Source organism: Campylobacter sp. RKI_CA19_01122 (genome assembly GCF_025771325.1).
Classification (GTDB): Bacteria; Campylobacterota; Campylobacteria; order Campylobacterales; family Campylobacteraceae; genus Campylobacter_D; species Campylobacter_D lari_D.
Map to the genome: position 1 here is coordinate 1 of NZ_JAKMPZ010000002.1, position 115343 is coordinate 115343.

The window sequence follows — 115343 nt, forward strand, 5'->3', positions numbered from 1 at the left end:
ATTAATCGTCGAATTTTTGGCCTAAAATATTACCTTTAAAATCTGTATAAATTTCCATCATATTGTTTGTTCTAAATTTATAGCCATTTATTTTTTTATCTACTTCTACAATAGCTGCATTTGGTTGTACTGCTTGTACTTTTGCAATAATTTCTTTTGGGATAAATCCTGTTGGAATGCCTTTGTATTTACCATCAACTTCTTTCCAGTCTCCATTGATGATAAAGTCAATTTCAGTCCCATCAACTAAATTTACTTCATAAGAATCTACATCTTGTTTTACATAACCTACATTTACACCTTTAAAATGAGTGTTTAAAAACTCTTGAGCTTTTTGAGGTAGAGCATTTGGACTTACAACCATATCTGCAAACATAGAACTTGCACAAACTAAACTAGCTAACATTAATTTTATTTTCATTTTTTCTCCTTTAAATAAAAGTAAAAAATGATATTAACTGCTTGTGAAATTTATGTGAATTTAATTTTTAAAACCAACTATTTTATTTTTATCAAATGAAGATTCTATTTCTTTTTCTATTGTATGTAAAAAATCACTCATTTTAAAAACACCGTCCTTAGAAATAGCTGCTTTCAAAGCTGTATTTTTAACTACCATAGCAATTTGAGCTCCACTTAGCTCATACAAAGCAAGGTTTTTTAAATCAAAATTATCATCAAATTTAGCATTTTTAGGTAAAGCTTTTTGCCATATCATCAAGCGTTGTTCGTAATTTGGCTTTTTAAATTCTATTTTATATTCAAATCTTCTTGAAAAAGCCACATCTAAACTTTCTAAAAAATTAGTCGTAGCTATAATAACTCCACTAAAACGCTCAATTTGTTCTAGAAAAATATTTTGCATTTGATTGTGCATTTTATCAGCACCGCCACTACTTTCTACCCTAGTACTTAAAAATTGATCAGCTTCATTTAAAAGCAAAATAGGACTTTGTTTGCTTGTTTGACAAAGCTCTTTATAAGTATCAAAAATTTTTCTTACATTTTGCTCACTCTCGCCCACATATTTGCTTAAAATTTTAGAACAATCAAAACTCAAAATAGATTTTTTCATAGCTTTTGCCATACTTAGCGCACTCATAGTCTTACCCGTGCCAGCAGGACCATAGAAAATTATCTTAGCTTCTATGTTTTTATTTGTTTTTATACCCCATTTATTTAATCTTTCTAAAACCTTTTTATCTTGTTGTTTTAATATACTTTCCAATAGATCTTTAGTGCTTTGGGGCATAATAACATCATCTATATTAATATTTGGCTCAATTAGCTCAAAAATATCTTGTTCTTTAACTAAATTTTGAAGTTTAATTTTTTTATTCTTCTTTGGTTCTTTAAAATTAATAATTCTTTGTAAAATATCATCACTTAAATAAAAAATCTTAGTTATATCACCCAAAGAATTAACAAATTCATCATATTCTAAAAGATTTGAACTAAGTAGCTTAGAATCTTCTTCTAGTAAGACTTTGTTTTCTTGTTTTTGAACATCATCTTCGCTAATTAAATGAAGTAAAAAATTAAAATCTCTACTATAAGAATTTTCAGTGTTTAGCAAATACTCTTCTTTTAACAAACTAATAAATATCAAACATTCTTTATCGTTTAAAGCATACTCTTTAAAAATATCTGCCAAAACATTAGAAATTTTACTCTTTTTTAAACGCTCTTTAATATATGCTTCAAATATAGCTATATCTTTTTTAATATTCTTACTTTGAGAGCTTTTAGCAAAAAAACGCAATCTTTGATATAGCTCGATTTTAAAAAATTCATCTTTTAAATATGCAATATGATCTTCATAAATTTGATCTTGCATAAAATCTTGTATAGTTTTATTTTCTAAAATTTGTAAAAAAACCTCACTTAAACTTAACTCGCATTGTAACAAATTTAAAAATAAACTTGAGTTTTTACTCGATTTAAAATCAGAAAAAATTTGAATAATAAAACCTTTTTCTATAAGATTTTTAAGATCTTTTAAATGATCTAAATACTCATATTCATCATTTTTAAAAACTTCACTAAGAAGATTATAGGCATTAATGCTTACATTTGCTTGTAAATAATTTTTACACAAATGCTTTAAAATTAAAATTTCATCTTCACTGCATTGTAAGTTTTTATAAATATTGCTTTTAAAAGTATCATTAAGAAAAAGTTTTAAATCTTTCATATTTTCCTTTATATTGATTTTATGCTAAATTTAATTTTAGATTTTTTGTCACTAAAACTCATATTTTTATCACAAACCTCATAAAAAATATCATAATTTTTGCTTATAATATTTTGAGTAAAACCACAAGAAGTGATTTGCTTATTTTTCCCATAAAAAATAGGTTTTTTGTAAATTAAATCTTGCAAAAAATCATCATAATATTCATTATTAAAAAATCTTTTATTAAAAAAAGTTTTTGCATAACATACACCATTAATGCAAATTTTATCCATGATTTTTAACTCAAGTAAAGCCTTAGAGGCACTATAAAGTTCTAAACTTGTAAAATTTTTTCCCTCATATAAAAAGCCGTAATCAGCAAATCTAAATTGAGGGATTTTTAAAACAATATAAGCACTTTGTGATTGTGTTTTACTTTTTAAAGCACAAGAGCTTAAAAAAACACATACAAAACACAAAAAAATTATTTGAAGTGACTTTATCATTTAAGGTTTTTAAAACTAAGATTAAGTTCTAAATTTAACTCTTTTACTATTTTCATCACGCTTTGTAAATCATCAATTTGCTTACCAACTACGCGAATTTCATTGCCTCTAATACTTGAAGTTACCTTTAGCTTACTATCTTTTATAGCTTTATTAATCTTCTTAGCACTATCAGCATCAATGGCATCATTAACTTTTAAATTCAATCTAAAATTTGCTCCACTCTCCCTGTTTAACTCTTTAATACCATTAGGGTTAATCCCTCTTTTGATAAGTTTTGAAATAACAATATCTTTTAGCACTTCAATTTTTGCCTCGCTTGAACAAGTAAGCTTATAAATACTTTCTTTTTCATTTAGCTCTATTTCACTTTTAATGCCTTTTAAATCATATCTGCCATCAAGCTCTTTTTTAGCTTGCTCTAAAGCATTTTTTAGCTCTTGTTTGTCAATTTCCCCACTAATATCAAAACTATGTTCATTTGCCATTTTCTATAAACTCCTTAAGATTATTAAATACGATTTGGACTAAATTTTGTATGGATTCTTCACTAGCCCATGCAACATGTGGAGTGATAATTAAATTTTCTTTATTTTTTATATTAAGCAAAGGATGATTTTCAACCATAGGTTCTACTTCAAGTACATCAAGCCCTACTCTAATATTTTTTTCATCCATAATTTGAGCTAAATCTACTTCATTAATAATCCCACCACGACCTACATTAATTAAAATGGCCTCATCTTTTAAAAGCATTAATTCTTTCTTGTTTAATAAATTTTTTGTTTTTTCATTTAAAGGTGCATGGATACTTATCACATCAGAAGTTTGTAAAAGCTCTTCAAGGCTTACTTTCTCATATGTATCATCATTATTAACCCCTGAGGTAGAATAATAACAAACATTTGCTCCAAATATTTGCGAAGCCTTAGCTACCTCTTTACCTATAACTCCAAGCCCTATAATACCATGTTTTTTTCCTGTTAGAGTATGTAAAGTTCTACTAAAATCAGTGAATATTGGGCTTTTTACCCAAAGCCCTTGTTTGGTCCATCCATCATAATATGGGATTTGATTTAAAAAAGCAAAAAGCAAAGCAAATGTATGACTTAAAACACTTTTGGTAGAATACCCAGCTGCATTTTTTACTATTATACCTTTAGAATTTGCATAAGCTACATCTATATTATTTACCCCTGTGCCAAGCTGCAAAATGAGCTTTAAATTGGTGTTATCTATAACTTCTTGATCAATGATGACTTTATTTATCATCACAACTTGTGCATCAGATATTCTTGAGATAACCTCATCTTTAGATGTAAGTTCATAACTTATAAATTCCCCAATACTTTCAAAAGCTGTTAAATCAGTTCCACCTAAAGTAGCAGCATCTAAACATACTATTTTCATTTTTTATCCTTTAACAATGTGCCCTACAAATTTAGAATAATTATCAAGCACCAAACCACCTTTTCTAAAACCTAAACCACAACCCTCATAAGCAAAGAAAACTCCTGCTTGATAATAATCATTTTCATTTTGATTAAACTCAGCAAATTCTTGATACACAAAACGATTGTTTTGATAATCTCCACTTGTTTCAAAACTTATATCTCCATTAGCTTCTATAATAGAAACATTTGCTCCTTCTCTACCAAAAACAGGCTTTTTAACACATTTTTTACCCACTAAAGGTTCATCACTTGTTTCAAGCAATAAAGGATGATTTGGATAAAGCTCCCATAAAATTTTCATTATACCCTTGCTTTGAAAAAGTAAAGTATAAGCAGGATTTAAAATAATTGCTTTTTGATTTTGCATAATTTGAGTTAAGAGCATAGCAAGTTCACCCTCTTCTATAGCTATACTTTCCCAAGGAATGAGTTTGAAAAAATACTCAAAATTTACATTATTTTTAAAAATTCCTTCGGGTGAAAATTCTACCTCATCAATATAAGAAAATTCACTCTCAAAACCAGCTTCACTAGCAATGTGTGCTAAAAGTTTTGTTGTAATCATATCCTCATCACTACCTGCAATTGAAGAAAACAATATTTTCCAACCTTCATAATATTTTTCAAATTCACTTACATCTTCTTCTAAGGTTATAAGTCTTTTAAAATTATCTCTTAAAGCTTCATATATATTATTAAATTGCGAGCTTTCATCTAGGTTGTTTTGCTTTAAAATAGCCCATTGCAAAATAGCACTTTCAAATAAAGATGTTGGAGTATCAGCATTAAATTCTATTAGTTTTATAGGCTTACCATCAAGCCCACCTGCTAAGTCAAACCTACCATATAAATGCCAATGCACATCATTTTCCCAACTCATCTTAATCGCATCAACCAAATTAAAAGGAATTCCAAGCTCGTCAAAACGATCATTATCAATCACTTCTTGCGCAGCAGCTACAAACATATCATAAAGCTCATTAACTGCTTCGTAGTATGCATTTGCTTCATCTTCCCTTACGCAAACTAAATTAGAATCTAAATAATCACTTCCATCATTATCCGTATGCCATGAAAAACCTATTTGCTCTAAATAAGATTTTTCTAAAGGATTTACTTTTAAAAAATTCATTTTTTCACCTTTTAAGAGCCAAAAGAATTTGTAGAGCTTGAAGTAGCTTTAGAGCCACCACCAAAAAAGCCTGATTTTTTTGCATTTGATCCTGAAGTAGCACTTGTACTTGCTTTATTAAAGCTATTTACACTTCTTTGATAAGCACTTTGATTTGAAAATGCTCCTCTTTGTTGATTTGCAAAATTTTGATTGTTAAAAAGCTTTGAACCTATCCAACTTCCCAAAATAGCTCCAGCCGCACTCGCAAGCAATGTCTCGCCTAAAGAAAGCCCACCGCTACTCATTTGAGCATTGTTTGGATTTGTTAAATTTGAAGTACCATTGTCTATTTTAGCAGCTTCTTCTTGGATTAATTTATCCATTTCTTCTTTGCTTAAAACCCTTTCAGTTCCATCAAGTTGTTTTAAGACTACCCTAGTTTCATCACTTGGAAATTGATCTTTGATTTTGTATTGATTTGGAGCGGTTTCTTCAATAATAACAAAGGCCCCTTGAGTATTTGCCGCTTGACTTAAAGCGTTATTGCTAGAATCATTTGTATTATTACTACATGCACTTAAAGCACCTGCACTAATTGCAGCAATACCACTTATCATACTAAGTTTGAGTATAGTTTTAATGTGTTTCATAATCTTTCCTATAAAAATTTATAAATTTAACTTAATAAGATTTTAACAAAAAAAGTATTAATAAAAATTAATTGTTTTAGTTTATCATAGTCATTAAATTACTACTTAAAATAAACACAGCAAAAGCAAAAAATATAAAAGCACTTAGATAATCAATAAGTTTTAAATTCTTTTGATAAATTCTTACCATAAATGGTTTAGAAAATAATAAAGAAATCAAAGAAAAATAAATTATAGTTTCTAAAATCAAAACAAATATCAAGACTATCAGCATCCATCGCATTTGTGTAAAATCAAAACTTGCAAAAACACTGGCGAAATAAAAAATTGCTTTAGGATTAGATAAATTTGTAATCATTCCACTTAAAAATGCAGATATATAAGTTTTTTGAACTTTAATTTTGTCATTTTTTGTATTCTTGTAAATCTTAAAAGATAAATACAAAAGATAAAATGCTCCAAAACTTGATAGTATAATTTGTAAAAATGGGAATTTATGAAAAACGACATTTAATCCGAGTATAGAAAGTATAATCCATATACTAACAGCTAAACTTACTCCCAAGCTTGCCTTTAAAGCACTTTTAACCCCTTCTCTTAATGCATATGAACTTACTAAGAAAAAATCAGGTCCTGGTAAAATAAGTCCGAAAAAATGAATAATTATAATCCAAAAAAACATAAATATTTTAACGAAGAAAGCCGATTTCTCGGCTTTTTTGGTATTAGAGTCTTGACTCGTAGCGTCTAAGCATATAAAGTCTTTTAAGCATTTTTTTGCGTGCTGAAATTTTTTGTTTTTTGCGAATTTCAGTCATAGGCTCAAAAAATCTTCTAGCGCGAACTTCAGTAACAACTAGATTTCTATCTACTTGCTTTTTGAATTTTCTATACGCTTCATCAAAAGACTCATTAGGATGTACCTTGATTCCTGGCACGACCCTCACCACCTTTCTTTAAATAAATTTTAAAATAAAGATTATATCATAATTTTCTTGAAAATAAAACTTATTTTTGTAATAATTATATAAATAAAAATTAAATATAAATTATTAATTAAGACAAAGTTTGATTTAATTTTTCTAATACTACAATATAAAGAAATATTTCTAAGGAAAATAAAATGAATGCTCACATCACAAACTATACTAAAAAAAGATATATAGCTTATATCATTTCTATGATCATTTTTATAGCACTACCTTTTATAAAAATAAATGGAAATCATTTCTTTTTATTAAGCTTTGATCATAAAAAACTTAATTTATTTTTTATCGCTTTTGATACTCAAGAGCTGTATTTAATGCCTTTTGTTATCATGGGTATGTTTTTAACTATACTTTTTGTTACTACTTTAGCAGGAAGAATTTGGTGTGCTTGGAGCTGTCCTCAAACTATTGCTAGAGTTATTTATAGAGATCTTTTACAAACAAAAATCTTTAAAATTCATAAAAGCACAGCAAATAAACAAAAGCAAGTCAGTGGATTTTTCGTCAAAAAAGCTTTAAGTATTGTGATTTTTTATCTTTTTTCATTGTTAATGATGAGTGCATTTTTATGGTATTTTGTACCACCTGAAGATTTTTTTACATACATTCAAAATCCTGCTGATCATTTATTGCTTTTAGGGATTTTATTTTGTGCTTCTTTGGCTTTTACTTTTGATATAGTATATTTGGGTGAAAAATTTTGTGTTTATGTATGTCCTTATGCAAGAATTCAATCTGTAATGTTTGATAATAACACCGTTCAAGTAATATATGATGATAAAAGAGGAGGTGCGATTTATGATGGACATACCAAACTTTATCAAAAGCCGCCACAAGGTGAATGTATAGGATGTGAAGCCTGTGTAAAAATTTGTCCTACACATATAGATATACGCCAAGGAATGCAACTTGAGTGTATTAATTGTCTTGAATGTGCCGATGCTTGTTCAAAAGTTCAAGCCAAATTTAATCGTCCTAGCTTAATTAATTGGACTAGTGCAAAAGCTATTGAAACAAGGGAAAAAGTAAAATATTTTAGATTTAGAACTATTGGATATTTAGTTGTTTTGTGTGGTGTTTTTGTGGCTTTAGTTTTAATGGGAAGTAAAAAAGAAAATATGCTTTTAAATATCAACCGTTCTAGTGAGCTTTATCAAATCAGAAAAACCCATGATGGAGAATTAATTATTAGTAATGCTTATGTATTTTTATTTCAAAACACCGATAATAAAACTCATGAGTATTATTTTGATGTGAAATTACAAGGCATTGAAGATGGCTTAGAAATCATTAGACCTAAAAAATCTTTTAAACTAAAAGCTGGCGAAAAAGATAAACATATAGTTGTTTTAAAAGCTACTAAAAAACTAGCCGATAATGATAGAAAAGACACTGTAATACCATTAACCATCAAAGCCTATGCACTTGATGATAAAAATATTGTCATATTACGCGAGAGTAATTTTGTATATCCTAAAAATTCTATCATAGAGCATAAAAAATACTAAAATGAAAAAAAGAATTTCTTCAAAATCTCAAGCAAGGCTTGAAAAAATCAAACAAATCGCTGCGGAGTCATTTTTAAAAAATGGCTACGAAGCAACTAATCTTAAAGATATTATCAAACAAGCTGGTGGATCTTTTTCTTGCGTATATGAGCATTTTAAAAGTAAAGAAGGTTTATTTGAAGCGGTTTTAAATGATTTTGCAGAAAATCATTTTTTAGCTATTTTGAAAAAAAATATGCGACTTTCACCTGATGCTAATTTAGAAGAATTCTTATATCAATTTGCAAAAGCTTATTTAGGGATTTTTAACGACACCAAAACTATAGCTATAGTAAGACTTTTGTATTCTGAAATTTATAATGAAAAATTTGATTTTGGAAAATGGTTTAAAGGAAGCAATAGAAAAGAAGTAGAATATGTTCTTCGAAAAAGATTTGAAGAAGAAAATGAAATTTTAGCTCAAAATGCTGAATTTTTAAGTTATACTTTTTGCGCTATGCTTAGAGGGACATTTTTTATACAAAGCACTTTTGAAAATAAAGTTTCAATGAATAAAAAAGAACAACAAAGCCACGCAAAAAAAATCGTAAAGCTTTTTACTCAAGGTCTTGTTAATTTTAATTAACTAAAGATTGATAAAATAGTATTTATTAATTTTGTAATATAAATTACTTTTTATTTAGCTAAATAAATAACTTAAGGAAACAAATGAAAACAAAACTTTTAACTCTAGCTTGCGCTTCTCTTATCTTTATAGCATGTTCAGATGATAAGAATGCACAAGTTAAACAACTCCCTCCTCAACCTGTTAGTATTATGACTATGCAAAGTGCTAATTTACCTTTAGAATTTACTTATCCTGCGAGATTAAGTACTGAATTAGATGTAGTAGTCAAACCTAAAGTAAGCGGTGAAATCAAAGCAAAATACTTCAAAAGTGGTCAAGCTGTAAAAAAAGGCGATAAGCTTTTTCTTATAGAACCTGACAAATACCAAGCAAGTGTAAATATGGCTTATGGAGAAGCTTTGGTAGCAAGAGCTAATTTTGATGATGCTGAAAAAAATTTTAAAAGAGATAGTATTTTAATAGAAAAAAATGCTATTTCACAAAAAGAATTTGATGCAAGTTTAGCTAAATTTAACTCCACAAAAGCTAATCTAGAAAGCGCTAGAGCAAAACTTGCTAATGCAAGATTAGACTTAAAATACACCATAGTAAGTGCTCCTTTTGATGGAATTTTAGGTGATGCATTAATGGATGTGGGTGATTATGTAAATGCTTCATCTACTGAACTTGTACGCATTACAAACATTAACCCAATTTTTGCAGATTTTTATATTTCTGATGTAGATAAAATCAATATGAATAAAAATATTCAAAGCGGCAATTGGAAATTAGAAAATATCCAAGTACAAGCTAATGTTGGTGGAGAACTTTTCAATGGAAAATTATATTTCGTAGATAGCGTTATAGATACTCATAGTGGTGGAGTAAAAGCAAAGGCTATTTTTGATAACAACAATTCAAACTTAATGCCTGGCTCTTTTGCAAATGTTCATGTTGGTGGTTTTGTTCAAAAAGATGGTTTTGAAATTCCTCAAGTTGCGCTTTTGCAAGATGATAGTGCTACTTATGTTTATACCCTTGTAGATGGAAAAGTAGTTAAAACTATTGTTAATGTTATTTATCAAACTTCTGATAAAGCAATTATTGATAAGGGCTTAAAAAATGGGGATAAAGTGATTTTAAATAACTTCAAAAAAATCCGTCCTGGTGCAAGTGTTAGCGTAATGGAGAATAAATAATGTTTTCTAAATTCTTTATAGAAAGACCTGTATTTGCTTCTGTTGTAGCTATTATCATTTCTTTAGCAGGTATTATAGGACTTTATTCTTTACCCGTGGAGCAATATCCTTCCTTAACTCCACCCGTTGTTAAGGTAAGTGCAACTTACTCAGGAGCTGATGCTCAAACGGTGGCTCAAACGGTGGCTATTCCTCTTGAAGATGCAATCAATGGGGTTGAAAATATGATTTATATGGATTCAACTTCAAGCTCTTCAGGAGATATGAGCTTAAGTGTATATTTTAATATAGGTACAGATCCTGACCAAGCAACAGTTGATGTTAATAATAGAATTTCAGCTGCTATGGCAAAACTACCTGAAGATGTTAAAAAAACTGGTGTTAGTGTAAGAAAAACTGGTTCAAGTATATTAGAAGTTGCTACTTTATATTCTCCTGATGGCTCTATGGATTCACTCGAAGTGTATAATTATGCTGCATTAAATATTTTAGATGATCTTGCTAGGGTTCCTGGTGTGGGTAATGCCGTAGCTATTGGTGCAAGAAATTATTCTATGAGAATTTGGCTTAATCCTGATTTATTAAACAAATATCAAGTTACTGCAACTGATGTTATTGCTGCAGTTAGCGAGCAAAATGCTCAATATGCTACTGGTAAGATAGGTCAAGAACCTGTGGTGGAAAGATCTCCTTATGTGTATTCAGTAACTATGCAAGGAAGATTAAAAAATACTAAAGAATTTGAAGATATTATCATAAGAGCAAATAGTGATGGCTCTTTTTTAAGACTTAAAGATGTAGCCGAAGTTTCTTTAGGATCAAGAGAATATACTTTTAAAGGTAGATTAAACGGAAATGACGCTACTCCTATTTTGATTTTCTTACAAACCGGAGCAAATGCTGTAAATACAGCAGAATTAGTGCAGAAAAAATTTGAAGAACTTTCTAAAAATTTCCCTGAAGGATTAACTTATAAAGTGCCTTATGATACAACTATATTTATTAAAGCTTCCATTAAAGAAGTGGTAAAAACTTTCTTTGAAGCATTAATTTTAGTTGTAATTGTAATGTATTTGTTCTTAAAAAATTTCCGCTCAACTATTATACCAATGATTGCTGTTCCTGTTTCTATTTTGGGAACTTTTGCAGGATTATATGTCTTAGGTTTTAGTATCAATCTACTTACGCTTTTTGCCTTAGTATTGGCTATTGGTATTGTTGTTGATGATGCAATTATAGTAGTTGAAAATATCGATAGAATTATGCATGAAGATCCAAATATAAGCATAAAAGAAGCAGCTATTAAAGCTATGGATGAAGTTGCTGCACCTGTTGTTTCTATAGTTCTTGTACTTTGTGCGGTTTTCATACCCGTTTCATTTATATCAGGTTTTGTGGGAGAAATCCAAAAACAATTTGCCATAACCTTAGCAATATCTGTTACTATATCAGGCTTTGTAGCTTTAACACTAACTCCTTCTTTATGTGCAATTTTTTTAAGAAGAAATGAAGGTGAACCTTTTTACTTTGTGAAAAAATTTAATGATATTTTTGATTGGTCTACCGAAGTTTTTGGCGCTGGTGTGGCTTATATACTTAAAAGAACAGTGCGTTTTATGTTAATTTTTGTAATCTTTTTGGGTGGTTTATATGGACTTTTCAAACTTGTTCCAAATTCACTTGTTCCAAATGAAGATCAAGGAAACTTTTTAACTATTGTCAATCTACCCGCAGCATCTTCGCTTAATAGAACTACTCAATCAATGGATGCTATGGCAGAAGAAATCCGCAAAAATGAGAATGTAACTAATGTGGTAGGACTTATAGGCTATGATCTTTTTACAGGTTCTTTAAAAGAAAATTCTGGCGCAATGTTTGTTAATTTGAAAAATTGGGATGATAGAGATATTAGTAGTTTTGATTTAGTTGGATCTTATAACAAACAATACTTCTTAAATCCAAATTTTCAAACTTTCTTTGTTAATCCACCACCAATCCAAGGTTTAAGCTTAACTGGTGGTTTTGAGATGTATGCACAAAATCGTAGCGGAAAAAGTTATGATCAAATTCAAATTGATGTAAATAAATTAGTTGAAGCAGCAAACAAGCGTCCCGAACTTCACAATGTAAGAACAACGCTTGATACTAATTTTCCGCAATTAAAACTAGAAATTGATCGCGATAAAGTAAAACTTTATGGTTTAAATTTAGCTGATGTATTTAGCACTCTAAATGCCACCATAGGAACTTATTATGTAAATGATTTTTCTATGCTTGGAAAAAATTATCGTGTAAATATAAGCGCAATTGGAGATTTTAGAAATACTCAAAATGCTTTAAAAAACATCTTTGTTAGATCAAAAGATGGTTCTATGATAGCTCTAGATAGCGTTTTAACATTACAAAGAAGTGTTGGTCCTGATGATGTAAAACGCTTTAATATGTTTCCATCGGCTTTAGTGCAAGGTGATCCTGCTCCTGGCTATACTTCAGGACAAGCCATTGATGCAATTGCACAAGTGGCAAAAGAAACTTTAGGAGAGGATTATTCTATTGCTTGGTCAGGTTCAGCTTATCAAGAAGTTACAAGTAGCGGTGCTGGACAAATAGCATTTATGCTAGGACTATTATTTGTATTTTTAATTCTAGCAGCACAATATGAAAGATGGCTCATGCCTTTAGCAGTAATTACGGCTGTGCCTTTTGCGGTATTTGGCTCTTTGCTTTTTGTATGGCTTAGAGGATTAGAAAATGATATATATTTTCAAACAGGACTTTTACTTTTAATAGGCCTTTCTGCTAAAAATGCCATTTTGATTGTTGAATTTGCTATGGAAGAGCATCTTAAAAAAGGAAAGAGTATTTTTGAAGCTTCTATTAGTGCAGCAAAATTGAGATTTAGACCTATTGTAATGACTTCATTGGCATTTATTTGTGGTATTTTACCGCTTTTCTTTGCATATGGAGCAGGAAGTGCAAGCCGCCATGCGATAGGTACAGGTATTATAGGTGGTATGATAGCAGCTTCTACTATAGCCATTTTCTTTGTACCTTTATTTTTCTATTTACTAGAAAGTTTTAATAAATGGCTTGATAAAAAAAGAGGTAAAATCAATGCGTAAGTTAATAATTTTTGCAAGTTGTTTTTTAATAACAGCTTGCAGTTTAAAACCAAATTTAGAAATTAAAGATGTAAATTACACTAAAAGCTTAGATCAAAACATTAGCATTAACAAACAATGGTGGAAAGCTTTTGATGATAATTATTTAAACACCTTAGTCGATCAAGCTTTAAAAAACAATAACGACTTGCAAATTGCATATATGAATTTACAAAAAGCTTATGAAGCTTTAGGTATAGCAAGAAGTGATCTACTTCCTAAACTAGATGGAAGTGCTAGCGGAGCAAGAGCAAAAACTAGTATCAATGCTCCAAGCAACAAAAGTAATGAATTTGTCTATGGCAATGATTTTAATATGGGTTTAAATTTAAGTTATGAAGTAGATTTATGGGGTAAATACAGAGATACTTATAATGCTTCAAAAGCAAAATTACAAGCTAGTGAGTTTGACTATGAAAGTGCAAGATTAAGCTTAATTTCTAATGTAGTAAAAACTTATTTTAATCTAGCAAGCTTAAGTGAGCAAGTAAAAATTTTAGAAGAAACAACCCAAAGTTATCAAAAAACTTATGAGTTAAAATTAGAGCATTTTAAACTTGGAGTAATTAGTGAGTATGAGCTTAACAAATTTAAAGCTGAACTTGAAAATTCAAGAGTTTTACTCACAAATGCTAAAATTCAAAAAGAAGCTAATACCAAAGCTTTAAAAATCTTAACTTCAAATGATATTGATGATATACTTTATAATAGCATAGAGTATAAAAAAATAGGACAATACGAGCTTAGCATACCTGAAGGTATTGGTAGTGAAATTTTACTTCAAAGACCTGATATACAAGCTAGTTTAAAAATTTTAGAAGAAAAAAACTATCTTGTTGGAGTAGCCAGAACTGCATTTTTACCAAACCTTTCTTTAACAGGACTTTTGGGTTTTCAAAGTAATGATTTAGATCTTTTAGTTAAACATGGAAGTAATACTTGGAATGTAGCTGGAAATTTTGCAATGCCGATTTTTCATTGGGGTGAGATTATGAATAATGTTAATATCGCAAAACTTACCAAAGATGAAGCGTTTTTACAATATGAAAACACCTTAAAAACAGCCTTTGGAGAAATAAGACTTGCTTTATTTAACCGCCAAAGCTATTATGAAAATGAGCAAAATTATAAAAATTTATTTCTAGCTCAAAGTAAAATTTATGAAATTTCTACCTTAAGATATGAAAATGGCGTGATTAATTTAGCTGATTTTTTACAAGATCAAAGAAATTACCTAAATGCTAAACTTTCTTATACTAACTCATCTTATGAGCTTGCAAATTCCATTGTAGATGTTATGAAAGCCTTTGGTGGTGGATTTAACGCTAAAGAAGAATCAAAAGAAAATATCAAAGCTATGGAAGAAAACTTAAAAGAAAACTTTTATAACAACTGAGCCTTAAGGCTTAGTTGTTAATGCATTTGAATTTGAATTCTTTGATTAAAATTATTATTTCCTCTATCTTTTGGGCTATTATGCTCAAAACGATAACGCATATTACCTGAAACATTAACATCTTGAAAAATTTCATCTAAAGGTGCAGAATTTGACACGCTTATAAGTCCTAATAAAAATATAAAAAATGCTATAAAAATATTTTTCATTATAAAGCCTTTGTAAAAATATGATACAATTATAGTCTTTTTAAATAACTACAAAATGAAATTTTTAGGAAAAATATGAATTTTTTACAAAACTTAGCTCTTTCTTACTCACATAAAGCCATGCAAAAATCTTTAGAGAATGGTTTTGATGTGAAACTTTTAAAAGAAGGACAAGAAAAAAAAGTTAATCCAAAAAAAACTTATATGCTCTATGCTCATATACCATTTTGCCATACTTTTTGTCCATATTGTAGTTTTCATAAGTATTATTATAGTGAAGATTTAGCAAAAAGATATTTTGAAAGCTTAAGAGAAGAAATCAAACAAATCAAAGACAAAGGATTTGATTTTACTTCTATGTATGTGGGTGGTGGTACTACTTTAATTAATGAAGAAGAACTTGCTAAAACTTTAGAACTTTGCAAAAAATTATTTAATATTAAAGAAATTTCTTGTGAGAGCGATCCTAATCATATCGAACCTAAAAAGCTAGAAATGTTTAAAGGGCTTATAGATCGTTTAAGTTGTGGTATACAAAGTTTTGATGATGATACTTTAAAAAAAGTAGCAAGATATCATAAATTTGGTTCAAGCAAAGAGCTTCAAGAAAAGCTTTCTAAAGCTATAGGTGTGCTTCCTATTATGAGTCTTGATTTGATTTTTAACTTTCCTTCTCAAACTAAAGAGCAATTACTCAATGATTTAGAAATAGCCAAAAATTTAAAACCTCAACAAATCACAACTTATCCTTTAATGAAATCAAACCTCACAAAAGATAATATCGCAAAAACTCTAGGAGTAAGTTTTAAAGATAATGAATTTGAGTTTTATAAAATCATTATAGATTTTTTCAAAGATTATGAAAGAAATAATGCATGGTCATTTTCTTTAGAAAAAAGTAGCTTTAATGATGAGTATGTAAGTAGCCATCATGAGTATTTAGGCGTGGGAAGTGGGGCTTTTAGCTTTTTAGATGGAGAGCTTTTAATCAATGCTTTTAATTTAAATGATTATTCTAAACTCGTAAAAGAAAAACAAAATGCAAATATTGCTAAAGCTAATTTTGGTAAAAAAGAAATCATCAAATATGTCTTTTTAACTGAAATGTTTGCAGGTAAAATCGAGATCGATAAATTTAATAAAACTTTAGATTGCAATTTAGAAAAAGATCTTTTCATAGAACTTTTAGGTCTTAAGCTAAGCAAGGCTATAAAAAAAGAAAATAATACTTTATACACAAGTGAATTTGGGCGTTATTTGTTTATGGTATTAATGAAAGATTTTTACACTGGTATGGATTTAGTGCGTGCTGTATTTAGAGATAATAAACGCTTACAAGATAAAGAACACATTAATATCATGCAAGAAAATGTTGATCCACTTGATTTTAAAAGTATGGAGTTTAAAGGATAAAAAGCCTTTAAAGGCTTTTTACTAAAATGGTCTTACCACCATCATAATAGCGATAATTATAAATAATATCGTTGGAATTTCATTATAAGCTCTAAAAAATTTCCCACTCTTTTTGCAAGTATCATTTTGAAGTTGTTTTAAATAATAATAATTTTGCAAATGATAAATAATCAAAAGCAAAGCACAGGTTAATTTAGCATGCATAAATCCTGATCCAACCATCAAAACTTTATTTACATGCAACATCAAACTTCCACTTATTAAAGTTACTATCATCGCAGGAGTTTGGATATAAAAATACAATTTTCTTTCTTGAATTTTTACCACTTCTACAAAGCCTTTATTATCTTTATGCTCTGTATGATAGACAAAAAGTCTTGGTAAATAAAACAATCCAGCCATCCAAGAAACAAAAGCTAAATAATGCACCATTTTAATCCACAAATACCAGTCAGTTAAAAAATCTAACATTTTTCTCCTTTTTTATTAAAAATTTCTTTTATTAAAATCAAAGCTACACTAATGTTTATCATCACATCAGCTAAATTAAACACAGCAAATTCAAACCACTTATGCCAAAATACAAAATCCACCACACCTATATGCACAAAGCGATCAAGTAAATTTGAACACCCAGCAGATAGCATAATAGCAAAAGCGATCAAATGTGTTTTAAAAAATTCTTTTTGATAAAGCAAATACACAAACAAAGCCAAAATAAAAACAAGTTGTATGTATTTTAAATACTCTCCTAAAAATGCAAACATTGAAAAGGCTACACCGGTATTATAGGTTAAAACTAAATCAAAAAATTCACCCTTATACTCAAGCCCTTGCAAAAACAAATACTTACTTACTTGATCTAGTATAAAAACTAAAGCAAAAACAAGCCAAAATTTTAAAGATAAAATTTTAAGCATTCAATGCTTTCATAAAAAAGCTTTCAACAGCTTTCATTTCTTTTTCTAAAAGCTTAATATCTTTTGCTTCAAGTAATAAGCGTATTAAATTTTCTGTACCTGAATACCTAAACAAACTAGCAATTCCTTTTTTTTCTAAATCTTTTTTCAACTCTTCTAAGCCTGCAAGCTTACTTAAGTCTTTTTTCTCTGAAATTTTAAGATTATGCAAAAGCTGTGGGTAAGGTTTAACTTGATTTAAAATTTCACTTGCACTTTTTGCTTCACTTAGCATTAAAGCACTAAATTGTAAAGCAGCTACCAAACCATCTCCAGTTTTTGCATAATCACTAAAAATAATATGCCCACTCTGCTCACCACCAAAATTTCCACCGCATTCTTTGAGTTTTTCAAGTACATATTTATCGCCTACATTGCAAGTTTCATGTGTGATTTTATGTTTAGTTAAGAACTCTTTTAAAGCACCATTGCTCATTATAGTGCTAACTACACTTGATTTTAACTTGCCTTGTTTTTTCAAAAATAAAGCTAAAACACCCAAAAGACTATCTCCATGAGCTACTTCGCCTTTTTCATCCACAACAACCAAACGATCTGCATCCCCATCAAAAGCAAAACCCACATCTGCTCTAAATTTCTTTACCTCTAAAGCTAAATTTAAAGGATGTAAAGCCCCGCAATTTTCATTGATATTTAAACCATTTGGCTTATCATTGATCACAATCACATCTGCACCAAGTTCTTTAAAAACCGTAGGTGCTACCTTATAAGAAGCTCCATGAGCCACATCTAACACAACGCGTAAAGACTTTAAAGTCAGCTCTTTAGGAAAAGAATTTTTTATAGAAACAATATATCTTCCTATCACATCATCAATTCTTTTTGCTTGCCCAATTTGTGATTTTGTTGTTCTTGCTTCTTCTATGAGTTTATCGTTAAAATAAATTTCTTCTATTTTTGCCTCTGCTTGTTCATCAAGTTTATTTCCATGTGCATCAAAAAATTTAATACCATTATCATAGTAAGGATTATGCGAAGCTGATATCATAATCCCTGCATCACAACGCATATCTTCAGTTAAAAACGCAATAGCAGGTGTTGGCATAGGGCCTATTTCTATAACATTATATCCTATAGAAGTAAGCCCTGAAACGATAGCATTTTCTATCATATAACCGCTTCTTCTTGTGTCTTTTCCTACTAAGATATTATTTGTAAGGGCTTTGTCTTTAAAATAAATTCCAGCAGCCATAGCCAAACGCATAGCTAAAAACGAATCCAAAAACTCCCCTGCTTTACCGCGTACTCCATCTGTTCCAAAAAGTTTCATTTTTTTACCTTTGATTTTAAATAGTGCAATTATAAGTAAAAAAGTTAAGTAATGTATAAATGTGAGAATTTTATAAGCATTAGTTAGTAATAAAAATATATAATTTTTAAAATTTCACTTAAGGAAAATGAATGAAAAAAATCATCGCAGGGGTTGTAGTAGTAATTTTACTAGTTATAGGGTTTTTTACCTCAGCTTCTTATATTAACTCAATCAATGAAAAAATCTTTGCACAAATGAGTCAAGATACAGCATATTATAATGTTGAAGATACTAATTACACTAAAGGACTTTTAAATTCCAAAGGAAGTTTTATAGCTACACTTAATGATTTACCTTATAGTTTTAAAGTGAATGTGGATTTTTCCAATAATTTTTTTGCAAGTAATAATGCTATCGTTTCTATTTTAAATGAAAATGAAGACTTAAAAGGCATTTTTCCAAACGAAGAAATCTTTAAAATCTTAGTTAGCGTCAAAGGTGGTGACATTAACATCAATGCAAAAATAAATGATATTAATTTCACACGCAATGATACAAATTTAGTTTTAAATAATACATCATTTAAGATTATAGGTTCTGATGAATTTGTAAAAAATATGGAACTTAATCTAGGTTATGTTTTATTAGAACAACTATCTCATAAAGAAAAATTAGAAGCAAAAAATATCAAAATTTCTGAATTTCCTATACAAAAATTAAGCTTTAATGATATCTTTAGTCCTAGTAGAAATAGTGAACAAAATATAAGCATTGATAGTGCTAGTTTTATAAGTTCTATTGCTTTTGACTTTGATAAATTAAAAATTTTTGCAAAAACAGCTCAAAATGTTCAAAACGATTATGATAGTGTTTTAAAACTAGATTTAGCTAAATTTAATCTTGCAAATGAAAACTTTATGTTAAATAATATTAATTTAGATATGAATTTTAATAATCTTTCTAAAAAAGCTTATGATAGCTTAATGCAAAATTCAAACACTGATATTTTTTCTATGATGCTTTTGGCAAGTCAGTTTTTAAAAGCAAACCCACAAATCATCTTAAATAATCTAAGTTTTGAAAAAGAAGGTAAAAAATTTGACGCAAATGGACAAACTATTTTCACTGAAAACAATATAAAATCACAATTTCATGCAAACACAGAAATTCTTCCTAGTCAAATTTGGCCTGATTTTGCAAATTTTGATACTTATTTCGTAGACAATAATGGCTCTTATATGCTTGATTTTATCTATGATGATTCTAATAAAAGTGATGTTACAACTATCATTAATGGTGAAAGACTTACCATAAATCCACAATGACAAATTTAAGCTTAACTTTTCGTCCTAAAACTTTAGATGAGGTTTTAGGACAAGAAAATTTAGTAGAAATTTTTAAAAAATTCATACAAGTTTCAAAACTCCCTCATAGTGTATTTTTTGGCCCAGCAGGTTGCGGGAAGACTTCTTTTGCAAGAGCAATAGCGTATGAGTATAAACTTGATTTTTATGAATTTGATGGAGGGAATTTTAAACTTGAAGAGCTTAGAAAAATACTAAGTAATTATGAAAATTCTTTATATAAACCTTTGATATTTATTGATGAGGTACATAGGCTTTCAAAAACCCAACAAGAAATGCTTTTAATCCCTTTGGAAAATCAAAAATGCCTTTTCATAGGCGCAAGCACTGAAAACCCCTACTTTACTTTAACTTCAGGCATAAGAAGCAGAAGTATGCTTTTTGAATTTAAAGGTTTAGAGTATAAAGACTTAGAAAAACTTGCCACAAAAGTGCAAGAAAAACTCCAATGTAAAATCGATGATGATGCTAAAGACTTTTTAATCACTTCTAGTGCAAATGATGCAAGAAGCTTTTTAAATTTATGTGAGTTTGCTTTGGCTTTAGATAGCACTCATATCACGCTTGAAACTTTAAAAAAATTAAGAGCAAATGTTTTAAGCGATGGCACTTCAAGTAAAGATACACACTATAGACTAGCTAGTTCTATGATAAAAAGTTTAAGAGGAAGTGATGTGGATGCGAGTTTGTATTATCTTGCGAGGCTGATCGATGGGGGTGAAAGTGCGGATTTCATCGCTAGAAGATTAGTGATATTTGCAAGTGAAGATATCTCAAATGCAAACCCACAAGCACTTAATCTAGCCACAAGCACACTCATAGCAGTAAAAAACATAGGCTATCCTGAAGCTAGAATCATCTTAGCTCAATGTGTGATATTTTTAGCAAGTTCGCCCAAGTCAAACTCAAGCTACCTTGCTATAAATGAAGCACTAAATTATGTACAAAATAATCCTGCATTAAAAATACTTCCCTATCTTGATAATAACAACCCACAAAGAAAAAACTACCTTTACCCGCATGATTTTGGAGGCTGGGTTAAGCAAAGATACCTAGAAAAAGACTTGAAATTTTATCATAGCAAAGGCATAGGCTTTGAAGCACAGCTAGACTTATGGTTAAATGATATGAAAAAATCTAAAACATAAATTTAAGCACAATGTAAAAATATTTTTATATAATTTTTGTTTTTTTAAGGTTCCGTAGCTCAGTTGGTAGAGCACCACCTTGACATGGTGGTGGTCGTTGGTTCAAGTCCAATCGGAGCCACCATTTTTATTTCTTTCGATTTCTCTTATTCAAAGCACAGATTTAAAATTATTTATAAGATTTTTATTGATGATTTTATATAATATATTATAAATAAAAACAAAAGGAAAGCTCCATGAATCAAAGTCAATTCCAACCCATTATCAACTTCATATGGAGCGTGGCAGATGATTTACTTCGTGATGTTTATGTAAAGGGTAAATACCGCGATATTATTTTACCTATGACAATTATTAGAAGAATTGATGCGGTTTTAGAACCTACAAAAGAAAAAGTTCTCAAAGCTTACGACACTTATAAAGATGAATTTGAAAATTTAGATTTTATACTAGGCGGAAAACAAGGAAACAACCTAGGCTTTTCTAATTATTCTAAATTTAGCCTACAAACCCTTCTAAATGATCCAAAAAATATCAGAATAAATTTTGAAAATTATTTAGATGGCTTTAGTGAAAATATCAAAGATATCATCTCAAAATTCAAATTCAAAAACCAACTTGACACCCTAGAAGAATCAAACATACTTTTTGGAGTGATAGAGAGATTTTGCTCGCCTAAGGTAAATTTTGGCATAGAAGATATCTTAGATGAAAAAGGAAATGTTATCCACAAAGGCTTAAGTAACCTTGGAATGGGGTATGTTTTTGAAGAACTCATTCGTAAATTTAACGAAGAAAACAACGAAGAAGCCGGAGAGCATTTTACTCCAAGAGAAATCATAGAGCTTATGACTCATCTTGTATTTTTACCCGTAAAAGAACAAATCAAACAAGGAACATGGCTTATTTATGATAATGCTTGCGGAAGCGGTGGAATGCTCACAGAGTCAAAAGAATTCATCACAGATCCTGATGGCCTTATACAATCAAAAGCAAGTATTTATCTTTACGGACAAGAAATCAACCCCGAAACCTACGCCATATGCAAAGCAGATATGCTGATAAAAGGCGAAGATCCAGATCATATAAAATTTGGCTCCACTTTAAGCAATGATCAACAAGATAAAAAATTTGATTTCATGCTTAGCAATCCACCTTATGGCAAGTCTTGGGAAAATGATCAAAAAATTCTAGGCGTAGAAAAGAAAGGTTCAAATTCAACTTGTGCTGATTCAAGATTTAGCGTAGGTATCACAAGCAAAAGCGATGGGCAAATGATGTTTTTGCTCAATATGCTTAGCAAGATGAAAACAGATACCCCTTTAGGCTCTCGCATCGCAAGCGTGCATAATGGCTCATCACTTTTTAACTCAGATAGTGGCATGGTAGCCATAAGAAAACACATCATAGAAAAAGACTATCTTGAAGCTATAGTCGCTCTACCTACAAATATGTTTTACAATACAGGAATTCCTACTTTCATATGGATCATCACCAACAAAAAGCCAGAACATAAAAAAGGCAAAGTCCAGCTTATAAACGCCACAAGCGAAGAGTATTTTTCAAAAATGAAAAAGTCTTTAGGCTCTAAACAAAATGAAATGACAAAAGAACATATAGAAAAAATCACAAATTTATTTTTAGATAATATTTCTAACAAAGACTGCAAAATTTTTGACAATGAAGACTTTGGCTATACTAAAATAACCATAGAAAAACCAAAAAGTATAGAAGTTTTAAAAGATGATGAAAAATTTGCAAAACTCAAAGACAAAGACAAAATTTTAGAAAAATTACAAGAGTTAGAGCAAAACCCACAAGATTTTGAAGATAGAAACGAATTCATAAGCTTTTTAGGTGTAAAACTCAAAAAAAGCGAAGAAAACCTCATCATAGATAGCGATAAAACCAACAATACAGAAAAAATCCCACTCAAAATCGATATACAAAGCTACTACGACACAGAAGTAAAACCCTATGTAAAAAATTCTTGGATAGCTTGGGATAGTGCTAGTGTGGGTTATGAAATTTTATTTAATAAATACTTTTATACCTACACTCCACCAAGAAAACTAGAAGAAATAAACAGCGAATTAGAAAAGCTAGAAAAAGAAGTGCAAGATCTTTTAAAAGAGATCATGCAATGAAAAATTTCAAAGATAGTGGTATAGAATGGCTTGGGGAAATTCCGCAACATTGGGATATAGTTCCTATTAGATATTGTTTTAATGAATTTAATGTAAGATGTAATGATAATAATTACCCATTGTTATCTGTAACTATAGCAAATGGTGTGGTTTATCAAAATGATATAACAAATAAAAAAGATACTTCTAATGATGATAAATCAAATTACAAAATAGTTCCTATAGGTGCAATAGCTTATAATAAAATGAGAATGTGGCAAGGTGCTGTTGGTATAAATATGCTTGAAAAAGGTATAGTAAGTCCTGCTTATATTGTAGCTATTCCAAATAAACAAATAAATATTAGTTTTAGTTATTATTTATTAAAATCAAAAAATATGATTAGTGAATATGAAAAATATTCTTACGGACTTTGTTCGGATATGAATAATTTAAGATATGAAGATTTTCAAAATATTAAAATTCCACTTCCACCATTAAAAGAACAAGAGCAAATCACAAATTTTTTAGATGAAAAATGCGAGCAAATTAAAAATTTCATAGAGAAAAAAGAAAAACTCATCACACTTTTAAAAGAGCAAAAACAAGCCTTTATAAACGAAGCAATCACAAAAGGACTTGATAAAAATGTAAATTTCAAAGATAGTGGCATAGAATATCTCGGAGAAATTCCACAGCATTGGAAAGTAGTAAAAATCAACAAAATGGTAACTTTTGTAAATGGATATGCTTTTGAAAACTTTGATTTTAATCCAACTTTTGAAATTCCTGTAATTCGTATAGGAGATATACAAAAAGAAAAAATTTTATATAATAACTGCTTAAAAACAAAAGAAAAAGAAAAATTGAAACAATTTTTAATTAGCAACAATGATATTTTAATTGCTTTAAGTGGAGCAACAACAGGAAAAATAGCATTTTGCGATACTGATAATAAAGCTTATATCAATCAAAGAGTTGCCATTGTTAGGAGTAAATTAAAACTTGTAAAATATTATTTTTTAACTAGAGGATTTTCATTGCTTATTGAGCTTGCTTGTAATGGATCTGCACAACCAAATATTTCAATCAAAGAAATAGGAGAATTTAAAATTCCACTTCCACCATTAAAAGAGCAAGAACAAATCACAAATTTTTTAGATGAAAAATGTAAAAAAATAGATTTATTGATAGAAAAAACCGAAAAACAAATAAAATTAATAAAAGAATACAAAACCACACTCATAAACCAAGCCGTATGCGGTAGGAGGATAATTTATGCCAAAATCTAAATATAATGTAATTTTAGAAAAATCTATTCAAGCTGCGTTATCTGCTATTGAACTATATAATAAACCTAATTTTACTTACAGGGAAGAAAGTTTTTGTATTTTGATGACAAATGCATGGGAATTATTATTAAAAGCAAAAATATTAAAAGATAACAATAATAAATTAAATTCTTTATATATTCCAGAAAGCATTAAAACAAAAAAGGGAATAACTCGAAAAAAGATAACTTATAAAAAAAACAGAGCCGGTAATTATTTAACAATAGGATTGTCTGAACTAATTCAAAAAGAAATACAAGATGGTAATTTAAAAGCGCAATTAGAAATTTTGATAGCAATAAGAGACAACGCTATTCATTTTTTTAATAATAATTATTTTAATAAGCAAGTTTTGCAAATAGCCACTGCATCATTAAAAAATTATAAAATATTAATTGAAGAATGGTTTAATAGATCTTTGGATAATTATGACTTATTTTTAATTCCTCTTGCTTTTAATATACCAGAATCTTTTAGTGCAGGTTGCCCGACCAAAGAGCAACAAAATCTTTTACAATTTATCGCGCAGAAAATACAGCATTTAGATGAAACTAGTCCTCATGATATTGCTCTTGTTGTGGATATAAAATTCAATAGATCACAAGGCGGAATTCCAGCTAAGATTAGTCCGGAAGGAATTCCTATATATCAAGATAGTGAAGATGTTTTTAAAAATAAATATCCTTTAAATTACACACAACTTATTCAAAAAATAAAGGGTCGATATGAAAATTTTAAACAAAATAGAGAATTTCATCGTATTAAAAAAGAATTACAAAAAAATGAAAGATTTTATAGTATTAGATATTTAGATTTTAACAATGAAAATGGGCAAAAAAAGGGATATTATAGTACAGAAATTTTAAAAGAATTTGACAAACATTATAAAAGAAAGAGAACCAACAATGACTAACTACCAAGAAAAAGATTTAGAAGATTTTATAGAATCGTATTTGTTAGAAAACCATGCTTATATCAAAAGAACAAATGAAAATTACGATAAAAATTTATGTTTAGATGTAGAGCTTTTTGAAAATTTTTTACAAGCTACGCAAAGTGTAGCATTAGAAGAGCTTAAAAAGCGTTGTGGGCAAAACTATAAAAAAGAACTTTTTAATCGTATTTTGTCACAAATCAAAACCAAAGGCATAGTTAAAGTCTTGCAAAGCTATGTGGAAATAAAAGGCATTAAAATTTATCTAGCCTTTTCAAAGCCAAACACTAGTGCAAACGAAGAAAGCGTGAAAAAATACGAGCAAAACACCCTTTCTATCATACGCCAACTTCACTATAGCACGCAAAATAAAAACTCCCTTGATATAGTTATCTTTTTAAATGGCTTGCCTCTTATCACCATAGAACTTAAAAGCCATTTCACCGGACAAAATGTCTTCCATGCTATAGAGCAGTATAAAAAAGACAGAAACCCAAAAGAAGCTATATTTAGCCTTACTATAGTGCATTTTGCACTAGATAATGATCTTTGCTATATGAGTACAAAATTAGATCAAGATGCGACTACATTTTTGCCTTTTAATCTTGGTTTAAACAATGGTAGTGGTAAAATAGGCTTAGCAAATGGAGCAGGCAACCCACCAAGTGATGGTATAAAAACAGCTTATTTATGGGAGAAAATCTTTAAAAAAGACACTTTGCTAAATTTATTTTTTAATTTTGTGCAAGTTGTGAAAAAGAAAAATGAAGAAATCATCATATTTCCTAGATACCATCAATTTGATGTAGTAGAAAAACTACTCGCCCATGCAAAAGAAAACGGCACAGGACAACGCTACTTGATCCAGCATAGTGCAGGAAGTGGCAAGAGTAATTCTATATCTTGGCTTGCACATAATCTCGTAAGCCTACATAGACTTGAAAAAAACATCTTTGATTCTATCATCGTAGTAACCGATAGAAAAGTGCTTGATAGCCAAATAAGAGAAAATGTAAAATCTTTTTCACAGAAGACAAAAGATCTAGTCGAAGCCATCACTCATGGAAGCAAACAGCTTAAAAATGCTTTAGAAGAAGGTAAGAAAATCATCATCACAACCATACAAAAATTTCCTTTCATTTTAGATGAAATCAAAACCTTAAAAAGCAAAACTTTTGCTATCATCATCGATGAAGCACACTCTAGCCAAAGCGGAAGCAATGCCCAAAAAATGGCTGAAGCCATAAGAGATAAAAGCTATAATGAAAGTCAAAATTTAGATGATGAAATTTTAGAAATCATAAAAAACAAAAAACTCCAAAGCAATGCTTCTTATTTTGCATTTACTGCTACGCCTAAGCCAAAAACCTTAGAAATGTTTGGTATGCCTTGTGATGTTAATGGAGAGCAAAGGTTTATCCCTTTTCATCTTTACTCGATGAAACAAGCCATAGAAGAAGGTTTTATACTCGATGTATTAAAAGGCTATACAACTTATAAAAGTTACTATAAACTCATATCTTGCACAAATGACAATCCAAAATACGACAAAAAAAGAGCAAGTGCAAAACTAAAAGCCTATGTCCAAAACAATATCAAAACAATAGAACAAAAATCACAAATCATGTGTGAGCATTTTTTCCAAAATAGCTTTAAAAAGATAAATGGCAAAGCAAAAGCTATGGTTGTAACAAGCTCAAGAGAAAATGCCTTGAAATATTATCTTGTTTTTAGAGAGTATTTAAGAAAAAATTATCCACATTTTAAAGCTATAGTGGCTTTTTCAGGTGAAGTAAATTTAGAAGGTGAAATTTATAGCGAAAGTGGTTTGAATGGTTTTTCAGAAAATGCTTTAAAAGATGAGTTTAAAAAAGATGAGTATCGTTTTTTAATCGTTGCAGAAAAATACCAAACCGGATTTGATGAGCCATTATTGCATACGATGTATGTAGATAAAGCATTAAGTGGAGTAAGTGCAGTGCAAACTCTATCAAGACTAAACAGAACTTGCAAAAACAAAGAAAATACTTTCGTGCTAGACTTTGCAAACACCCATGAAGATATAGCAAAATCTTTTAGTGTATTTTATGAGCAAACTTACTTAAGTGAAGCCACAGATGATAATAGAATTTTTGATTTAAAAGCAAATCTAAATGAGTATGAAATTTATACCCAAGAAGAAATAGATGATTTTACAAATGCCATTTTAAAAAATGAAAAAGAAAATGTCATTCATTCAAAATTAGACACAATGTTAACTAGATTTGATCAAAAAAGTGATGATGAAAAATTAGATTTTTATAATAAAGCAAGGACTTATCTTAAAGAGTATTCTTTTTTAGCTCAAATATTACCCTATGAAGATATAGAACTTGAAAAGCTTTATATACTACTTAAAAAACTTACTAGTAAGATTATCTTACCTAAACCAGAAGACTTAGCTAAAGGAATTTTAGATAATGTGGATTTTGATAGTTATCGCTTACAACTTGATAAAACACAAGATATCATTTTGCAAGGAAATGGAGAGCTAAAACCTTCTTTTGCAAATGGTTCGAGTAAAAGTGCTGAAGCTGAATTAGAAGAGCTTTCAAACATCATCAAAGATTTTAACAATAAATACGCAAATATAGACTTTAACGAAAGCGACAAAATAGCTAAAATCTTATATGATATAAAAGATGATATAGCAAAAAATGAAGAAATATTCGAAACCTTTAACAAATCAGGTATGCAAAATTCGCGCATTAGATTTGATGAAATTTTAGAAGACAAAATTCAAGATCTTTTAAATTTAAATTTGGAACTTTTTAAACAATTTACTCAAAATAATGACTTCAAAGACAAAATAGCCAACACAATATTTAATATGATCTATGAAAATGCAAAATGATATCTAGGTAGTTTTACCAAACTACCTATTTTTACATATACTTTAACAAATTCGTAAATTCTTGGATTTCTTTTTCTTGATCTAAAATGATTTTTTTCGCTATATCAGTGATAGTTTTATCTTTAGAATAAAATAAAATTTGTTTTGAAGCATCTACTGCACCTTGATGATGTGCTATCATCGCTTCTAAAAAGTCTTTATTGATGTTTTTGCTTTCTTTAACCGAACTCATTAAAATCATCATTTTTTGCATTAACTCTTTTTCTTCTTGAACGAATTTTTTATAAGTTTCTTCATCAATTTGAGTTTTTGTATAAAGATTTTTATCTAGAATTTCTTGAAATTCTTGGATTTCTTTTTCTTGAGCTTTTATGATATTTTGAGCGATTTTTTTCATCTCTTCACTTTTAGTATGTTCTAATAAAAGCTTAGATGAATCAATAGCACCTTGGTGATGTGGAATCATATTAGCTAAAAAATCTCTTTCTATGTCATTGCTTTGTACTAAAGGATTTTTCATCATAGGTTCATGCATACTCATCATGATTTGTGATGAAATACTTCCAGAAGCTCCATGATGAGCATGATGAGAATTTGCAGCAAATAAAGTACTTGCTAAAACTAAATTTGAAACTATAGTTTTAATTTTCATTTTTTTCCTTTTTTTAAAATAACTTTGGAATGTTATAAAAATTATATAAACTAAAATTAACAAAGAAAAAAACATTTTTTTGTTATAATCTATAATACTAAAAAAATAATAAGGATGTTATATGCTAAAAGAACTACTTGAAATAAAAAAAGAAATGGAACCTATAATTCATGATTGTTCAGTAAAAATTCAAGTAGCCGCAAGAGAAGTAATCGTAAGAAAAAGAGAATATGAAATCTATGGTCCTATGATAGATAGAGTATATCTTGATAATGCTATATATATAAAAGTTTTTGGTAGTGGGCGTGATACTAAAAGCACAAAAGTAGATATTAAAAACGGCCTATATATGGTTTATGTAGCACCTGATAAACCTACTAATCAAGAAATTATGAATAAACTAAAAATAGCATTTGAAAGTATAGATAATAAATTCATCTCAAGAATTTTAGAACTCAATAGAAGAATGAAAGAAGTGATTAACAAAACTCAAGCAACCCTAGCAAAAGCATCAAATATGAATGTTTTGATAGAAACAAATCTAGGCGAAGCTACTGCGGCACATAAATTTGTAATAACTATTAAATATTTAAAAGATAATCAAAAATTAGAATTAAAAAATTCAAAATCTGCAGGAAGTTTTAGAGATACCAAAAATCATATCAACCTAGTAGTAGAAAAAAATACTGATTCTGCTGTATGTGAAAAACTTCTACATGATGTTGAAATTTATTTTATAGGAAATGGAAAGTAAAATCACTTTTTTACTCTCAAATTTGCTAAATGCGTCAAAGCTACTGCGATAGCATCGGTAATATCAAGTGGCTTGATGTCTTTTGAAATTCCAAGTAATCTTTTTACCATAAAAGCTACTTGCTCTTTAGTAGCTTTTGCTTTACCTGTTACGGTTTTTTTCACTTGTAAAGGTGTGTATTCTGCAAATTCTCCATGAATTTGTAAGATTTTTAAACTCAAAGCTCCACGAAATTGTGCTAGTTTTAGAACCGTTTTTGGATTATAAGCAAAAAATATATCTTCTATAGCTACCTCATCAAACTGATGATTTTTAAAGATTAGATCAAGTCCTTCACATAATTCTGTGATTTGATACTGTAAATCATTGGGTTTGATTTTGATAAGTCCTGCTTCTATGAGTTGATTTTTATTATTTATTTTTTCTATAATAGCATATCCACAATATCTAGAACCAGGATCTATCCCTAAAACTTTCAAACTTTTCACCTTTTTATTCACATAGATGTGAAATTTAAATTTTTATGTGAATAATTTTAACCATTTTTTATAAAAAATAAGCTAGAATTTTAAGTTTTACATCATAATTTATAAGAATAATAATGAATATAAAAGATTTTTTATTTGAATTTAAAACTGAAATTAGCAATAACGAATACAATACTTACATTTCTCACTTACAATTTAGTGAAAAATTAAGTAAAAATAATATCTTAGTATTTATCGCACCAAATCATTTTTTGGCTAAATTTATACAAACAAAATACGCACAAAAACTAGCTTATTTTTATGAAGTAAAAACAGGGATTAACCCTCAAGTTAAAATCATTACAAATGATCAAAAGATAGAGAAAAAACATTTTTCTACAGATATTTCACAGATTAAATTTCAAAGTACTATTTTAAATCCTTCTTTTACTTTTGAAAGCTTTGTTGTAGGAGATTCTAATCAATTTGCCTATGCAACTTGCAAAGCCATTACCGATAAAAGCAAACTTGGAAAATTATACAACCCTATCTTTATCTATGGCCCTACAGGACTTGGAAAAACTCACTTGCTTCAAGCTGTCGGAAATGTGTGCTTGGATAATGGATATAAGGTTATTTATGCTACAAGTGATAATTTTATCAATGATTTTACCATGCATTTAAATAACAAAACTATGAGTAAATTTCATGAAAAATACAAAAATTGTGATGTCTTACTCATCGATGATGTGCAGTTTTTAGGTAAAACAGATAAAATTCAAGAAGAATTTTTCTTTACTTTTAATGAAATCAAAGAAAAATTTGGACAAATCATCATGACAAGTGATAATCCTCCAAACATGTTAAAAGGCATAACAGAACGCTTAAAAAGCCGTTTTGCAAATGGGATCATCGCAGATATCACTCCACCTCAGCTTGATACAAAAATCGCAATTATCAAGAAAAAATGTGAATTTAATGCTATTTATCTCAAACCTGAAGTTATAAGCTACATCGCTACTTCAATGGGAGATAACATCCGAGAAATTGAAGGTATGATTACAAATCTAAATGCCCAAGCAAGGCTTTTTAATCAAGAAATCACTTTAGAAATCGTTAAAAGCTTTATGAAAGATCACATTAAAGAAACAAAAGAAAATATTAGTGTTGAAGACATACTTGCTGATGTTTCAAAAAGCTATAATCTTAAATCAAATGATATAAAATCAAATAAAAAAACACAAAATATCGTTATGGCAAGAAGGGTTGTGATATATTTAGCAAGAGAGCTTACAACTATGTCTATGCCTCAACTTGCTAGATTTTTTAATATGAAAGATCACACTGCCATTTCACATAATATTAAAAAAATTCAAGAGTTAATGAGTGAAAATGAAAACCTAAAAGCCATAGTAGAAGAATTAAGAAATAAAATTTTAACAAAAATAAAAAGTACCCTGTGAATAAAAGTGAAAAATAAAAAATTTTATTCTATGAGTAAAATTTCTATAAAAAAAGGCTTTTAAAAAGCATTTCACATTTTCACATTGCTTATTATTATGATAAAATAAATTTAAAAAACAAAGGAAGTAAAAATGAAAATTAGCATTAATAAAAACACTTTAGAATCTGCCATAGTTTTAACTAACTCTTATGTAGATAAAAAAGACTCAAGCAACATCGCTTCTCACTTACTTTTTGAAGTAGTTGAAGATAAATTAATCATAAGGGCAAGTGATTATGAAATAGGTATTAACTATAAAATCAAAAAAATTAAAGTTGAAAGTGCAGGTTTTGCAACTGCTAATGCTAAAAGTATTTTAGATATCATTAAAAGTTTAAATAATGAAGATGTGGTCTTAGAAACTATAGAAAATTTCCTTTTTATTAGACAAAAAGGAACTAAATATAAACTTCCTATGTTTAATTATGAAGATTTTCCAAATTTCCCAAGCACTGAAGGAAAAGATAAATTTGATATTGATTCAAGTGATTTAAGTAGATCTTTGAAAAAAATCCTACCTGCAGTTGATACAAATAATCCAAAGTATTCTTTAAATGGTGCTTTACTTGATATAAAAACAACCCACATTAGCTTTGTAGGAACAGATACTAAACGCTTAGCGGTTTTTACACTAAATAAAACAAACGAAAAAGAATTTAATCTTTGTATCCCTAAAAAAGCTATTTTAGAAATGCAAAAAATCTTTTTTGAAAAAATTGAAATTTATTATGATGAAAATATATTGATTGCAAAAAATGATAATTTTGAGTTTTTTACAAAACTTATTAATGATAAATTCCCTGATTATGAAAGAGTAATTCCAAAAAATATCACAAAAGAATTTATTTTTAAAACAGAAGAATTTATGGATGCATTGAAAAAAATCAATGTAATCACTGAAAAAATGAAATTAAATTTCCATAAAGATAAACTTGTATTTGAAGGTATTAGTTTAGATAATATGGAAGCAAAAACTGAACTTGAAATGGAATTAAACATAGATGAAGAATTTAATCTTTGCATTAAAAATAAATTCATCACTGATTTTTTAAATTCTATTGAAAGTGAAACATTCAAACTTAGCATAAATGAACCTCATATGGCATTCTTAGTTTCAAGTGAAGAATTACAAACTGTAATTATGCCAGTTATTTTATAAGGAAAATAAATGCAAGAAAATCAAAATTATGGCGCAGGAAATATTAAAGTTTTAAAAGGCTTAGAAGCTGTTAGAAAACGCCCTGGTATGTATATAGGTGATACCAACATAGGCGGTCTTCATCATATGATTTATGAAGTAGTGGATAATTCTATTGATGAAGCTATGGCAGGTTTTTGTGATACGATTAATGTAGAAATTACTACAGAAGGCTCTTGTATAGTAAGTGATAATGGTAGAGGAATTCCTGTGGGAATTCACCCTACTGAAAATATCCCTACTTTAACTGTAGTTTTAACCGTGCTTCATGCAGGTGGAAAATTTGATAAAGATACTTATAAAGTTTCAGGTGGTTTACACGGGGTTGGTGTAAGCGTTGTAAATGCTTTATCAAGAAAATTAGTTGCTACAGTGCATAGAGATGGAGAAATTTATCGCCAAGAATTTTCAGAAGGTAAAGTTACAAGTAATTTTGAAACCATAGGTAAAAGTAAAAAAACAGGAACAATCATAGAATTTTGGCCAGATGATCAAATTTTTGAAGTGACTGATTTTGATTATGAAATTTTAGCTAAAAGATTTCGTGAACTTGCATATTTAAATCCAAAAATTACTATAAATTTTAAAGATAATCGTGTAGGAAAAGCAGAAAGCTTTCATTTTGAAGGTGGTATAAGTCAATTTGTTACAGATTTAAATAAAAAACAAGCTCTAACTAAGGCAATATTTTTCAATGTAGATGAAGAAGATGTAAATGTTGAAGTAGCATTGCTTTATAATGATAGTTATAGTGAAAATTTACTTTCTTTTGTTAATAATATAAAAACTCCAGATGGTGGAACGCACGAAGCAGGTTTTAGAATGGGCTTAACTCGTGTTATTAGCAATTACATTGAAGCAAATGCTAGTGCTAGAGAGAAAGACTCTAAAATCACAGGTGATGATGTAAGAGAAGGTTTAATAGCAGTTGTAAGTGTTAAAGTACCTGAGCCACAATTTGAAGGACAAACTAAAGGAAAATTAGGTTCAAGCTATGTTAGACCTATAGTTTCTAAGGCTTCTTTTGAGTATTTGACAAAATACTTTGAAGAAAATCCTATCGAAGCAAAAGCTATCATGAATAAAGCTTTAATGGCAGCTCGTGGTAGAGAAGCAGCTAAAAAAGCTAGAGAATTAACCCGTAAAAAAGAAAGTTCAAGTGTAGGGACTTTACCAGGAAAATTAGCTGATTGTCAAAGTAAAGATCCGAGTGAAAGCGAAATTTATTTAGTTGAGGGTGATAGTGCGGGAGGTTCTGCAAAACAAGGTAGAGAAAGAACTTTCCAAGCGATTTTACCTTTAAGAGGTAAAATACTCAATGTTGAAAAAGCAAGACTAGATAAAATTTTAAAAAGTGAACAAATTCAAAATATGATCACAGCCTTTGGTTGTGGGATCGGCGATGAGTTTGATATAGAAAAACTAAGATATCATAAAATCATTATCATGACAGATGCTGATGTAGATGGTTCTCACATACAAACTTTGCTTTTGACATTTTTCTTCCGTTTTATGAATGATCTTGTAACAAATGGACATATTTATTTAGCTCAACCACCTTTATATCGTTATAAAAAAGGACAGAAAAAAGAAATTTATCTAAAAGATGAAAAAGCTTTAAATGATTATTTGATCGAAACAGGTATAGAAAGTTCTACTTATGAGGGCATAGGATTAAATGATTTAAAAGATTTTCTAAAAATCGTTGCAGCTTATAGAAGTGTTTTAAAAGAATTAGAAAAAAGATTTAATGTGATTTCAGTGATTAGATATTTGATAGAAAATCCTGATTTGATAAAAGCTTCCAATGAAGAATTATTTAAAGTCATAAAAGAATTTTTAGAAAAACAAAATCACAATATCTTAAATTCATATATCAATGAAAATGAAATTCGTGTTTATGTGCAAACTGAAAATGGTTTAGAAGAGCTTATCATTAATGATGATTTATTTGCTAATCCTTTATATGAAGAGGCAAATTATATTTATCAAAAAATCAAAGATAGAGATTTAAAATTTGATAAAGATATTTTAGAAATTTTAGATGAAGTTGAAAAAAATGCTAAAAAAGGTGCTTATATACAACGCTATAAAGGTCTTGGTGAGATGAATCCTGAACAACTTTGGGAAACAACTATGGATCCAAGTAATCGTCGTTTGTTAAAAATCACCATAGAAGATGCTCAAAGAGCAAATGATACTTTTAACCTTTTCATGGGTGATGATGTAGAACCACGCCGTGAGTACATACAAGCTCATGCTAAAGATGTTAAACATTTAGATGTTTGATTTTTAAAATGAAAACTTTTTTACAAAATATTCCAAAAGTAGAATTGCACTTACACATTGAAGGCTCATTAGAGCCTAAAATGATGTTTGAATTAGCTAAAAGAAATAACATTGTTTTAAAATATAAAAGTGAAGATGAGATACAAAAAGCTTATAATTTTTCAAATTTACAAGATTTTTTAGATATATATTATCAAGGTGCAAATGTCTTACAAACCAAGCAAGATTTTTATGATTTAACCTTTGCTTATATGAAAAAGTGTAAAGAGCAAAATGTAGTTCATACTGAAATTTTCTTTGATCCTCAAACTCATACTGCTAGAAATATAGCTTTAAAAGATGTTATAGAAGGAATTTGGCAAGCTTTGCAAAAAGCAAAAGAAGAATTTGGAATTTCAAGTTTTTTAATCGCTTGTATTTTAAGGCATTTAAGCGAGGATGAGGGTTTAAAAACTTTAGATGAGCTTTGTTTATATAAAGATAAGATCAAAGCCATAGGACTTGATAGTTCTGAAATCAATAATCCTCCTTTTAAATTTAAAAATTTATTTCAAAAAGCTAAAGAAAAAGGCTTTTTGTTAGTTATACATGCGGGTGAAGAAGGAAGTAGTGAGTATATCAAACAAGCTTTAGAACTTGGTGCAAGTAGAATAGATCATGGTGTTAAATGTGAGCATGATAATATGCTTTTAAAAGAAATTATTCAAAAACAAATTCCACTAACAATGTGTCCTTTATCAAATGTAAAATTAAAAGTTTTTCAAAATATGCAAGAACATAATATTTTAAAACTTTTAAAACAAAATCTCTGTGTTTGTGTAAATTCAGATGATCCAGCGTATTTTGGAGAATATATTTTAGAAAATTTTATAGCCTTAGATGAAGCTTTTAAACTTAGTAAAGATGAGGTTAAAAAACTTTGTATTAATGCCATTAATGCTTCTTTTTTACAAGAAAATAAAAAAGAAAATTTAAGAAAGCTAATTTTTAATTTTCAAGAATGATTTTTTTACTTGGGGGAGAAAGTCACACAGGTAAGACCTTGCTTGCTCAAAAACTTCTTGAAAAATTTTCTTATCCTTATTTGAGTTTAGATCATCTAAAAATGGGTTTGATTAAAGGAATGAAAGATTTTCCTTTTAAAGTAGATGAGGATGAAAAAATAGCTGAGTTTTTATTTCCTATTGTAGATGGTATAATTCAAACTTGTATAGAAAATAAACAAAATTTAATCATTGAAGGAATTTATCTTACTCCAAAAAAGCTACAAAAATTTCAAAATCATTCTGATATTAAAATACTTTATATCATTTTTTCAAAAGAATATATTTTACAAAATTATGAATTAATCTATCAAAATGAAAATGCTATAGAAAAGCGTTTATTTAGTGAAAAAGAAGAAATAAACACTCTTATTTTAAATCATCAAAAACTTAAAACTCAATGTGAAAATTTAAATCTTCCTTTCATAGAAATTCAAAAAGACTATGAAACTGAATTAAAAAATGCAATAGAATTTTTTGCCTAAAAGCAAGTAAATAGTTATATAATATCTAAAAAATTATAAGGATTAAAATGCATTTTACTCAGCAGCAATTGCAACGATTAATGCTTCATTATGCAGGGAAAATCGCTAAAGATAGAAAAGAGCAAAAAATAAAATTAAATTATAATGAAGCTTTAGCTTATATATGTTATGAATTAATGGAACTTGCAAGAAAAAATTTAAGTGTAAGTGAATTGATGAGTATAGGAAAAACTTTACTTACAAGTGAAGATGTGATAGATGGTGTTGCAAGTATGCTTGATGAAATTCAAATAGAACTTCCTTTTGAAGATGGTACAAAATTAGTTACTATACATGAACCTATAGCAAATGATGATAAAATAAAAGCTGGAGAGATATTTTTATCATCAGAATTTATTGTGCTTAATGAAAATAAAACTTCTATAGAAATCAAAGTAAGCAATAAAGGTGATCGTCCTATACAAGTTGGCTCGCATTTTCATTTCTTTGAAGTTAATCGCTTTTTGTCTTTTGATAGAGAAAAAGCTTATGGTAAAAGGTTAAATATCGCTTCAGGAACAAGTGTGAGATTTGAACCAGGTGAAGAAAAAACAGTAAGTTTAATAGAATTTGGTGGTTTAAAAAAGGTTTTAGGTTTTAATAATCTTTGTGATGATTTTATCAATGATGAAAATAAAACTAAAGCTTTATCAAAAGCAAAAGAGAAAGGATTTCTTTGATTAAGATTAGCAAAAAAGACTATGTAAATATGTATGGTCCAACAACTAATGATAGAGTAAGATTAGCAGATACAGATTTAATTTTAAGAGTAGAAAAAGATTATACTTTATATGGTGAAGAAGTTAAATTTGGTGGTGGTAAAAATATCAGAGATGGTATGGCTCAAAGTGTGAGTGAGGGAGAATTTCCGGATTTAGTTTTAACTAATGCTTTGATCGTTGATTATACCGGTATTTATAAAGCAGATATTGGGATAAAAAATGGCTATATAGTAGGTATAGGAAAAGCAGGTAATCCTGATATACAAGATGGAGTTGATCCTAGCTTAATTATAGGCACAAGTACAGATATTATTGGTGCAGAAGGTTTAATAGTAACTGCAGGTGGTATTGATACTCATATACATTTTATTTCCCCAACTCAAATTGAATGTGCTTTATATAGTGGTGTTACTACTATGATAGGAGGTGGCATAGGACCAAGTGAGGGAACAAATGCTACAACTTGTACAAGTGGGGTTTATCATATACATTCTATGTTAAAAGCTACACAAAATTACCCTATGAATTTTGGCTTTTTAGGTAAAGGAAATTCAAGCAATAAAAATGCTTTGAAAGAGCAAATTATAGCTGGTGCATGCGGCTTAAAAATTCATGAAGACTGGGGTGCTACTTCTAGTGTGATTGATGCTAGTTTAAATATAGCTGATGAAATGGATATACAAGTAGCTATCCATACAGATACTTTAAATGAAGCAGGTTTTGTAGAAGATACGATTAAAGCTATTAATGGTAGAGTTATCCATACTTTTCACACTGAAGGTGCAGGTGGTGGTCATGCTCCTGATATTATTAAAATGGCAGGTTTTAAAAATGTTTTACCTGCAAGTACTAATCCTACTATGCCTTTTACTAAAAATACCATTGATGAACATTTAGATATGCTTATGGTTTGTCATCATTTAGATAATAAAATCAAAGAAGATGTTGAATTTGCAGATAGTAGAATTCGTCCTGAAACTATAGCAGCAGAAGATAAACTTCATGATATGGGTGTTTTTAGCATTATGAGTAGTGATTCTCAAGCTATGGGACGCGTAGGTGAGGTGATTTTAAGAACATGGCAAAGTGCTGATAAATGCAAAAAAGAATTTGGTGCTTTGAAAGAAGATAATGATTTAGATGATAATTTCCGTATTAAACGCTATATAGCAAAATACACTATAAATCCTGCTATTGCACATGGGATTGATAGTTATGTTGGTTCTATTGAAGTAGGAAAATTTGCTGATTTAGTGCTTTGGCAACCTAAATTTTTTGGAGTAAAACCAAAGCTTATTTTAAAAGGTGGCTTGATAGTAGGTGCAAAAATAGGCGATGCTAATGCTTCTATCCCAACGCCTGAGCCTATTATCTATGAAAAAATGTTTGGAGCAAATTTAAATGAAAATGCTTTACATTTTGTTTCTAAAGCTTCTTTAGAAGCTAATATACCTGAAAAATTAAGCTTAAAAAGAAAATGTGTTGCAGTAAAAAATTGTAGAAATATCACTAAAAAAGACTTGAAATTTAATGATAAAGTTCAAGATATAGAAGTAAATCCACAAACTTATGAAGTAAAAATAAATGGTGAGCTTATTAGCTCTAAGAGCGTTGATTCTTTAGCTTTAGCTAGAAAATATTTTATGATTTAATGATTTTACTTCAAAATAAAATAACGCATTATGATTTAAACAAAGAATGCGATTTTTTAGAGCTTAGTTGGTTTGATACTTTTAAAAAGATATTAAGAACAACGACTTTAAAAGGACTAGATGTCGCTATAAAAATGCCTAATAATAAAGGTTTAAATCATAATGATTGTTTATATGATGAGGATTTTTTGATTTTAGTGAAAATCAAACCTGAAAAGGTTTTAAAAATTCACATAGAAAATGAATACAACCTTGCTTTAATAAGTTATCAAGTGGGCAATATGCACTTAAATTTATTTTATAAAGATCATAAACTCATTACTTTAGAGCAAAACTCTATCATAAGGTTTTTAGAAAAATTTAATATAAAATACGAAAAATGTGAGGAAATTTTAGAGCCAAAATATATGCTTGATATGCCAAGTTTTATCCAAGTTGATCCAAATTTTAAACTTATTAAAGAATAAAGATGAATAAATTAAATTTTTTACTTTTACAAATTAGTGATTCTTCTTTTCCTATAGGAGCTTTTTCACATTCTTTTGGTTTAGAATCTTATGTGAATTTTGCTTATATAAAAAATATAGAAGATGCTAAAAAAGTTTTAAAAACTCAGCTTTATTCTAATATTTTGTATTTTGAGCTTTTAGCTTTGAAAATAGCTTATGAAAATGCAAATGATGTAGAAAATTTACTAATTTATCAAAGAAAATTTTTATCAAGTATAGTTACAAAAGAACAAAGTCAAGCTTATGTTTTTTTAGCTAAACGCTTTGTAAAAAATGTCAGTCTTTATGGATTATCAAATCCTTTATTAAATCAATATATTAAAGGAAATCAAACTCCTATTTATCCTTTTGTGTATGCTTTATTTTGTAAAGATAATGAGCTTGATTTTATGTATGAAAGTTTTTTATTTGCTTTAATGAGTAATTTTATTAATATTCTTGTGAAAATTGTGCCTTTATCGCAAAATGAAGGGCAGATTTTACTTTTTCAACTACAGCAAGATTTTCAAAAGGTTCTTTCTAAATTACAAAATTTAACTTTAAAAGATTGGTGTGAAAATCACAATATCTTAAATGATTATTTGGGTATAAAACACCAAAATTTAGCATTTAAAATTTATATTTCTTAAAAGGGTTCTAATGGTTAAAATAGGCATAGGTGGTCCTGTAGGTAGTGGTAAAACAGCTTTAGTATTAAATTTATGTCAAGCTTTAAAAGATGAACTTTCTTTGGCTGTGATTACAAATGATATTTATACAAATGAAGATGCAAATTTTTTAATCAAACAAGGTGTTCTTGAAAAAGAAAGAATCATAGGAGTACAAACTGGAGGTTGTCCTCATACAGCCATTAGAGAAGATGCTTCTTGCAATCTTGAAGCTGTTGAACTTTTACAAGAGCGTTTTAGTGATTTAGATCTTATTTTTATAGAAAGTGGCGGAGATAATTTATCAATGACTTTTTCACCTGAACTTGTGGATTTTTTTATCTTTGTTATAGATGTTGCCCAAGGAGAAAAAATTCCACGCAAAGGTGGTCCTGCTATTTGTAGATCTGATTTAATGATTATCAATAAAATAGACTTAGCTCCTTATGTGAATGCTTCTTTAAAAATCATGCAAGAAGATACTTTAAAAATGCGTGGAGATAGACCTTTTATCATGAGTAATCTTCAAACTAAAGAAGGTTTAGATGAAATCATTACTTGGATTAAAAAATACACACTTTTAAAGGATTGATTTGTTTGCTCAAAAGAGTGTTTTTAAACTTACATTAGATACTATCAATGAAAAAACTATCATAAAAAATTCTTTTTTCACTCCTCCTTTTAAGCTTATGAGGAATTTTTATGATAAAAAATTAACTAGTATATATGTTTTAAACTCTAGTGCTGGAATTTTCAAAGAGGATCATTTAAGTTTTGAAATCATATGTAAGAAAAATACAAACACCGCTATACTCACACAAAGTTATGAAAAGGTATATGATACTAAAGATTCTTTTGCGAGTAAAAATATTGATTTTACTCTTGAAGAAAGTGCAAGCTTTTTTTATATGCCAAAACCACTTTTGCTTCAAGAGAATGCAAATTTTATACAAAATACAAAAATCAATCTAGCTTCTTTTTCAAGATTAGTTTATGTTGATTTTGTCATTTTTGGTAGAGTGGCTATGGATGAAAAATTTGCTTTTAAAAATTATGAGAGTTTAACTCAAATTTATAGAAATGATACTTTAATTTCAAATGATAAAATTAAAATCAATCCTTCCTATATGAAAGAAAATGAATTAAATTTTTTTGCAAATCATACGCATTATTTGAGTATTTATCTTTTTGGATACGATGAGTTTTATGAAGAATTAAAAGCTTTATTTGACGATATAAATCAACTTTTTTATGAGGGTTTGTGCATAAAAATTCTTAGCAATGAAAGTGAAAAATTACTTTTACTCCAAGATAAGCTTTTTAAATTTTGTCAAAATAAAATATAAAATATTGTGGTATTATAAAGTTTTAAAAACAAACTAAGGATTATAAATGCGATATGGTGAAAAATTCAAATAATAAAATATTTTAAAAATTATAATATCATTATAAGTATATTATATAAATTACATTAGGAATAATATATGTTGATACAATTTAAAATAAGAAATTTCAAATCTATAAAAGATGAAATTATTTTTAGTATGGTAGCTGATGATGAAATTAGTAAAAACAAAGAAAATACTTTTGAATTTAATAAACAAATAACGTTATTAAAAAGTGTTGTACTTTATGGAGCAAATGCTAGTGGTAAAACAAATATTTTATCAGCATTTAGAGTATTTATGGCTATAGTTTTAAATGAATATAAAATTATTATAAGTGAAGATAAAATACCTTATTTTCCATTTAAAACTTTAGAAAATCAGCCCACATTTTTTGAAATTGTCATAGGTATAAAAAAAGATAAAATTCTTTATAGATATGGTTTTGAATATAACGAAAATATTATATTAAAAGAATGGCTTTATAAAGAAGAACAAAATAATGGAGAAAAATTACTTTTTATAAGAAATAAAAATAAAATAGAATGTATAAATTTTGATGAAGGAAAAGGATTTGAAAATAATACTAGAGAAAATGGATTATTTTTATTAAAATGCAATAGTGAGAATGGATTTATTTCAAAACAAATTTTAAAGTGTTTGGCAAGTTATAATTTTATCTTTGACAATGAAAAATTAAATACTACAGAAGAAATCATTCAAAATGATAAATTTAAAAAGGATGTTCTGGATATAGTTAAAAATGCGGATTTTGGTATTACAGATATAAAATTTTTACAAAAAGAGGTTAGGAAAAAAGATTTACCCAAGGATATTTTAGAAATTATAGAATTGCATCAAAAAAAAATGAAGATAAATGAAATAGAAAATAAAAAAGAGAAATTTTTAATTTCTGATTTAAAAATTATACATAAATTAGATGGAAAAGAAATTGAATTTAATAAAAGTGAGGAATCTAAAGGAACAATTAATTTATTTAATTTAGCAGGTCCTTTAGTGGAAGTGATAAATAATAATCAAATTTTATTTATTGATGAACTTGATTCTAGTTTGCATATTTTATTGGTAAAAAAAATTATAGAATTTATACATTCTAAAAAAAATAAAAATGCTCAATTTATATTTGTAACGCACAATGTAAATGTTATGGATATGTTTAGAGATGACCAAATCTATTTTATAGATAAAAATAATAAAGGATCAAGTAAAATTTATTCTTTAATTGAATTTAAAGATTTACAAGAAAATGAAAATAGAATGAAAGAGTATTTAGATGGAAGATATAATGCTATACCTGATTTAAATAAGTTTGGTGAGATTTTATAATGGTATATAAAAGACCTAAAAATAATAAATCAAAAACAACGAAGTTTTTAATAATATGTGAGGGTGAAAAGACAGAAATACAATATTTTGAAAATTTTAAAAAATATGAAGAAGTAAATAAGCTTTCGTTGATAGTTAATTGCGCGAAACACCCAGATCCTAATAATATATTACAAACTTGTATTAATAAAAAAACTGAAAATGAATATGAAGAATCATGGATAGTATTTGATCGTGATGAAAGAAGAGCAGAAGTTATAGATATAGTCAAAAAAGATGCTAACCAAAATAATATAAGGGTAGCATATTCCAATCCTTGTTTTGAATTATGGTATTATTTGCATTTTTGTTTAATACAAAGTGAGATCGACTGTAAAACACTATGTGAAAAGCTTAAAAAATATTTTGGCGAAGAATATCAAAAAAATAAAAATTATTTTGATAAATTAGAAAACAAAACACAAATAGCTATTAATAATGCAAAAAAATTACAAGAAAATAGTAATCCATATACTAATATTTACGAATTAGTGGAAAAACTTATACCAAAGGAAAATTTATGAGATATGGTGAAAAAGAAATCAAAGAATTTAGCGTAGAAAATATGGAAGTATGGCCAAATGATGCTAAAAATGATTATGTGATTAAAATTACTTTGCCTGAATTTATGTGTTGTTGTCCGCGTAGTGGATATCCTGATTTTGCTACTATTTATCTTGAATATATACCAAATAAATTAGTAGTAGAGCTTAAAGCTATAAAACTTTATATAAATACTTTTATGTATAAAAATGTTTCACATGAAGCAAGTATAAATGAAATTTACAATACTTTAAAAGAAAAATTAGATCCAAAATGGATAAAAGTAGTAGGTGATTTTAATCCGCGTGGCAATGTCCATACTATTATAGAATGTAGATCTGATTTAGTAGTACCTAAATGACTTTTAAAGTTAATTTAACTTTAAAAGTCAATATTATATTAATTTTAAAAACATAAAATTTAAATACATTTACTTTTAGAAACACTTCATTATAAATAAGATAATTTTTATATTATTTTATATAAAAATATTTTAAAATTTTATCCGGAAATTATATTTGAAGGATAAAACATGCAAAATCATTTAGACCAAAACCAAAATTTACAAGATGATCGTAGGGGATTTTTAAAAAATTTAGGTATTACACTTTTAGGAGCTAGTGCATTAGCAAATGTTTCTTTGGATAATTACTTTTTAGGAAGTAAAGTTCTTGCTAAAGAATTAGATACTTTTAAAATAGAAGGTAAAAAAGATGTGATTTATCATGGGCAAAGACCTATGACAGCTGAAACACAAATTTATGCTTTAGATTCTGATTTTACAAAACCTGAAAATTTCTTTGTAAGAAATAATGGTATTCCACCTGAGCTTTCTGTAATTAAAGAAAAAATGAAAAAAGGCTGGACACTTGAAATTGGTGGTGAAAGTGTAAAAAATGCCAAAACTTATACTTTAGATGAATTAAAGAAAAAATTTAAACATTACACTTATGCTTTAACTTTAGAATGCGGTGGTAATGGAAGAGGTGAAGTTATACCTAGCACTAAAGGAACTCAATGGGGATATGGAGCAGTTGCATGTGGTAGATGGACTGGAGTTAGATTAAAAGATATTTTAGAAGATTGTGGTATAAAAGATGATGCTGTTTATATAGGGTATTATGGGATCGATACAAAATTAAATGGCGAAGAAGCTTCTCCTATTAGTAGAGGTGTGCCTATGAAAAAAGCTATGCAAGATGAAACATTAATTGCTTGGGCTTATGAAGGTAAAGATATACCTTGGATTAATGGCTATCCACTTCGTTTAGTCTGTGGAGGTTATCCTGCAAGTGCAAGCGGTAAATGGTTATCAAAAATTGTTGTAAGAAATAAAGTTCATGATGGTGAAAAAATGGAAACTTCTTACAAAGTTCCTGTAAATCCTGTAAAACCTGGTGATTTTACAACTAAAGGCGAAATGAAAATAATAGAATCTATGCCTGTTAAATCTATCATAACTAATATCAAAAATAATGACAAAATTAAAGCAAATAAAAAATTCGAAGTTAGAGGAAAAGCTTGGGCGGGTGAACTTGAAGTTAGCGAAGTTTATGTAAGTAATGATTATGGTGTAACTTGGACTAAAGCAAAAGTTGAAAAACCTTTAAATCGTCTTGCATGGCAAAAATGGAGTGCACAAATTTCAATTCCTACTAAAGGATATTATGAAATTTGGGCAAGAGCAATTGACAACAAAGGAAATAGTCAGCCTATGGTTTTAGCACAATGGAATCCTAATGGTTACATAAATAATGCTTGTCATAGAGTAAATGTTTTTGGAGTATAATATGATAAAAAAGATTGTTTTAATTTTATGTATAGGATTTTCTTTTATTTTTGCAAATTCACAATATAAAATAAATCCTGATACAGGCTTAATTATAGATGAAAATTCACCTTTAGTAGAAGCTCATTGTTTAGCATGCCATGGATCAGGATTAATTACTAATATGCGTGCAAGTAAGCAAGCTTGGCTTGCAGCTATTAGATGGATGCAAGCTTCAGAAGGTTTATGGGAAATTCCTGCTGAAGATGAAGAGAAAATTCTTAATTATCTTACAAAATACTATGGAGAAAAATACGATACAAGAAGGAGAATTCCTTTAGTTTTACTAGAAAAATAATATAATATTTTGTATTATTGTAAAAAAATAAAGGAGTAAAAAATGAAAATAAAGTTTTTAAGTTTAATCGCAAGTGTGGCTTTAGTTTCAAATTTAGCTTTAGCTGATGAAAATTCTGGTTTATTTTTAGGAGTAGATGCTGGATGGTTTCATACTAAAGTAAATTCTGATCTTGATCATACTAATAAAAATACAAAATACAATGGTGATTTAGAAGGTGATATACCTGTTTTTGGCTTAAGAGCAGGTTATCGTTTTAGTGAAAATCATAGAATTTATGGTGCTTATAGTTATTCTAGTGAATTTAGTGATGTAATCAATACACCAAAATTAAAAATAGATGGAGAATTTACTACTCATAAAATTTTATTTGGTTATGATTTTACTCCAAAAATTTTTGAAAAAACAAGAGCTGTTTTAGGTGTATATGGTGGTTATGCAAGAACGGATATTACTTTAAAAACAAGTTTCTTATCTTTATCTCAAGACTTTGATGGTTATACTTATGGAGCAAAAATCGGTGCTTTATATGAGTTAAATCAAGCAAATGAAATTGAGTTTGGTTTTAAAGCTGAACAAAGTCATTATAATACAAGAAATTTTTATAAAAGTACTGTTGGCTCAAACTTTTATGATCCTAAACAAACAAATTATGGTTTATATCTAGGATATACTTATAAATTCTAAGGAGAATATATGCCAAAAGATGCAAATGGAACTGAACTGAATGCAGGTGATAGTGTAAGTGTTGTGAAAGATTTAAAGGTTAAAGGTGCAAGTACTACTTTAAAGCGTGGCACGACTATAAAAAATATTAAACTTACAAACAAAGACACCGAAATTGAAGCTAAAGTAGATAAATTTGGTGTGATTGTTTTAAAAACTGAATTTCTTAAAAAAATATAGTAAAAATTCCCAATCAATCTTGGGAATTTTCTTCTTGATAAACACAATGTTTAAAAATAAATTGATGTTCCTCAGGTAAGTTCTCAAATAAAGCATTTGCGAGTTGTCTTATCTCCCAAAGGGCTGATTTTGAGCTTCTTAGAGTGATAAAATTTTGCAAACTTCTTGCATTAATCGTTAAAGTTAATTCTGTTTTATAGCTTTCTGGTAAGCAGTATTTTGCTATGTCTAAACTAATACTATTTTGCAAAATCAAACGCAGATTTTCTAAAGCTTTGATACTTGCATTATCTACTACTTCATTTCCGGTTAATACCAAGTATCTTTTAGCATTTTCAAAGTCATTTTCTTTAAATTCACTTTCATTTCTTAGTTCTTTTAAGGTATATCTTGTACTTTTTACACTAGGACTAGTGTGGCGGTGTCTTGCAACTTCTTGTAAGCATGCTCTTGAAATACCTTGTATATAAAAAGTATAGTTTAAATGCTCTAAGGTTGAAGCATGTTTAAATTTATTTCCCACTCGATCGATTAATTCTTTATCTTTTTCGCCACCACAATCGCCTTTGTCAAAACTTTGCCAACATGTTCTTGTTGCATGAGAGCATACAGAAAGTGGAGTATGGTTTAATAATGTGATTTTCATCAAAAAATTCCTTCAAAAATAATTGAATTTTACACAAATGTTTATAAAAATAAAATTTTTTATTCGTTATAATTTCAAAAAAAGAAATTAAGGTTATTTTATGAAATTAAAACAAACTAAGTATATTTTTGTAACCGGTGGTGTTTTAAGCTCATTAGGAAAAGGTATAGCAGCAGCTTCTATAGCTACGATTTTAAAAAATTCAGGTTTAAAAGTAAGTATTTTAAAAGCAGATCCTTATATCAATGTAGATCCTGGCACTATGAGTCCTTTAGAACATGGGGAAGTTTTTGTTACAGATGATGGAGCTGAGACAGATTTAGACTTAGGACATTATGAGAGATTTTTAAACGAGAGCTTATCTCAGGATAATAACTTCACAACAGGTAGAGTTTATCAAAGTGTTATAGAAAAAGAAAGAAGAGGAGATTACTTAGGAAAAACCATACAAGTAATCCCTCATATAGTTGATGAGATAAAAGATCGCATTAAAAAAGCTGGAGTTGATAAAGATATTTTAATCGTTGAAATAGGTGGCACAGTAGGAGATATAGAAGGCTTACCATTTTTAGAAGCTATTAGAGCTTTAAAGCTTGAAGTGGGTAAATATAACGCTATTAATATTCACTTAACTTTAGTGCCATTTATCAAAGCAGCAGGAGAACTTAAAACAAAACCAACTCAACATAGTGTGGGAGAATTACGCCGTATAGGTATAAGCCCTGATATGATCATTTGTAGAAGTGAAAAATCTTTAGATAGAGAGTTAAAAGACAAAATCGCAATTTCATGTGGAGTTGAAAAAAATTGTGTTATAGAAAGTGTGGACGCAGCTAGTATTTATCAAATTCCACTAAATTTCTTAAAACAAGATATTTTAAACTCTATTGCAAGTTTATTAGATCTTCAAAATTTAAAGCCAAATATGAATGAATGGGATTCTTTAGTAAAAAGGGTCATCGCTCCAAGTAATGAACTTAGTATTGCTTTTGTAGGAAAATATGTAGATTTAAAAGAAAGCTATAAAAGCTTAACAGAGGCCATTATCCATGCAGGTGCAGCACTTGATGCGAGAGTAAATTTAAAATGGATTGATAGTGAAAAATTAGAAAATGCAAATGTCGAAGAAAGCTTTAAAGATGTAAATGGGATTTTAGTAGCAGGTGGTTTTGGCTACCGTGGAGTAGAAGGAAAAATCAAAGCCATACAATATGCAAGAGAAAATAAAATTCCATTTTTAGGAATTTGTTTGGGTATGCAGCTTTCTTTAGTGGAATTTGCACGCAATGTTTTAAAACTAGAAGATGCAAATTCTCATGAATTCAATCCAAATTGTAAAAATCCTATCATCTTTTTGATTGATGAATTTATTGACGCAAGTGGAGAAAAGCAAATTAGAACAAGTAAAACTCCACTTGGTGGAACTATGCGTCTTGGAGCTTATGAGTGTCATATCAAGCCAAATACACTTTTAAGTAAGGTTTATGATAATCAAAAAAGCGTAAAAGAACGCCACCGCCACCGCTATGAAGCTAATCCAAAATATAAAGAAATGTTTGAAAAAAATGGGCTTATTATAAGCGGGGAAAATGAAGGTTTAGTTGAGGCTGTAGAGCTTAAAGATCATCCATTTTTCTTAGCAGTGCAGTTTCACCCTGAATTTACTTCACGCTTAGTTAGGGTTAATCCGGCTATTTTTTCTTTTATCAAGGCATCTTTAACAAATCATGCTAAATAAAGCCAAAATAAAAGAAATTTTACACCAGCGTTTTATCAATGATACACATGTAAAGCTTTGTGATTTACCTATGCCATCTTGTTTAAAAGATGTCTATAAGGGTGCTTTACGTATTAAAGAAGCGATTGAAAAAAATCAAAAGCTTGCTATTGTTGGAGATTATGATGTAGATGGGGTGATTTCTTGTGTGATTTTATCTGAATTTTTTGATGATATCGGATATGACTATGTGGTAAAAATTCCAAATCGTTTTAAAGATGGATATGGTCTAAATGAAGAAATCATCAATGAACTTAATGGGGTAGATTTAATCATCACTGTAGATAATGGTATAGCAGCTTTTGATGCAGCAGAGCTTTGTTTGCAAAAAGGAATTGATTTAATTATTACCGATCATCATATGCCTCCAGCTACTTTACCAAAAGCTTATGCGATCATTAATCCTAAACAACAAGATTGTGAATTTCCTGATATTGAAATTTGTGGTGCTCAAGTGGCTTGGTATTTAGTTGCTGCTATAAAAGAAGTATGTAAGATTAATTATAATATGTGTAAATTTATAGAGCTTTTATCTATCGCAATTATCGCAGATATGATGGAGCTTAGAGATTTAAATAGAGCCTTAGTTAGAAAAGGCATAGAGTGTATTAATGATTCAAAACGAGTTGCATTTAAAGCTATCAAACAGTATTTTGGTAAGGATAAATTTGAACTTGATAATATTAGTTTTTTAATTGCACCTTTGATTAATAGTGCAGGTAGAATGGATGATGCGATTATTTCTTATAAATTTTTGCATTCTAAAAATATTAATGAGGTTATGGGTTATTTAGAACAAATCATTACTTATAATAATAGCCGTAAAGATGAAGAGCGCGAGCTTTTTAAACAATGTTTAGAACAAGTTGATGAAAATGATCCTGTGATTATTGTCAATGGCCAAAATTGGCATGAGGGTGTTTTGGGTATAGTTGCAAGTCGTTTAGCAAAGCATTTTAACAAGCCTGCCTTTGTTTTTTCAGAATGTGAGCAAAAGGCTAAAGCTAGCGTTAGAAGCGTGGGTAGGATAGATATTTTAAATGTTATAGAACAAGCTAAAGAATTTGTTTTAAGCTATGGTGGACATAAAGGTGCAGCTGGAGTTTTAGTCGAGCTTGAAAAATTTGGTATTTTTAAAAATAAGCTTTATGAAATTTGTCAAAATATCCCTAAAGATGATTTTTACAATACTGATGAGGTTTTAGGTAGTATTGATCCAAATGAAGTTGATTTTGAACTTTTAGAGATATTGGAATTTTTTGAACCTTTTGGGCATAAAAACCCAAGACCATATTTTAAATTTGATAAGCTTTTTGTAAAAAACAAAAAAAGACTTGGTAAAGATGAAAATCATATAAAACTTATTTTAACACAAGGAAATAAGACTTTAGAAGCTTTATTTTTTAACTTTGATTATGAGCCAGAAATTGGTGAAAATATTGATTTTATAGCTAGTATTTCTAAAAATAATTTTAGAGGATTAATCACCCCTCAACTTACTATAAAAGAAATTCTTAGATAATTTATTAACTTATTTGCATAATTTTTATTTATAAATTTGCTATAGCATAAGTACTATAAAGGAGTAAAATGTTAAAAAGGATTTTATTATTAGCAATATTTTTTAATTTTACTTTTGCTTTTGATACAAAAATTTTTATAGGTGATACTTATATACCTGAAAATTTTTATAAATATGATAAAGATTTTAAAATCGCGGCTAGAAAGTATAACATACCCATGGCATTACTTAAAGCCATAGCTTTGACAGAGAATGCAGCTTATGAACATAATATCATTGGTAGAAATAAAAATCAAACAAGAGATTATGGTTTAATGCAAATTAATAGCATTCATTTAAAGCGTTATGGTGTTAGCGAAAAAGAGATTGTAAAAGTTAGTGCAAATATAGACATAGCAGCAAGATTACTTTATGAAATTATACAACGATACGGGTTTAATTGGAATGCTATTGGAAGATATCATTCAGCAAATGATAAATATAAAAATATTTGGCTTGATAAAGTAATGAAAAATTTAGTTGCTATAGTTTTAAAAGATAGTAAAGATCTTTTTGTAATGGAAAAATTTAGAGCTTTTAAATTAGTTTCGCTTTTGATAAATGTTGATAAAGAACAATATAGAATTTTATTAGCAAGCAATAATTAAAACAAGAATTATAAATTTTCTTGTTTTAAAGCCTCTGCTTGATAATAAGCGATTAATGGCTCGATGATTTCATCAAAAAGTCCACCTTCTAAAATCGCATCAAGTCTATATAAAGTAAGATTTATTCTATGATCACTAATTCTATTTTGAGGGAAATTATAAGTGCGTATGCGTTCGCTTCTATCACCACTTCCAACTTGTGATTTTCTTGCCTCGCTTTCTTTAGCTAAGCGTTCTTGTTCTTGCATTTCAAAAAGTCTTGCCTTTAAGACTTTCATGGCACTTTCTTTGTTTTTATGTTGGCTTTTGCCATCTTGATTTACTACAACTATACCTGTTGGAATGTGAGTGATTCTTACAGCACTATCTGTGGTATTTACGCTTTGACCACCATGACCGCTACTACGCATTACATCGATTTTTAAATCATTTGGATTGATTTGAATTTCAACATCATCAACTTCAGGCATAATAGCCACTGTAATAGCTGAAGTATGAACTCTACCTTGAGATTCTGTTTCAGGTACTCTTTGAACTCTATGTGTGCCACCTTCGTATTTTAGCCTTGAATAAGCTCCATTTCCTTTGATAAGAATGATGATTTCTTTAAATCCACCTACGCTACCTTCACTTGAACTTACAATTTCATATTTGTAATCACGATTTTCAGCATAGCGTATATAAGCTTTTACTAAATCCCCAACAAATAAAGAAGCTTCATCACCACCTGTGCCTGCACGAATTTCTAAAAAGATATTCTTATCATCGTTTGGATCTTTAGGTAATAAGAGAATTTTTAATTTTTCTTCAAGTTGTGGCTTTAAAACTTCGAGATTTTTAAGTTCTTCTTTTGCAAGTTCACCTAGTTCAGGATCAGATAAAAGAAGTTTATTTTCTTCTATATCATCTAAGGTTTTGAGATATTCTTTTGCTTTTTCTACTATGGGTTCTAAATTTTTTTGCTCTTTAGATAGAGCTGTCATTTTAGAAATATCATTAGAGATATTAACATCACTAAGAAGAGTATTTAACTCATCAAAGCGTGCTAAAAAAGGTTTGAGTTTATCAGCTAACATTAATTATGCTAATTTGTTTACCAATAATGCTAATCTGCTAACACGGCGTGATGCAGTTTGTTTTTTCAAAAATCCGCGACTTACCATAGCGTGAATGCTTTTATTAGCTACTTTTAATGCATTTTGTGCAGCTTCTTTATCGTTATTTGCCGCTGCTTCACGAACCGCTTTTGTAATGTTTTTTAATCTTGTTCTATAAAATCTATTTCTTTCAGTTCTTTTGATAGTTTGTCTTGCTCTTTTTTCAGCAGATTTATGGTTTGCCATAATTTTCCTTTTTTATATAAATTAAATTGCTAATTATACAAAATTAAAATTAAATTTTAATTAATTTAAGTATTTTTAAAGTATTAATTTTAATACCTAATATCATTTATTTTTAAAAAATCGCGCAGTTTTTCATACTCACCATTTTCCAAATAACGATATTTGCCAGCTTTTAACATACCAAGATCTAATGCTCCAAATGCCACTCTTTTAAGATCCATCACTTCTAAATCAAAATGTCCAAAAAAGCGTCTTAGCTCCCTATTTTTACCTTCATTAATGATTACTTTTAGTTTCGTATAGCCTCCGCTTGAGCCAAAAATTTCAAAGCCTAAAAATGGAGCAAAACTCATTGAGGTTATTTTAGTTTTGGCGTGAGCCCCTTTTTTTTCATTTTGAATTTCTAAGCCATTTTGCATAGCTTCGATGACATTTTTATCTATATTACCTTTTACTTTTAAGTAATATTCTCTTTCTAAATCACTATGCATAAGTGCATCTGCTATTACAGGTGAATCAGTTAGTAAAAGTAATCCCTCACTTGCAAAGTCAAGCCTTCCTACGCTAAGCCAAGTGCTAAACTGTTTTGGTAAAGTATGATAGATGGTTTTTCTACCTCTATCATCTTTTTTGCTAACTATTTCGCCTTTTTGCTTGTGATAAATGATGACTGAAAATTGTGTTTTTTTATGGAGTTTTTTACCATTGATAAAAACTTTATCTTCAGTATTTACACTATCATTTAGCAAGGCTGTTTTTTTATTGATTTTTACTAAGCCTTGCTTGATTAGCTCATCAGCCTCACGGCGAGAATATTTGCTATTGTGTGAGATGAATTTATTAATTCTCATAATTTTACTTTACATCACAAAAATAGTTGGTACTATGGTTGGATATTTTTTGATTTTTCTAAAAATATGCTTTCTTAGTACTTGTCTAATTTGAGCTTCTAAAACTTTTGGATTATCTAAAATTTCATCTTTTACATTTGGGAAAAATTGACTTAAAACATCACTCATTTCTTTTGAGAATGCTCCATCTTGTTTATCAGCTACCAAGCCATAACTAAATACTCTTGGTTTATTAATTAGTGTTTTACTTGCTTTATCAAGCTGGGCGATGATGACAACTATACCGCTATCTGCTAGTTTTTGTCTATCAATTACCACATCATCTGCGATTTGTTTGTTGATTTGATTATCCACAAAGACTTTTCCTGTTTTAACTGTTTTTACACGTTTGATGTATTTTTGACAAAGCTCTACTTGATCCCCATCACTCATTAAGTAGATGTTTCTTTCAGGTATACCACATTTTAGAGCAGTTTCTTTGTGTTTATTGATATGATTATACTCTCCATGCACTGGTAAGAAAAATTTAGGTTTTACTAAAGTTAGCATGAGTTTTTGTTCTTCTATACTAGCATGTCCGCTTACATGAATTTCACTAAATTCTTGATAAGCTACTTTAGCTCCTGCTTTTAAAAGAAAATCAAGTACAGCAGAAACATTTGCTTCATTACCTGGTATTGCTTTAGCTGAAATGATAACTTGATCGCTAGGTTTGATTTTGATAAATTTATGCTCATCAGTTGCCATTCTATATAAAGCACTCATGGTCTCGCCTTGACTTCCTGTAGTGACAATTAGTACTTCGTTGTCTTTGTATTTGCTTACTTCATCAGCGTCAATGAAAATTTTCCTATCAAGTTTGATATAGCCAAGTTCCATAGTAGTATAGAGATTTCTTTCCATAGAACGCCCTATAACACACACTTTTCTGCCGTATTTTAAACCATAACTAATAGCTTGATATACGCGGTGGATATTAGAGCTAAAGGTGCTCATGATTACCCTGCCTTTAGTTTTGGCAAAAATTTGATCAAAAGTAGGTCCTACGGAGCTTTCACTTTTTGTATAACCTTCTTTATATGAGTTTGTACTATCACTTAAAAGACAAAGTACGCCTTCTTCGCCATATTGAGCTAAACGACTTAAATCTGTTGGATAGCCATCAATTGGTGTTTGATCTATTTTAAAATCGCCAGTGTGTATGATGGTTCCTGCTTTAGTTTTAATAGCCAAAGCACAAGCATCGATGATAGAGTGGGTTATGTGAATCCATTCTAAATTAAATTCACCTATTTCATAAATTTGTCTTTTTGTTATAGGTCTAAACCATTTACGCTCAGCCTTTAAACCATGCTCTTCAAATTTATTTGAAATCATACCTAGTGCTAAAGGTGTTGCGTAGATAGGAAATTGAAATTCTTTGAAAAAATATGGCACAGCACCGATGTGATCTTCATGAGCATGAGTGATGATGATAGCGCGAATTTTGTTTTTAATCTTTCTTACATAGTCAAAATCAGGTATGATAATATCTACTCCATGCATGGTTCCATCTGGAAAACTCATACCTATATCAACGATAATTGCATCGTTGTTGGTTTCAAAAACAGTGATATTTCCACCGATTTCCCCAAGCCCACCCAAAGGTGTAATACGAATTTTATGTTCGCTTGAGTTGTTGTGTTTTAAAGGGTGAAGTCTTAGCTCGTGCATGATTTTATTAGCTTCTATACTTTTGGCAAGTTCTATTTGCCATTCTTCATTACCACTTAATTTAGATGGTAAATTTCTATTCTTTTTCTTTTTCTTTTTTTCTTCGCTAGCTTCAGTTTGAGCATTTTCTACTTTTGTTTCATTTTTAATTTCGCTATTTTGCTCTTGATTTTGTGAATCTTTTTTTCTTTTGTTTCTAAATTTATTAAATCTTTTAGTTTTATTTTGTTCTTGAGTTTTGTTTTCTTCGCTCATAGTCATCCTTTAAATAGTCATAAATTTTAAGGTATGAATCAACGCTAATTTCATGAGCTCTTGAGGTAGAAGAGATGTCTAGTGCTTCAAATGCTTTTAGAATTTTTTCTTTTTTATTTTTAAAATTAGATAAGAGTTGTTTTCTAGGATTTTGAAAACAAGCTCTAAGAAATTCTTTAAAAGCTTCTATATTTTCACATTTTTGCTGATAATGAGTAGTTTTTATTAACTTCATTACAGCTGAAGTAACTTTTGGTGGAGGATTAAAGCTTTGTGGTTGTATATCAAAAAGCATTTGTCTTTGGCATATTAATGCACAAAGCACCCCTAAGGCCGAAAAATTACTTTCTTTTTCATTTGCACAAAATTTCTGTGCCACTTCTTTTTGCACCATTACTATAAGCCCAAGGCAATTTTGATCTTCTAGGGCTTTTAAAATCAAATTTGTAGCAATATAATATGGTAAATTTGCTACTAAAAAGTACTCTTTATCACTTAAACTTCCTTGATCAAAAGCATCACTTGCATTTTGATGAATAAGCTCAAAATTTCCACCTTCAATCTCATTTTGAAATTTTTTATTTAAAATAGGAATCAAATCTTTATCAATCTCATAAGCTCTAATATGAGCTTGTGGAATTTTCAAAAGTTCTTGCGTTAAATCACCTAAGCCAGGCCCAATCTCAACTATATTTTTAGTATCTTTGGGTATGGCTTGGATGATTTTATCTACCACGCTTTTATCACATAAAAAATTTTGCCCAAAATGTTTTTTTGCTTTTATCATAAATTTATTTTATCTAAAAAATATTAATTATAGCATTATTTTAAGCGCTAATTAGATAAAATTTGAATTATTTTTTATAAAGGTTAATTTTTGAAAAATCTTATAGTGTGTGCAGGAGGAAATGAGGATTTTAAATTTGCACAAAGTATAGGTGTAGGCTTAGTTAATTCTGCTTTTTCTCTAGGTAAAATTTTAAGTCAAGTAAAAGTAGATAGAGTGATTTTTATAGGTACATGTGGAATTTACCAAGAAGGAAAAATTTTAGACATTTATGAAAGTTCTAATGCTGCAAATTTAGAATACGCAGATTTATTTGATAGTTTTTATACACCTATAGCAAATGAGATTAGATTAAATGTTTCACATGAAACTATGATTAATTCTTCAAATTATATTTGCAAAGATGAAAATATTGCTCAAGAATTTTTTAAAAAAGGCGTACATATAGAAAATATGGAGGCATACGCTGTGCTTTCTTGTGCAAAAATGCAAGGAATAGAAGGAATTTGTTATTTATGTGCTACAAATTTTTGTAATGAATTTGCACATGAAGATTTTTTAAAAAATCATCAAGAAGCAAAAGAATTATTAAAAGATTTTTTGTTAGATAAGAAACTTATATAGGAAAAAAATTGAGTGAATTAAAAAATATATTAGATTTTACTAAAGAAGAATTAGAAAATTTAGTCCAGCCAAAATTTAGAGCAAAGCAAATTTTTGAATGGGTATATAAAAAATATGCAGATGATTTTTTACAAATGTCATCTTTACCAAAAGACTTTAGGGTGTTTTTGCAAGAAAATTTTCATTTTTCACCTTTAAAATGTGTGAAAGATGAAAAAAGCAAGGATGGGAGTATTAAATATCTTTTTGAGCTTTTAGATGGTAAAAAAATAGAAGCTGTTTTGCTACCTATGAAAGAAGAGCTTGTAGATGAAAATGGAAAAATCATCAAACATGCAAGATATACTATTTGTGTTTCCTCTCAAGTGGGGTGTAAAAGTGGGTGCAGTTTTTGTCTGACTGCTAAAGGCGGTTTGAAAAGAAATTTGACTGCAGGAGAAATAGTAGGACAAATTTTATGGATCAAAAAACATAATCATATTCCTTATGAAAGAAGGGTTAATATAGTCTATATGGGTATGGGAGAGCCTTTGGATAATCTTAAAAATGTTTCTAAGGCAGTTAAAATTTTAGCTGATAATGATGCTTTAGCGATAAGCCCTAGAAGACAAACTATAAGCACAAGTGGTTTAGCAAAGCAAATTAAAGAGCTTGGAGAAATGAATTTAGGTGTGCTTTTGGCTATTTCACTCCATGCTGTAAATGATGAACTTAGAAGTGAATTAATGCCCATTAATAAAGCTTATAATATAGCAAGCATTATGGAAGCGGTGAGAAATTTTCCTATAGATCAGCGTAAAAGAGTGATGTTTGAATACCTTTTAATTGATGGGATAAATGATAAAATAGAACATGCAAAAGAACTAGTCAAGCTCTTAAATGGTATAAAAGCCAAAGTAAATTTAATACTTTTTAATCCACACGAAGGAAGTTTATATAAAAGACCAAGTGTTGAAAATGCGGTTAAAATTCAAGATTATTTAAGCGCAAAAGGTGTTACTTGTACGATAAGGGAAAGTAAAGGACTTGATATTTCAGCTGCATGCGGACAGCTTAAAGAAAGGCAGAGTAAACAATGACTTTTTTAGATATAGTCCAACTTATTTTTATAAGCATAGTAGTGATCATAGGACTTGGTGGGATTATTTATGTATTAAAAAATGAAGGGAAAAATAATGATAGATAAAAAACAATTGTTAGAAAATCAATTATTTCAAAATAGATATATAAAGCCAAATATTTCTTGGTATTTTTCTCATTTAAATGGTAAAAGAGGAATTGCTAGAATTTTTAAAGTTCCTTATGCTGCTTTGATGAAAAAATTTTATTTGAAAAAATACTTCGAAAAGAGGGTTTTAGAAGGTAAGGTGGATATTCCTTATTTAGAATTAGTTTTAACTACAAGATGTACTTTGCGTTGTGAATCATGTAACAATTTAATGCAGTATTTTTCACCATCAAATCAATATACCTGTACTTTAGAGGGTATTATAGAATCATTAGATCTACTTTTATCTAAAGTAGATTCTATCGCAAGGGTTAGAATTATAGGTGGAGAGCCTTTGTTGTTTAAAGATTTACCACAATTGATTGATTATTTAGATACTCAAAAGAAAATACTAACTTTTTCTTTAGTTACTAATGCAACCATTGATTTTAAAGATGAATTGATGAAAAAGTTAAAAAAATCTAATAAGGTTAGAAAAATTACGATTTCAGATTACAAAAGATCACCAAATTTAAAAATTCCACTAAAGCAAGAAAACATTTTAAGAAAATTAAAAGAAAATAAAATTCCATTTTCTATGGACTCTAGTGGTGAAAATTCTACTTGGAGTGACCCTGAAAAAATTTATAAACGTAGTAGAAGTAAAGAAGATATAATCAAAAATTATCGTAATTGTCAAATGCCATGTGTAAGTTTGATGACATCTGAGGGCTTAGAAAATAAACAATTAGCACCTAAAGGAGCTGTTTTTGTTTGTCCTATATCAAGTTCTTTATCACGTTTAAAAGGACTTGAAGAATTTAATGGCGATTTTTTAAATTTAGAGGATTCTAAAGAAAGATTTTTTGAATTTTATTCTCAAGATTTTTATAAATCTTGTGATTATTGTAGAGATTATGGTAAACCAGCTAAGCAAATTGCAGTTGCAATCCAAACTGATAAGGTTTTAAAATTAGAAAAAGATTAAGGTAGATTTTTCAAAAATTCACCTTTTATATCTTTTTGAGATTGTATCAAAAATTTTTGATTTTTATATGTAAATTCTAAGCTAAAAGAGTGTAAAAGCAGTCTTTTAGCGCCTGTAATTTGAGCTCTTTTTATATCACTCATTTTTCCATCTAATATTTGCTCTATTTGTGTTTTTTCTAAACCATATAAAGGTTCACCTAAAATTTTATGTTTCACATGAAACAAATGTAATCTTATTTGATGTTGTCTGCCTGTTAGAGGTTTAGCTAAAACTAAACTAGCATCTAAATTTTCAAAATATTCTAAAGTATAAAATTGTGTTAAAGCTTCTTTGCCATTTTCACAAATATGCATCCTAGTTTTTACTGTATCATAGTCTTTAGCTAAATCCATGCTTTTATCTACTATAAATTCTTTTTCAGTTTTTCCTTTTACTAGAGCAAGATAACTTTTTTGCACTAATCTTTTTTCAAACATAGTTTTTAACTCAATTTGTGCATTTTTATGTTTTGCTATGAGTAAAAGTCCGCTTGTTTCTTTATCTAGTCTATGAGCCACGCAAGCTTTTTCACCCCATAAATGCCAAATTTCATCACAAAGACTATAAGCACAATTGCGCCCATTAGGATGAGTTAGCACTCCACTTGGTTTTTCTACGATGGCAAAATCTTCATTTTCAAAAACTATTTCTAATCCTTTGGGGTTGTTTTCATATACGATTAATTCTACTAAACCATTTAAAAATTTATTTTTTTCTTCTACCAAATTTCCATCACAAAATAATCTTTTTTTATCAATGAGTTTTTGTGCTTCACGCATAGAAATTTTTAACTCTTCCATAAGTAGTCTAAATGCCTTTTTTCCATTATTTGCTAGTTTCTTTTTTATATATGCCATTTAATAACTTTCTTAGGTAATTTATAATAAAATTCAAGCTATTTTTTCATAAAAAATTATATAAAAAAAGGTCTTGAAAATGGTTGAAAGATATAGTAGAGAAATCATGGCTAAAAAATGGGACATGCAAGCAAAATATGATGCATGGCTAAAAGTAGAATTAGCTGCTGTGAAAGCATGGAATAAACTTGGTCTTATTAAAGACGATGATTGTGAAAAAATTATAAAAAATGCAAAATTTGATATAGCAAGAATAGATGAAATAGAAAAAACTACCAAACATGATGTTATCGCTTTTTTAACTAGTGTAAGTGAAAGCTTAGGCGAGGAAAGTCGTTTTGTACATTATGCAATGACAAGTTCAGATTGTATTGATACCGCAGTTGCTTTGCAGATTAAAGATAGTTTAGAACTAATCTTGCAAGATTTAGATCAAGTTTTAGCAGCGATTAAAACAAGAGCATATGAGCATAAAAATACCTTAATGGTAGGAAGGAGTCATGGAATTCATGGAGAGCCTATAACTTTTGGTTTAGTTTTGGCTATTTGGTATGATTCGCTAGTTCATGCAAAAGATTTAATTATTCATGCAAAAGAAGTGATTAGCTATGGAAAAATCAGTGGTGCTATGGGAAATTTTGCTCATGCTCCACTTGAATTTGAAGAAGAAGTTTGTAAAAATTTAGATCTTAAACCAGCACCAGTTTCAAACCAAGTTATACAAAGAGATCGTTACGCACAAGTTATCTCGGCTTTAGCTATTTTAGCTTCAAGTTGTGAGCAAATTGCTGTTGCTATCCGCCATTTTCAAAGAACAGAAGTATATGAAGCTGAAGAATATTTTTCTCAAGGACAAAAAGGAAGTTCAGCTATGCCTCATAAAAGAAATCCTGTTTTGAGTGAAAATATTACCGGTCTTTGCAGGATGATAAGAGCTTATGTAACACCTGCTTTAGAAAATGTAGCATTATGGCATGAAAGAGATATATCACATTCTAGTGTAGAAAGATTTGTATTACCTGATGCTTTTATCACGACTGATTTTATGCTTTCAAGATTATGCGGTGTGGTAGAAAAGCTTTTGGTATATCCAGAAAATATGATGAAAAATTTAAATTTAACTGGAGGGCTTGTATTTTCTCAAAGAGTATTGCTTGAACTTCCATTTAAAGGTATAAGCAGAGAAGAAGCTTACAAGATTGTTCAAAGAAATGCTATGAAAGTTTGGGCTGATTTACAAAATGGTAAGCCTGCTTTAAATGAAAAAGGTGAGAGTTTGTTTTTATTAGCTTTATTAGCTGATGAGGATTTGAAAAATTCTTTAAGTGAAGCAGATATTAGAAATTGCTTTGATTATAACTACTATACTAAAAATGTAGATAAAATTTTTGAAAGAACTTTTAAATAATAAACTAGGGGTTGTGAGTGAAAGTATTAAAAAGAAATGGAAGAACTGAAGAGTTAGATGTTTCTAAGATTAAAAAATATACTACCGACGCGGTGGCAAATTTAGAAAATGTAAGTCAAAGTGAGCTTGAAGTAGATGCAAAAATTCAATTTCGTGATGGTATAACAACAGAAGAAATCCAACAAACTCTTATAAAAACAGCAGTAGATAAAATAGATATTGATAGACCTAATTGGACCTTTGTTGCTGCAAGATTGTTTTTGTATGATTTATATAAAAAAGTAAGTGGTTATAATGGGTATAAGCATTTAAGAGAATACCTTGAAAAAGGCGAAAAAGAAGGTAGGATTTTAATCGGCCTAAAAGAAAAATATGATTTAGATGATCTTAATGCTTATATCAAGCCAGAGCGTGATTTGCAATTTACTTATCTTGGTATAAAAACTTTGTATGATAGGTATTTGATTAAAGATTCTAAAGGTATGCCTATAGAATTACCACAACAAATGTTTATGGCTATTGCGATGTTTTTAGCACAAAATGAATTAGATTCTCAAACTTGGGCTAAAAAATTTTATGATTTGATCTCAACTTTTGAAGTAATGCTTGCAACTCCAACCCTTTCAAATGCAAGAACTACAAGACACCAATTAAGCTCATGTTATATAGGAAGCACACCTGATAATATAGAAGGGATTTTTGATTCCTATCAAGAAATGGCACTCTTATCTAAATTTGGCGGTGGTATAGGCTGGGATTGGTCTAAGGTGCGTGCTATGGGTGGAAGTATAGATGGGCATAAAAACGCAGCAGGCGGGATCATACCATTTTTAAAAATCACTAATGACATAGCCGTTGCTGTTGATCAACTTGGTACTAGAAAAGGGGCGATTGCTGTATATATTGAACCTTGGCATATGGATATTAATGACTTTTTAGATTTGCGTAAAAATTCTGGCGAAGAAAGAAGAAGAGCGCATGAACTTTTCCCTGCTTTGTGGATTAATGATTTATTTATGAAAAGAGTAAGGACAAATGGTAAATGGACGCTTTTTGATCCTGCTGATACTGCAAGTTTATGCGATTTATATGGTGAAGAATTTGAGAAAAAATACGAAGAATTTGAAAAAGATGAAAGCATAGCTAAAGAAATTATAGATGCAAAAGAGCTTTGGAAAAAAATACTTTTATCTTATTTTGAAACAGGTATGCCATTTTTATGTTTTAAAGATAGTGCAAATAAGACAAATCCAAATTCCCACGCAGGAATTATAAGAAGTTCAAATTTATGTACAGAAATTTTTCAAAATACAGATCCAAATTATTATCAAATCAAAATCGTATTTGATGATAAAACAGAGCTTCATTTAGATGAGGATGAAGAGCTTGCAATAGATGGAGGGTATAAAAAACTTGCTAAGAAAGTTTCTACTTTAGATAGTATCAATGGTAAAAAAGTTTATATAGTAGAAAAATATAAAAACGAAGGAAAAACAGCAGTTTGCAATCTAGCAAGTATAAACTTAAGTAAAATCAACACTAAAGAAGATATCCAAAGAATAGTACCAACAGCGATAAGAATGCTTGATAATGTGATTGATTTGAATTTTTATCCCCATGTAAAGGTTAAAAATACCAACTTAAAATCACGCGCTATAGGACTTGGTGTAATGGGTGAAGCGCAAATGTTGGCTGAAGCTCAAATTTATTGGGGCTCTAATGAGCATTTTGAAAAAATTGATCGTATTATGGAGATGATTAGCTATGAGGTGATTTTAGCTAGCTCAAATTTAGCTTTAGAAAAAGGAAACTATCCTGACTTTGAAGGATCAAATTGGAGTAAAGGTATAGTACCAATTGATGTGGCAAATGAAAATGCTAAAAAACTTACCGCAAGTGAAGGTTTGTTTGATCAAAGCGAGTGTGATTGGGAAAAATTAAGAGAAAAACTAAAAAGAGATGGCATAAGAAATGGTTATTTAATGGCTATAGCGCCAACTTCTTCTATCTCGATTTTAGTGGGTACTACTCAAACAATTGAGCCTGTGTATAAAAGAAAATGGTTTGAGCAAAACTTAAGTGGTATGATACCAACTGTGGTGCCAAATTTAAGCGCTAATACTTGGCAGTATTATACTCCTGCTTATGAGCTTGATCAAAAAATCTTAGTAAAAGCAGCAGCGATTCGTGGTAAATGGATTGATCAAGGTCAATCATTAAATATCTTTGTTTCTTTAGATAAAGCAAGCGGTGGATATTTAAATGAAATTTATCAACTTGCTTGGGAATTAGGTGTTAAATCAACTTACTATCTAAGAAGCGAAAGTCCTGATAGTCAAAAAGTAAATGATGATGTGGTTGATAGAACTATAGAATGTGAAGGTTGTCAATAAAAATGGAGAAACAAAATGCATGTAAAAAACTCACTACCGGAGCTTACGCTTAGGGGTATAATACTAGGAAGTATTTTAACGATTATTTTTACTGCCTCAAATGTATATTTGGGGCTTAAAGTTGGTCTTACTTTTTCTACTTCTATTCCTGCTGTTGTAATTGCAATGGCTGTTTTAAAAATCTTTAAAGATTCTAATATTTTAGAAAATAATATGGTTCAAACTCAAGTTTCAGCTGCAGGTACGCTCTCGGCTGTGATTTTTGTTATACCAGGTCTTTTTATATGTGGGTATTGGTTTGAATTTCCACTTTGGCTTACCTTTATGCTCTGTCTTTGCGGAGGTGGATTAGGCGTGCTTTTTACTATACCTTTGCGTAGAGCTATGGTAGTAGAGAGTAAATTGGCTTATCCTGAAGGAAGGGCTGCTGCTGAAATTTTAAAAGTGGCCAATAAAGATCAAGCTGATAAAAAAGGAAAGGTGGGCTTAAAAGAAATCACACTTGGTGTAGTATTAGCTTCTATTGTAAGCCTTTTTTCAAGCGGCTTTAAACTACTTTCAAGTGGAAGTAGTTTTGCATTTATTTGGCAAAAAATGACTTTTGGATTTTCTATGGGCTATTCAGTGGCACTTTTGGGTGCTGGATACTTAGTAGGTATAGCCGGAGGTGTTGCATTGCTTGTGGGTATGGTGCTTGCTTGGATGGTTTTTGTGCCATATTTTTCTGCTAAAGAAAGTTTTGATGTAAGCTTAAGTGCGCTTGATATAGCTAATCAAATTTGGGCTCAAAAAGTACGCTTAATAGGTACAGGAGCTATTGCCATAGCAGCATTATGGACTTTAATAGAACTTGCAAAGCCTGTATATGATGGTATGAAAAATATGCTTAAAAAAACCTCATTAAACCTCTCACAAGATCCTAAAGATATGGATTTATCTTTAAAAGCTATGCTAGGTTTATTTGTGCTTATGTGTATAGGCTTATTTATTTCATTTTATGCTTTTGTGGCTGATTCAAATTTAGCAAGTGGCTATCAAATTCTTTTTGCTTTAGTAGGAACTTTAGTAGCTATTTTTATAGGCTTTTTTGTAGCTTCTGCTTGTGGATATATGGCAGGTTTGGTGGGTTCATCATCTTCTCCTATTTCGGGTATAGGACTAATTGGGATTATGATTTCTTCTTTGATTATTTTACTTTTGGGTTATCAAGTAGATTTATTTAGCGATCCTTTAATGTCTAAATTTGCTATTGCTTTTGCTATATTTACTACTAGTGTTATTTTGGCAACTGCTGCTATTTCTAATGATAATTTACAAGATTTAAAAACCGGCTATTTAGTGGGTGCAACTCCTTGGAAACAACAAGTTTCTTTGATTATAGGCTGTGTGTTTGGAGCTTTGGCTATAGCTCCTGTGTTAAATTTGTTATACCAAGCTTATGGTTTTGTGGGTGCAATGCCAAGAGAAGGAATGGATGAGGCAAATGCACTTGCTGCACCACAAGCAAATTTAATGAGCACTATAGCTCAAGGTATTTTTAACGCTAACATTGATTGGAGTTATATTATAGCAGGAGCTTTTGTGGGTGTTGGTATAATCATTGTCGATCGTTTATTAAGAAAGAAAAATATGTCTTTACCACCTTTAGCTGTGGGTATAGGTATATATTTACCACCTGCTGTTAATATGCCTTTGTTTATAGGTGGATTATTGGCATATTTAATTAAAAAGCGTTTGGATCAAAGATATGCTAAAAATGCTCATAAAAAAGAACTTATTCAAGAGCATGAGCAAAAAGGAACCTTATTTGCCTCCGGTTTGATAGTGGGTGAGAGTATATTTGGAGTATTAATAGCTGGCTTAACTGTGCTTTCTATTAGTAGAGGTGGAGCTGAAGATCCGCTTGCTATTGCAACTTCATTTAAAGATGATGGGATTATAGGTTTTGTAGTATTTATAGCGATTATGCTAATTTTTGCAAGAAGAGTGCTTAAAAAATGAATTTAGATTATTATTATGCTTTGATTTTAGGAATCATTGAGGGTCTGACAGAATTTTTACCTGTTTCATCTACTGGGCATATGATCTTGGGTGCTGAAATTTTGGGTTTAAATATAGATGATTTTTGGAGAAGTTTTTTTATCATCATTCAGCTTGGTTCTATACTAGCGGTGATTTTTATTTTTAAAGAAAAACTAACTCAAAAACTTGATATTTGGTTAAAACTTGCTGTGGGCTTTTTGCCTGCAGGTGGGGTGGGTTTTATAGCATATAAGTTTTTAAAAGAAATATTTAATGGCTATACCGTGGCTACTATGTTAATCATTGGTGGGATTGTTTTTATCATCATAGAACTTAAACATAGAAAAAAAGACTATACAATCCACTCTTTAGATGAGGTAAGTTATAAACAAGCTTTTTTGATAGGTTTAACTCAAGCTCTTGCTATTATACCAGGTACTTCAAGAAGTGGAGCAAGTATCATAGGTGGGTTATTGCTCGGACTTGATCGCAAAGTTGCTTCTGAATTTTCATTTTTGCTTGCAATTCCTACTATGATTATAGCAACAGCTTATAGCATTTATAAAGAACCACAAGTTCTAAGCAATATGAATAATTTCATTCCTTTAGCCATAGGTTTTATAACAGCTTTTGTAGTGGCTTTTATAGTAATTAAAATATTTTTAAAATTAATTAGCAAAATAAACTTCATACCTTTTGGAATTTATAGGATAATTTTAGGTTTTGTATTTTTATACCTTTTTATGAGTGGTACTTTAGATATATCAAGAACAGGTGTTTGAAATATAAAAATATCCTTTATTTAAAAAAAGTTTAAGTTTTTCATAGCTAAAATTAGTCTTATATTTTAATTTAAGCTCACAAGGTTAGTGAGTGTTAAGGGTAGAAATGACAAAAGATATAATTGCATATGCAAATAATGAAACTTTGGTAGATACTCAAAGTTTTAACAATGATACAAATTTAACTCCGATTTATTTTGATAACTCTAAAGAAAGTTTAGAAGTTATCCGCCACTCTTGTGCGCATTTAATGGCTCAAGCGATTAAAAGTTTATATCCAGAGGCTAAATTTTTCGTAGGACCTGTGATAGAAGATGGGTTTTATTATGATTTTAGAGTTGATAGTAAGATTTCAGAAGAAGACTTAAGCAAAATCGAAAAGAAAATGAAAGAACTAGCTGAAGCAAAGCTAGACATCACAAAATATGAACTCTCAAAGACTGAGGTTAAAGAAAAATTTGCTAATGATGATTTAAAACAAGAAGTTTTACTAAGAATTCCTGATGGAAAAGTAAGTATTTATAAGCAAGGCGAATTTGAAGATTTATGCCGTGGACCTCATGTACCAAACACTAGATATTTAAGATTTTTCAAGCTTACTCGTGTAGCGGGAGCGTATTTGGGTGGTGATGAAAAAAGAGAAATGCTCACAAGAATTTATGGTACTGCCTTTGCAGATAAAGAAAGTTTAAATGAATACTTAAAAATCATTGAAGAAGCTAAAAAAAGAGATCATAGAAAACTTGGTAATGAAATGAAACTTTTTGCCTTTGATGATGAAATAGGCGGTGGGCTTCCTATATGGCTTAGCAATGGTGCAAAATTAAGAAGCAAATTAGAGCATTTGCTATATAAAGCACATAGATTAAGAGGCTATGAGCCTGTGCGTGGGCCTGAACTTTTAAAAGCTGATGCGTGGAAAATTAGTGGGCATTATGCAAACTATAAAGAAAATATGTATTTTACGCAAATTGATGAGCAAGAATATGGCATTAAGCCGATGAATTGTGTAGGACATATTAAAATTTATCAAAGTGATGTTAGAAGTTATCGCGATTTACCTTTGAAATTTTTTGAATACGGCGTGGTGCACCGCCATGAAAAAAGTGGAGTTTTACACGGGCTTTTTAGGGTAAGAGAATTCACTCAAGATGATGCGCATATTTTTTGTATGCCAAGTCAGATAAAAGAACAAGTTTTAGAAATTTTAAGCTTTGTCGATACTTTGATGAAAGCTTTTGAGTTTGATTATGAAATGGAAATTTCAACACGCCCAGCAAAAGCAATAGGCGATGATGAAATTTGGGATATAGCTACAAAGGCTTTAAAAGAAGCTTTAGACGAGCAAGGTTTAAAATATGGTATTGATGAGGGTGGTGGAGCTTTCTATGGTCCAAAAATCGATATTAAAATCACTGATGCGCTAAAAAGAAAATGGCAGTGTGGAACTATACAAGTAGATTTTAACTTACCAAGCCGTTTTAAACTCGAATACACAGACGCAGATAATGAGAAAAAACAACCTGTAATGCTTCACCGTGCTATTTTGGGTTCTTTTGAAAGATTTATAGGAATTTTAGTAGAGCATTGTGCGGGTGAGTTGCCATTTTTCATAGCACCAACTCAAGTAGCTATAGTGCCTATTTCGCAAAATCATCATGAGTATGCAAAAGAAATAGCAAGAAAACTTTTAGAACTTGGCATTGATAGTGAAGTGTATAATAAAAATGAAAGCTTAAATAAAAAAATCCGCACAGCCGAAAAAGCACATGTGCCTATGATACTTGTTTTAGGCGATGAAGAAGTAGCAAACAAAAGTGTGGCTTTAAGAGATAGAAGAGCAAAAGAACAAAAAACAATGACTTTAGATGAATTTATAACCCTAACAAAGGAGAAATTAAGTGAGGTACGCTTTTGAGTAAAGAAAAAGAAGTATTGCTAAATGAAGAAATTCAAGCAGATGAGATCAGATGTATAGGTGATGATGGCAAGGTTTATGGCATTATTAGTAGTGATGAAGCACTAGATATAGCAAATAGACTAGGGCTTGATTTGGTGATGATAGCCCCTGAAGCCAAACCACCTGTATGTAAGATAATGGATTATGGAAAATTCCGTTATCAACAAGAAAAGAAACAAAAAGAAGCAAAGAAAAAACAAAAAGTTATTGATATAAAAGAAATCAAACTTTCTGTGAAAATCGCTCAAAATGACATTAATTATAAAGTCAAACATGCAAGCGAGTTTTTAGAGCAAGGCAAGCATGTGAAATTTAGAGTGTTTTTAAAAGGTCGTGAGATGGGCTCTCCTGAAGCAGGGGTAGCTTTGCTTGAAAAAATTTGGCAAATGGTTGAAGATATAGCAGATAGAGACAAAGAGCCTTTACTCGAAGGACGCTATGTAAATATGCTAGTAACTCCTAAAAAGAAAAAATAATCACAAGCCTTTTTAAGGCTTGTATTTTAAACTTATGCTAGAAGAAAATCCGCAATTTTTAAAAGAACAAATCATAACTTATCTTGGCAATAAAAGATCTTTGCTCGAGTTTTTAAATCAAGGCTTTAAATTCGCACAAAATGAGCTTAAAAAAGACAAATTTAGTTTTTGTGATGTATTTAGTGGCTCTGGGGTAGTTTCGCGTTTTGTGAGGCCTTATGCGAGTTTTATCATGGCAAATGATTTGGAGGATTATTCTAAAATCATTAATGAGTGTTATTTGAGCAATCAAAATGCAAAATTTTTACAAGAATTACAAAAACATTATGCTTTTTTAATTTCTGATTTAAAACTTAAAAAAGGCTTTATAAGCAAGCTTTATGCGCCAAATGATGATGAGTATATCCAAAAAGATGAAAGAGTTTTTTACACGCTTAAAAATGCGATGTATTTAGATTCTATGCGAGAAAAAATTTCAAGCTTACCAAAAGAAATTCAAAAATACTTCATCGCACCGCTTATCTATGAAGCAAGCGTGCATGCAAATACAAGTGGGGTTTTTAAAGGTTTTTATAAAGATAAAGATGGCATTGGTAAATTTGGAGGAAATGGGGCAAATGCACTAAGCCGTATAAAAGGCGATATAGCTTTAAAAATGCCTGTTTTTTCAAATTTTACTTGTAAATATGAGGTTTTTCAAAAAGATGCAAATATTTTAGCTAAAGAACTTGATGGCTTTGATGTAGCGTATTTAGATCCTCCTTATAATCAGCACCCTTATGGGTCAAATTATTTTATGTTAAATTTAATTGCTAATTATAAAAAGCCAAAGGAAATTTCAAAGGTTTCTGGCATACCAAAAGACTGGAATCGCAGTGCTTTTAACAAAGAAAAAAAAGCTGAAGATGTTTTATTTGATTTAATAAATGATTTAAAAGCTAAGATTGTATTGCTTTCTTATAATTGTGAAGGTTTTGTAAAAAAAGAAAATTTCATAAAAAGACTCCAAAGTCTTGGAGAATGCTTTGTGCTTGAGCAAAAATACAATGCCTTTAGAGCTAGTAGAAATCTCTCTAAACGCTCCATGCATATACAAGAGCAACTCTATGTGTTAAAAAAACACTAATCTTGCATGTATGCGTTTAATTGCTCAAAAAGTTTTTCTTTTAAAGCAATAGGTTTGTTTATTTTTATATAAGGTATCCAATATCTTATCAAATTTAAAAGCTCATCATCATAAGCGTAAAAGGCTTTTATATAGATGTATTTTTCGTCTTCATCGATAAATTCGTATTTGCTTAAGGCGTTTTTTCTAAAGAAATATTCTTTAGCTTTTTTATCAAGTTTTAAGATAGCTTCTTTGTTTTCTTTGCTAATCCAATGGCTTTGATCTTTTTGAATTTGTTTTAAAAACTCTTCTTTTGGGGTAAAATTTTCTTTCTTTTCTACTCTTAGTTGCGTGATTTTAGAAAAAGTAAAGGTTTTTAAAGTATCGTTTTCATCTGCTAAAAGATACCATATGTGGTCAATATTAATGAGTTTGTATGGATTTGCTTTTCTGTGTTTTTCTTTGTAGTGAAAGCTAATGGGGTATTTTGCTATGACAGCTGCGCTTAGTTCTTCAAAAACTTCTCTATCAAGTGTTTCATAGCTTTGAGTTTTGACTAAAAAGGCTTTGTTGATTTTCTCATTAAGCAAGTCGTTTAAAAACTCTTTATCTAAACTAGGATAAAGCCTACCTATACCGCTTAAAATAGCAAAATTTTGTATATCTTTAAAGCTTAATTTTCCTAAAACATAGCCTTCTAAAAAGTATTTTCCATTTTCTTTTTTTATAGGGATAAAAGCAAGGCGATCATGCAAGTCTCTTTGTATGGTGCGAATACTGACATTAAATTCTTGTGCAAGCTCTTCTAAACTAAAACGCTCGCCATTGTTTAAACACTGCAGTATAGAAACTAAACGCGTAGAAAGTTTGTCTTTTTCCATATACAACCTTTTTTATTTTTGTTTATTTTAGCAAATCTTTGATGTTTTGTTTGATTGTTTTTGGATCGTTTTCATAGGTAGTTAAAAGCTCTTGAATAAGCTTTAAAAAATCATTAAAATCATCAGGATTTTCTTTTTTAAATTTAAGTACTCTATCTAGGATGATAAAAGCAGCTTCGGTTTTGTCGTTTTCTTTTTCATAAAGCTCTTTTAGCTCTAAAGCAAACTTGGTGTAAGTATAAGCTTGCTTTGGCTTTGAGATGATGTTAAAGATGTTTAATTTATAACTAAAAAGCAATGAAAAAAGTTGGGGTAGTTTGTTTAGCATGGTTTATTGTATATATTGCAATAAAATTGCTATTATTGCAATCCCCAAAGATGTAATAGAAACTATTTTTAATATATTATTATCTAATAGATTTTCGTGTTTTTTTATTACAGTTTTTATATTTTCCAATTCCTGCATAATATCTTTCGATAAATTTGCTATTTGGTTTTCATATTTTTGCATAAATTCATTTTGTTGCATTGATAAATTGTCGATTTTTTTTGAAGATAATAGTAAATCTTTATTAAGTGAGTTTATTTTATTTTCTTGTAACTCAATAGTTTCGGTGAAGTTTTTTTGTTGTTGTTTAATTAGATTTACTTCATCTTCATTTTTTTCTATTTTTATTTGAATTTCTTGAAAATGTTTTGTATGATCTTGCATTTGATTTATTACAATATCTGTAAGTTCATTATATATTTCTAAAATTTCATTTGTATCATAAGATAATTCTGTAATGCTAGTCCTATAATTTTCATTTGTTTTGGAAATTATTAATTGTAGATCGTTGATTGTGTCATTTATAAATTCTATGCTATAACATGTGAGTTTTATAACTTCTTGAATTAAATCATTTTGTGCTTCAATAGCCTCTATATTCATCATGTTTAATTCTATTAGAATATTTATTTTTTTAATCTCTTCACTATCAATAAAAATTCCAGCAAAAGGTATATTTTTTGCCATATTTTCCAAAAAAGTATTTTTAGTATTTTTAGCTAATTTTGCAACTTTTTTTGCCTCTATGATTTTTTTAGAAGCTTTGTGAATTTTATTATTAAGTATGTTAGCTACTTCTTGCGAATTTGCATTTTTATTAGGTGTATTTGTTTTTGTTAAACATTCATGTGAATTTATTATACTAATTTTATGTTTACTTTTACTATAACTAATCATGCAATTCCTTTAGATCAAGAATCTTTTTCTTCAGATTAGATATTTTAGTTTTTCTTTCCTCGTCCATCTTTTTATAAGTATTTAGCTCTTGAGTGAGATTGTTTTGTAGTATTAAATTCTTTTCTTTTATAGAATTTATTGCATGTGTTAAAAAAATATATGCATCATCTAGCATAAGCCATGTTTGAGCTATTTTACAATTTAAAATAACACCACTTTGAGTAACAAGCTGTAATCGTAAATTTCCTATTTTGGAGTTGTTTTTCCATTTATCCATATAAAAAACAACAATAGTGCTAACAATAGCTCCAAAAGCAGCACTTATACTTAATGAAATTGCATCACCTATAGTTTCACTCGTAAATGGTATAGGTAAAGATAATAAAACATTAAGCCCAGGTATAGTTATAAGCCATTTATTTATCGCCTCACTTCCTAGCATTGTGAGTGAGGCGATAATACCTGCTGTAAAAATTTTAGCGGCCTCAAAATATATATCTTCTTTAGGCATATCTTTTGGAGGATTTATAATAATTTTTATCGCATTATATAAAGAAGTAAAGCCAGCACGAATAACTTGAACTATTCTTTTTAAAGTTGTAAATATAGTATTTATAGCAAATACAACTAAATTAGATAAAAATGCTTGAATTCCTGCCTCTAAAGAACTTGCAAAAATATTTTTCCATTTCTTTTTGATATCATCCCAAATGTAATGGATTCTATCTTTAAATCTTTTGAATATATCACTAAAACTCTCGTTTCCAAATTCTTTAAATGTTTTTCTAATTTCTATCATTAAGCTTTTGAAAAAGTCTCTTAAAATCATTCCAAGTGCTGAATATACAATCATTTTTGTAGAGTCTTTAGCTCCGGTTATCAAAGCTTCTTTGTAAGGTTTTAGGCTTGTATAGTAAATTTTATCAATTTCACTATCAATATATTTTTTTTGATGATTATATTCTTCTATAAATTTTTCACCATCAATTTTACATTGCATATCCAATAATCTTTCTATATTTTTTTGATCTTTTAAGGATAGTTTTCCATTTTTTATTTCTTTTTCGGTTAATATTTGTATCTGTCCTTCTAATTTCTCTAAAGTTTTTGTTGCGCTATTATCTCTTTTAAAATTATTTATCTTAGCATCTGTTTTTTTTAGATTTTGAGGTGTATTAGCTAAAGATACACCATCAGCATTAGCTAAAATTCTTGCACGATCTTCATGAATTTCTTTGGCTGAAACAACATGATCTAGCTGAGTATTGTCTTTTGGCTTAATCATCTTTCCAGTTGCATAATCATATAATCTTCCCTCTTCTATTTCTTTTTTTAGTTTATTATTTATTTTATTGTATTCCCCATTATGATATTTTTTTGAACAGTATTTTTCACGTTTTTCATATTGTTGCTTATCGTTTTCGTTGGCATATATATCTTTCCTGGCATTATGTGTGGTGCTTACATTACCACCGTCTTGAGAATCTAGAACAATAGCAGCCAATCCAAAATGACTTGTTATAGCATCAAGTGCGTTTTGGGTGCATTGCTCAAAAAGTTTTTTACTTTGCTCTTTTGGTAGTTGTGTTTCTATGTTTTTTAGTTCTTGCAAGGCTTCTTCTAAGTTTTGATTTATATTAATTTTAAGTTGTTCTCTTTGTGATATCTCTTTCAAATCATTTTCTAAAAGTTCATAATCGTTTATAAGTTCTTTATTATCTATCATAGTGGTCTCTTTTATAATAGTTTTTGGTTGTTTTGTTTCATATTATAACTTTGTCGTAGATATGCTATTTGAATAACAGCTGGTATAGTTACTCTATAAGCAGGTCCTGCTATATCTATTGCAGTCCACATCCCTGTTATTGCCCATCCAATAGGACCAACAAAAATACTCATCGCTTTTGTTAAACTCACATTAACTACAGCTGACAATCCTCTGCCTAAAATTAATTTTGATATGGCATTTGCAACAATAACTATTAATTGATAGCTTTTGAAACCACCTTGTTTTATTAAAAATTGCATTGCTGCCATTGTAGATTGTTTTGTAAAAGTTGATAAATTTAAATTTAATTCTTGAGAAATTTCCTTGATTTGCTCTTTGCTCATTTGGTCTAAAGAATTTTCTAAAATTTTCATAAAAAGATTTATTTCTATTATCTCTGTATCGGAATTTTTATTATAATTAACTTTAAGTTTATCGGCTACATCGCATAAAATTTCTTTATAAAGTACACCTTTTCCCATTCTTAAGATATTTGCAAAGGTGTTTCCCCCAAAACACTGAAACTCATCTAAAATTAAATCTAAATACTGTTTGTGATCAGGATAGAATTTTTTATACAACTCATTTACTGTTATTAATTCCGTAAATCTTGTAGTATTATCTTTATCATGTGTGAGAATACTAACAAAATCATTTAATTCTTCGCTACTTAAGTTTCTCAAAAATTCCAAATCTTTGTCATATCTATATGCCATCTTTTTCCTTTCAATTTAAATTTTTATTATATCAATACCCCCCCCCCGTATTGTCAAGGTTTTTAGTATTGTTTACTTTTAATTATCCTTGCAAGTACTACTACGCCTGCTAAAATTAGCACATAAGAAACTGCTACATTTATAATTCCGTATTTTTCTATTAAAAATAAACTTGGTAATATAACGCACCACACTACAAACAAAAATAAAGCCCAAAAAGTACCACAAACTATAGCCCATATAGCAGTAGCTATCATAACTATAATACCAATTACTATTGCCATTTGACTCCTTTATTGGATTTTATAAAATTAATAAAATCATATTAAATCCTTGTGACAGGTTGTGTCATAAAAATTTAATTTTTCTAAAGCATAGTTATAGTAAAATGATAGCTTTCTTTTATGAAAAAATTTATCCAAAGGATACACATGCCAAAAATGAAAAGCGTTAAAAGTGCTGTTAAACGCTTCAAAGTAGGTAAAAATAAAATCAAAAGAGGTGCTGCTTATAGAAGCCACATTTTGACTAAAAAACCTGCTAAAAGAATGCGTGATCTTCGCACTTCTAAGTATGTTCACTCAACCAATGTTAAAGCGGTTGAAAAAATGTTAGGAATTTAAGCTCGCTTAAATTTAGTTTTTGACGAAAGTCATTCAAACTCCCCTTATTTTAAAGGGCAAGATTCGTTTAACGAACGCCAATTTGTGAAAGGATAAATATGGCAAGAGTAAAAACTGGTGTTGTAAGACGCCGCAGACATAAAAAAGTTTTAAAACTTGCGCGTGGTTTTTATAGTGGTCGCCGCAAACACTTTAGAAAAGCTAAAGAACAATTAGAAAGAAGTTTGGTTTATGCGTATCGTGATAGACGCCGCAAAAAACGTGATTTCCGTCGTCTTTGGATAGTACGTATCAATGCAGCTTGCAGACTAAATGATATTAGTTATTCAAGATTTATAAATGGTCTTAAAAAAGCAGGCATTGAGCTTGATAGAAAAATCTTAGCTGATTTAGCGATGAATGACGCAGCTGCTTTTGCTAAAATAGCAGATGCTGCTAAAAAAGCACTTTAATCTTACTGCAAGGCTTTTTAGCCTTGCTTTTCTCTTTACTTTCTTTTTAAATTCTCTTTTTGCTAAAGATATTTTGCTTTTTAAAGTTTATGATGAAAAAGCATTTAAAGATGTAAATTTAAGCCATTATCTCATGAGCGAAAAACTCGATGGCGTAAGAGGTCTTTGGAGTGGTAAGTCTATGCAAACAAGAGCAGGAAATACTATAAAACTTCCTTTATTTTTCACAAAAAATTTTCCTAAATTTGAATTAGATGGAGAACTTTGGATAAAAAGAGCTTCTTTTGAAGAAATTTCATCTTTAATACGCCAAGAAAATCCCGATGAAAAACTTTGGCAAAAAGTAAGTTATAATGTCTTTGATGTGCCAAATGCTTGTGAGGAATTTAAACTTGATCCTTGTACCTTAGAAGTAAGATTAGAAGTTTTGAAAAAGTATTTAGCTAAAAATCCAAATGATTATATAAAAATTATTCCACAAGTTTCCATTAAAGATAAAAATCATTTAAAGCAATTTTACCAAGATATCATTTTGCATAAGGGCGAGGGTATAATCATAAGATTAAACAATGCACCTTATGAAAAGAAAAGATCAAATAATGCTTTTAAACTAAAACCTTTTGATGATACAGAATGTGTTGTAAAAAAGCATTTTGAAGGTAAGGGAAAATTTGAAGGTAAAATGGGATCTTTACTTTGTGAAGCAGTGATTGAGGGTAAAAAAGTGAGTTTTAAAATAGGCTCAGGTTTTAAAGAAAGCGATCGCTTAAATCTTCCGCCAATTGGTGCTATAATTACTTTTAAATACAATGGTTTAACCAAAAATGGCAAACCAAAATTTGCTAGTTTTTTAAGAACGAGGGAAGTTTTTTAAAGCATTAATTCCTAAAAATATAGCAAAAGCAACACATGAGATCATAATGATACTAGCACCACTTGAGACATTAAAATAATAACTCACCATCAAACCACTTAAGCAAAAACATAAACTCAAAATACTTGAATAAATCATCATCCAACCAAGTTTTTTACTAATACCTTCTGCTATAAAGCTTGGTATGCTTAATAAAGCCATGGCTAAAATTAATCCCACAAGTCTAATGCCAATAACTACGCACAAGCTTATCATAAAAATCAAAAGATAATAAAATAAATTAGTGTTAATACCTCTAGTTTGAGCAAATTCGCTATCAAAGCTTATGATTTCAAATTGTCTATAAAAGCATAATAAGATAATGATAAAAATGATATCTGCACCAAGCATAAGCCAAATGTCTTCATTAGAAACGGTTAATATATTGCCAAATAAATATGCCATTAAGTCGTTATTGTATTTTGGGCTTAAGTCTATAAGTATGATTCCTATAGCCATACCAAACGCCCATATGACAGCTATAATGCTATCACTTCTGTTTGGATAGTGTTTGCTTAAATAAGCCACTATAAAGGCTAAAATCAAAGTAAATAAACTTGTGCTAAGTAAAACGGGTAAAGAAAAGTAAAATGCTACTCCAATGCCACCAAATGCCCCATGTGTAATGCCACCAGCCATAGACATAAGCCTATTTACCATTACCAAACTTCCTATACAACCACATGCAATGCTTACTAGCACACAAGAAAATAAAGCATTTTGAAAAAAGTTAAAATTTAAAATTTCAAGCATTACATTCCTTACATAGGCAAGAATTTAAACTCATTTCAACATCGCAAAAATGAGAATGGTTTTGGTATAAGTGTTTTATATAGTTGATTTTATTTGGATCTTTAATGTTTTTGTGTATAAAAATTTCTTTGTTTAAATATGCGATTTTATCACTATATGCTAAAGTTATGTTAATGTCGTGACTAATGCATATAATACCTATGCCATTTTGATGAAGTTGTTTTAAAAGCTCAAAAATTTGTATAGCATTTTTAGTATCTACACTTGCTGTAGGCTCATCTAATATAAGCAATTTACACTCTCCTACTAAAGCTCTTGCTATGAGCACTCTTTGTCTTTGGCCGCCGCTTAAAGAATGGATAGTTTTATCCCAAAAATCTTGCATAGATACTTTTTTTAGAGCATCTAGAGCTAACTCTTTGTCTTTTTTGGTGTAAAAACCAAAAGTTTTATGATTTATCCTTCCCATAAGCACGACTTCTAAGACTCTAGTTGGAAAATTGGTATTAGTTAGAGTGTTTTGTGGGACATAGCCTATTTGACTTAAATTTATATTTTTAAATTCAATTATATTTTTACTTTTTAAAAGTCCAAATATGAGTTTTATAAGGGTTGATTTTCCACCACCATTTGGTCCTATGATAGATAAAAAATCATTATTATCATAGCTTAGATTGATATTTTTTAACACAAGTTCTTCATTATAAGAAAAATTTAAATTAGATATTCGAAATAATTCCACTAAAATACACCTTCTTTGGCATTGATGAATAAAAATAATCCAAATGATATCATAAATATCAAAGCTAGATACTCTAGTAAGGTTCTTATTTTTATAGTTTTGACATTTTGGTGAATTTTATTTGCCCCTATAGCAAATAAAAATAATACAAAACACATTCCCAATGTCACAAACACAGCAGAGCTTAAAGCATAAAAAAAGTTGAATTTATACGCAAAAATAAAAAGTAATATAACACCAGGACAAGGCACCAAAGAAGCTCCTAGTATGACTACCCATTCGCTTGTTTTATGTGAGTGGCAAGAGCATGAGCAAGAGTTTTTATGAAGTATTTTTTTACTTAGCATAAAAAGAGCTATAAAAACTATAAGTAAACTTGTAAATTTTGTAAGAATAAATCCAGCCATATTGATATCTTTGAGTAATTTCTCAAGGATAATTATACCAATGCTTACAAGTAAAAATGCACTCATTATATGCACTATGCCTATTTTTAATACAAAATAAAATATTTTAGAAAATGAGCTTTTGTGTGTTAAAAAATACGAACTTGTAAGCATTTTAGAATGACCTGGTGTACTAGCATGAAAAACGCCATACCCAAAAGATATGATTAATAATATTAAAAATGTTTGTATATTAAATTCTTGTTGAAGAAGTTGTTTGATATACAATAAAATATTTTCGTTAAAAATTTGCAATTTATTTAAAAGATCATCTATAAAATTTGGACTTTGCTTGATTTGAATTTCTGCAAAGGTTGTATTTGGTGTTTTGCCTTTTTGTGCTTGTAAAAATATGAGATTTAAATTGGGATTTGCACTTAGATAATAGTTTGAATTCAAAGTGATAAAATCTTGCGGTATAAATTTAAAACTAAAAAATCCTTCCTTATCTTCAAATCTTATGCTAAATGTGTTATTTTCTTTTATAGGGATGTTAAGATTTACTTCAAAAGTGAAAAATAGTTTCGTTTTATCTAAGATTAATTTGGCATTTAAAAATTTTTCTATGTAAATTTTTTCATCTAAATTGTAAAATTGAAATTGCATTAAAAATTGTCTTGGCTCTATATAATCTAAAAGAGTATATTTAATATCAGTAAGTTCGTCTTTGTCTAAAGTATTATTATAATTTATATCATAGTTTTGAAGTAGTATTTTTATAAAATCTTGCGAAAATTCCCAAGTTACATAAATTTTATTGATGTTATCATCACTTGCGTTAAAGTCTAATTTTGCATTTGCCGTTGGAGTATAAGCTGCACACAAAGCACAGCTTAATACTTTTTGAAAGCATATAAAAGCTAGTATTAAAATGATTTTCATTCTAAAGCCATTTTTAATGCTTGTATGGTTTTTAAAAGTTCTTTATCCCAATCTTTAGCCAAATGATCGATAAAAACAATTTTTGCGTTTAATTCTTTAGATAATACTTTAGCCGAATTTTCACTAAAACCAGGTTGGACAAAAATAACCTTTATGTTTTTTTCTTTGGCTATTTTTATTAGTTTTTGCAAATCTTGAATTTTTGGCTCTTTTCCATCAATTTCCACAGGAATTTGGATGAGGTTGTATCTTTTTGCAAGATAATTCCAACTAGGATGATAGACTATAAATTCTCGGTGTTTGATATCTTGTAAATTTGTTTTGATTACTGAATTTAAGTCATCCAATTCTTTAAGAAAATTTTCTAAATTTTTTGCATAAAAGTCTTTATTTTGTGGAAAAGTTTGACTTAAAGCTTTATAGATATTTTGTGCTTGTATTTTTACTAAAATAGGATCTAGCCAAGTATGAAGATCGTTTTTACCATGCTCATGTTCATCGTGGTCATGTTCATCAGTCTCATCATTTTCCAGTAATGATATGCCATCATTAATATTAACAATTTTGACATTTTTGAGTGTGTTTTTAAATTTGTTTTCTAGGATTTTTTCAAGTTCTAAATCGGCAAGAAAATAAATTTTGCTTTTTTCAAGATTTTTAATCATCATAGGTTTAAATTCTACATTATGTTCATTAGAATTAGGTGAAATCAAGATATTAATTTCAACACTATCTTTAGCAATCTTTTCTACAAAAAATGCTTGAGGTGGTATGCTAACACTCACAATAGGTTTTGAAAAAGCAAGTGCGCATGATAATAACAATAACAATATTTTTAACATTATTTCCTCCTGATTATCTAAAATTTATGTAATTATATATAATGCAACTTAGTTGCAACTTAAAAATTAAGTTGCATTTATAAAACTTTTTTTGTGGTAAAATACATTTATTTTCTAAGGTAGAATTATGGAAGCTATTGATTTATTAAAAAAACATGATATTTCTATGACAACTTTACGAGTGGAAATCTTGCAAATTTTATCTCTTGCTAAAACCCCATTAAGTTATGATCAATTTAATCTCAAAGCAAATAAAACTAGCTTTTATAGAAATATGGAGCTTTTTGAAAAAAAGGGTATTGTTAATAAAAGTCAACTTGATCGCAAAAGTTTTTATGAATTAGCAGATCATGCTAAAGCACATTTTATATGCGATGTATGTCATGAGATTAGTGATGTAAAAATGCCTGAAATTAAAGGGATTATAAAAAGTGTTGTGATTAAAGGAATTTGCCAAAAATGTGAGAATGAATAATGAATTTATGGAATAAAAAAGCAAAAAGCTATGCAAGATATAGTTCTAACTTAAACGAAATTCAAAAAGTTACTTTTGCAAAACTTGGCTCTTTACAAGGAAAAATCGTGGTGGATATAGGTTGTGGAAGCGGTGTTTGGACTTTGCATTTAGCGCAAAAAGCAAAAAGTGTTTTGGGTGTAGATAGCTCTAGTGCTATGCTTGAAATTTTACAAGAAGATGCAAAAACTCATGCTATATCAAATATAAAAACTTTAAATTTAGACTTTGAAAACTTTTATAAAAACAATAACACAAATTTTGGTTTAGCCTTTTTGAGTATGTCTCCTGCTTTGCAAAATGAAAAAGACTATAAAGCTTTTTTAAGCTTAGCTTCTAAAAAAGTGTATTTAGGCTGGGCGAGTAGGCGCAAAAGTAGCTTTTTAGATCCTATATTTGAGCATTTTAACACGCATTTTAAAGGTTTTTATGAAGAGGATTTGCAAAGTTTTTTAAATGCGCAAAATATTTCTTATGAGAGTGAAATTTTTAATGAAATTAGAGTAGTAAAAAGAGATAAAGATAGTGCGATAGAAAATGCTTTGTGGCATTTGAGTATGAATGGCATTAATGCAAACAAACAAGAGTTAGAAAGCTTTGTAAAAGATGAGGTAGAAGAGATTATAGAAGCTAAGATAAAACTTTTGATTATTGATTAAATTTCAAGGCTAAATAACCTTGAAATTTAAAGTTTTTCCTGCCATAAATGGCACCACATCGCCGTATTTTTGTGCTACTTGCCATTCTTGTTTTTCTAAAGTGATAATTTTATCTTTTTCAAATTTAAGATTATGGATTTTACAAGCATTATCTGAAATAAATTTTTGTAAATTTGCTTCATTTGAGTGCTTTTCAAAAAGTTCAGCTAATACAGGTAAAATCACCGGTGTGCTAAATACGCCAGCCGCACACCCGCAGCATTCTTTAGTATGCAAAGGATGAGGTGCGCTATCACTTCCAAGCATAGTCTTTTCATAGCCACTAAAAGCAAGCTCACATAAAGCGTCTTTATCTTCATAGCGTTTTGCAATAGGTTTGCAAAACAAATGTGGGTCCATCTTAGCACCTACTACATCATCAAGCGTTATCATTAAATGATGTAAAGTGATAGTTGCGTATAAATTTTCATAATCTTTTAATAAATCACACAAAACCTTAGTGGTAATATGTTCCATTACAATTTTTAATTTTGGAAAATTTTTAGTTAATTTTTCATAGATTTTAGCAAAATTTGCCTCTCTATCCATTACAAAATCATTTGTTTCTCCATGTACAAGTAAAGGCAGGCCAAGCTCACTCATAGCATTTAGTGTAGGTTTTAACTTTTCTATATCAAAGCTTGAAATTCCATTATCTGAATTTGTAGTTATGCCTGCAGGATAAAGTTTGATAGCAAAAATTTCATCTTTAGCTTTTTCTAAAAATTGTTCATCATAGTCTTTAAAAAATAAAGTCATCAAAGGCGTAAAATCTTCATTTTTACATGCTTTTAAAATGCGTTCTTTATAAGCTTTTAATGCGTTTATTTCAGTAAGCGGAGTGATTAAATTTGGCATGATAACTCCCGCTTTAAAGTCTTTTGCGCTAAATGGAGCTACAAGTTCAAGCATGCTTTCATCGCGTAAATGTAAATGCATATCCAAAGGGTTTTTAAGCGTCATTTTATCTCCTATTTGAGTTTATATAAGCCGTTTTTGAGCTTTTCAAGCAAAGCTTTCTCTTCTAAAAATTTAAAAGTAGAAATGATGGTTGGTTTGCTGATGTTTAACTTTTTAGAAAGTTCTTCAATATTTGCAAAGACAAAGCCATCTTCATTAGCATGAAGGGCTAAAAATTCTAAAATTTCAAAGCGTTTTTTACCAAAGATTTTTATGCATAGTGTTTTTACTTTATCATCCATTCTCTAGCCATATTAAAAAGAATAAAACTCCAAGTAATTATAGCCAAAACCACACTAAAAAATACCCCAGCACTTGCGCAATCTTTTGCTTTTTTAGCTAAGATGTGAAATTCGCTCGTGTAAAGATCCACGCAAGCTTCTATGGCAGAATTTAATGCTTCTATAATTAAAATCAAAACTAATACTAAAATAAGCACAAAATGTTCTAAAAAACTCACAGGTAAAAATAAGCTTACAAAAATCAAAGGTAAGATAATGGCAAATTCTATTCTAAAAGCCATTTCATCTTTAAGCAAGAATTTAATGCCACTAAAGGCATAACTTGCATTTTTAAATAAAGAATACTTTGGCTTCATTAAGGATTTTCCTTTAAATTTTTACTATATAAGTCATAGTTTTCTTCATATTCTTTAGTTTGGACATTAAAATATCCTAATAAACTTGAAAAAATATTATCTTGAGATAATTTATAATCTTTCTTTTTTTGTAATTCTTGGATTAAATTATTATCTTTGCTCCAAAGAATCATAGGAACATGAGTTTGTTCTTTTGGTGCTATGAAATAGGGCATTCCATGAAGGTAAATTCCATTTTCTCCTAAACTTTCTCCATGGTCTGATACATACAACAATGAGGTATTTTGTGCAGGACTTTGCTTTAGTAAGTCAATAAGACTTTTGATGATAAAATCTGTATAAAGTAAAGTATTGTCATAGGTATTAGTTAATTCTTCTTGCGAGCATTGTTGTAATTCATTTGTATCGCAAGTTGGCGTAAATTTTTTAAACTCATTTGGATAGCGCTTAAAATAAGCTGGTCCATGAGAACCTTGCAAATGAACGACTATGATTTTACTTGAAGATGGATTTTGTAATTGTTCTTTTACAAGCTCAAGTAAGCTCTCATCATAATCTTTTGAAATCAATTTATGTGCTATACGATCGCAGTTTCCTTTGCAACCTCCAGAATTATTTCCAAGCCAAACACTTTGAACTCCAACTCTTTGTAAAATATCTAAAGCATTTTCTTCATAAAGACTATTGTCAAAAGTAGCTCTTTTGTGTCTTGAAAATATACAAGGTAAACTTCTAGCAGTTGCTGTCCCACAAGAGCTTACATTGTCAAAATATACTAAATTAGGTTCGTTTTTGGTATAAAAATTAGTATCATTTTTGGTATAACCACCCAAAGAATAGTTATTTGCTCTAGCGGTTTCCCCTATGACTAAAATCATAGTTTTGTTTAAGTCTTTTTCCATTTTCGCATCTAAAGCTATCTTTTGAAGTTCTTTTTCTGGAATAACTTCTAATTTTATATATTTAATTGCTGAATAAATTTGATAAAAAGGAGTGTTATAAACTCTTACTTCATTATAAGTTCTTAAAAATGGTACAATACTTTTTGAAAAAATTCCAAGCAATCCAAAAGCAACAAATAAAGCAACAACTAAAGTGCCAAATTTAATGATTAAATGTTTTTTGATATTGTGATATTCTATTTTAGCTTTTATAACTAAAAATGTTGGAATCACAAAAGTAAAAAATATATAAACAAAAATATTAAAATTAATCAGATCGCGTACTTCTTTTTGATCAGTTTGCATAGCATTTCTAATCATATCATGATCTATAATAACACCATAATTGATCATAAAATAACTACTAATTGAACTCACACCTATTAAAAAAATCATTAAAATCTTGCTAAGATAAGGCAAAAATAATAAAGCGAAAATTCCAACTAATAGTGCAAAATATATAATTATATATAAAATAATGGAAATATCATTATTATGAGGATGTAAATTTTCGTGAATATAAGAAAACAATTTCAGATTGATACTAGTTATATAAAAAGCACTCAAAATAATAAATTTAAGCCACGATATATTAAAAAATTTCATGAAATCCTTTCAAAATTAAAGATTTAATTATAAATAAAAATGGTTAACTTAATATCTTTATGGTATGATTTTGCTTTTTGTAAGTTTAAGGATTAAATTATGAAATTATTATCATGGAATGTAAATGGCCTAAGGGCAATTTGTGATAAAAATGCACTTGATTGGATTGAAAAAGAAGAAATTGATTTTATAGGTTTTCAAGAAATCAAAGCACACGAGGATAAATTTCCAAAAAGAATTTATGAGTATCCTTTTAAACATATGTATTCAAATAGTGCTAAAAGAGCAGGGTATTCAGGTGTAATGAGCTTGTGTAATTTTGATTGTGAAGTCAAAAAATGTGAGTTTTTTGATGATGATGAGGGTAGAGTTTTAGAGCATAGCTTTAAAAATGTAGTTTTGTTTAATATTTACTTTCCAAATGGTCAAAAAGATGAAGAGCGTTTGAATTTTAAAATGAAATTTTATAATGACTTTTTAGTGTATTTAGATAAACTTTTAAAAGAAGGTAAAGAAATTATCATCTGTGGAGATGTTAATACCGCACATCGTGAGATAGACTTAACCCACCCAAAAGCTAATGAAAAAACTTCAGGTTTTCTACCGATTGAGCGTGCTTGGATAGATGATTTATTAAAATTAGGTTTTATAGATACTTTTAGACATATAAATGGCGATGTTAAAGAAAAGTATTCGTGGTGGAGTTATAGAATGAAAGCAAGAGAAAGAAATGTAGGCTGGAGGATTGATTATTTTTTCATTTCTAATGGCTTAAAAGATAAACTTAAAAATGCTTTTATAAGAGATGATATTTTTGGCTCAGATCATGCTCCTGTAGGGATAGAAATCGATATTTAAGGTATTTTTTAATGCCTTAAATAATTATTAAGTAAAAATTGTTATAATTTCATCTTAAAACTGCAAAATGGCCCATTCGTCTAGCGGTTAGGACATCGCCCTTTCACGGCGGTAACACGAGTTCGAGTCTCGTATGGGTCACCACTTACTATTTTATATCCGCTTTTTTTGATAATCATTGTCATATTTTACAAAAAGTTACATTGTTTGATTTAAATATTTTGTATTTGTTTTCTCTTATTTAAATTAAGTTTATTTTAAAATACTTATTATTAATATATTGAAAGTTATTGTTAATAATTTGTAAATTTTTTACATTGACTTCACACTTGTTTTTAAAATATACAAAAAGGAGGACAAAATGTATAGACCTAAAAGCAAAAATGAGTTAATGAATTTGGTGCATAATGAAAGAATTTCTCTAAGGGATATTGATGTATCTTTGATTGATGATTTTTCTTATGTATTTTATTATTCTAAAAGATTGGATTTTTTAGGTATTGAACATTGGGATGTATCAAATGCTAAAGATATGTCTTATATGTTTTATTGTTGCGAAAGTTTTAATGCAAATTTGTCACGCTGGAATGTCTCTAAAGTTGAAAATATGGCAAGTATGTTTTTTAACTGCAAAAATTTTAATCAAGATTTATCAAAATGGGATACTCAAAATTTAAAAGATATGTCTTATATGTTTTTTAATTGTGTTAATTTCAATCATTCTTTATTGCATTGGAAAACTTCAAATACTACCAGAATGGCACATTGTTTTGAAAACTGTCATGCGTATGAGCATAGTGTTGTGAATTGGGATGTGCAAAATGTAATTACTATGGCATATCTTTTTCACAATTGCAAAAATTTCCATCATGAATTAGATGAGTGGAATATCCAAAAGGATTGTAATACTGAAAAAATGTTTGGAAATCGTGGTATTGATAAACTTTATGCAGTAAAAGGTATAGAGTTAGAATAAACAAAATTCACACAATTTTTGTGTGAATTTTTCTTTTATCTTTTTAAGTTTTTCATCAAGTTTTTGTACTAAACTTATCTTCATAAAGCGTTATTTTTTAGCTTCTAGAGATTATTTTTTAGGAAAATTTACATGAAAATAAAATTTATTACAAAAAGAGATAAAAGTCAAGTTGCATTTGATATTTTTAAAATTAAAAATGCTATTTTTAGAGCCAATATAAACTCTACTGATAAAAAATTAGAAAATGATGAATTAGGTAGGCTTTGTGATGAGGTTGTAACTTTGCTTGATGAAAATCATGCACAGGTAGAACAAATTCAAGATAAAGTTGAAGAGGTTTTAATAAAAAATGCTTTAATCAATACTGCAAAATCTTATATATTATACCGCCAAAAAAGAACACAAATCCGCAATGGTAGCCATGATTTGCTAAATTTGTATGATGATTTAACCTTCAAAGATTCCAAAGAAGCTGATTTAAAAAGAGAAAATGCCAATATCAACTCAGATAGTGCTATGGGTATGATGTTAAAATATGGTTCAGAAGGAGCAAAATACTATGTAGATGAGTGTATTTTACCAAAACATATCGCAAATGCACATAAAAACGGCGATATACATATACACGATAAAGACTTTTATATGCTAACACAAACTTGTTGTCAAATAGACTTGTTAAAGCTTTTTGAAAATGGTTTTAGCACTGGACATGGAAGTTTGCGTGAGCCAAATGATATTAGATCCTACGCTTCTTTAGCTTGCATTGCCTTGCAGGCTAATCAAAATGAAATGCATGGGGGTCAATCTATACCAAATTTTGATTTTGCTATGGCAAAGGGTGTGGCAAAGACTTTTCAAAAAGAGTATAAAAAGGCTATAAATGCTTTTTTTGAAATAAAATTAGAACAAAACCTAGACGAGCAATGCTTTAAAAATGCTAATTTTCAAGTTTCAAGCGAAAAAGAATGCTTTAAAGAGCTTTTAAAGCTTGATTTAAATAGTGATGAGAATTTTTTAAAACAAGCAAATGCTTATGCTTACAAAAGAGCATTAAAGCAAACCCAAGATGCGACTTTTCAAGCTATGGAAGCTTTGGTGCATAATCTTAATACTATGAACTCAAGAGCAGGAGCTCAAGTGCCTTTTAGCACGCTAAATTATGGCACCGATACTTCTTTTGAAGGGCAAATGGTAATAGAAAATTTACTCAAAGCCACGATGAAAGGCTTAGGAAATGGTGAAACACCAATTTTTCCTGTGCAAATTTTTAAAGTAAAAGAAGGTATTAATTATAATGAAAAAGATCCAAACTACAAGCTTTTTAAACTCGCTATAGAATGTGCTTCTAAAAGACTTTTTCCAAATTTTAGCTTTTTAGATGCAAGCTTTAATGCAAAATACTATAAAAAGGGTGATTATAATAGCGAAGTAGCTTATATGGGTTGTAGAACTAGGGTTATGGCAAATGTTTATGATGAGAGCAAAGAAATCACAAGTGGCAGGGGAAATTTAAGCTTTACAAGTATAAACCTTGTGCGTTTAGCCATAGAAGCCAAAGGAAATTTAGAGCTTTTTTACTCACTTTTAAAAGAAAAATTAGAGCTTGTGTATGAGCAATTACTTCATAGATATAAAATTCAAAGTTTAAAAAAGGTTAAAAATTTCCCATTTTTAATGGGCGAGGGAATTTGGATAGATTCAGATTCTTTAAAAGAAAATGATAGCGTAGAAAAAATCATAGCACACGGGACTTTAGCTATAGGTTATATAGGACTTTGTGAGAGTTTAATAGCTTTAGTAGGTTCTCATCATGGACAAAGTCAAGAAGCAAGGGATTTAGGTTTGCAAATCGTGCGTTTTATGCGTGAATTTGTCGATGAAAAAGCACTCAAAGATAAGCTTAATTTTTCACTCATAGCTACCCCGGCTGAAGGCTTAAGTGGAAGATTTTTAAAGCTAGATCAAAAAAAATACGGCATTTTAAAAGGCATAACCGATAAAGAATTTTATACCAATTCTTTTCATATTCCTGTAGATTTTCCTATTAGTATATATGAAAAAATTCAAATAGAAGCCCCATATCATGAGTTAAATAATGGCGGGCATATTACTTATGTAGAATTAAACGGCGATGTGAGTAAGAATTTAGAAAGTTTTGAACGCATTATAAAATGTATGAAAGAAAGCAATATAGGCTATGGCTCGATTAATTTCCCACTAGATAGAGATCCGGTATGTGGTTATAGTGGTGTGATAGATGAGTTTTGTCCAAAGTGCCATAGAAAAGAAGATGATATTAAATTTGAACGCATAAGAAGAATCACAGGCTATTTAGTAGGAACGCTTGATCGTTTTAATGACGCTAAAAAAGCTGAAGTTCATGCAAGAATTAAACACGATTTTTCTTAGATTAGCCGGTGCCATAAAAGAATCCATAGTCGATGGCTATGGTTTGCGTTATGTGATTTTTACTCAAGGCTGCCCTCATCATTGCAAAGGTTGTCATAATCCACAAACACATGATTTTAACAAAGGATATTTGCAAGATTTAGCAAGTTTGTATGATGATATGTGTAAAAATCCTTTGCTCCAAGGTGTTACTTTTAGTGGCGGGGAGCCTTTTATGCAAGCAAAAAATTTAAGTATTCTAGCAAAACACATTAAGGCTTTAGGGCTTGATCTTACTATATATACAGGTTTTACTTATGAAGAGCTATTGCAAGAACAAGCTATGAAAGAATTGCTTATCTTAGCTGATGTTTTGATAGATGGGAAGTTTATTTTAGAGCAAAAAGACTTATCTTTAAAATTTAAAGGTAGTAAAAACCAACGCATTATCGATGTAGCAAAAAGCTTAGAACAAGGCAAAGTAATACTTTTTGAAAAATAAAGACTCATTTAGTCTTTTTTAACTTAACTATGTTAGAATGCTATAAAATTTAAAAAAAGGAGAACAATATGTTTGAATTAAGAAAACTACCTTACGAAGCAGACGCTTTTGGAGACTTTTTGAGCGCAGAAACTTTTGCATTTCATCATGGCAAACACCATCAAACTTATGTAAATAACCTAAACAATCTTATTAAAGATACTGAATTTGCAGGAAAAGATTTAGTTTATATCATACAAAACTCAAATGGCGGAGTTTTTAACAACGCTGCTCAAGTGTATAATCATGACTTTTATTTTGACTGCATTAAGCCAAAAACATGCTGTGGCTGTGGCTGTTCTTTAAGTGATGAGTTTAAAGCAGCGGTTGAAAAAGACTTTGGTTCTATGGAAAATTTAAAAGAAGAATTCATCAAAGGAGCTACAGGAGTATTTGGTTCTGGTTGGTTTTGGCTAGTTTATAACACTCAAAATCAAAAATTAGAATTAGTAGCTACAAGCAATGCTGCTACACCTATCACTGAAGGTAAAGTTCCACTTTTAGTAGTTGATGTGTGGGAGCATGCTTACTATGTAGATCACCGCAATGCACGCCCTGTGTATTTAGATAAATTCTACGCACACATTAACTGGGAATTTGTAGTAAAAGCTTATGAATGGGCTATCAAAGAAGGTATGAATTCAGTAAGCTTTTATGCAAATGAACTTCATCCGCTAAACTAAAAAATAAAATCTCTTAGAAAGTCTAAGAGATTTTACTCTAAAACAACCCCTTCATTTAGCACAACTTCGCCTATTACATAAGCATCTGAGTTCTCTAAAACTTTTCCTACATTAGATGGATCTACCACCATAACTAAGCCCACACCCATGTTAAAGCTTCTATGCATTTCAGCTTCTTCTACGCTTTGGCCTATTTGATAAAAAATTTCAGGAGTTTTTAGATGATGTTTTCTAATAATAGCACCTATTCCTCTTGGAAAAACTCTAGGTAAATTTTCTACTAAACCACCACCTGTTATATGAGCTAGTGCATTGATGAAAGGTTTTAATTTTAAAAAGTCTTTTACATAAATTCTTGTAGGTTCAAGTAAAATATCGATTAAATTTTTACCATCTATTTTATCATCAAATTTAAGCTTTTGTGCTTCAAATAATACTTTTCTAGCTAAAGAATATCCATTAGAATGAAGCCCACTACTAGGTAGAGCTAGCAAAATATCTCCATTTTTTACAAAATTTCTTCTATCTATCTCATCTTTTTCAGCCATACCTACTGAAAAACCTGCTAAGTCAAAGTCATTGTTATGATACATTCCAGGCATTTCAGCAGTTTCTCCGCCTATTAAGGCACAATTTGCTTTTTTACAACCATTAGCAATCCCCGCTACAACCTTTTTAGCTACTTCTACATCTAACTTTGCACTTGCATAATAGTCTAGAAAAAACAAAGGCGTAGCAAAATTGCAAATTAAATCATTCACGCACATTGCTACTAAATCTTCGCCTATTGTGTCAAATTTTTGACTATCAATAGCAAGACGCAACTTTGTGCCTACCCCATCTGTTGCTGCTAGCATGACAGGATTTTTAAAACCACTTGGCATGGCAAAAGCGCCTGAAAAAGAACCTATGCCACCTAAAACATTTTCATTAAAAGTTTCTTTTACTAAAGGCTTAATTGCTTCTACAAAAGTATTACCATTGTCTATACTTACGCCCGCATCTTCATAGCTTATATTCATTTATCTTCCTTTAAGAATTTAAAAGGTATTTTAACTAAAAATATTTTAAGGTTAAATTATGCAAAATGCTTATTTTGTGACTTCAAGTATAGCAGGTGGAAAGTCAAGCTTTATAAAAATAGTTCAAAATTTGGGTTTTGATACTTTAAGTGCAGATGTGATAGCTCATGAGCTTTTAAATGAAAATGCTAATTCTATAGCTAAGCTTTTTGATAATGATGATTTACTTATAGCAGGAAAAATAGATAGAAAAAAGCTTGGTGCTATTGTATTTAATGATTTAAACGCCAAAAAAAAGTTAGAAGGTTTTTTACATCCTAAAATCAGAGAAGAAATTTTACAAAAAGCACTAATTTTAGATAAAAAAAACAAGGCTTTTTTTATAGAATTGCCTTTATTTTTTGAAAATAATCATTATCAAGATCTAGGAAAAAGTATATTGATTTATGCTCCAAAAGAAATTTTATTAAAAAGATTAATGCAAAGAGATAATTTAGATGAAAATGAAGCCTTAAAAAGAATTAATTTGCAACTTGATATAGAAGAAAAACTAAAAAAAGCAGATTTTGTGATAAAAAATATTTCAAGTTATGAAAAATTTGAAGAAAATGTGCTAAATTTTTTAAAACATACTTTAAAGGTTAAAAATGAAATTTTATAAATATTGTGCAAGCGGAAATGATTTTGTAGTATTTGCAGATGGTGAAAAAAAAGATCGTAGCGAGTTAGCTAGAATTCTTTGTAATCGTTATGAGGGCATAGGTGCTGATGGACTTATAGTAGTTGTGCCTCATGATAGATATGATTTTGAATGGGAATTTTATAATTGCGATGGTAGTAAAGCAAATATGTGTGGTAATGGATCGCGTGCAGCAGCTCATTTTGCTCATCATTATCTAAAAAAATCACAATATTTAAATTTTTTAACTGGAGCAGGACTTATAAAATCATTTGTTGATGATGACATGGTAGAGATTAAATTAAGTGGAGTGAAGGATATTAAAGAAGCTTTTAAACATAAAGATAGAATTTGGCAAGGATGTAATACAGGTGTGCCACATATGGTGACTTTTGTTGATGATTTAAATGAATTTGATGTAAATTTATGTAAAGAAGTGCGTAAAAAATATAATGCAAATGTTAATTTTGCTAAAATAGAAAATGAAGAATTTATAAGAGTTAGAACCTATGAACGCGGGGTAGAAGATGAGACTTTAGCTTGTGGTACAGGTATGGGAGCTTGTTTTTATCTTGCTTATTTAAATCAAAAAGTTAAAGATGATATTTTAGTAAAGCCAAAAAGCAAAGAAAATTTATATTTTAGATTAGAGGATGATCAAATATTTTTCAGAGGAAAGGTAAAGTGCTGTTTTGAAGCTGATTATAATTTTACTTAGTAGTTTTTTATTTTTAAAAGCTGAATTTATAGCAGGTTTTGATAAACATTATTATGCTTTAAGTATAAAAGAAAAGCGTGAAGTTTTTATCAAAAAAATCAATGCTTTGTTAGATGTTTCTTTCAAAGAAATTGAAAATGAAAAAGAATTTGTAGATATTTTTTTTGAGGAAGCTTTAAAGAGTAATTTTAGAAAACTAAATTTTAATGCTGTGCAAAAACTATGGTTTTTAAAAGAAAAATATCGCGTTAAAAATTTATACGATCACAAGGAATACCAACTGCGTATCCAAAAAGTTCCAAAATCTTTAGCCATAGCCCAAGCAATTATTGAAAGCGCAACTGGTACAAGTCGTTTTGCTAAAGAAGCAAATAATTTATTTGGAGAATGGACTTGGGGTGAGAAAGGTTTGATTCCAAAAGAAAGAAGTGAAGGTAAAACTCATAAAATTCGTATATTTGATAGCTTACAAGAAAGTGTGGATTCATACTTGCTAAATTTAAATCGTCATGATGCTTATAAGGAATTTAGAGCTTGGCGGTGGGATGCTATAAATCAAAATGAAAAACTTGATGGTAAAGAAGCGGCAAGTCATTTGGAAAAATATTCAGAGATTAAAAGTAATTATACTAAGCTTATTATTTCTATCATAAATCAACATAAGCTTGATGAGTTAGATTAATTTCCTAAAGCCCACTCATCAAAAGGTAAAATCATCACATGCACCCCTTCTATGAAAAACTCATCTCTTTGTGAAAGCGTGATGATATAAATAGTCGAAAGTGCGAGTTGATTTTTACTAAGTATTTTTTTGACTTTTAAACTAAGTAAATCTTTATCTTTAAAGGGCGAGCATAAAAATGCATTTTTAAGACTTGGTAAGTAAAAATCAAAATATTTGGTATAAAAAATTTCTTGTTCAAATTTAAACAACTCGCTTAAAATCAAATTTTCAAACAAAGCACTAAAGTCTTTTTGTATGCTTAGAGAATTTTTTAGTGAAAAGTCCCAAAAATATATTTTTTTTAAATTCTTTTCAAGATTTTTTACAAAATACAAAGTGTAGTTTGATTCTAGTTTTTCTATGCTTTTATATAAGGTATCTTTGGAAATTTTTATAGTATTTTTTAGTGTTTTTAATAGCTCATTAACGCTAAATTCATTCCCGAGTTCTAAGGCAATTTGTTTGAGTATGGTAAGCTCTAATGGAGTGTAAAAACTTCTTAAGTATGATGAGTTTGTGTTAAAGTTGTGATTTAAAATCACATTGCGTCCTGTATGTAAAAAATAACTTACCATGGTTTTAGTGTCAGCGTATTTTTTGTTTAAGCTTAAAAATTCTTCAAAGTCTAAATAATCTAAATGAAGTTCTTCAAAATAATCTAAATGAAAATTGCTATCACAAACGCTTATTATGATTTGCAAATTAAGGTGTTTTAAACTGGCAAAGTCAAAATTATGAGCAAAGTTGCAAAGTGCTAAAAATTTAATCTGTGGATTATAGGTTAAAAACGAATTTAAATTTACCAAAGCACTTGCTTGAAATTTCAAATCATCACAATCGATAAAAAGTATATTTTCACTTTTGTACAAAGATAAAAAATTTAAAATTAAATTTTTCTTACCACTTGCAAAACCACCTTTTATAATGATGTTTTTATGGGTTTGAATTTGAATTTTTCTTTCATCAAATTTTTGAAATTTTGGGTAATTATCGTAAAAAAATTGTAGTGATTTCATAAATTTCTTTGTAATTAATGGTGGAGCATAGCGGGTTCGAACCGCTGACCCCAACGCTGCCAGCGTTGTGCTCTCCCAGCTGAGCTAATGCCCCTTTAGATTTTGAAATCATACTATATTTTTTCTTAGATTTTCTTAATGTATAAAAAATCTTGTAAATTTTATAAAATTTAATTTTTATCCTTTTTAAAAGGAAAATAATTAAAAAAAATGCATAAATTTCTTGACATAGCAAAGGCTCTTTTTATATAATTTCAACATCATTTTATATGGTGGTTAGATTCTTATGGATCTAACGAGTTCTTTACAAAGGAAAAAATATGGAAAGAATCAGGCTTAAGCTAAAAGCTTATGACCACAGAGTTCTAGATCGCACAGTTGCAGCAATTGTAGAAGCTGTTAAAAGAACAGGTGCTGACATCAGAGGTCCAGTGCCAATGCCTACAAAAATCAAAAGATACACAGTTTTGAAATCTCCACACATCAATAAAGATTCACGCGAACAATTTGAGATGAGAATTCATGCTCGTATGCTTGATATTGTAGCAGCTACTCCAGATACAGTAGATTCACTCACTAAGCTTGACTTGGCTCCAGAGGTCAATGTTGAAGTAAGAGCTATGGGTAAATAAGGATAGAATATGGAATACATTGTAGAAAAAATTGGTATGAGTAGAACAATCAGCACACCAAGCATTCCTGTAACCTTACTTAAACTTGTTCAAACTAAAGTATGTGAAGTAGAAAATGGAAAAGCTTTGGTTGCTTATGTAAAAGGCAAAGCAAATAATAAATGCATTGCGGGTCAGCAAAAAAAATACAATCTTTCAGCTGAATATAATAGATTTGCTTCTTTAGAAGTAGCAAACACAGAAGCAGGTGATATTGATCTTAATCCTTTAAAAGAAGCTTCTATCTTAAAAGTAAGCTTTAATTCTAAAGGTAGAGGTTATAGTGGGGTTGTTAAAAGACACGGATTTGCCGGAGGTCCTGCAAGTCACGGTTCAAGATTCCACAGACGCCACGGATCAATCGGTAACCGCGAATGGCCAGGTCGTGTTCAACCAGGTATGAAAATGGCAGGTCATTATGGTAATGTAAAAGTTACTGTTAAAAATGAAGTAGTTTCATTTGATGAAGAAAATGGCATCTTAGTAGTAAAAGGTGCGGTACCAGGATTTAATGGTGCTATGGGTAAAATAAGGATTGCAAAATGAGTAAAGTAACTGTTTTAAATGATAAATTTGAAAAAGCTAGTGAACTCGATCTTCCAGCAAAATATGCAGAAGTTAATCCTCACAACCTTTATTTATATGTAAAATCTTATCTTGCTAGCCTTAGAGCAAACACAGCTCATACTAAAGGTAGAAGCGATGTAAGCGGTGGTGGTAAAAAACCATGGAGACAAAAAGGTCGTGGTGGTGCAAGAGCAGGTTCAACAAGAACGAATGTTTGGGTTGGTGGTGCTGTAGCATTTGGCCCTACAAACAATCGTAATTATTTCCAAAAAGTTAATAAAAAACAAAAACGCTTAGCGCTTGAAAGAGCATTGGCCGATAAAGCACAAAACAATGCATTATTCTCAGTAGATAGTTTAAGCATTGAAAGCGGTAAAACAAAAGATGCAAATGCAGTTATTAAAAAGCTTGGTTTAAAAGATGCTTTAATTGTAAAAGATTTACTAGATGAAAAAACACTTCTTGCTTTTAGAAACTTAGCAAATTGCTATGTAGTTGATATTAGCGAAGTAAATGCTTATTTAGTATCTGTATTTAATGCTGTTATCATTGAAAAAGCAGCGCTTGAATCTATCGTAAAAGAGGGTTAAAATGGCAGATATTACTGATATAAAAACAATACTTTACACTGAAAAAAGCTTAAACCTTCAAGAGCAAGGTGTTGTAGTTATTCAAACTTCTCCAAAAATGACTAAAAATGGTCTAAAAGAAGTTTTAAGAGAATATTTTGGTGTAACTCCAGTAAGAATTAATTCTTTAAAAATGGATGGAAAAGTAAAGCGTTTTAGAGGTCGTGAAGGTCAAAGAAATAGCTTTAAAAAATTCTATGTTAAGCTACCAGAAGGTGTGAGCTTAGAAAGTTCGGAGGCATAAAATGGCAATTAAAACTTATAAACCATATACTCCAAGTAGAAGATACATTACAGGTGTAAGCTCTGATGATATCACAGCAAAAGCTAGTGTGCGTTCATTACTTGTAAAACTTCCAGCTCATGCAGGTCGTAACAATAATGGTAGAATCACAAGCCGTCATAAAGAAGCAGGTGCTAAAAAACTTTACAGAATTATAGATTTTAAAAGAAGAAAATTTGGTATTGAAGGTAAAGTTGAAGCAATCGAGTATGATCCATACAGAAATTGTCGTATTGCATTAATCTCTTATAGAGATGGTGAAAAAAGATACATCTTACAACCAAAAGGTTTAAGCGTTGGTGATGTTATTTGTGCTGCTGAAAGCGGACTTGACATTAAACCAGGTAATGCAATGAAATTAAGAAACATCCCAGTGGGTACTATCGTACACAATATCGAGTTAAAACCGGGCAAAGGCGGACAAATGATCCGTTCAGCGGGTGCTTATGCTCAATTAATGGGTAAAGAAGAAAAATATGTTATCTTAAGACTTGCAAGTGGTGAAATGAGACAAGTTTTAGCTGAATGTATGGCAAGTATCGGTGAAGTTGGTAATGAAGAATGGTCAAATGTGACTATCGGTAAAGCAGGAAGAAACCGCCATAGAGGTATTCGTCCTCAAACAAGAGGTTCTGCGATGAACCCAGTTGATCACCCGCACGGTGGGGGTGAAGGTAAGAAAAATTCAGGCCGTCACCCAGTTACTCCATGGGGTAAACCAACTAAAGGTGCTAAAACTCGCCGTAAAAAAGCTAGCGATAAGCTAATAATTTCAAGAAGAAAAGGAAAGTAAGATGGCTAGGTCACTAAAAAAAGGTCCTTTTGTTGATGACCATGTAATGAAAAAAGTCATCGCTGCTAAAAAAGCTAACGATGGTAAGCCAATTAAAACTTGGTCAAGACGCAGCACTATTATACCTGATATGATAGGTTTAACTTTTAATGTTCATAATGGAAAAAGCTTTATCCCAGTATATATTACTGAAAATCATATCGGTTACAAATTAGGTGAATTTGCACCTACTAGAACATTTAAGGGTCATAAAGGCTCTGTTCAGAAAAAAATAGGTAAGTAAGGGAGATTTATGAGTAGAGCGTTAATTAAATTCATAAGATTATCTCCAACTAAAGCGAGATTGATTGCTAGAGAAGTTCAAGGTATGAATGCAGAGCTTGCATTAGCTAGTTTGAAATTTATGCCAAATAAAGGTGCTAAATTTATAGCAAATGCTATTTCAAGTGCTGTAGCAAATGGCGGATTTGAAGCAAATGAAGTTGTTGTTTCAAGTTGTCGTGTTGATGCTGGTGCGGTTTTAAAAAGATTTAGACCAAGAGCTAGAGGAAGTGCTAGTCGTATTAGAAAGCCAACTTCACACATTTTGGTAGAAGTTAGTAAAGTAGAAGCAAGTGCTGAAAAAACTACAAAAGCTAAAAAAGCATCAGTGAAAAAGGAAAGCTAATATGGGACAAAAAGTAAATCCGATTGGTTTAAGACTAGGAATTAATAGAAATTGGGAATCAAGATGGTTTCCTACAAAAGCTAATTTAGCAGAAAATATTGGTGAAGATTATAAAATCAGAACATTTTTAAAAAGAAAACTTTATTATGCAGGAATTAGCCAAATTCTTGTAGAAAGAACAGCGAAAAAATTAAGAGTAACTGTTGTAGCTGCAAGACCAGGGATTATTATTGGTAAAAAAGGTAGTGATGTTGATATTTTAAGAAAAGAACTTCAAGATTTAATCAAAAAAGAAGTTAATATCAATATCAAAGAAGAAAGAAAAGCAGGTGCTTCAGCTCAGCTTGCAGCTGAAAGTGTTGCTACTCAACTTGAAAAAAGAATTGCTTTTAGAAGAGCAATGAAAAAAGTAATTCAAGGAGCGCAAAAAGCAGGTGCTAAAGGGATTAAAGTTTCAGTTTCAGGCCGTTTAGGTGGTGCTGAAATGGCAAGAACTGAATGGTACCTAGAAGGTCGTGTTCCACTTCACACTTTAAGAGCAAAAATCGATTACGGTTTTGCAGAAGCACATACTACTTATGGAAATATAGGTATTAAAGTGTGGATCTTCAAAGGTGAAGTTTTACAAAAGGGTGTTCAACCTGAAAAAACCGAAGAAAACGCTCCAGCTAAAAAAACTAGAAGAGCAAGAAGAGGTAAATAATCATGTTAATGCCAAAAAGAACAAAATATCGTAAAATGATGAAAGGGCGTAACAGAGGTTATGCCAACAGAGGGACTGAATTTACTTTTGGTGATTTTGCCCTAAAAGCAACTGAAGCTGGCCGTATCAATTCACGCCAAATCGAAGCAGCTCGTATTGCTTTAACTCGTTTTGTAAAAAGACAGGGTAAAACTTGGATTAGAGTTTTCCCAGATAAACCTCTAACTAAAAAACCTTTAGAAACTCGTATGGGTAAAGGTAAAGGTGCAGTTGAGGAATGGGTAATGAACATTAAACCAGGTCGTATTATTTATGAAATGGCAGGGGTTAATGAAGAAATGGCAAGACAAGCTTTAACTTTAGCGATGCATAAATTGCCATTTAAAACTAAGTTTGTTACAAGAGAGAGCCAAAATGAAATATACTGAGATTAAAGATAAAACAGCAGGTGAGCTTGCAACAATGCTAAAAGAAAAAAAGGTGCTTTTATTTACTTTAAGACAAAAGCTAAAAACAATGCAGCTAACTAATCCTAAAGAGATTAGCGAAGTTAAAAAAGACATCGCTAGAATCAATACTGCAATTAGCGCTTTAAAATAAGGATAGAAAATGGCATTTAAAAGAGAAATTCAAGGCGTTGTTGTTCAAATTGCTGGAGATAAAACAGCAACAATTTTGGTTGAAAGAAAAGTGGTTCACCCAAAATACAGAAAAATCGTAAAACGCTTTAAAAAATATTTAATTCATGATGAAAGAAATGAACTTAAAGTGGGAAATACTGTAGTTGCTATTGAATGTAGACCACTTTCTAAGAGAAAAACATTTCGCTTAAAAACTATAGTATCAGCAGGAGTTGAGTAATGATTCAAAGTTTTACTAGGCTTGCAGTTGCTGATAATAGCGGTGCAAAAGAATTAATGTGTATTAAGGTTTTAGGTGGTAGTAAAAGAAGATATGCTACTGTTGGTGATGTAATCGTTGCATCTGTAAAAAAAGCTCTACCAAATGGTAAAGTTAAAAAAGGTCAAGTAGTAAAAGCAGTTATCGTTAGAACTAAAAAAGAAATTCATAGAGACAATGGTTCTTTAATTCGTTTTGATGAAAATGCAGCAGTTATTCTTGATGCTAAAAGAGAGCCTATCGGAACGCGTATTTTTGGACCAGTAGGTCGTGAAGTAAGATATGGTGGCTTTATGAAAATTGTTTCACTAGCACCGGAGGTGTTGTAATGAAATTAAAAATTAAAAAGAATGATATGGTAAAAGTTATCGCAGGCGATGACAAAGGCAAAACAGGTAAAGTTTTAGCAGTATTTCCTAAGACAAATAAAGTAATTGTTGAAGGTTGTAAAATCGCTAAAAAAGCTGTTAAGCCAAGTGATAAAAATCCAAATGGCGGTTTTATCAATAAAGAAATGCCAATGGATATTTCAAATGTAGCAAAGGCAGGAGAATAAGATGATGAGATTGAAAGAAAAATATACTCAAAATATCAAACCTGCTTTAGTTAAAGAATTTGATATTAAAAATCCTATGCTTGTTCCTTTTATTGAAAAAGTTGTAATCAGTGTAGGTGCTGGGGAATTGGCAAAAGATCAAAAAGTATTACAAAATGTTGCAGATACTATTTCATTGATCGCTGGGCAAAAAGCAGTTATCACAAAAGCTAAAAAATCAGTTGCTGGTTTTAAAGTAAGAGAAGGCTTCCCAGTAGGTGTAATGGTAACATTAAGAAAAGACAATATGTATGCTTTCTTAGATAAGCTTATTACTATAGCTCTTCCTCGTGTTAAAGACTTTAGAGGTCTTCCAAGAGATGGTTTTGATGGAAGAGGAAACTATAACTTTGGTTTAGATGAGCAGTTAATGTTCCCAGAAGTTGAATATGATAAAATCTTAAGAACTCATGGTATGAACATTTCTATCGTTACAACAGCAAAATCAGATAAAGAGGCACAAAAATTATTAGAATTATTTGGCGTGCCATTTGCAAAAGGAAAGTAATATGGCTAAAAAATCAATGATTGCAAAAGCTGCCCGCAAACCTAAATTTAGCGTTAGAGGGTATACTAGATGCCAAATTTGTGGAAGACCACATTCAGTTTATAGAGATTTTGGAATTTGTAGAGTTTGCTTAAGAAAAATGGCAAATGAAGGTTTAATTCCTGGTCTTAAAAAAGCAAGTTGGTAAGAGGAAAGAACCATGATAAATGATTTAATTTCAGATTCACTAACAAGAATTAGAAATGCAGGGATGAGAAGATTAGAGACTACTCAACTTTTGCATTCTAAAGTTATCGAAGCTTTACTTGGAATTTTCCAAGCTAAAGGCTATATTGAAAGCTTTAATGTTATTGAAGAGGATAAAAAGAAATTCATCAATGTAGTTTTAAAATATGATGAAAAAGGCAAAAGCGTAATTAATGAAGTTAAGCGTATTTCTAAACCTGGTCGTCGTGTTTATAAAGGCAAAGATGAGATCAAAAGATTTAAAAACGGTTATGGTACTATCGTAGTAAGCACTTCAAAAGGTGTTTTAGCTAACGACGAAGCTTATAAAGCAGGCGTTGGCGGCGAAGTTTTATGTACTATTTGGTAAGAGTTTCTACTTTTTATGGTATTCGGTATCCATTCTTATAAAGTAGTCATATCGTAGACAAGTAAAAAGGAAAAATGAATGTCTCGTATAGGTAAACAACCAGTTGCTATTCCAAGTGGAGTAGAAGTAAAATTAGAAGGCAACTTGCTAAAATTCAAAAAAGGAAATTTAGCAAAAGAGCTTGATACAAAAGCAAATGTTAATGTTGAGATTAAAGAAGCACAAATTCTTTTCTCTCCTAAAGGTGAAGATAGACAAAGTAGAGCTTATTGGGGAACTTATAGAGCTTTAGCTCAAAACATCATCATCGGTTTAACTGATGGTTTTAGCAAAACTTTAGAAATCAATGGTGTTGGTTATAAAGCTGCATTAAAAGGTAAAGTTCTTGAACTTGCTTTAGGTTTTTCTCATCCTATCAACTATGCTATTCCAGAAGGCATAGAAATTACCGTTGATAAAAACAATGTTATTATCAAAGGTAGTGATAAACAAGTGGTAGGTCAAGTTGCTGCTCAAATTCGTGAATTTAGACCACCTGAGCCTTACAAAGGAAAAGGTGTTAAATATTCAGATGAGCGTATTATCCGCAAAGCTGGTAAGACATCTAAGAAGTAAGGATAGAATATGAGAGCAAATGTATTAAAAAGAAAAATATCTTTAAGAATTAAAAGAAAAAAAAGAATTAGAGCAAAAATTTCAGGAACACAAGCTCTTCCAAGAGTTTCTGTTTTTAAATCAAACAGAACTTTATATATCCAAGCTATCGATGATGTTAAAGCAGTAACTTTAGCAGCAGTAGATGGAAGAAAAATTGGTGTTAAAGCAAATAAAGAAGGTGCTAAAAAAATAGCAGCTGAATTTGCAAAAGTTTTAAAAGCTAAAAACATAGAAGAAGCAGTGTTTGATAGAAATGGTTATTTATACCATGGTGTTATTGCAGCATTAGCTGAAGCACTAAGAGAAAACGGAATCAAACTATAACCCAAAAGGAAGATCGATGGAAAAATATAATAGAGAAGAATTTGAAGAAGTAATCGTCGATATCGGCAGGGTTACTAAGGTTGTTAAAGGTGGTAGAAGATTTAGATTTACTGCTTTAGTTATCGTTGGAAATAGAAAAGGTTTAGTTGGTGTGGGCTATGGAAAAGCTAAAGAAGTTCCAGATGCTATCAGAAAAGCAGTTGATGATGCTTTTAAAAACATTGTTGAAGTTAAAACAAAAGGTTCAACTATACCTCATGATGTAGAAGTAAAATACAACGCAAGTAGAATCTTACTTAAACCAGCAAGCGAAGGTACAGGGGTTATTGCAGGTGGTTCAACACGTCCTATCGTGGAACTTGCAGGTATTAAAGACATTTTAACTAAGTCTTTAGGTTCAAATAATTCAGCAAATGTTGTGCGTGCTACTATCAAAGCACTTACAATGCTTAAAGGATAATCAATGAATTTAACAAAAGCACCAGGTTCAACACATAAAACCAAAAGAATAGGCCGTGGTCAAGGTAGTGGTATGGGAAAAACTTCCACTAAAGGTGGAAAAGGCCAAACTGCTAGAAAAGGTTATAACGAAAAAAGAGGTTTTGAAGGGGGTCAACAACCACTTCAAAGACGCTTACCAAAAGTAGGTTTTACTTCTAAATTTGAAAAACCTTATGTGATTAATGTTGAAAAAATCACAGCAATCAAAGAGCTTAGCGAAATTACATTTGAAACAATCAATAGCATTCATAAGCTTTCAAAAAATGTAAATAAAGTTAAGCTTATTGGAGCAAGTGCTAAAGATCTTGCTAGTAAAATTAAAGACGAGAAGATCACTTTTAGCGGACAAAAATAATGAATAAAGCATTGACAAATAAAATTCTCATAACATTAGCTTTTTTATTTGCTTATAGAATATTAGCTTATGTTCCAGTTCCGGGGGTTAATGTCAGTGTTATCAAGGAATTTTTTGATTCTAATGCATCTAATGCATTAGGCTTGTTTAATATGTTTAGTGGGGGTGCTGCTGAAAGACTTAGCATCATCTCTCTAGGCATTATGCCTTATATTACTGCTTCGATTATTATGGAGCTTTTAGCGGCAACTTTTCCTAACATAGGAAAGATGAAAAAAGAACGCGATGGTATGCAAAAATATATGCAAATTATCCGTTATGCTACTATAGCTATCACTTTGATACAAAGTATAGGCGTTTCTATAGGCTTGCAAAGTCTTCATGGGAAAGCAGGTCAGTCAGCTATTATGATTGATATGAATACTTTTATTGCACTTTCTGCTATTTCTATGCTTGCAGGTACCATGCTTTTAATGTGGATAGGTGAGCAAATCACTCAACGCGGTATAGGAAATGGTATTTCTTTGATCATCTTTGGCGGTATTGTTTCTACAATTCCAGGTGCAATTAGTGGAACAGTAAATTTGGTAAATACAGGTGAGATGAATTTCTTGACTATCATTGCTATTTTAGTTGTAATTTTACTTACTATTTGGGCTATTATAGTAGTAGAGCTTGGAGAAAGAAGAATTCCTATTTCTTACTCAAGAAAAGTAATCATGCAAAATCAAAACAAACGCATTATGAATTACATACCTATTAAAATAAATTTAAGTGGAGTAATTCCTCCTATTTTTGCAAGTGCGATTTTGATGTTTCCAAGCACTATTTTGCAAACAAGTACAAATGAGTATGTGTTAAAAATTTATGACTTTTTAAATCCAAATGGATTTTTCTTTCATTTTTTAACATTCTTACTTGTTATTTTCTTTGCGTATTTTTATGCATCAATTGTATTTAATGCAAAAGATATAGCTGAAAATCTTAAAAGACAAGGCGGTTTCATACCAGGTATTAGACCAGGTGAAGGAACTGCAAATTATCTTAATGAAGTAGCATCAAGACTTACCTTGTCAGGTTCTATTTATTTAGGGCTTGTAGCTACATTACCATGGCTTATTGTGAAGTTGTTTGGTGTGCCTTTTTATTTTGGTGGAACTTCTGTTTTGATCGTAGTTCAAGTAGCGCTTGATACAATGAGAAAAATCGAAGCTCAAATTTATATGAATAAATACCAAACCTTAAGTGCAGTAGGCTTATAAGAAAGTAGATTTTCTACTTTCTTCTCTTTTTAAGGATTTTGATGAGACTAGGCGTTTTTGATAGCGGTGTAGGTGGGCTTAGTGTTTTAAAATCTTTACTTCAAGCAAAACTTTTTAAAGAATATATTTACTATGGAGATACCGCAAGGGTACCTTATGGGGTTAAAGATAAAAAAACTATCATTAAATTTTCCCTAGAAGCTTTAGAGTTTTTCAAAGAAAAAAAAGTCGATATGCTTATTATTGCGTGTAATACAGTTAGCGCGCATGCTTTAGAAATTCTAAAAGCAAATGCACCATTTCCAGTTCTTGGAGTTATAGAAGCAGGGGTTTTAGCGGTTAAAAACTCTTTAGAAGATAAAAACTCTAATATATTAGTCATTGCAACACAAGCTACCGTGGATTCTCACGCTTATAAGCAAGCTTTAATCAAAGAAGGTTTTTTAAAAGTGGAAGAAAAAGCAACTGGGCTTTTTGTACCTATGGTTGAAGAAGGGATTTTTCAAGGAGATTTTTTAAAAGCTGCTTTTGAGTATTATTTTAATAAGCTTAAATTTCATCCTAATGCTCTAATCTTAGCATGCACGCATTTTCCTTTAATCACCCATTCTTTGGAAGAGTATTTTGGCAAAAATACAAAACTTATTCATTCAGGCGAGGCTATAGCTTTGCAATTGCAACAAGAATTTAACTTAACATCAATCCAAGAAGAAGCTAACATTCAATTTTATGCTTCAAGCGATGTGGAAAAACTAAAAAAAATTGCAAATTTATGGCTTTAATTAATGAATATTTACTAAAGTATTTTTTATATTAATAATTTATTTTTATTTAAACATAGTTGCATTATAATTTTTATCATTTCTAATGAAAGGACTAACATGAAAAAAATGTTAATGTGCGCAGCTATGGCACTAAGTTTAGGAGCAGGAATTTTGGAAGCAAAACCAAAAGTTGCAATTTTAGCTACAGGTGGAACTATTGCAGGCTCGATTGATAGTTCGGTAGCTACAACAGGTTATACAGCCGGTGTTTTAGGGGTTGATGCTTTGATTAAAGCAGTGCCTCAAATTCAAGATTTAGCAGTAATTAGCGGGGATCAAATTGCAAATATTGATAGTAAAGATATGACAAATGAAATTTGGCTAAAACTTGCTAAAGAAGTTAATAGGCTTTTAAAATCTGATGTAGATGGAGTTGTGATTACTCATGGTACTGATACCATGGAAGAAACTGCATATTTCCTAAATTTAACCGTAAAAAGCGATAAACCTGTTGTTTTAGTTGGTGCAATGCGCCCATCAACTGCAATTAGTGCAGATGGTCCTAAAAATCTTTACAATGCTGTAGCGTTAGCAGCAGATCCACAAGCAAAAAATAAAGGTGTAATGGTGGCTATGAATGATAGAATTCAAAGCGCTAGAGGCGTTATGAAAACTCATAGTTTAAATGTAAATGCATTTAGTTCACCGGATATGGGTGATATGGGTTATATAGTAGATGGAAAAGCATTCTTCTACAATACTAATACAAAATTACACACTAAAAAATCTCCATTTGATGTTAGCAAGCTAAAAGAATTACCAAAAGTAGATATTCTTTATAGTTATGCAAATGATGGTAGCGGTGTTGCAGCAAAAGCTTTGTTTGAAAATGGAACTAAAGGTATAGTTGTAGCTGGAACAGGTGCTGGCAGTATTCATGATTATCAAAAAGATGTATTAAAAGAATTGCTTAAAAAAGGTCTTAATGTAGCGGTAAGTTCACGCGTAGTAGCTGGTAGAGTTGCAGTAAGTGATGCTGATGCAAAACTTGGTTTTATTGATACAGGTGATATGAGTCCTCAAAAAGCTAGAGTATTATTAATGCTTGCTTTAACTAAAACAAGTGATCCTAAGAAAATTCAAGAATATTTCTTAAAATACTAAAATCTTTTAGCGCCCAAATGCTACAATAACATTTGGGTGAGTTTTTCAATCAAAATCTTACTTAAATTAATCACAAGGATATTAAATGAGACAATATGAAAGCTATAAATGCCAAAAATGCGGCAATGAAGTAGAAGTGCAAAATGTAGGTGGTGGAAAGCTTAGTTGCTGTGGTCAAGAAATGGAGTGCATTACTAAAGATTTAACAGCCATAAATTTGATGAAAGCTTTCGCAGGTGAATCTATGGCAAGAAACAAATATGATTTATTTGCAGATATTGCTCAAGAAGAAGGTTGGCATGCTATTGCAAAGCATTTTAGAGAAGCTGCAGAAAATGAAAAATGGCATGCAAGAGCCGAGTTTAAAGCTTATCATGAATTAGTAGATGGTAAAGCTTTAGAAGAAACTGCTAAAAATTTAATCTGTGCAGCAGAGGGTGAAAATTACGAGCATACTACCATGTATCCAAATTTTGCACAAATTGCAGAAGATGAAGGCAAGAAAAACATAGCAAGATTATTTACTGCTATTGGTAAAGTAGAAATTGAGCATGAAAGAGAATATTTAGCACTTAAAAAAATGCTTGAAGAAGAAGATTTCTTTAATTCAGAGGTAGAAGAATTATGGGTTTGTGAAGTTTGTGGGCATATACACCGTGGTAAAAAAGCACCAAATGCCTGTCCTTTGTGTAAAGCTCCAAAAGAATACTTCAAACGAGAATTTTTAGGATAATTTTAAAAATCTTGATAAAAATGATAAAATATTTTATTTTTATCAAGGCCTAATATGCAAATTCTAACTCATCCTTTTGAACCTTTTTTTGATGAAAACTCAAAAGTTTTGATACTAGGTTCTTTTCCATCTATTAAATCAAGAGAAGAAAATTTTTATTATCAACATAGTAAAAATCGTTTTTGGCGTATTTTTGAAATATTATTTGAGTGTGAGTTAAAAACAGTGCAAGAGCAAAAGGCTTTTTTAAAAGCAAATCATATAGCACTTTGGGATGTTATAGCAAGTTGTAAGATAAAAAATTCAGATGATAAAACTATTTCTTATGCCAAAGCAAATGATATAAGTATTATTTTAGATAAGGCAAATATAGAAAAAATTTGTGTATTAGGTAAAGTTGCAAGTAAATATTTTGCTAAATTTTATCCTGAGCAAGAATTTTTTGAACTTCCTTCAAGCTCACCTGCCAATATAAATTATTCTTTAGAAAATTTAGTAGAAAAATATACTATTATAAAGGAAAAATAATGGCTTTAGTTGGAGTAGATGAGGCTGGGCGTGGAGCTTTAGCTGGAGATATGCACTTGGCAGCTTGCAAGCTTTTAAAAAATATTGATGGTTTAGCTGATTCTAAAAAATTAAGTGCAAAAAAAAGAGAAGAATTATATGAGCAAATTCTTTCTAATTCAAATTTTTTAATCCTTGCTTTTTCACCTTTGCAAATTGATATTTTAGGACTTAGTCAGTGTTTAAATTTGGGCTTAAAGATAATAAAAAAACATTTTAACCAAGATGAGATTTTATATGATGGAAATTTAAATTATGGTGTTTTGGGTATTAATACTATGATTAAAGCTGATATGAAAGTGCAAGAAGTTTCAGCCGCTAGTATATTAGCTAAGGTAAGTCGTGATCAAAAAATGTGTTATTTTTCTAAATTATATAATAATTATGATTTTGATAAACACAAAGGTTATGGTACAAAAGCTCATATAGAAAAGATTAAAGTATTTGGTTATTCACCTTTGCATCGCAAAAGCTTTATGTTAAAGTGTTTTGAGAAAAGCTTATTTGATTAGATTGTGTTTTGTAGTTTTAATAATGAAAAAATATAATTAAAAACTATTTTTTTAATAATAATCTATTAAAAATTATAATATTGGTCTAAAATACTCTATGTTTTAAGAAAAATTAATTTTTTTCTATTATAGTAATATAAAAAATATTTTAAGGGGTATTATGTCTTTACTTTTGAGTGAGCTAAAGATTGGAAATTTTTATGTAAAAAATCGCATCGTAATGCCTCCTATGGATATGTATGAAACACAAGTTTTAGATGGTAAGATTAATCAATTTCACTTGATACATTATGGAGCTAGAGCTTTGGGTGGTGTTGGGCTTATCATAGTTCAAGCTTGTGCGATTAATGAAAATGCAAAAATTGCTGATAATGATATAGGCCTTTGGGGAGATTTTCAAATTCGAGGACATAAGGAGCTTGTCGATCTTTGTCATCATTTTGGTGCTAAAGTTGCTATCCAACTAAATCATAGTGGTCGTAAAAATTCATGCAAACAAGCTATATCAAAAGCCCCAAGTAATATCGCTTTTAGTGAAAAATTTTCTAAACTTCATGTTTTAAGTAAAGATGAAATTTTACAAATAGAGCAAGAATTTATCCAAAGTGCTAAAAGAGCTAAAGAAGCAGGCTATGATGCGATAGAACTTCATAGTGCTCATGGGTATTTGCTTAGTTCATTTTTATCTCCTTTATCAAATCAAAGAGATGATGAATATGGTGGTAGTTTTGAAAATAGAGCGCGTCTTTTGTGTGATATCATTAAGCGTATAAAAAAAGAAGTTGATATTACTTTATTTGTAAGAATTTCAGCTACAGAGTGGCAAGAGGGTGGTTGGAATTTGGAAGATAGTAAAAAACTTGCCTTGATTTTAGAAAATTTAGGCGTTGATATGTTAGATATTTCAGCAGGTGGAAATATCAACAAACCTTCTTTAGTGCCAAATATAGCACCACTTTACCAAGCTCCTTATGCTAAGGCTTTAAAAGAAGTTGTTAAAATTCCTATATCTTGCGTGGGTCTTATAAATAGTGCTAGCGAAGGTGAGGCTTTGCTTTTGGGTGAGGTGTGTGATTTAGTTTGTTATGGTAGAAAATTATTAAGAAATCCAAATTTTGCAAATGAAGCCGCAGTTGCTTTAAATGAAAGGGAAAAAATCACGCCAAACTACTCAAGAGCATATTTGTAAAATAATACAAAAAGTTTTTAGGTAAAAGCTTTTTTTATTATTTTTTACAAGGAGAAAATGTGGATAATCTTAAGTGGAATTCTTTTGATACGCGTTGGATGCTTTCTCTTTTTGGGACTGCAGTTGGTGCGGGGATTTTATTTTTACCTATTAAAGCAGGTGTTGGTGGTTTTTGGCCAGTTGTTGTAATGGCTTTGATTATTTTTCCAATGGTGTATTTAAGCCATAGAGCCTTAAGTCGTTTTGTATGTCAAGCAAATGGTAATGATAAAGATATTACTCATGCGGCTGAAGAGTATTTTGGTAGAAAAGTAAGTATTTTTATTTCTGTGCTTTATTTCTTTGCAATTTTCCCAATTTGTTTAGCATATTGTGTAGGTATAACTAATACTTTTGAGAGTTTTATTTATAATCAATTCTTACCACTTTTAGATCCAAATGGTTCTTTCGCAAACGCAATTAGTGCTATGTATCAAACAAGTGTAAATGAGCAAGGAAAAACTATAGCTAATTTACTTCCTTTTTATAGAGCGCTTTTTGCTTTTGTTTTAGTAAGTATTTTTATGCTTATTATGCTTTTTAGTGAAGAATTAATTACCAAAGTATGTGAGTGGCTTGTATATCCTTTATGTGCTATTTTATTTTTATTTTCTTTATATCTTATCCCGCAATGGTCGTTTGAAAGTTTTAGTGCTATTCCTGGAACAAAAGAATTTATTACTATAGTATGGCTAACTTTACCGGTTTTAGTGTTTTCATTTAATCACTCACCAGCGATTTCTACTTTTTCTTTAAGTGTAAAAAGACAATATCCTGAAAATTCAGTACAAAAAGCAAATCAAGTGTTATTTAGAACTTCTGTAATGTTACTTGCTTTTGTAATGTTTTTTGTGGTATCTTGTGTGCTTTCTTTAACTCCTGCAGAACTTGCTGAAGCTAGAGCACAAAACATACCTGTACTTTCTTATTTTGCTAATAAACTTGATAATCCATTTATTTCTTATGGTGGTCCACTAATCGCATTTTTAGCAATTTCTAGTTCATTCTTTGGGCATTATTTTGGTGCTAGGGAAGGTGCTTATGGTATAGTTAGAAAATGTTGCAAATTAGCAGGTAATGATAATCCGGATTTGAAAAAAATCGCAGTTTATTCAACTTTGGTAATGTATATTGTTATGTTAATTACTGCTTATGTAAATCCAAGTATTTTAGGTTTTATTGAAAGTTTAGGTGGTCCAATCATTGCCGCAATCTTATTTTTAATGCCTATGATTGCAATTTACACTGTATCTAAAATGAAAAAATTCCAAAACAAAGCTTTAGATGCATTTGTGTTTATCACAGGTATTTTGACAATTATCACTGTAATTTATACTTTTTAAGGTGCTGATGAATGAGTAGTAATTTAAGTATATTTAAAGTTGGTGTTGGTCCTTCATCTTCTCATACTTTAGGACCAATGCTAGCAGGGAATATGTTTTGTGAAAAAATCAAAGATAAAATCACACAAATTACAAAAATTCAAATCAAACTTTATGGCTCTTTATCGCTTACTGGTAAAGGCCATTTAAGTGATAAAGCTATTATATGGGGGTTGAGTGGCTTAAGAGCAAAAGAATTAAATGTTGCTTTGCAAGATCGTGTGTTTAATAAAATTTTGCAAGATAAAATTTTGGTTTTAGATGCTCAAAAAGAATTAAATTTTGATTATGATAAAGATTTGATTTTTGAAAAAGACTTTTTACCTTTGCATGAAAATGGATTGAAAATAAGTGCTTATAATGAAAATGGAGAAATCATTGCTGAAGAAATTTATTATTCGGTAGGCGGTGGTTTTGTTATGAGTGAAGCTGAACTTCAAAAACACAAAGACGGAGCTTGTGAGCAAAAACATACCAAATTAGAACTTGATATTAATAACGCAAGCGATGCTTTAAAAATTTGCGAAGAAAATTCATGGGATCTAGCAAAACTCTCTTATGAATATGAGCTTCAATTTCACACTAAAGAAGAAATTAGAGTTTATTGTTTAGAAATTTGGGAAGTAATGCAAGAAGTTTATTATAATGGTATTCATCCAAGCTCAGATTTTCTTCCAGGGAATTTACATTTAAAACGCCGCGCCAAAGGACTTAATGAGCGTTTGGCTATGACAAGTGATCCTTTAGGAATTATTGATTTTATTTCTTTATATGCTATTGCTATTGCAGAGGAAAATGCAAGTGGAGCTAGAGTGGTAACTGCACCAACTAATGGTGCATGTGCTGTTGTGCCTGCTGTAATGCTTTATCTTAAAAATCATACTATTGGTTTTAACGATGAAAAAGCCATTAATTTTTTACTTACTGCTATGTTAATAGGCTCTTTTTATAAGAAAAATGCAAGTATAAGTGGTGCTGAAGCTGGCTGTCAAGCTGAAATTGGTAGTGCAAGTTCTATGGCAGCAGGAGCTATGGCTACTGTAATGGGTTTTGATGCAAAGATAGCTTGTAATGCTGCTGAAATTGCAATGGAGCATCATTTAGGTTTAACTTGTGATCCAGTAAGTGGTTTAGTGCAAATTCCTTGTATAGAAAGAAATGCCTTTGGAGCGATTAAAGCAATTTCAGCTGCTAGAATGGCAATGAGTAGAAAATCAACTCCAAAAGTAAGTCTTGATGAGGTTATAAAAACTATGTATGAAACCGGCAAAGACATGAATTCAAAATACAAAGAAACTTCTTTAGGTGGCCTAGCTACTAATCTTACAAGTGTATGTTAAAACCTTAAGTTTTAAAACTTAAGGTTTTTCCTTAAAGCTTTTAAAAGCGCATAAATGCTAAATTTTTAAAAATTTTAAGGAAAATATAAATGATAGAAATCAAAAAACTAGCAGAAATAGAAAAACTACGCAAGGCAAATGAACTTGTAGCTAGAACGCTTGACTATCTAGAGGGCATTATAGTTCCGGGTATGAGTTTAAAAGAAATTGACATTAAAGCAGAAGAATTTATACTTGATCATGGTGCAAAACCATCTTTTAAAGGCTTATATGGTTTTCCAGGCAGTATTTGTATCTCGCTTAATCAAGCTTGCATTCATGGTGTAGGGGATGAGCGTATTTTAAAAGAAGGCGATATTTTAGGGCTTGATGTGGGTACTTGCATAGATGGATATTATGGAGATGCAGCAAGGACTATACCTATAGGTCAAATTTCAGCTACTGATGAGGCTTTGATTGCTTGTGCTAAAGATGCTTTGTATTATGCTATAGATATTATCAAAGAAGGTATGCGTTTTAAAGAGCTTTCATATGAGCTTGGCGAGTTTATCACTAAAAGAGGATTTGTACCTTTGAAAGGTTATTGTGGTCATGGTATAGGTAAAAAGCCACACGGTGAGCCTGAAATTCCAAATTATTTAGAACCAGGTGCTAGTGCAAAAAGTGGACCTAAAATCAAAAATGGCATGGTATTTTGCATAGAGCCTATGGTATGTCAAAAAGATGGCACACCGGTACATTTAAAAGGTAATTGGGAAGCAGGAAGCAAAGATGGATTAAATGCTGCTCATTATGAGCATTGTGTTGCAATTATAAATGGCAAAGCAGATATTTTATCTAAGTAAGAAAGTTTAAACTTTCTTACTCAAATGTTTTTAGTTTTTCTGAAAGTTTAGAAGCATTTTCTAAAACATCTTGTGAAATTTGTGTTAGCTCGAGTGAATAGTTTTTAACACAATTTGCAAGTTCAGTCACTTTTTCTACATTTTGTTCTAACTCATTCATTTTAGCTTTTGACTCATCGCTTTTTTCTTCCATAATTTTAGTAGAATGGATACTTGTTTTTAATTTTTCTATAGAAGCACCGACTTCACCTTGTAAGATATTAGCTTTGTTAGAAGTATCACTCATGGATTGATGAATTCCATCCATCAAGCTTTTGTTGTCATTAATTTGTTGTACTATAGTTCTTACAGTAGTTTCTATAGCGACTAAAGATTTTGTAGTTTTATCAGCTAAGTTTCTAACTTCATCGGCAACAACAGCAAAGCCTCTACCATGTTCTCCTGCACGAGCTGCTTCAATAGCTGCATTTAAAGCTAGTAAGTTAGTTTGATCGGCTATATCTTTGATAGCTGCTGTAACTTCTACAATACTATCAGCACTTTGTACTAGTATATCCATAGCACTTAAAACACTTTGTTCTTTTTCTCCACTTAGTAATATAAGCTCTACTAACTCTTTAAGTGTTTTTTCAACTTCTCCCATAACTTCTTGCATATCATGCATATCTTTTATAGTATTTTTAGCTAGATTTTGAGTTAAGTCTATATGACTTTCTAAAACAGAACTTATTTCATGGACATTAGAAATTTGCTCATGCTGTAAAAGTGAACTTTGCTGTAAAATTTCAGCATTTTGGGAAAGTTTTTGTGAGCTTTTGTGGCTTGAATTTGCAGTTTGTATGGCTTCTAAAACTGAATTTTGCACTATCTGTATGAAAGAATTAATATAGTTAGCACTTGTAGCTAATTCACTTTTTTTATCAATGTCTAATCTTGCACTTAAATTCGCATGTTCTCCTGCTAGATTTGCACTTAGTTTTTCAAGTAAAGATATAGGTATGATTACTTTTTTTAATGTTAAAAGTATGAAAAAAATCAATACAACTAAGGTAAATAGGAAAATTCCTATAGCTGTATAAAGATTATATTTATTTTGTAGATTGATATTTTTAGCAATTAAATTTTGGTGTGCTAGAATTTGTTTTTGCAGTTCTTGATCAAGAAAACTTTGAGAATTGTCTTTTAATATTTTAATTTGACTTAATATCATCTTACAATGTGTATTAAAAAGCTCAAATAACTCTTGTGGTAATTGAGAATCTTTTGCGTTTAAATTTGTGACAAGATTTTGTAATCTATTTTGTGCTAAAGGTTCTAATATATCCATAGTTCCTATAATGCTTAAAATATTTCCTATATATTCTATTTGTTTAGCCTCTTGAGTAGTGAGTGCTAATTGATTTGTTTGTTTGATGATTTCTTGTTGAATTTCGTAAAGATAAAGCTTTGAATTTATAGCAATAGAATTGGCTGATTTAAAATGTTGTAGTTGTGTATTTTTTTTCTGAAAAATTGCTTCTAGCTTTTTAGTATCTATTTCATTAGCTTTTAAAATAGCTAAAGTATTTTCAAAATCTTTTACTAGTTTGACGCTGATGTCATAGTTTTGTAGATTTAGTTTATTTTTAAAAATTTCATCTATTTTAGTATCTAGAATTTCTAATTTTTGAAAAGAATCCATAATAAGTGAATTTCTTTTGGTGGTATTGTAAGTATTAAAAATAAATAAAGTCAAAGTTAAAAGCAATACCAAAACCACTATGGATAAAGTGATGAATTGTTTTAAAAAAGAGAAAGTTTTTTTATTTGAGTGGATCATGGTATTCTCCTGTTAAAGAATTTAAAAATGCAACTATATCATCAACTACATCTTGCTCTAAAAATTTACCAAGCTGATAATACGCCATAAATTGTACGCAAGCATCAAGTGTTGGCATAGAACCATCATGAAAATAAGGAGCAGTTTTGGCTATGTTTCTAAGACTTGGCACTTTTACTACAAATTGATCGTGAGGATCTTGAGTGATCTCATAGCGTCCTTTCCAATTTGTTCCATTATCATAAGGAACAAATACTCCCATTTTTTGATACATATTTCCACCTATATTTTGTCCTTGATGGCACGCTATACAACCATTTGATAAAAAGGCATTATAGCCTCTTTTTGCTTGTTCGCTTATAGCGTTTTTATCTCCCTTTAAGTAGCGGTCAAATGGGGAATTTGGCGTAAGTAAGGTTTTTTGAAATTCAGCTAAAGCATCTGCTATATTATCAAAGGTAACTTCTCCGTAAAGTCTTTTAAATTCTTTTTCATAAATTGCGTTAGTTTTTACTATTTGCACCACTTCATCTGCATCTTTTAACCCCATTTCTTTAGGGTTTAACAAAGGATGTTTGGCTTGTTCTTGTAAATCTTTTGCATTGCCTCTCCAAAATTGTGCTAGGCTAAAAACGGCATTAAAATTTGTAGGAGTATGGAATGGCTCATCTATTATGCCATTAATA

Annotated in this window: 128 protein-coding genes, 3 tRNA genes and 1 pseudogene (1 of these 132 running past the window's edge); 90 read left to right on the forward strand and 42 right to left on the reverse strand. The window is 29.8% G+C overall.

Translation table 11 applies throughout. The annotated features are described in order from the left end of the window. Position 1: 1 nt before the first annotated feature. From L8U37_RS01305 to rpsU, 9 genes are all read right to left on the reverse strand, one after another. Positions 2–421, reverse strand: a complete 420-nt coding sequence (locus L8U37_RS01305) for a PepSY-like domain-containing protein (protein ID WP_133319056.1) — start codon at positions 419–421, stop codon at positions 2–4. Between the two features lie 60 nt (positions 422–481). Next, complete coding sequence (locus tag L8U37_RS01310; protein ID WP_220566935.1) at positions 482–2194, reverse strand: ATP-binding protein; 1713 nt, start codon at positions 2192–2194, stop codon at positions 482–484. Positions 2195–2202: 8 nt separating this feature from the next. Further along, positions 2203–2682 (reverse strand): hypothetical protein, encoded by a 480-nt coding sequence (locus tag L8U37_RS01315; RefSeq protein WP_263728401.1) that lies wholly within the window; start codon positions 2680–2682, stop codon positions 2203–2205. After that, complete coding sequence (locus tag L8U37_RS01320) at positions 2679–3170, reverse strand: YajQ family cyclic di-GMP-binding protein (protein WP_263728402.1); 492 nt, start codon at positions 3168–3170, stop codon at positions 2679–2681. Before L8U37_RS01320 ends, L8U37_RS01315 begins: the two co-directional genes overlap by 4 nt. Beyond that, positions 3160–4092: a D-2-hydroxyacid dehydrogenase gene (locus L8U37_RS01325; RefSeq protein ID WP_263728403.1), complete on the reverse strand. Its 933-nt coding sequence runs from the start codon at positions 4090–4092 to the stop codon at positions 3160–3162. The genes L8U37_RS01320 and L8U37_RS01325 overlap by 11 nt, the downstream gene beginning before the upstream one ends. Positions 4093–4095: 3 nt before the next feature. Beyond that, entirely contained in the window at positions 4096–5268 is a 1173-nt protein-coding gene (locus L8U37_RS01330) for a glutathionylspermidine synthase family protein (RefSeq protein ID WP_263728404.1), read from the reverse strand. 11 nt (positions 5269–5279) lie between these two features. After that, positions 5280–5900 (reverse strand): UPF0323 family lipoprotein, encoded by a 621-nt coding sequence (locus L8U37_RS01335; RefSeq protein ID WP_133319062.1) that lies wholly within the window; start codon positions 5898–5900, stop codon positions 5280–5282. Between the two features lie 76 nt (positions 5901–5976). Then, on the reverse strand, positions 5977–6582 hold the full coding sequence (locus L8U37_RS01340; protein ID WP_263659242.1) for a LysE family transporter: 606 nt from the start codon (positions 6580–6582) through the stop codon (positions 5977–5979). Between the two features lie 43 nt (positions 6583–6625). Beyond that, positions 6626–6838: a 30S ribosomal protein S21 gene (rpsU, locus tag L8U37_RS01345; protein ID WP_002780697.1), complete on the reverse strand. Its 213-nt coding sequence runs from the start codon at positions 6836–6838 to the stop codon at positions 6626–6628. Between the two features lie 185 nt (positions 6839–7023). Between rpsU and ccoG the strand changes: the two genes are divergently transcribed. The 5 genes from ccoG (at position 7024) to L8U37_RS01370 (ending at position 14760) form a co-directional block, all read left to right on the forward strand. Beyond that, positions 7024–8397: a cytochrome c oxidase accessory protein CcoG gene (gene ccoG, locus L8U37_RS01350; protein ID WP_263728405.1), complete on the forward strand. Its 1374-nt coding sequence runs from the start codon at positions 7024–7026 to the stop codon at positions 8395–8397. A 1-nt stretch (position 8398) separates the two neighbouring features. Continuing rightward, a complete protein-coding gene (locus L8U37_RS01355; RefSeq protein WP_133319065.1) occupies positions 8399–9022 on the forward strand; it encodes a TetR/AcrR family transcriptional regulator in 624 nt (207 codons plus the stop codon). Between the two features lie 83 nt (positions 9023–9105). Further along, a complete protein-coding gene (locus tag L8U37_RS01360; protein ID WP_133319066.1) occupies positions 9106–10203 on the forward strand; it encodes an efflux RND transporter periplasmic adaptor subunit in 1098 nt (365 codons plus the stop codon). After that, the gene (locus tag L8U37_RS01365) at positions 10203–13325 is read left to right on the forward strand and encodes an efflux RND transporter permease subunit (protein ID WP_263660428.1); all 3123 of its coding nucleotides are present in this window, start codon (positions 10203–10205) and stop codon (positions 13323–13325) included. The genes L8U37_RS01360 and L8U37_RS01365 overlap by 1 nt, the downstream gene beginning before the upstream one ends. Next, positions 13318–14760, forward strand: coding sequence for an efflux transporter outer membrane subunit (locus L8U37_RS01370; protein ID WP_263670030.1), 1443 nt, complete (start codon positions 13318–13320; stop codon positions 14758–14760). Before L8U37_RS01365 ends, L8U37_RS01370 begins: the two co-directional genes overlap by 8 nt. Before the next feature lie 17 nt (positions 14761–14777). Here L8U37_RS01370 and L8U37_RS01375 read toward each other — a convergent pair whose 3' ends face one another. Then, a complete protein-coding gene (locus L8U37_RS01375; protein WP_133319069.1) occupies positions 14778–14969 on the reverse strand; it encodes a mini-MOMP protein in 192 nt (63 codons plus the stop codon). Between the two features lie 75 nt (positions 14970–15044). Here L8U37_RS01375 and L8U37_RS01380 point away from each other — a divergent pair, with 75 nt between their 5' ends. Next, a complete protein-coding gene (locus L8U37_RS01380) occupies positions 15045–16382 on the forward strand; it encodes a coproporphyrinogen III oxidase family protein (RefSeq protein ID WP_220566944.1) in 1338 nt (445 codons plus the stop codon). A 21-nt stretch (positions 16383–16403) separates the two neighbouring features. Here the strand turns inward: L8U37_RS01380 and hemJ are convergent, their stop codons facing one another. Genes hemJ through glmM form a run of 3 tightly spaced genes read right to left on the reverse strand, consistent with a single transcriptional unit; the run spans position 16404 to position 18632 of the window. Continuing rightward, on the reverse strand, positions 16404–16853 hold the full coding sequence (hemJ, locus tag L8U37_RS01385) for a protoporphyrinogen oxidase HemJ (protein WP_039629243.1): 450 nt from the start codon (positions 16851–16853) through the stop codon (positions 16404–16406). Then, positions 16847–17302 (reverse strand): signal peptidase II, encoded by a 456-nt coding sequence (gene lspA, locus L8U37_RS01390; protein WP_220566945.1) that lies wholly within the window; start codon positions 17300–17302, stop codon positions 16847–16849. Before lspA ends, hemJ begins: the two co-directional genes overlap by 7 nt. Continuing rightward, positions 17295–18632: a phosphoglucosamine mutase gene (gene glmM, locus L8U37_RS01395; protein WP_039629248.1), complete on the reverse strand. Its 1338-nt coding sequence runs from the start codon at positions 18630–18632 to the stop codon at positions 17295–17297. Before glmM ends, lspA begins: the two co-directional genes overlap by 8 nt. A 131-nt stretch (positions 18633–18763) precedes the next feature. On the opposite strand from glmM, the gene L8U37_RS01400 reads away from it, so the two are divergent. The 7 genes from L8U37_RS01400 (at position 18764) to L8U37_RS01430 (ending at position 28410) form a co-directional block, all read left to right on the forward strand. After that, on the forward strand, positions 18764–19939 hold the full coding sequence (locus tag L8U37_RS01400; protein ID WP_133319072.1) for a DUF945 family protein: 1176 nt from the start codon (positions 18764–18766) through the stop codon (positions 19937–19939). Continuing rightward, positions 19936–21126, forward strand: a complete 1191-nt coding sequence (locus L8U37_RS01405; RefSeq protein WP_263728406.1) for a replication-associated recombination protein A — start codon at positions 19936–19938, stop codon at positions 21124–21126. The genes L8U37_RS01400 and L8U37_RS01405 overlap by 4 nt, the downstream gene beginning before the upstream one ends. Positions 21127–21174: 48 nt before the next feature. Next, positions 21175–21250, forward strand: a tRNA-Val gene (locus tag L8U37_RS01410). 112 nt (positions 21251–21362) lie between these two features. Continuing rightward, on the forward strand, positions 21363–23273 hold the full coding sequence (locus tag L8U37_RS01415; protein WP_263728407.1) for a type I restriction-modification system subunit M: 1911 nt from the start codon (positions 21363–21365) through the stop codon (positions 23271–23273). Then, the gene (locus L8U37_RS01420; RefSeq protein ID WP_263728408.1) at positions 23270–24544 is read left to right on the forward strand and encodes a restriction endonuclease subunit S; all 1275 of its coding nucleotides are present in this window, start codon (positions 23270–23272) and stop codon (positions 24542–24544) included. The genes L8U37_RS01415 and L8U37_RS01420 overlap by 4 nt, the downstream gene beginning before the upstream one ends. Next, positions 24531–25496: a DUF3644 domain-containing protein gene (locus tag L8U37_RS01425; RefSeq protein WP_263728409.1), complete on the forward strand. Its 966-nt coding sequence runs from the start codon at positions 24531–24533 to the stop codon at positions 25494–25496. Before L8U37_RS01420 ends, L8U37_RS01425 begins: the two co-directional genes overlap by 14 nt. Further along, entirely contained in the window at positions 25489–28410 is a 2922-nt protein-coding gene (locus L8U37_RS01430) for a type I restriction endonuclease subunit R (RefSeq protein WP_263728410.1), read from the forward strand. The genes L8U37_RS01425 and L8U37_RS01430 overlap by 8 nt, the downstream gene beginning before the upstream one ends. Before the next feature lie 31 nt (positions 28411–28441). Here the strand turns inward: L8U37_RS01430 and L8U37_RS01435 are convergent, their stop codons facing one another. Then, positions 28442–29062, reverse strand: coding sequence for a DUF305 domain-containing protein (locus L8U37_RS01435; protein ID WP_263728411.1), 621 nt, complete (start codon positions 29060–29062; stop codon positions 28442–28444). 121 nt (positions 29063–29183) lie between these two features. Between L8U37_RS01435 and L8U37_RS01440 the strand changes: the two genes are divergently transcribed. Further along, on the forward strand, positions 29184–29816 hold the full coding sequence (locus tag L8U37_RS01440; protein WP_133319079.1) for a hypothetical protein: 633 nt from the start codon (positions 29184–29186) through the stop codon (positions 29814–29816). Positions 29817–29818: 2 nt separating this feature from the next. On the opposite strand, the gene ruvC is transcribed toward L8U37_RS01440, so the two are convergent. Further along, complete coding sequence (gene ruvC, locus L8U37_RS01445; protein WP_263728412.1) at positions 29819–30295, reverse strand: crossover junction endodeoxyribonuclease RuvC; 477 nt, start codon at positions 30293–30295, stop codon at positions 29819–29821. A gap of 122 nt (positions 30296–30417) precedes the next feature. Here ruvC and dnaA point away from each other — a divergent pair, with 122 nt between their 5' ends. From dnaA to L8U37_RS01535, 18 genes are all read left to right on the forward strand, one after another. Next, positions 30418–31746, forward strand: coding sequence for a chromosomal replication initiator protein DnaA (dnaA, locus tag L8U37_RS01450; RefSeq protein WP_220566951.1), 1329 nt, complete (start codon positions 30418–30420; stop codon positions 31744–31746). A gap of 132 nt (positions 31747–31878) precedes the next feature. Further along, positions 31879–32946 carry a DNA polymerase III subunit beta gene (dnaN, locus tag L8U37_RS01455; protein ID WP_039617031.1) on the forward strand — a complete coding sequence of 356 codons (1068 nt, stop codon included), beginning with the start codon at positions 31879–31881 and terminating at the stop codon, positions 32944–32946. Between the two features lie 9 nt (positions 32947–32955). Then, on the forward strand, positions 32956–35274 hold the full coding sequence (gene gyrB / locus L8U37_RS01460) for a DNA topoisomerase (ATP-hydrolyzing) subunit B (protein WP_263671557.1): 2319 nt from the start codon (positions 32956–32958) through the stop codon (positions 35272–35274). Between the two features lie 8 nt (positions 35275–35282). After that, positions 35283–36278 carry an adenosine deaminase gene (locus L8U37_RS01465; RefSeq protein ID WP_263728413.1) on the forward strand — a complete coding sequence of 332 codons (996 nt, stop codon included), beginning with the start codon at positions 35283–35285 and terminating at the stop codon, positions 36276–36278. Continuing rightward, entirely contained in the window at positions 36275–36802 is a 528-nt protein-coding gene (locus L8U37_RS01470; RefSeq protein ID WP_263728414.1) for a hypothetical protein, read from the forward strand. The genes L8U37_RS01465 and L8U37_RS01470 overlap by 4 nt, the downstream gene beginning before the upstream one ends. A gap of 47 nt (positions 36803–36849) precedes the next feature. Further along, on the forward strand, positions 36850–37521 hold the full coding sequence (gene ureB, locus L8U37_RS01475; protein ID WP_039617037.1) for an urease subunit beta: 672 nt from the start codon (positions 36850–36852) through the stop codon (positions 37519–37521). Further along, entirely contained in the window at positions 37518–39215 is a 1698-nt protein-coding gene (gene ureC, locus L8U37_RS01480; protein WP_263728415.1) for an urease subunit alpha, read from the forward strand. The genes ureB and ureC overlap by 4 nt, the downstream gene beginning before the upstream one ends. Beyond that, complete coding sequence (locus tag L8U37_RS01485; protein WP_047207825.1) at positions 39215–39682, forward strand: hypothetical protein; 468 nt, start codon at positions 39215–39217, stop codon at positions 39680–39682. The genes ureC and L8U37_RS01485 overlap by 1 nt, the downstream gene beginning before the upstream one ends. A gap of 2 nt (positions 39683–39684) precedes the next feature. Continuing rightward, positions 39685–40353 (forward strand): urease accessory protein UreF, encoded by a 669-nt coding sequence (locus L8U37_RS01490; RefSeq protein ID WP_263728416.1) that lies wholly within the window; start codon positions 39685–39687, stop codon positions 40351–40353. Between the two features lie 10 nt (positions 40354–40363). Continuing rightward, positions 40364–40963 carry an urease accessory protein UreG gene (gene ureG, locus L8U37_RS01495; protein ID WP_214125663.1) on the forward strand — a complete coding sequence of 200 codons (600 nt, stop codon included), beginning with the start codon at positions 40364–40366 and terminating at the stop codon, positions 40961–40963. A 1-nt stretch (position 40964) separates the two neighbouring features. After that, on the forward strand, positions 40965–41717 hold the full coding sequence (locus tag L8U37_RS01500) for an urease accessory protein UreD (RefSeq protein WP_263728417.1): 753 nt from the start codon (positions 40965–40967) through the stop codon (positions 41715–41717). Between the two features lie 138 nt (positions 41718–41855). Next, on the forward strand, positions 41856–43103 hold the full coding sequence (locus L8U37_RS01505) for an AAA family ATPase (protein ID WP_263728418.1): 1248 nt from the start codon (positions 41856–41858) through the stop codon (positions 43101–43103). Next, positions 43103–43666 carry an RloB family protein gene (locus L8U37_RS01510; RefSeq protein WP_261530181.1) on the forward strand — a complete coding sequence of 188 codons (564 nt, stop codon included), beginning with the start codon at positions 43103–43105 and terminating at the stop codon, positions 43664–43666. The genes L8U37_RS01505 and L8U37_RS01510 overlap by 1 nt, the downstream gene beginning before the upstream one ends. Then, positions 43663–44046 (forward strand): preQ(1) synthase, encoded by a 384-nt coding sequence (gene queF, locus L8U37_RS01515; protein ID WP_263728421.1) that lies wholly within the window; start codon positions 43663–43665, stop codon positions 44044–44046. The genes L8U37_RS01510 and queF overlap by 4 nt, the downstream gene beginning before the upstream one ends. Positions 44047–44217: 171 nt before the next feature. Further along, positions 44218–45474, forward strand: coding sequence for a molybdenum-containing sulfite:cytochrome c oxidoreductase, monoheme cytochrome c subunit (locus tag L8U37_RS01520; RefSeq protein ID WP_044598061.1), 1257 nt, complete (start codon positions 44218–44220; stop codon positions 45472–45474). A gap of 4 nt (positions 45475–45478) precedes the next feature. Further along, the gene (locus tag L8U37_RS01525; RefSeq protein ID WP_044599454.1) at positions 45479–45811 is read left to right on the forward strand and encodes a molybdenum-containing sulfite:cytochrome c oxidoreductase, molybdopterin oxidoreductase subunit; all 333 of its coding nucleotides are present in this window, start codon (positions 45479–45481) and stop codon (positions 45809–45811) included. Positions 45812–45853: 42 nt separating this feature from the next. Further along, positions 45854–46498 carry a porin family protein gene (locus tag L8U37_RS01530; protein WP_263728422.1) on the forward strand — a complete coding sequence of 215 codons (645 nt, stop codon included), beginning with the start codon at positions 45854–45856 and terminating at the stop codon, positions 46496–46498. Positions 46499–46507: 9 nt separating this feature from the next. Beyond that, positions 46508–46717: an alkylphosphonate utilization protein gene (locus L8U37_RS01535; RefSeq protein WP_039617052.1), complete on the forward strand. Its 210-nt coding sequence runs from the start codon at positions 46508–46510 to the stop codon at positions 46715–46717. Between the two features lie 13 nt (positions 46718–46730). On the opposite strand, the gene thyX is transcribed toward L8U37_RS01535, so the two are convergent. Then, positions 46731–47363: an FAD-dependent thymidylate synthase gene (gene thyX, locus L8U37_RS01540; protein ID WP_039617054.1), complete on the reverse strand. Its 633-nt coding sequence runs from the start codon at positions 47361–47363 to the stop codon at positions 46731–46733. A gap of 100 nt (positions 47364–47463) precedes the next feature. Between thyX and L8U37_RS01545 the strand changes: the two genes are divergently transcribed. The 3 genes from L8U37_RS01545 (at position 47464) to L8U37_RS01555 (ending at position 51309) form a co-directional block, all read left to right on the forward strand. Beyond that, positions 47464–49101, forward strand: a complete 1638-nt coding sequence (locus L8U37_RS01545; protein ID WP_263728423.1) for a CTP synthase — start codon at positions 47464–47466, stop codon at positions 49099–49101. Then, entirely contained in the window at positions 49091–50662 is a 1572-nt protein-coding gene (recJ, locus tag L8U37_RS01550; protein ID WP_263659219.1) for a single-stranded-DNA-specific exonuclease RecJ, read from the forward strand. Before L8U37_RS01545 ends, recJ begins: the two co-directional genes overlap by 11 nt. Before the next feature lie 68 nt (positions 50663–50730). Next, a complete protein-coding gene (locus L8U37_RS01555; RefSeq protein WP_220566962.1) occupies positions 50731–51309 on the forward strand; it encodes a lytic transglycosylase domain-containing protein in 579 nt (192 codons plus the stop codon). Between the two features lie 8 nt (positions 51310–51317). Here L8U37_RS01555 and prfA read toward each other — a convergent pair whose 3' ends face one another. The 5 genes from prfA to rsmA form a co-directional block, all read right to left on the reverse strand. After that, entirely contained in the window at positions 51318–52385 is a 1068-nt protein-coding gene (prfA, locus tag L8U37_RS01560) for a peptide chain release factor 1 (RefSeq protein ID WP_263666489.1), read from the reverse strand. A gap of 3 nt (positions 52386–52388) precedes the next feature. Further along, on the reverse strand, positions 52389–52652 hold the full coding sequence (gene rpsT / locus L8U37_RS01565) for a 30S ribosomal protein S20 (protein ID WP_039617063.1): 264 nt from the start codon (positions 52650–52652) through the stop codon (positions 52389–52391). Between the two features lie 89 nt (positions 52653–52741). Beyond that, entirely contained in the window at positions 52742–53503 is a 762-nt protein-coding gene (locus L8U37_RS01570; protein ID WP_263728424.1) for a pseudouridine synthase, read from the reverse strand. A 9-nt stretch (positions 53504–53512) separates the two neighbouring features. Then, on the reverse strand, positions 53513–55471 hold the full coding sequence (locus L8U37_RS01575; protein WP_263728425.1) for a ribonuclease J: 1959 nt from the start codon (positions 55469–55471) through the stop codon (positions 53513–53515). Continuing rightward, entirely contained in the window at positions 55437–56258 is an 822-nt protein-coding gene (gene rsmA, locus L8U37_RS01580; RefSeq protein WP_012660773.1) for a 16S rRNA (adenine(1518)-N(6)/adenine(1519)-N(6))-dimethyltransferase RsmA, read from the reverse strand. The genes L8U37_RS01575 and rsmA overlap by 35 nt, the downstream gene beginning before the upstream one ends. 90 nt (positions 56259–56348) lie before the next feature. Here rsmA and L8U37_RS01585 point away from each other — a divergent pair, with 90 nt between their 5' ends. Genes L8U37_RS01585 through L8U37_RS01600 form a run of 4 tightly spaced genes read left to right on the forward strand, consistent with a single transcriptional unit; the run spans position 56349 to position 59077 of the window. Continuing rightward, a complete protein-coding gene (locus tag L8U37_RS01585; RefSeq protein ID WP_133319097.1) occupies positions 56349–56882 on the forward strand; it encodes a purine-nucleoside phosphorylase in 534 nt (177 codons plus the stop codon). A gap of 8 nt (positions 56883–56890) precedes the next feature. Further along, positions 56891–57961 carry a 23S rRNA (adenine(2503)-C(2))-methyltransferase RlmN gene (gene rlmN, locus L8U37_RS01590; protein ID WP_263728427.1) on the forward strand — a complete coding sequence of 357 codons (1071 nt, stop codon included), beginning with the start codon at positions 56891–56893 and terminating at the stop codon, positions 57959–57961. Continuing rightward, the gene (locus tag L8U37_RS01595; protein WP_263659213.1) at positions 57958–58068 is read left to right on the forward strand and encodes a hypothetical protein; all 111 of its coding nucleotides are present in this window, start codon (positions 57958–57960) and stop codon (positions 58066–58068) included. The genes rlmN and L8U37_RS01595 overlap by 4 nt, the downstream gene beginning before the upstream one ends. Beyond that, positions 58058–59077, forward strand: coding sequence for a radical SAM protein (locus L8U37_RS01600; protein ID WP_263728428.1), 1020 nt, complete (start codon positions 58058–58060; stop codon positions 59075–59077). The genes L8U37_RS01595 and L8U37_RS01600 overlap by 11 nt, the downstream gene beginning before the upstream one ends. Here L8U37_RS01600 and L8U37_RS01605 read toward each other — a convergent pair. Next, positions 59074–59976 carry an RluA family pseudouridine synthase gene (locus L8U37_RS01605; RefSeq protein WP_263728429.1) on the reverse strand — a complete coding sequence of 301 codons (903 nt, stop codon included), beginning with the start codon at positions 59974–59976 and terminating at the stop codon, positions 59074–59076. The genes L8U37_RS01600 and L8U37_RS01605 overlap by 4 nt on opposite strands. 79 nt (positions 59977–60055) lie before the next feature. On the opposite strand from L8U37_RS01605, the gene purB reads away from it, so the two are divergent. The 7 genes from purB to L8U37_RS01640 all read left to right on the forward strand — a co-directional run bounded on the left by purB (position 60056) and on the right by L8U37_RS01640 (position 70143). Next, positions 60056–61384 carry an adenylosuccinate lyase gene (gene purB, locus L8U37_RS01610; protein ID WP_263659208.1) on the forward strand — a complete coding sequence of 443 codons (1329 nt, stop codon included), beginning with the start codon at positions 60056–60058 and terminating at the stop codon, positions 61382–61384. Between the two features lie 17 nt (positions 61385–61401). Then, positions 61402–63777 (forward strand): ribonucleoside-diphosphate reductase subunit alpha, encoded by a 2376-nt coding sequence (locus L8U37_RS01615; protein ID WP_263728430.1) that lies wholly within the window; start codon positions 61402–61404, stop codon positions 63775–63777. A gap of 15 nt (positions 63778–63792) precedes the next feature. Beyond that, positions 63793–65778: an OPT family oligopeptide transporter gene (locus tag L8U37_RS01620; RefSeq protein WP_263728431.1), complete on the forward strand. Its 1986-nt coding sequence runs from the start codon at positions 63793–63795 to the stop codon at positions 65776–65778. Beyond that, positions 65775–66581 (forward strand): undecaprenyl-diphosphate phosphatase, encoded by an 807-nt coding sequence (locus tag L8U37_RS01625; protein ID WP_263659205.1) that lies wholly within the window; start codon positions 65775–65777, stop codon positions 66579–66581. Before L8U37_RS01620 ends, L8U37_RS01625 begins: the two co-directional genes overlap by 4 nt. A 106-nt stretch (positions 66582–66687) precedes the next feature. Next, positions 66688–68499, forward strand: coding sequence for a threonine--tRNA ligase (gene thrS / locus L8U37_RS01630; RefSeq protein ID WP_214126685.1), 1812 nt, complete (start codon positions 66688–66690; stop codon positions 68497–68499). Beyond that, positions 68496–69017, forward strand: coding sequence for a translation initiation factor IF-3 (infC, locus tag L8U37_RS01635; protein ID WP_039617082.1), 522 nt, complete (start codon positions 68496–68498; stop codon positions 69015–69017). The genes thrS and infC overlap by 4 nt, the downstream gene beginning before the upstream one ends. Before the next feature lie 34 nt (positions 69018–69051). Then, positions 69052–70143, forward strand: coding sequence for a DNA adenine methylase (locus L8U37_RS01640; protein WP_263728433.1), 1092 nt, complete (start codon positions 69052–69054; stop codon positions 70141–70143). Here L8U37_RS01640 and L8U37_RS01645 read toward each other — a convergent pair. The 6 genes from L8U37_RS01645 to L8U37_RS01670 form a co-directional block, all read right to left on the reverse strand. Beyond that, positions 70140–71006 carry a helix-turn-helix transcriptional regulator gene (locus L8U37_RS01645; protein WP_263728434.1) on the reverse strand — a complete coding sequence of 289 codons (867 nt, stop codon included), beginning with the start codon at positions 71004–71006 and terminating at the stop codon, positions 70140–70142. The genes L8U37_RS01640 and L8U37_RS01645 overlap by 4 nt on opposite strands. 22 nt (positions 71007–71028) lie before the next feature. Further along, complete coding sequence (locus L8U37_RS01650) at positions 71029–71334, reverse strand: hypothetical protein (RefSeq protein ID WP_263659202.1); 306 nt, start codon at positions 71332–71334, stop codon at positions 71029–71031. A 3-nt stretch (positions 71335–71337) separates the two neighbouring features. Continuing rightward, on the reverse strand, positions 71338–72231 hold the full coding sequence (locus tag L8U37_RS01655; protein ID WP_263659201.1) for a hypothetical protein: 894 nt from the start codon (positions 72229–72231) through the stop codon (positions 71338–71340). After that, a complete protein-coding gene (locus L8U37_RS01660; protein ID WP_263659200.1) occupies positions 72224–73957 on the reverse strand; it encodes a hypothetical protein in 1734 nt (577 codons plus the stop codon). The genes L8U37_RS01655 and L8U37_RS01660 overlap by 8 nt, the downstream gene beginning before the upstream one ends. Positions 73958–73968: 11 nt before the next feature. Beyond that, a complete protein-coding gene (locus tag L8U37_RS01665) occupies positions 73969–74715 on the reverse strand; it encodes a DUF3944 domain-containing protein (protein ID WP_263659199.1) in 747 nt (248 codons plus the stop codon). A gap of 62 nt (positions 74716–74777) precedes the next feature. Next, positions 74778–74999: a hypothetical protein gene (locus tag L8U37_RS01670; RefSeq protein WP_263659198.1), complete on the reverse strand. Its 222-nt coding sequence runs from the start codon at positions 74997–74999 to the stop codon at positions 74778–74780. 147 nt (positions 75000–75146) lie between these two features. On the opposite strand from L8U37_RS01670, the gene rpmI reads away from it, so the two are divergent. From rpmI to L8U37_RS01685, 3 genes are all read left to right on the forward strand, one after another. Next, on the forward strand, positions 75147–75338 hold the full coding sequence (gene rpmI / locus L8U37_RS01675) for a 50S ribosomal protein L35 (protein WP_039617094.1): 192 nt from the start codon (positions 75147–75149) through the stop codon (positions 75336–75338). Positions 75339–75436: 98 nt separating this feature from the next. Beyond that, positions 75437–75790 carry a 50S ribosomal protein L20 gene (rplT, locus tag L8U37_RS01680; RefSeq protein WP_039617097.1) on the forward strand — a complete coding sequence of 118 codons (354 nt, stop codon included), beginning with the start codon at positions 75437–75439 and terminating at the stop codon, positions 75788–75790. Continuing rightward, a complete protein-coding gene (locus L8U37_RS01685; RefSeq protein WP_263728435.1) occupies positions 75768–76664 on the forward strand; it encodes a DNA ligase in 897 nt (298 codons plus the stop codon). Before rplT ends, L8U37_RS01685 begins: the two co-directional genes overlap by 23 nt. On the opposite strand, the gene L8U37_RS01690 is transcribed toward L8U37_RS01685, so the two are convergent. From L8U37_RS01690 to L8U37_RS01705, 4 genes are read right to left on the reverse strand one after another with little or no spacing between them, the layout of a single operon-like run. Continuing rightward, a complete protein-coding gene (locus L8U37_RS01690; RefSeq protein WP_263728436.1) occupies positions 76641–77456 on the reverse strand; it encodes a metal ABC transporter permease in 816 nt (271 codons plus the stop codon). The two genes, L8U37_RS01685 and L8U37_RS01690, sit on opposite strands and share 24 nt — an antisense overlap. Continuing rightward, positions 77449–78198 (reverse strand): metal ABC transporter ATP-binding protein, encoded by a 750-nt coding sequence (locus L8U37_RS01695; protein WP_263660398.1) that lies wholly within the window; start codon positions 78196–78198, stop codon positions 77449–77451. The genes L8U37_RS01690 and L8U37_RS01695 overlap by 8 nt, the downstream gene beginning before the upstream one ends. Then, complete coding sequence (locus tag L8U37_RS01700) at positions 78198–79526, reverse strand: nickel/cobalt transporter (RefSeq protein WP_263728438.1); 1329 nt, start codon at positions 79524–79526, stop codon at positions 78198–78200. The genes L8U37_RS01695 and L8U37_RS01700 overlap by 1 nt, the downstream gene beginning before the upstream one ends. Then, positions 79523–80368, reverse strand: a complete 846-nt coding sequence (locus tag L8U37_RS01705) for a metal ABC transporter solute-binding protein, Zn/Mn family (protein WP_263728440.1) — start codon at positions 80366–80368, stop codon at positions 79523–79525. Before L8U37_RS01705 ends, L8U37_RS01700 begins: the two co-directional genes overlap by 4 nt. A gap of 127 nt (positions 80369–80495) precedes the next feature. On the opposite strand from L8U37_RS01705, the gene L8U37_RS01710 reads away from it, so the two are divergent. Beyond that, entirely contained in the window at positions 80496–80843 is a 348-nt protein-coding gene (locus L8U37_RS01710) for a Fur family transcriptional regulator (protein WP_220566989.1), read from the forward strand. Then, positions 80843–81541 (forward strand): class I SAM-dependent methyltransferase, encoded by a 699-nt coding sequence (locus L8U37_RS01715; RefSeq protein ID WP_263728441.1) that lies wholly within the window; start codon positions 80843–80845, stop codon positions 81539–81541. The genes L8U37_RS01710 and L8U37_RS01715 overlap by 1 nt, the downstream gene beginning before the upstream one ends. A gap of 9 nt (positions 81542–81550) precedes the next feature. Here L8U37_RS01715 and pyrC read toward each other — a convergent pair whose 3' ends face one another. From pyrC to L8U37_RS01735, 4 genes are read right to left on the reverse strand one after another with little or no spacing between them, the layout of a single operon-like run. After that, positions 81551–82543: a dihydroorotase gene (gene pyrC / locus L8U37_RS01720; RefSeq protein WP_263728442.1), complete on the reverse strand. Its 993-nt coding sequence runs from the start codon at positions 82541–82543 to the stop codon at positions 81551–81553. An 8-nt stretch (positions 82544–82551) separates the two neighbouring features. Continuing rightward, a complete protein-coding gene (locus tag L8U37_RS01725) occupies positions 82552–82782 on the reverse strand; it encodes a helix-turn-helix domain-containing protein (protein WP_012660796.1) in 231 nt (76 codons plus the stop codon). Beyond that, a complete protein-coding gene (locus L8U37_RS01730; protein ID WP_263709592.1) occupies positions 82767–83138 on the reverse strand; it encodes a diacylglycerol kinase in 372 nt (123 codons plus the stop codon). Before L8U37_RS01730 ends, L8U37_RS01725 begins: the two co-directional genes overlap by 16 nt. Further along, complete coding sequence (locus tag L8U37_RS01735; protein WP_263728443.1) at positions 83138–84685, reverse strand: phosphoethanolamine transferase; 1548 nt, start codon at positions 84683–84685, stop codon at positions 83138–83140. The genes L8U37_RS01730 and L8U37_RS01735 overlap by 1 nt, the downstream gene beginning before the upstream one ends. A gap of 99 nt (positions 84686–84784) precedes the next feature. On the opposite strand from L8U37_RS01735, the gene L8U37_RS01740 reads away from it, so the two are divergent. The 6 genes from L8U37_RS01740 (at position 84785) to sodB (ending at position 90134) form a co-directional block, all read left to right on the forward strand. Beyond that, positions 84785–85543: an exodeoxyribonuclease III gene (locus L8U37_RS01740; protein WP_039617114.1), complete on the forward strand. Its 759-nt coding sequence runs from the start codon at positions 84785–84787 to the stop codon at positions 85541–85543. A gap of 69 nt (positions 85544–85612) precedes the next feature. Beyond that, positions 85613–85687, forward strand: a tRNA-Glu gene (locus L8U37_RS01745). A gap of 217 nt (positions 85688–85904) precedes the next feature. Next, positions 85905–86519, forward strand: a complete 615-nt coding sequence (locus L8U37_RS01750; protein ID WP_263669998.1) for a BspA family leucine-rich repeat surface protein — start codon at positions 85905–85907, stop codon at positions 86517–86519. Between the two features lie 132 nt (positions 86520–86651). After that, the gene (locus tag L8U37_RS01755; RefSeq protein ID WP_263728444.1) at positions 86652–88931 is read left to right on the forward strand and encodes an anaerobic ribonucleoside triphosphate reductase; all 2280 of its coding nucleotides are present in this window, start codon (positions 86652–86654) and stop codon (positions 88929–88931) included. Beyond that, positions 88903–89412 (forward strand): anaerobic ribonucleoside-triphosphate reductase activating protein, encoded by a 510-nt coding sequence (nrdG, locus tag L8U37_RS01760; RefSeq protein ID WP_263728445.1) that lies wholly within the window; start codon positions 88903–88905, stop codon positions 89410–89412. Before L8U37_RS01755 ends, nrdG begins: the two co-directional genes overlap by 29 nt. 68 nt (positions 89413–89480) lie before the next feature. Then, positions 89481–90134, forward strand: a complete 654-nt coding sequence (sodB, locus tag L8U37_RS01765) for a superoxide dismutase [Fe] (RefSeq protein ID WP_263728446.1) — start codon at positions 89481–89483, stop codon at positions 90132–90134. Positions 90135–90166: 32 nt separating this feature from the next. Here the strand turns inward: sodB and purM are convergent, their stop codons facing one another. Then, positions 90167–91156: a phosphoribosylformylglycinamidine cyclo-ligase gene (purM, locus tag L8U37_RS01770; RefSeq protein ID WP_263728447.1), complete on the reverse strand. Its 990-nt coding sequence runs from the start codon at positions 91154–91156 to the stop codon at positions 90167–90169. Between the two features lie 58 nt (positions 91157–91214). Here purM and coaE point away from each other — a divergent pair, with 58 nt between their 5' ends. From coaE to L8U37_RS01785, 3 genes are read left to right on the forward strand one after another with little or no spacing between them, the layout of a single operon-like run. Then, a complete protein-coding gene (coaE, locus tag L8U37_RS01775) occupies positions 91215–91817 on the forward strand; it encodes a dephospho-CoA kinase (RefSeq protein WP_263728448.1) in 603 nt (200 codons plus the stop codon). Next, positions 91804–92553 carry a diaminopimelate epimerase gene (gene dapF / locus L8U37_RS01780; RefSeq protein ID WP_133319131.1) on the forward strand — a complete coding sequence of 250 codons (750 nt, stop codon included), beginning with the start codon at positions 91804–91806 and terminating at the stop codon, positions 92551–92553. Before coaE ends, dapF begins: the two co-directional genes overlap by 14 nt. After that, complete coding sequence (locus L8U37_RS01785) at positions 92528–93235, forward strand: glucosaminidase domain-containing protein (RefSeq protein WP_263661860.1); 708 nt, start codon at positions 92528–92530, stop codon at positions 93233–93235. Before dapF ends, L8U37_RS01785 begins: the two co-directional genes overlap by 26 nt. Here L8U37_RS01785 and L8U37_RS01790 read toward each other — a convergent pair. Continuing rightward, the gene (locus L8U37_RS01790; RefSeq protein WP_263661859.1) at positions 93232–94293 is read right to left on the reverse strand and encodes an ATP-binding protein; all 1062 of its coding nucleotides are present in this window, start codon (positions 94291–94293) and stop codon (positions 93232–93234) included. The two genes, L8U37_RS01785 and L8U37_RS01790, sit on opposite strands and share 4 nt — an antisense overlap. An 18-nt stretch (positions 94294–94311) precedes the next feature. Next, positions 94312–94387 (reverse strand) — tRNA-Ala (locus tag L8U37_RS01795). A 226-nt stretch (positions 94388–94613) separates the two neighbouring features. Between L8U37_RS01795 and rpsJ the strand changes: the two genes are divergently transcribed. The 30 genes from rpsJ (at position 94614) to map (ending at position 112838) form a co-directional block, all read left to right on the forward strand. Then, positions 94614–94925 (forward strand): 30S ribosomal protein S10, encoded by a 312-nt coding sequence (rpsJ, locus tag L8U37_RS01800; protein WP_012660810.1) that lies wholly within the window; start codon positions 94614–94616, stop codon positions 94923–94925. 9 nt (positions 94926–94934) lie between these two features. Continuing rightward, a complete protein-coding gene (gene rplC, locus L8U37_RS01805) occupies positions 94935–95510 on the forward strand; it encodes a 50S ribosomal protein L3 (RefSeq protein WP_012660811.1) in 576 nt (191 codons plus the stop codon). Continuing rightward, the gene (gene rplD, locus L8U37_RS01810; RefSeq protein WP_039617137.1) at positions 95507–96121 is read left to right on the forward strand and encodes a 50S ribosomal protein L4; all 615 of its coding nucleotides are present in this window, start codon (positions 95507–95509) and stop codon (positions 96119–96121) included. Before rplC ends, rplD begins: the two co-directional genes overlap by 4 nt. Before the next feature lies 1 nt (position 96122). Then, entirely contained in the window at positions 96123–96404 is a 282-nt protein-coding gene (locus L8U37_RS01815; RefSeq protein ID WP_039617139.1) for a 50S ribosomal protein L23, read from the forward strand. Position 96405: 1 nt separating this feature from the next. Next, on the forward strand, positions 96406–97236 hold the full coding sequence (gene rplB / locus L8U37_RS01820; RefSeq protein ID WP_039625087.1) for a 50S ribosomal protein L2: 831 nt from the start codon (positions 96406–96408) through the stop codon (positions 97234–97236). Between the two features lies 1 nt (position 97237). After that, entirely contained in the window at positions 97238–97519 is a 282-nt protein-coding gene (gene rpsS, locus L8U37_RS01825; RefSeq protein ID WP_039664929.1) for a 30S ribosomal protein S19, read from the forward strand. A 9-nt stretch (positions 97520–97528) separates the two neighbouring features. Further along, positions 97529–97903 (forward strand): 50S ribosomal protein L22, encoded by a 375-nt coding sequence (rplV, locus tag L8U37_RS01830; RefSeq protein ID WP_039617143.1) that lies wholly within the window; start codon positions 97529–97531, stop codon positions 97901–97903. Between the two features lies 1 nt (position 97904). Continuing rightward, entirely contained in the window at positions 97905–98606 is a 702-nt protein-coding gene (rpsC, locus tag L8U37_RS01835; RefSeq protein WP_039617145.1) for a 30S ribosomal protein S3, read from the forward strand. 2 nt (positions 98607–98608) lie between these two features. Continuing rightward, the gene (rplP, locus tag L8U37_RS01840; RefSeq protein WP_012660818.1) at positions 98609–99034 is read left to right on the forward strand and encodes a 50S ribosomal protein L16; all 426 of its coding nucleotides are present in this window, start codon (positions 98609–98611) and stop codon (positions 99032–99034) included. Beyond that, on the forward strand, positions 99021–99206 hold the full coding sequence (gene rpmC / locus L8U37_RS01845; RefSeq protein WP_012660819.1) for a 50S ribosomal protein L29: 186 nt from the start codon (positions 99021–99023) through the stop codon (positions 99204–99206). Before rplP ends, rpmC begins: the two co-directional genes overlap by 14 nt. A gap of 9 nt (positions 99207–99215) precedes the next feature. Then, positions 99216–99467: a 30S ribosomal protein S17 gene (rpsQ, locus tag L8U37_RS01850; protein WP_263728449.1), complete on the forward strand. Its 252-nt coding sequence runs from the start codon at positions 99216–99218 to the stop codon at positions 99465–99467. Then, positions 99467–99835: a 50S ribosomal protein L14 gene (rplN, locus tag L8U37_RS01855; protein WP_012660821.1), complete on the forward strand. Its 369-nt coding sequence runs from the start codon at positions 99467–99469 to the stop codon at positions 99833–99835. Before rpsQ ends, rplN begins: the two co-directional genes overlap by 1 nt. After that, positions 99835–100062, forward strand: coding sequence for a 50S ribosomal protein L24 (gene rplX / locus L8U37_RS01860; RefSeq protein WP_012660822.1), 228 nt, complete (start codon positions 99835–99837; stop codon positions 100060–100062). Before rplN ends, rplX begins: the two co-directional genes overlap by 1 nt. A 1-nt stretch (position 100063) precedes the next feature. Further along, positions 100064–100609 carry a 50S ribosomal protein L5 gene (rplE, locus tag L8U37_RS01865; protein ID WP_133319134.1) on the forward strand — a complete coding sequence of 182 codons (546 nt, stop codon included), beginning with the start codon at positions 100064–100066 and terminating at the stop codon, positions 100607–100609. 1 nt (position 100610) lies between these two features. Continuing rightward, a complete protein-coding gene (locus tag L8U37_RS01870; protein ID WP_012660824.1) occupies positions 100611–100796 on the forward strand; it encodes a type Z 30S ribosomal protein S14 in 186 nt (61 codons plus the stop codon). A gap of 12 nt (positions 100797–100808) precedes the next feature. Next, on the forward strand, positions 100809–101204 hold the full coding sequence (gene rpsH / locus L8U37_RS01875; protein WP_039617152.1) for a 30S ribosomal protein S8: 396 nt from the start codon (positions 100809–100811) through the stop codon (positions 101202–101204). 78 nt (positions 101205–101282) lie between these two features. Further along, complete coding sequence (rplF, locus tag L8U37_RS01880) at positions 101283–101819, forward strand: 50S ribosomal protein L6 (RefSeq protein WP_220567001.1); 537 nt, start codon at positions 101283–101285, stop codon at positions 101817–101819. A 9-nt stretch (positions 101820–101828) separates the two neighbouring features. Continuing rightward, entirely contained in the window at positions 101829–102185 is a 357-nt protein-coding gene (rplR, locus tag L8U37_RS01885) for a 50S ribosomal protein L18 (protein WP_039617157.1), read from the forward strand. A 16-nt stretch (positions 102186–102201) separates the two neighbouring features. Next, positions 102202–102645, forward strand: a complete 444-nt coding sequence (rpsE, locus tag L8U37_RS01890) for a 30S ribosomal protein S5 (protein WP_039617161.1) — start codon at positions 102202–102204, stop codon at positions 102643–102645. A 3-nt stretch (positions 102646–102648) separates the two neighbouring features. Then, the gene (rplO, locus tag L8U37_RS01895; protein ID WP_039617163.1) at positions 102649–103041 is read left to right on the forward strand and encodes a 50S ribosomal protein L15; all 393 of its coding nucleotides are present in this window, start codon (positions 102649–102651) and stop codon (positions 103039–103041) included. Next, a complete protein-coding gene (secY, locus tag L8U37_RS01900) occupies positions 103041–104303 on the forward strand; it encodes a preprotein translocase subunit SecY (protein ID WP_133319135.1) in 1263 nt (420 codons plus the stop codon). The genes rplO and secY overlap by 1 nt, the downstream gene beginning before the upstream one ends. Positions 104304–104344: 41 nt before the next feature. Beyond that, on the forward strand, positions 104345–105085 hold the full coding sequence (gene murI, locus L8U37_RS01905; RefSeq protein ID WP_263728450.1) for a glutamate racemase: 741 nt from the start codon (positions 104345–104347) through the stop codon (positions 105083–105085). 114 nt (positions 105086–105199) lie between these two features. Continuing rightward, entirely contained in the window at positions 105200–106231 is a 1032-nt protein-coding gene (locus L8U37_RS01910) for a type II asparaginase (RefSeq protein WP_257928322.1), read from the forward strand. An 85-nt stretch (positions 106232–106316) separates the two neighbouring features. After that, complete coding sequence (locus tag L8U37_RS01915; RefSeq protein ID WP_220567003.1) at positions 106317–106964, forward strand: ferritin family protein; 648 nt, start codon at positions 106317–106319, stop codon at positions 106962–106964. A gap of 54 nt (positions 106965–107018) precedes the next feature. After that, positions 107019–107492: a DNA-deoxyinosine glycosylase gene (locus tag L8U37_RS01920; RefSeq protein WP_263661430.1), complete on the forward strand. Its 474-nt coding sequence runs from the start codon at positions 107019–107021 to the stop codon at positions 107490–107492. After that, positions 107492–108043, forward strand: coding sequence for a ribonuclease HII (locus L8U37_RS01925; RefSeq protein ID WP_263660379.1), 552 nt, complete (start codon positions 107492–107494; stop codon positions 108041–108043). Before L8U37_RS01920 ends, L8U37_RS01925 begins: the two co-directional genes overlap by 1 nt. A gap of 160 nt (positions 108044–108203) precedes the next feature. After that, entirely contained in the window at positions 108204–109232 is a 1029-nt protein-coding gene (locus L8U37_RS01930; protein WP_220567006.1) for a tRNA-dihydrouridine synthase, read from the forward strand. Positions 109233–109330: 98 nt separating this feature from the next. Beyond that, on the forward strand, positions 109331–110614 hold the full coding sequence (locus L8U37_RS01935) for an aromatic amino acid transport family protein (RefSeq protein ID WP_133319191.1): 1284 nt from the start codon (positions 109331–109333) through the stop codon (positions 110612–110614). Positions 110615–110625: 11 nt separating this feature from the next. Continuing rightward, positions 110626–111993, forward strand: a complete 1368-nt coding sequence (locus tag L8U37_RS01940) for an L-serine ammonia-lyase (protein WP_263728451.1) — start codon at positions 110626–110628, stop codon at positions 111991–111993. Positions 111994–112082: 89 nt separating this feature from the next. Then, positions 112083–112838 (forward strand): type I methionyl aminopeptidase, encoded by a 756-nt coding sequence (gene map / locus L8U37_RS01945; protein ID WP_263660377.1) that lies wholly within the window; start codon positions 112083–112085, stop codon positions 112836–112838. Between the two features lie 16 nt (positions 112839–112854). Here map and L8U37_RS08185 read toward each other — a convergent pair whose 3' ends face one another. From L8U37_RS08185 to L8U37_RS01955, 3 genes and pseudogenes are all read right to left on the reverse strand, one after another. Continuing rightward, the gene (locus tag L8U37_RS08185) at positions 112855–113502 is read right to left on the reverse strand and encodes a methyl-accepting chemotaxis protein (protein WP_393921357.1); all 648 of its coding nucleotides are present in this window, start codon (positions 113500–113502) and stop codon (positions 112855–112857) included. 480 nt (positions 113503–113982) lie between these two features. Next, positions 113983–114657 (reverse strand): annotated as a pseudogene (locus L8U37_RS08190) (DAHL domain-containing protein); the annotation flags it as partial. Further along, positions 114641–115343: the 3' portion of a cytochrome-c peroxidase gene (locus L8U37_RS01955; protein WP_263659248.1), read on the reverse strand. 221 nt of this gene lie beyond the right edge of the window; only the last 703 of its 924 coding nucleotides appear in the window; the start codon falls outside the window, past its right edge; its stop codon occupies positions 114641–114643. The gene L8U37_RS01955 and the pseudogene L8U37_RS08190, both read right to left, overlap by 17 nt.

Coding starts and splice junctions, on each gene's coding strand:
- L8U37_RS01305 (WP_133319056.1), bottom strand. CDS start 421: ATGAAAATAAAATTAATGTTAGCTAGTTTAGTTTGTGCAAGTTCTATG.
- L8U37_RS01310 (WP_220566935.1), bottom strand. CDS start 2,194: ATGAAAGATTTAAAACTTTTTCTTAATGATACTTTTAAAAGCAATATT.
- L8U37_RS01315 (WP_263728401.1), bottom strand. CDS start 2,682: ATGATAAAGTCACTTCAAATAATTTTTTTGTGTTTTGTATGTGTTTTT.
- L8U37_RS01320 (WP_263728402.1), bottom strand. CDS start 3,170: ATGGCAAATGAACATAGTTTTGATATTAGTGGGGAAATTGACAAACAA.
- L8U37_RS01325 (WP_263728403.1), bottom strand. CDS start 4,092: ATGAAAATAGTATGTTTAGATGCTGCTACTTTAGGTGGAACTGATTTA.
- L8U37_RS01330 (WP_263728404.1), bottom strand. CDS start 5,268: ATGAATTTTTTAAAAGTAAATCCTTTAGAAAAATCTTATTTAGAGCAA.
- L8U37_RS01335 (WP_133319062.1), bottom strand. CDS start 5,900: ATGAAACACATTAAAACTATACTCAAACTTAGTATGATAAGTGGTATT.
- L8U37_RS01340 (WP_263659242.1), bottom strand. CDS start 6,582: ATGTTTTTTTGGATTATAATTATTCATTTTTTCGGACTTATTTTACCA.
- ccoG (WP_263728405.1), top strand. CDS start 7,024: ATGAATGCTCACATCACAAACTATACTAAAAAAAGATATATAGCTTAT.
- L8U37_RS01355 (WP_133319065.1), top strand. CDS start 8,399: ATGAAAAAAAGAATTTCTTCAAAATCTCAAGCAAGGCTTGAAAAAATC.
- L8U37_RS01360 (WP_133319066.1), top strand. CDS start 9,106: ATGAAAACAAAACTTTTAACTCTAGCTTGCGCTTCTCTTATCTTTATA.
- L8U37_RS01365 (WP_263660428.1), top strand. CDS start 10,203: ATGTTTTCTAAATTCTTTATAGAAAGACCTGTATTTGCTTCTGTTGTA.
- L8U37_RS01370 (WP_263670030.1), top strand. CDS start 13,318: ATGCGTAAGTTAATAATTTTTGCAAGTTGTTTTTTAATAACAGCTTGC.
- L8U37_RS01375 (WP_133319069.1), bottom strand. CDS start 14,969: ATGAAAAATATTTTTATAGCATTTTTTATATTTTTATTAGGACTTATA.
- L8U37_RS01380 (WP_220566944.1), top strand. CDS start 15,045: ATGAATTTTTTACAAAACTTAGCTCTTTCTTACTCACATAAAGCCATG.
- hemJ (WP_039629243.1), bottom strand. CDS start 16,853: ATGTTAGATTTTTTAACTGACTGGTATTTGTGGATTAAAATGGTGCAT.
- lspA (WP_220566945.1), bottom strand. CDS start 17,302: ATGCTTAAAATTTTATCTTTAAAATTTTGGCTTGTTTTTGCTTTAGTT.
- glmM (WP_039629248.1), bottom strand. CDS start 18,632: ATGAAACTTTTTGGAACAGATGGAGTACGCGGTAAAGCAGGGGAGTTT.
- L8U37_RS01400 (WP_133319072.1), top strand. CDS start 18,764: ATGAAAAAAATCATCGCAGGGGTTGTAGTAGTAATTTTACTAGTTATA.
- L8U37_RS01405 (WP_263728406.1), top strand. CDS start 19,936: ATGACAAATTTAAGCTTAACTTTTCGTCCTAAAACTTTAGATGAGGTT.
- L8U37_RS01415 (WP_263728407.1), top strand. CDS start 21,363: ATGAATCAAAGTCAATTCCAACCCATTATCAACTTCATATGGAGCGTG.
- L8U37_RS01420 (WP_263728408.1), top strand. CDS start 23,270: ATGAAAAATTTCAAAGATAGTGGTATAGAATGGCTTGGGGAAATTCCG.
- L8U37_RS01425 (WP_263728409.1), top strand. CDS start 24,531: ATGCCAAAATCTAAATATAATGTAATTTTAGAAAAATCTATTCAAGCT.
- L8U37_RS01430 (WP_263728410.1), top strand. CDS start 25,489: ATGACTAACTACCAAGAAAAAGATTTAGAAGATTTTATAGAATCGTAT.
- L8U37_RS01435 (WP_263728411.1), bottom strand. CDS start 29,062: ATGAAAATTAAAACTATAGTTTCAAATTTAGTTTTAGCAAGTACTTTA.
- L8U37_RS01440 (WP_133319079.1), top strand. CDS start 29,184: ATGCTAAAAGAACTACTTGAAATAAAAAAAGAAATGGAACCTATAATT.
- dnaA (WP_220566951.1), top strand. CDS start 30,418: ATGAATATAAAAGATTTTTTATTTGAATTTAAAACTGAAATTAGCAAT.
- dnaN (WP_039617031.1), top strand. CDS start 31,879: ATGAAAATTAGCATTAATAAAAACACTTTAGAATCTGCCATAGTTTTA.
- gyrB (WP_263671557.1), top strand. CDS start 32,956: ATGCAAGAAAATCAAAATTATGGCGCAGGAAATATTAAAGTTTTAAAA.
- L8U37_RS01465 (WP_263728413.1), top strand. CDS start 35,283: ATGAAAACTTTTTTACAAAATATTCCAAAAGTAGAATTGCACTTACAC.
- L8U37_RS01470 (WP_263728414.1), top strand. CDS start 36,275: ATGATTTTTTTACTTGGGGGAGAAAGTCACACAGGTAAGACCTTGCTT.
- ureB (WP_039617037.1), top strand. CDS start 36,850: ATGCATTTTACTCAGCAGCAATTGCAACGATTAATGCTTCATTATGCA.
- L8U37_RS01485 (WP_047207825.1), top strand. CDS start 39,215: ATGATTTTACTTCAAAATAAAATAACGCATTATGATTTAAACAAAGAA.
- L8U37_RS01490 (WP_263728416.1), top strand. CDS start 39,685: ATGAATAAATTAAATTTTTTACTTTTACAAATTAGTGATTCTTCTTTT.
- ureG (WP_214125663.1), top strand. CDS start 40,364: ATGGTTAAAATAGGCATAGGTGGTCCTGTAGGTAGTGGTAAAACAGCT.
- L8U37_RS01505 (WP_263728418.1), top strand. CDS start 41,856: ATGTTGATACAATTTAAAATAAGAAATTTCAAATCTATAAAAGATGAA.
- L8U37_RS01510 (WP_261530181.1), top strand. CDS start 43,103: ATGGTATATAAAAGACCTAAAAATAATAAATCAAAAACAACGAAGTTT.
- queF (WP_263728421.1), top strand. CDS start 43,663: ATGAGATATGGTGAAAAAGAAATCAAAGAATTTAGCGTAGAAAATATG.
- L8U37_RS01520 (WP_044598061.1), top strand. CDS start 44,218: ATGCAAAATCATTTAGACCAAAACCAAAATTTACAAGATGATCGTAGG.
- L8U37_RS01530 (WP_263728422.1), top strand. CDS start 45,854: ATGAAAATAAAGTTTTTAAGTTTAATCGCAAGTGTGGCTTTAGTTTCA.
- L8U37_RS01535 (WP_039617052.1), top strand. CDS start 46,508: ATGCCAAAAGATGCAAATGGAACTGAACTGAATGCAGGTGATAGTGTA.
- thyX (WP_039617054.1), bottom strand. CDS start 47,363: ATGAAAATCACATTATTAAACCATACTCCACTTTCTGTATGCTCTCAT.
- L8U37_RS01545 (WP_263728423.1), top strand. CDS start 47,464: ATGAAATTAAAACAAACTAAGTATATTTTTGTAACCGGTGGTGTTTTA.
- recJ (WP_263659219.1), top strand. CDS start 49,091: ATGCTAAATAAAGCCAAAATAAAAGAAATTTTACACCAGCGTTTTATC.
- L8U37_RS01555 (WP_220566962.1), top strand. CDS start 50,731: ATGTTAAAAAGGATTTTATTATTAGCAATATTTTTTAATTTTACTTTT.
- prfA (WP_263666489.1), bottom strand. CDS start 52,385: ATGTTAGCTGATAAACTCAAACCTTTTTTAGCACGCTTTGATGAGTTA.
- rpsT (WP_039617063.1), bottom strand. CDS start 52,652: ATGGCAAACCATAAATCTGCTGAAAAAAGAGCAAGACAAACTATCAAA.
- L8U37_RS01570 (WP_263728424.1), bottom strand. CDS start 53,503: ATGAGAATTAATAAATTCATCTCACACAATAGCAAATATTCTCGCCGT.
- L8U37_RS01575 (WP_263728425.1), bottom strand. CDS start 55,471: ATGAGCGAAGAAAACAAAACTCAAGAACAAAATAAAACTAAAAGATTT.
- rsmA (WP_012660773.1), bottom strand. CDS start 56,258: ATGATAAAAGCAAAAAAACATTTTGGGCAAAATTTTTTATGTGATAAA.
- L8U37_RS01595 (WP_263659213.1), top strand. CDS start 57,958: ATGACTTTTTTAGATATAGTCCAACTTATTTTTATAAGCATAGTAGTG.
- L8U37_RS01600 (WP_263728428.1), top strand. CDS start 58,058: ATGATAGATAAAAAACAATTGTTAGAAAATCAATTATTTCAAAATAGA.
- L8U37_RS01605 (WP_263728429.1), bottom strand. CDS start 59,976: ATGGCATATATAAAAAAGAAACTAGCAAATAATGGAAAAAAGGCATTT.
- purB (WP_263659208.1), top strand. CDS start 60,056: ATGGTTGAAAGATATAGTAGAGAAATCATGGCTAAAAAATGGGACATG.
- L8U37_RS01620 (WP_263728431.1), top strand. CDS start 63,793: ATGCATGTAAAAAACTCACTACCGGAGCTTACGCTTAGGGGTATAATA.
- L8U37_RS01625 (WP_263659205.1), top strand. CDS start 65,775: ATGAATTTAGATTATTATTATGCTTTGATTTTAGGAATCATTGAGGGT.
- thrS (WP_214126685.1), top strand. CDS start 66,688: ATGACAAAAGATATAATTGCATATGCAAATAATGAAACTTTGGTAGAT.
- L8U37_RS01640 (WP_263728433.1), top strand. CDS start 69,052: ATGCTAGAAGAAAATCCGCAATTTTTAAAAGAACAAATCATAACTTAT.
- L8U37_RS01645 (WP_263728434.1), bottom strand. CDS start 71,006: ATGGAAAAAGACAAACTTTCTACGCGTTTAGTTTCTATACTGCAGTGT.
- L8U37_RS01650 (WP_263659202.1), bottom strand. CDS start 71,334: ATGCTAAACAAACTACCCCAACTTTTTTCATTGCTTTTTAGTTATAAA.
- L8U37_RS01655 (WP_263659201.1), bottom strand. CDS start 72,231: ATGATTAGTTATAGTAAAAGTAAACATAAAATTAGTATAATAAATTCA.
- L8U37_RS01660 (WP_263659200.1), bottom strand. CDS start 73,957: ATGATAGATAATAAAGAACTTATAAACGATTATGAACTTTTAGAAAAT.
- L8U37_RS01665 (WP_263659199.1), bottom strand. CDS start 74,715: ATGGCATATAGATATGACAAAGATTTGGAATTTTTGAGAAACTTAAGT.
- L8U37_RS01670 (WP_263659198.1), bottom strand. CDS start 74,999: ATGGCAATAGTAATTGGTATTATAGTTATGATAGCTACTGCTATATGG.
- rpmI (WP_039617094.1), top strand. CDS start 75,147: ATGCCAAAAATGAAAAGCGTTAAAAGTGCTGTTAAACGCTTCAAAGTA.
- rplT (WP_039617097.1), top strand. CDS start 75,437: ATGGCAAGAGTAAAAACTGGTGTTGTAAGACGCCGCAGACATAAAAAA.
- L8U37_RS01685 (WP_263728435.1), top strand. CDS start 75,768: ATGCTGCTAAAAAAGCACTTTAATCTTACTGCAAGGCTTTTTAGCCTT.
- L8U37_RS01690 (WP_263728436.1), bottom strand. CDS start 77,456: ATGCTTGAAATTTTAAATTTTAACTTTTTTCAAAATGCTTTATTTTCT.
- L8U37_RS01700 (WP_263728438.1), bottom strand. CDS start 79,526: ATGAAAATCATTTTAATACTAGCTTTTATATGCTTTCAAAAAGTATTA.
- L8U37_RS01705 (WP_263728440.1), bottom strand. CDS start 80,368: ATGTTAAAAATATTGTTATTGTTATTATCATGCGCACTTGCTTTTTCA.
- L8U37_RS01710 (WP_220566989.1), top strand. CDS start 80,496: ATGGAAGCTATTGATTTATTAAAAAAACATGATATTTCTATGACAACT.
- L8U37_RS01715 (WP_263728441.1), top strand. CDS start 80,843: ATGAATTTATGGAATAAAAAAGCAAAAAGCTATGCAAGATATAGTTCT.
- pyrC (WP_263728442.1), bottom strand. CDS start 82,543: ATGACGCTTAAAAACCCTTTGGATATGCATTTACATTTACGCGATGAA.
- L8U37_RS01725 (WP_012660796.1), bottom strand. CDS start 82,782: ATGGATGATAAAGTAAAAACACTATGCATAAAAATCTTTGGTAAAAAA.
- L8U37_RS01730 (WP_263709592.1), bottom strand. CDS start 83,138: ATGAAGCCAAAGTATTCTTTATTTAAAAATGCAAGTTATGCCTTTAGT.
- L8U37_RS01735 (WP_263728443.1), bottom strand. CDS start 84,685: ATGAAATTTTTTAATATATCGTGGCTTAAATTTATTATTTTGAGTGCT.
- L8U37_RS01740 (WP_039617114.1), top strand. CDS start 84,785: ATGAAATTATTATCATGGAATGTAAATGGCCTAAGGGCAATTTGTGAT.
- L8U37_RS01750 (WP_263669998.1), top strand. CDS start 85,905: ATGTATAGACCTAAAAGCAAAAATGAGTTAATGAATTTGGTGCATAAT.
- L8U37_RS01755 (WP_263728444.1), top strand. CDS start 86,652: ATGAAAATAAAATTTATTACAAAAAGAGATAAAAGTCAAGTTGCATTT.
- nrdG (WP_263728445.1), top strand. CDS start 88,903: ATGCAAGAATTAAACACGATTTTTCTTAGATTAGCCGGTGCCATAAAA.
- sodB (WP_263728446.1), top strand. CDS start 89,481: ATGTTTGAATTAAGAAAACTACCTTACGAAGCAGACGCTTTTGGAGAC.
- purM (WP_263728447.1), bottom strand. CDS start 91,156: ATGAATATAAGCTATGAAGATGCGGGCGTAAGTATAGACAATGGTAAT.
- coaE (WP_263728448.1), top strand. CDS start 91,215: ATGCAAAATGCTTATTTTGTGACTTCAAGTATAGCAGGTGGAAAGTCA.
- dapF (WP_133319131.1), top strand. CDS start 91,804: ATGAAATTTTATAAATATTGTGCAAGCGGAAATGATTTTGTAGTATTT.
- L8U37_RS01790 (WP_263661859.1), bottom strand. CDS start 94,293: ATGAAATCACTACAATTTTTTTACGATAATTACCCAAAATTTCAAAAA.
- rpsJ (WP_012660810.1), top strand. CDS start 94,614: ATGGAAAGAATCAGGCTTAAGCTAAAAGCTTATGACCACAGAGTTCTA.
- rplC (WP_012660811.1), top strand. CDS start 94,935: ATGGAATACATTGTAGAAAAAATTGGTATGAGTAGAACAATCAGCACA.
- rplD (WP_039617137.1), top strand. CDS start 95,507: ATGAGTAAAGTAACTGTTTTAAATGATAAATTTGAAAAAGCTAGTGAA.
- L8U37_RS01815 (WP_039617139.1), top strand. CDS start 96,123: ATGGCAGATATTACTGATATAAAAACAATACTTTACACTGAAAAAAGC.
- rplB (WP_039625087.1), top strand. CDS start 96,406: ATGGCAATTAAAACTTATAAACCATATACTCCAAGTAGAAGATACATT.
- rpsS (WP_039664929.1), top strand. CDS start 97,238: ATGGCTAGGTCACTAAAAAAAGGTCCTTTTGTTGATGACCATGTAATG.
- rplV (WP_039617143.1), top strand. CDS start 97,529: ATGAGTAGAGCGTTAATTAAATTCATAAGATTATCTCCAACTAAAGCG.
- rpsC (WP_039617145.1), top strand. CDS start 97,905: ATGGGACAAAAAGTAAATCCGATTGGTTTAAGACTAGGAATTAATAGA.
- rplP (WP_012660818.1), top strand. CDS start 98,609: ATGTTAATGCCAAAAAGAACAAAATATCGTAAAATGATGAAAGGGCGT.
- rpmC (WP_012660819.1), top strand. CDS start 99,021: ATGAAATATACTGAGATTAAAGATAAAACAGCAGGTGAGCTTGCAACA.
- rpsQ (WP_263728449.1), top strand. CDS start 99,216: ATGGCATTTAAAAGAGAAATTCAAGGCGTTGTTGTTCAAATTGCTGGA.
- rplN (WP_012660821.1), top strand. CDS start 99,467: ATGATTCAAAGTTTTACTAGGCTTGCAGTTGCTGATAATAGCGGTGCA.
- rplX (WP_012660822.1), top strand. CDS start 99,835: ATGAAATTAAAAATTAAAAAGAATGATATGGTAAAAGTTATCGCAGGC.
- rplE (WP_133319134.1), top strand. CDS start 100,064: ATGATGAGATTGAAAGAAAAATATACTCAAAATATCAAACCTGCTTTA.
- L8U37_RS01870 (WP_012660824.1), top strand. CDS start 100,611: ATGGCTAAAAAATCAATGATTGCAAAAGCTGCCCGCAAACCTAAATTT.
- rpsH (WP_039617152.1), top strand. CDS start 100,809: ATGATAAATGATTTAATTTCAGATTCACTAACAAGAATTAGAAATGCA.
- rplF (WP_220567001.1), top strand. CDS start 101,283: ATGTCTCGTATAGGTAAACAACCAGTTGCTATTCCAAGTGGAGTAGAA.
- rplR (WP_039617157.1), top strand. CDS start 101,829: ATGAGAGCAAATGTATTAAAAAGAAAAATATCTTTAAGAATTAAAAGA.
- rpsE (WP_039617161.1), top strand. CDS start 102,202: ATGGAAAAATATAATAGAGAAGAATTTGAAGAAGTAATCGTCGATATC.
- rplO (WP_039617163.1), top strand. CDS start 102,649: ATGAATTTAACAAAAGCACCAGGTTCAACACATAAAACCAAAAGAATA.
- secY (WP_133319135.1), top strand. CDS start 103,041: ATGAATAAAGCATTGACAAATAAAATTCTCATAACATTAGCTTTTTTA.
- murI (WP_263728450.1), top strand. CDS start 104,345: ATGAGACTAGGCGTTTTTGATAGCGGTGTAGGTGGGCTTAGTGTTTTA.
- L8U37_RS01910 (WP_257928322.1), top strand. CDS start 105,200: ATGTGCGCAGCTATGGCACTAAGTTTAGGAGCAGGAATTTTGGAAGCA.
- L8U37_RS01915 (WP_220567003.1), top strand. CDS start 106,317: ATGAGACAATATGAAAGCTATAAATGCCAAAAATGCGGCAATGAAGTA.
- L8U37_RS01920 (WP_263661430.1), top strand. CDS start 107,019: ATGCAAATTCTAACTCATCCTTTTGAACCTTTTTTTGATGAAAACTCA.
- L8U37_RS01925 (WP_263660379.1), top strand. CDS start 107,492: ATGGCTTTAGTTGGAGTAGATGAGGCTGGGCGTGGAGCTTTAGCTGGA.
- L8U37_RS01930 (WP_220567006.1), top strand. CDS start 108,204: ATGTCTTTACTTTTGAGTGAGCTAAAGATTGGAAATTTTTATGTAAAA.
- L8U37_RS01935 (WP_133319191.1), top strand. CDS start 109,331: ATGCTTTCTCTTTTTGGGACTGCAGTTGGTGCGGGGATTTTATTTTTA.
- L8U37_RS01940 (WP_263728451.1), top strand. CDS start 110,626: ATGAGTAGTAATTTAAGTATATTTAAAGTTGGTGTTGGTCCTTCATCT.
- map (WP_263660377.1), top strand. CDS start 112,083: ATGATAGAAATCAAAAAACTAGCAGAAATAGAAAAACTACGCAAGGCA.
- L8U37_RS08185 (WP_393921357.1), bottom strand. CDS start 113,502: ATGCATGATATGCAAGAAGTTATGGGAGAAGTTGAAAAAACACTTAAA.